At 62.7% G+C, this 84,291-nt stretch carries 87 protein-coding genes, 1 tRNA gene and 1 pseudogene; 63 read left to right on the forward strand and 26 right to left on the reverse strand.

Annotation, left to right across the window (positions count from 1 at the left end; translation table 11 throughout):
* Positions 1-65 precede the first annotated feature (65 nt).
* Positions 66-2,333, forward strand: a complete 2,268-nt coding sequence (rpoD, locus tag ABE485_RS13460; RefSeq protein WP_346515789.1) for an RNA polymerase sigma factor RpoD — start codon at positions 66-68, stop codon at positions 2,331-2,333.
* A gap of 8 nt (positions 2,334-2,341) precedes the next feature.
* Positions 2,342-2,420 (forward strand) — tRNA-Ile (locus ABE485_RS13465).
* 16 nt (positions 2,421-2,436) lie between these two features.
* On the opposite strand, the gene ABE485_RS13470 is transcribed toward ABE485_RS13465, so the two are convergent.
* The 9 genes from ABE485_RS13470 to ABE485_RS13510 form a co-directional block, all read right to left on the reverse strand.
* Complete coding sequence (locus tag ABE485_RS13470) at positions 2,437-3,522, reverse strand: tyrosine-type recombinase/integrase (RefSeq protein ID WP_346515790.1); 1,086 nt, start codon at positions 3,520-3,522, stop codon at positions 2,437-2,439.
* A 202-nt stretch (positions 3,523-3,724) separates the two neighbouring features.
* The gene (locus ABE485_RS13475; protein ID WP_346515791.1) at positions 3,725-4,105 is read right to left on the reverse strand and encodes a hypothetical protein; all 381 of its coding nucleotides are present in this window, start codon (positions 4,103-4,105) and stop codon (positions 3,725-3,727) included.
* Positions 4,102-4,380, reverse strand: coding sequence for a hypothetical protein (locus ABE485_RS13480; RefSeq protein WP_346515792.1), 279 nt, complete (start codon positions 4,378-4,380; stop codon positions 4,102-4,104). The genes ABE485_RS13475 and ABE485_RS13480 overlap by 4 nt, the downstream gene beginning before the upstream one ends.
* The gene (locus ABE485_RS13485; protein ID WP_346515793.1) at positions 4,377-4,622 is read right to left on the reverse strand and encodes a hypothetical protein; all 246 of its coding nucleotides are present in this window, start codon (positions 4,620-4,622) and stop codon (positions 4,377-4,379) included. The genes ABE485_RS13480 and ABE485_RS13485 overlap by 4 nt, the downstream gene beginning before the upstream one ends.
* Positions 4,619-4,870, reverse strand: coding sequence for a hypothetical protein (locus tag ABE485_RS13490; RefSeq protein ID WP_346515794.1), 252 nt, complete (start codon positions 4,868-4,870; stop codon positions 4,619-4,621). The genes ABE485_RS13485 and ABE485_RS13490 overlap by 4 nt, the downstream gene beginning before the upstream one ends.
* Positions 4,867-5,205, reverse strand: coding sequence for a hypothetical protein (locus tag ABE485_RS13495; RefSeq protein WP_346515795.1), 339 nt, complete (start codon positions 5,203-5,205; stop codon positions 4,867-4,869). The genes ABE485_RS13490 and ABE485_RS13495 overlap by 4 nt, the downstream gene beginning before the upstream one ends.
* Complete coding sequence (locus ABE485_RS13500; protein ID WP_346515796.1) at positions 5,202-5,516, reverse strand: hypothetical protein; 315 nt, start codon at positions 5,514-5,516, stop codon at positions 5,202-5,204. Before ABE485_RS13500 ends, ABE485_RS13495 begins: the two co-directional genes overlap by 4 nt.
* The gene (locus ABE485_RS13505) at positions 5,513-6,343 is read right to left on the reverse strand and encodes an antA/AntB antirepressor family protein (RefSeq protein ID WP_346515797.1); all 831 of its coding nucleotides are present in this window, start codon (positions 6,341-6,343) and stop codon (positions 5,513-5,515) included. Before ABE485_RS13505 ends, ABE485_RS13500 begins: the two co-directional genes overlap by 4 nt.
* Before the next feature lie 240 nt (positions 6,344-6,583).
* A complete protein-coding gene (locus ABE485_RS13510) occupies positions 6,584-6,778 on the reverse strand; it encodes a hypothetical protein (protein ID WP_346515798.1) in 195 nt (64 codons plus the stop codon).
* A gap of 107 nt (positions 6,779-6,885) precedes the next feature.
* Here ABE485_RS13510 and ABE485_RS13515 point away from each other — a divergent pair, with 107 nt between their 5' ends.
* On the forward strand, positions 6,886-7,404 hold the full coding sequence (locus tag ABE485_RS13515; protein WP_346515799.1) for an Arc family DNA-binding protein: 519 nt from the start codon (positions 6,886-6,888) through the stop codon (positions 7,402-7,404).
* 195 nt (positions 7,405-7,599) lie between these two features.
* Here the strand turns inward: ABE485_RS13515 and ABE485_RS13520 are convergent, their stop codons facing one another.
* Positions 7,600-8,376: an XRE family transcriptional regulator gene (locus tag ABE485_RS13520; RefSeq protein WP_346515800.1), complete on the reverse strand. Its 777-nt coding sequence runs from the start codon at positions 8,374-8,376 to the stop codon at positions 7,600-7,602.
* Between the two features lie 539 nt (positions 8,377-8,915).
* On the opposite strand from ABE485_RS13520, the gene ABE485_RS13525 reads away from it, so the two are divergent.
* From ABE485_RS13525 to ABE485_RS13555, 7 genes are all read left to right on the forward strand, one after another.
* The gene (locus ABE485_RS13525) at positions 8,916-9,116 is read left to right on the forward strand and encodes a hypothetical protein (RefSeq protein WP_346515801.1); all 201 of its coding nucleotides are present in this window, start codon (positions 8,916-8,918) and stop codon (positions 9,114-9,116) included.
* Between the two features lie 103 nt (positions 9,117-9,219).
* Positions 9,220-9,465 (forward strand): hypothetical protein, encoded by a 246-nt coding sequence (locus ABE485_RS13530; RefSeq protein ID WP_346515802.1) that lies wholly within the window; start codon positions 9,220-9,222, stop codon positions 9,463-9,465.
* Positions 9,466-10,138: 673 nt separating this feature from the next.
* Entirely contained in the window at positions 10,139-10,546 is a 408-nt protein-coding gene (locus ABE485_RS13535) for a hypothetical protein (RefSeq protein ID WP_346515803.1), read from the forward strand.
* A complete protein-coding gene (locus ABE485_RS13540) occupies positions 10,543-12,270 on the forward strand; it encodes a toprim domain-containing protein (protein ID WP_346515804.1) in 1,728 nt (575 codons plus the stop codon). Before ABE485_RS13535 ends, ABE485_RS13540 begins: the two co-directional genes overlap by 4 nt.
* 177 nt (positions 12,271-12,447) lie before the next feature.
* Positions 12,448-12,819 carry a hypothetical protein gene (locus tag ABE485_RS13545; RefSeq protein ID WP_346515805.1) on the forward strand — a complete coding sequence of 124 codons (372 nt, stop codon included), beginning with the start codon at positions 12,448-12,450 and terminating at the stop codon, positions 12,817-12,819.
* Positions 12,816-13,406, forward strand: a complete 591-nt coding sequence (locus tag ABE485_RS13550; RefSeq protein ID WP_346515806.1) for a hypothetical protein — start codon at positions 12,816-12,818, stop codon at positions 13,404-13,406. Before ABE485_RS13545 ends, ABE485_RS13550 begins: the two co-directional genes overlap by 4 nt.
* Positions 13,407-13,595: 189 nt before the next feature.
* Positions 13,596-13,793 (forward strand): hypothetical protein, encoded by a 198-nt coding sequence (locus ABE485_RS13555; RefSeq protein ID WP_346515807.1) that lies wholly within the window; start codon positions 13,596-13,598, stop codon positions 13,791-13,793.
* Between the two features lie 221 nt (positions 13,794-14,014).
* On the opposite strand, the gene ABE485_RS13560 is transcribed toward ABE485_RS13555, so the two are convergent.
* Positions 14,015-14,782: a hypothetical protein gene (locus ABE485_RS13560; RefSeq protein ID WP_346515808.1), complete on the reverse strand. Its 768-nt coding sequence runs from the start codon at positions 14,780-14,782 to the stop codon at positions 14,015-14,017.
* A gap of 129 nt (positions 14,783-14,911) precedes the next feature.
* Between ABE485_RS13560 and ABE485_RS13565 the strand changes: the two genes are divergently transcribed.
* From ABE485_RS13565 to ABE485_RS13700, 28 genes are all read left to right on the forward strand, one after another.
* Positions 14,912-15,244, forward strand: coding sequence for an HNH endonuclease signature motif containing protein (locus ABE485_RS13565; protein WP_346515809.1), 333 nt, complete (start codon positions 14,912-14,914; stop codon positions 15,242-15,244).
* Positions 15,245-15,466: 222 nt separating this feature from the next.
* Positions 15,467-15,928, forward strand: coding sequence for a terminase small subunit (locus tag ABE485_RS13570; RefSeq protein WP_346515810.1), 462 nt, complete (start codon positions 15,467-15,469; stop codon positions 15,926-15,928).
* A gap of 3 nt (positions 15,929-15,931) precedes the next feature.
* Entirely contained in the window at positions 15,932-17,638 is a 1,707-nt protein-coding gene (locus ABE485_RS13575; RefSeq protein ID WP_346515811.1) for a terminase large subunit, read from the forward strand.
* Between the two features lie 8 nt (positions 17,639-17,646).
* Positions 17,647-18,933 (forward strand): phage portal protein, encoded by a 1,287-nt coding sequence (locus tag ABE485_RS13580; RefSeq protein ID WP_346515812.1) that lies wholly within the window; start codon positions 17,647-17,649, stop codon positions 18,931-18,933.
* Entirely contained in the window at positions 18,911-19,750 is an 840-nt protein-coding gene (locus tag ABE485_RS13585; protein WP_346515813.1) for a head maturation protease, ClpP-related, read from the forward strand. The genes ABE485_RS13580 and ABE485_RS13585 overlap by 23 nt, the downstream gene beginning before the upstream one ends.
* 2 nt (positions 19,751-19,752) lie before the next feature.
* Positions 19,753-20,997, forward strand: coding sequence for a phage major capsid protein (locus ABE485_RS13590; RefSeq protein ID WP_346515814.1), 1,245 nt, complete (start codon positions 19,753-19,755; stop codon positions 20,995-20,997).
* Positions 20,998-21,048: 51 nt separating this feature from the next.
* Complete coding sequence (locus ABE485_RS13595; RefSeq protein WP_346515815.1) at positions 21,049-21,303, forward strand: hypothetical protein; 255 nt, start codon at positions 21,049-21,051, stop codon at positions 21,301-21,303.
* 2 nt (positions 21,304-21,305) lie between these two features.
* The gene (locus ABE485_RS13600) at positions 21,306-21,782 is read left to right on the forward strand and encodes a hypothetical protein (RefSeq protein WP_346515816.1); all 477 of its coding nucleotides are present in this window, start codon (positions 21,306-21,308) and stop codon (positions 21,780-21,782) included.
* Entirely contained in the window at positions 21,779-22,132 is a 354-nt protein-coding gene (locus tag ABE485_RS13605) for a head-tail adaptor protein (RefSeq protein WP_346515817.1), read from the forward strand. The genes ABE485_RS13600 and ABE485_RS13605 overlap by 4 nt, the downstream gene beginning before the upstream one ends.
* Positions 22,125-22,622, forward strand: a complete 498-nt coding sequence (locus ABE485_RS13610; RefSeq protein WP_346515818.1) for an HK97 gp10 family phage protein — start codon at positions 22,125-22,127, stop codon at positions 22,620-22,622. Before ABE485_RS13605 ends, ABE485_RS13610 begins: the two co-directional genes overlap by 8 nt.
* Positions 22,612-22,971: a DUF3168 domain-containing protein gene (locus tag ABE485_RS13615; protein WP_346515819.1), complete on the forward strand. Its 360-nt coding sequence runs from the start codon at positions 22,612-22,614 to the stop codon at positions 22,969-22,971. The genes ABE485_RS13610 and ABE485_RS13615 overlap by 11 nt, the downstream gene beginning before the upstream one ends.
* Positions 22,972-23,033: 62 nt before the next feature.
* Positions 23,034-23,687 carry a phage tail protein gene (locus ABE485_RS13620; protein ID WP_346515820.1) on the forward strand — a complete coding sequence of 218 codons (654 nt, stop codon included), beginning with the start codon at positions 23,034-23,036 and terminating at the stop codon, positions 23,685-23,687.
* On the forward strand, positions 23,687-23,998 hold the full coding sequence (locus ABE485_RS13625) for a phage tail assembly chaperone (RefSeq protein WP_346515821.1): 312 nt from the start codon (positions 23,687-23,689) through the stop codon (positions 23,996-23,998). Before ABE485_RS13620 ends, ABE485_RS13625 begins: the two co-directional genes overlap by 1 nt.
* 8 nt (positions 23,999-24,006) lie before the next feature.
* Complete coding sequence (locus tag ABE485_RS13630) at positions 24,007-24,306, forward strand: DUF1799 domain-containing protein (protein WP_346515822.1); 300 nt, start codon at positions 24,007-24,009, stop codon at positions 24,304-24,306.
* 2 nt (positions 24,307-24,308) lie between these two features.
* Positions 24,309-27,110: a phage tail tape measure protein gene (locus ABE485_RS13635; RefSeq protein ID WP_346515823.1), complete on the forward strand. Its 2,802-nt coding sequence runs from the start codon at positions 24,309-24,311 to the stop codon at positions 27,108-27,110.
* Positions 27,110-27,445: a phage tail protein gene (locus ABE485_RS13640; protein ID WP_346515824.1), complete on the forward strand. Its 336-nt coding sequence runs from the start codon at positions 27,110-27,112 to the stop codon at positions 27,443-27,445. Before ABE485_RS13635 ends, ABE485_RS13640 begins: the two co-directional genes overlap by 1 nt.
* Positions 27,446-27,451: 6 nt before the next feature.
* Complete coding sequence (locus ABE485_RS13645) at positions 27,452-28,846, forward strand: phage tail protein (protein ID WP_346515825.1); 1,395 nt, start codon at positions 27,452-27,454, stop codon at positions 28,844-28,846.
* A complete protein-coding gene (locus tag ABE485_RS13650) occupies positions 28,846-29,274 on the forward strand; it encodes a hypothetical protein (protein ID WP_346515826.1) in 429 nt (142 codons plus the stop codon). Before ABE485_RS13645 ends, ABE485_RS13650 begins: the two co-directional genes overlap by 1 nt.
* Before the next feature lie 10 nt (positions 29,275-29,284).
* On the forward strand, positions 29,285-30,013 hold the full coding sequence (locus ABE485_RS13655; RefSeq protein WP_346515827.1) for a phage minor tail protein L: 729 nt from the start codon (positions 29,285-29,287) through the stop codon (positions 30,011-30,013).
* A gap of 2 nt (positions 30,014-30,015) precedes the next feature.
* Positions 30,016-30,795, forward strand: coding sequence for a C40 family peptidase (locus ABE485_RS13660; RefSeq protein WP_346515828.1), 780 nt, complete (start codon positions 30,016-30,018; stop codon positions 30,793-30,795).
* Positions 30,792-31,406, forward strand: a complete 615-nt coding sequence (locus tag ABE485_RS13665; RefSeq protein ID WP_346515829.1) for a tail assembly protein — start codon at positions 30,792-30,794, stop codon at positions 31,404-31,406. The genes ABE485_RS13660 and ABE485_RS13665 overlap by 4 nt, the downstream gene beginning before the upstream one ends.
* Positions 31,403-34,579, forward strand: a complete 3,177-nt coding sequence (locus ABE485_RS13670; RefSeq protein WP_346515830.1) for a host specificity protein J — start codon at positions 31,403-31,405, stop codon at positions 34,577-34,579. The genes ABE485_RS13665 and ABE485_RS13670 overlap by 4 nt, the downstream gene beginning before the upstream one ends.
* A 9-nt stretch (positions 34,580-34,588) precedes the next feature.
* Positions 34,589-34,876, forward strand: coding sequence for a hypothetical protein (locus ABE485_RS13675; protein WP_346515831.1), 288 nt, complete (start codon positions 34,589-34,591; stop codon positions 34,874-34,876).
* The gene (locus tag ABE485_RS13680) at positions 34,876-35,607 is read left to right on the forward strand and encodes a hypothetical protein (RefSeq protein ID WP_346515832.1); all 732 of its coding nucleotides are present in this window, start codon (positions 34,876-34,878) and stop codon (positions 35,605-35,607) included. The genes ABE485_RS13675 and ABE485_RS13680 overlap by 1 nt, the downstream gene beginning before the upstream one ends.
* 110 nt (positions 35,608-35,717) lie before the next feature.
* Positions 35,718-36,161, forward strand: coding sequence for a hypothetical protein (locus ABE485_RS13685; RefSeq protein WP_346515833.1), 444 nt, complete (start codon positions 35,718-35,720; stop codon positions 36,159-36,161).
* A 2-nt stretch (positions 36,162-36,163) separates the two neighbouring features.
* Positions 36,164-36,694, forward strand: coding sequence for a hypothetical protein (locus tag ABE485_RS13690; protein ID WP_346515834.1), 531 nt, complete (start codon positions 36,164-36,166; stop codon positions 36,692-36,694).
* Positions 36,691-37,209 (forward strand): lysis system i-spanin subunit Rz, encoded by a 519-nt coding sequence (locus ABE485_RS13695; RefSeq protein ID WP_346515835.1) that lies wholly within the window; start codon positions 36,691-36,693, stop codon positions 37,207-37,209. Before ABE485_RS13690 ends, ABE485_RS13695 begins: the two co-directional genes overlap by 4 nt.
* Before the next feature lie 57 nt (positions 37,210-37,266).
* Positions 37,267-37,536, forward strand: coding sequence for a DNA-3-methyladenine glycosylase (locus ABE485_RS13700; RefSeq protein ID WP_346515836.1), 270 nt, complete (start codon positions 37,267-37,269; stop codon positions 37,534-37,536).
* 480 nt (positions 37,537-38,016) lie between these two features.
* Here the strand turns inward: ABE485_RS13700 and ABE485_RS13705 are convergent, their stop codons facing one another.
* Positions 38,017-38,253, reverse strand: coding sequence for a CrpP-related protein (locus ABE485_RS13705; RefSeq protein WP_346515837.1), 237 nt, complete (start codon positions 38,251-38,253; stop codon positions 38,017-38,019).
* Positions 38,254-38,593: 340 nt separating this feature from the next.
* Here ABE485_RS13705 and ABE485_RS13710 point away from each other — a divergent pair, with 340 nt between their 5' ends.
* Together ABE485_RS13710 and ABE485_RS13715 are read left to right on the forward strand one after the other, a co-directional pair.
* Positions 38,594-39,205: a hypothetical protein gene (locus ABE485_RS13710; protein ID WP_346515838.1), complete on the forward strand. Its 612-nt coding sequence runs from the start codon at positions 38,594-38,596 to the stop codon at positions 39,203-39,205.
* Positions 39,206-39,658: 453 nt separating this feature from the next.
* Positions 39,659-40,165, forward strand: coding sequence for a helix-turn-helix transcriptional regulator (locus ABE485_RS13715; RefSeq protein ID WP_346515839.1), 507 nt, complete (start codon positions 39,659-39,661; stop codon positions 40,163-40,165).
* A gap of 323 nt (positions 40,166-40,488) precedes the next feature.
* Here ABE485_RS13715 and ABE485_RS13720 read toward each other — a convergent pair whose 3' ends face one another.
* The 3 genes from ABE485_RS13720 to ABE485_RS13730 form a co-directional block, all read right to left on the reverse strand.
* Positions 40,489-41,007 (reverse strand): DUF4411 family protein, encoded by a 519-nt coding sequence (locus ABE485_RS13720; RefSeq protein WP_346515840.1) that lies wholly within the window; start codon positions 41,005-41,007, stop codon positions 40,489-40,491.
* Complete coding sequence (locus tag ABE485_RS13725) at positions 40,991-42,121, reverse strand: ImmA/IrrE family metallo-endopeptidase (protein WP_346515841.1); 1,131 nt, start codon at positions 42,119-42,121, stop codon at positions 40,991-40,993. Before ABE485_RS13725 ends, ABE485_RS13720 begins: the two co-directional genes overlap by 17 nt.
* 301 nt (positions 42,122-42,422) lie before the next feature.
* The gene (locus ABE485_RS13730; RefSeq protein ID WP_346515842.1) at positions 42,423-43,022 is read right to left on the reverse strand and encodes a hypothetical protein; all 600 of its coding nucleotides are present in this window, start codon (positions 43,020-43,022) and stop codon (positions 42,423-42,425) included.
* A gap of 476 nt (positions 43,023-43,498) precedes the next feature.
* On the opposite strand from ABE485_RS13730, the gene ABE485_RS13735 reads away from it, so the two are divergent.
* The 4 genes from ABE485_RS13735 (at position 43,499) to ABE485_RS13750 (ending at position 47,652) form a co-directional block, all read left to right on the forward strand.
* Entirely contained in the window at positions 43,499-44,548 is a 1,050-nt protein-coding gene (locus ABE485_RS13735; protein ID WP_346515843.1) for a hypothetical protein, read from the forward strand.
* Positions 44,549-45,179: 631 nt separating this feature from the next.
* Positions 45,180-46,376: an acyltransferase family protein gene (locus tag ABE485_RS13740; protein WP_346515844.1), complete on the forward strand. Its 1,197-nt coding sequence runs from the start codon at positions 45,180-45,182 to the stop codon at positions 46,374-46,376.
* Between the two features lie 521 nt (positions 46,377-46,897).
* Positions 46,898-47,137: a hypothetical protein gene (locus tag ABE485_RS13745; protein WP_346515845.1), complete on the forward strand. Its 240-nt coding sequence runs from the start codon at positions 46,898-46,900 to the stop codon at positions 47,135-47,137.
* Positions 47,134-47,652: a helix-turn-helix domain-containing protein gene (locus tag ABE485_RS13750; protein WP_346515846.1), complete on the forward strand. Its 519-nt coding sequence runs from the start codon at positions 47,134-47,136 to the stop codon at positions 47,650-47,652. Before ABE485_RS13745 ends, ABE485_RS13750 begins: the two co-directional genes overlap by 4 nt.
* Positions 47,653-47,752: 100 nt before the next feature.
* Here the strand turns inward: ABE485_RS13750 and ABE485_RS13755 are convergent, their stop codons facing one another.
* Positions 47,753-47,929: a DUF3606 domain-containing protein gene (locus tag ABE485_RS13755; protein WP_346515847.1), complete on the reverse strand. Its 177-nt coding sequence runs from the start codon at positions 47,927-47,929 to the stop codon at positions 47,753-47,755.
* A 315-nt stretch (positions 47,930-48,244) separates the two neighbouring features.
* Between ABE485_RS13755 and ABE485_RS13760 the strand changes: the two genes are divergently transcribed.
* Together ABE485_RS13760 and panB are read left to right on the forward strand one after the other, a co-directional pair.
* Positions 48,245-49,450, forward strand: coding sequence for a GGDEF domain-containing protein (locus tag ABE485_RS13760; protein ID WP_346515848.1), 1,206 nt, complete (start codon positions 48,245-48,247; stop codon positions 49,448-49,450).
* A 205-nt stretch (positions 49,451-49,655) separates the two neighbouring features.
* On the forward strand, positions 49,656-50,546 hold the full coding sequence (panB, locus tag ABE485_RS13765; RefSeq protein ID WP_346515849.1) for a 3-methyl-2-oxobutanoate hydroxymethyltransferase: 891 nt from the start codon (positions 49,656-49,658) through the stop codon (positions 50,544-50,546).
* Between the two features lie 53 nt (positions 50,547-50,599).
* Here panB and ABE485_RS13770 read toward each other — a convergent pair whose 3' ends face one another.
* Positions 50,600-52,930, reverse strand: coding sequence for a bifunctional salicylyl-CoA 5-hydroxylase/oxidoreductase (locus ABE485_RS13770; protein ID WP_346515850.1), 2,331 nt, complete (start codon positions 52,928-52,930; stop codon positions 50,600-50,602).
* A 1,104-nt stretch (positions 52,931-54,034) separates the two neighbouring features.
* Between ABE485_RS13770 and ABE485_RS13775 the strand changes: the two genes are divergently transcribed.
* The 10 genes and pseudogenes from ABE485_RS13775 to ABE485_RS31235 all read left to right on the forward strand — a co-directional run.
* Positions 54,035-54,301, forward strand: coding sequence for a hypothetical protein (locus ABE485_RS13775; protein ID WP_430795423.1), 267 nt, complete (start codon positions 54,035-54,037; stop codon positions 54,299-54,301).
* A 56-nt stretch (positions 54,302-54,357) separates the two neighbouring features.
* Complete coding sequence (locus ABE485_RS13780) at positions 54,358-55,716, forward strand: hypothetical protein (RefSeq protein WP_346515851.1); 1,359 nt, start codon at positions 54,358-54,360, stop codon at positions 55,714-55,716.
* Positions 55,713-56,330, forward strand: a complete 618-nt coding sequence (locus tag ABE485_RS13785) for a TadE/TadG family type IV pilus assembly protein (RefSeq protein ID WP_346515852.1) — start codon at positions 55,713-55,715, stop codon at positions 56,328-56,330. The genes ABE485_RS13780 and ABE485_RS13785 overlap by 4 nt, the downstream gene beginning before the upstream one ends.
* A 56-nt stretch (positions 56,331-56,386) precedes the next feature.
* Positions 56,387-57,064: a hypothetical protein gene (locus ABE485_RS13790; RefSeq protein ID WP_346515853.1), complete on the forward strand. Its 678-nt coding sequence runs from the start codon at positions 56,387-56,389 to the stop codon at positions 57,062-57,064.
* Complete coding sequence (cpaB, locus tag ABE485_RS13795) at positions 57,061-57,867, forward strand: Flp pilus assembly protein CpaB (protein WP_346515854.1); 807 nt, start codon at positions 57,061-57,063, stop codon at positions 57,865-57,867. Before ABE485_RS13790 ends, cpaB begins: the two co-directional genes overlap by 4 nt.
* Positions 57,864-59,225 (forward strand): type II and III secretion system protein family protein, encoded by a 1,362-nt coding sequence (locus ABE485_RS13800; RefSeq protein WP_346515855.1) that lies wholly within the window; start codon positions 57,864-57,866, stop codon positions 59,223-59,225. The genes cpaB and ABE485_RS13800 overlap by 4 nt, the downstream gene beginning before the upstream one ends.
* A gap of 4 nt (positions 59,226-59,229) precedes the next feature.
* Positions 59,230-60,921: an ATPase, T2SS/T4P/T4SS family gene (locus ABE485_RS13805; protein WP_346515856.1), complete on the forward strand. Its 1,692-nt coding sequence runs from the start codon at positions 59,230-59,232 to the stop codon at positions 60,919-60,921.
* Positions 60,918-61,763: a type II secretion system F family protein gene (locus ABE485_RS13810; protein WP_346515857.1), complete on the forward strand. Its 846-nt coding sequence runs from the start codon at positions 60,918-60,920 to the stop codon at positions 61,761-61,763. Before ABE485_RS13805 ends, ABE485_RS13810 begins: the two co-directional genes overlap by 4 nt.
* Positions 61,764-61,775: 12 nt before the next feature.
* Positions 61,776-62,648, forward strand: a complete 873-nt coding sequence (locus ABE485_RS13815; protein ID WP_346515858.1) for a type II secretion system F family protein — start codon at positions 61,776-61,778, stop codon at positions 62,646-62,648.
* Positions 62,649-62,761: 113 nt separating this feature from the next.
* Positions 62,762-62,878 (forward strand): annotated as a pseudogene (locus ABE485_RS31235) (DUF192 domain-containing protein); the annotation flags it as partial.
* Between the two features lie 6 nt (positions 62,879-62,884).
* On the opposite strand, the gene ABE485_RS13820 reads toward ABE485_RS31235, so the two are convergent.
* The gene (locus ABE485_RS13820; protein WP_346515859.1) at positions 62,885-63,688 is read right to left on the reverse strand and encodes a BPSS1780 family membrane protein; all 804 of its coding nucleotides are present in this window, start codon (positions 63,686-63,688) and stop codon (positions 62,885-62,887) included.
* Positions 63,689-63,753: 65 nt separating this feature from the next.
* Complete coding sequence (locus tag ABE485_RS13825) at positions 63,754-64,722, reverse strand: homoserine kinase (RefSeq protein WP_346515860.1); 969 nt, start codon at positions 64,720-64,722, stop codon at positions 63,754-63,756.
* A 184-nt stretch (positions 64,723-64,906) separates the two neighbouring features.
* Between ABE485_RS13825 and dusA the strand changes: the two genes are divergently transcribed.
* On the forward strand, positions 64,907-65,917 hold the full coding sequence (gene dusA / locus ABE485_RS13830; protein WP_346515861.1) for a tRNA dihydrouridine(20/20a) synthase DusA: 1,011 nt from the start codon (positions 64,907-64,909) through the stop codon (positions 65,915-65,917).
* 49 nt (positions 65,918-65,966) lie between these two features.
* Here the strand turns inward: dusA and ABE485_RS13835 are convergent, their stop codons facing one another.
* A complete protein-coding gene (locus ABE485_RS13835) occupies positions 65,967-66,425 on the reverse strand; it encodes a CBS domain-containing protein (protein ID WP_043518816.1) in 459 nt (152 codons plus the stop codon).
* Between the two features lie 38 nt (positions 66,426-66,463).
* Positions 66,464-67,777, reverse strand: a complete 1,314-nt coding sequence (locus ABE485_RS13840; protein WP_346515862.1) for a YihY family inner membrane protein — start codon at positions 67,775-67,777, stop codon at positions 66,464-66,466.
* Positions 67,778-67,794: 17 nt separating this feature from the next.
* Here ABE485_RS13840 and ABE485_RS13845 point away from each other — a divergent pair, with 17 nt between their 5' ends.
* The 3 genes from ABE485_RS13845 to ABE485_RS13855 all read left to right on the forward strand — a co-directional run bounded on the left by ABE485_RS13845 (position 67,795) and on the right by ABE485_RS13855 (position 70,580).
* Positions 67,795-68,166 (forward strand): DUF2069 domain-containing protein, encoded by a 372-nt coding sequence (locus tag ABE485_RS13845; RefSeq protein WP_008164905.1) that lies wholly within the window; start codon positions 67,795-67,797, stop codon positions 68,164-68,166.
* Positions 68,163-69,650 carry a protein adenylyltransferase SelO gene (locus ABE485_RS13850; RefSeq protein WP_346515863.1) on the forward strand — a complete coding sequence of 496 codons (1,488 nt, stop codon included), beginning with the start codon at positions 68,163-68,165 and terminating at the stop codon, positions 69,648-69,650. Before ABE485_RS13845 ends, ABE485_RS13850 begins: the two co-directional genes overlap by 4 nt.
* A 210-nt stretch (positions 69,651-69,860) precedes the next feature.
* Positions 69,861-70,580, forward strand: coding sequence for a response regulator transcription factor (locus tag ABE485_RS13855; protein ID WP_043518814.1), 720 nt, complete (start codon positions 69,861-69,863; stop codon positions 70,578-70,580).
* Between the two features lie 30 nt (positions 70,581-70,610).
* Here ABE485_RS13855 and ABE485_RS13860 read toward each other — a convergent pair whose 3' ends face one another.
* A complete protein-coding gene (locus tag ABE485_RS13860) occupies positions 70,611-72,125 on the reverse strand; it encodes a sensor histidine kinase (RefSeq protein WP_346515864.1) in 1,515 nt (504 codons plus the stop codon).
* A gap of 8 nt (positions 72,126-72,133) precedes the next feature.
* Positions 72,134-74,104: an EAL domain-containing protein gene (locus tag ABE485_RS13865; protein ID WP_346515865.1), complete on the reverse strand. Its 1,971-nt coding sequence runs from the start codon at positions 74,102-74,104 to the stop codon at positions 72,134-72,136.
* A gap of 533 nt (positions 74,105-74,637) precedes the next feature.
* Here ABE485_RS13865 and ABE485_RS13870 point away from each other — a divergent pair.
* The 3 genes from ABE485_RS13870 to ABE485_RS13880 are packed head-to-tail and all read left to right on the forward strand — an operon-like array spanning position 74,638 to position 78,000.
* On the forward strand, positions 74,638-76,020 hold the full coding sequence (locus ABE485_RS13870) for a putative bifunctional diguanylate cyclase/phosphodiesterase (protein WP_346515866.1): 1,383 nt from the start codon (positions 74,638-74,640) through the stop codon (positions 76,018-76,020).
* A gap of 36 nt (positions 76,021-76,056) precedes the next feature.
* Positions 76,057-77,124 carry a chorismate synthase gene (gene aroC, locus ABE485_RS13875; RefSeq protein WP_346515867.1) on the forward strand — a complete coding sequence of 356 codons (1,068 nt, stop codon included), beginning with the start codon at positions 76,057-76,059 and terminating at the stop codon, positions 77,122-77,124.
* Positions 77,125-77,160: 36 nt separating this feature from the next.
* Positions 77,161-78,000 carry a M48 family metallopeptidase gene (locus ABE485_RS13880; protein WP_346515868.1) on the forward strand — a complete coding sequence of 280 codons (840 nt, stop codon included), beginning with the start codon at positions 77,161-77,163 and terminating at the stop codon, positions 77,998-78,000.
* A 42-nt stretch (positions 78,001-78,042) separates the two neighbouring features.
* On the opposite strand, the gene ABE485_RS13885 is transcribed toward ABE485_RS13880, so the two are convergent.
* The 3 genes from ABE485_RS13885 to ABE485_RS13895 all read right to left on the reverse strand — a co-directional run.
* Complete coding sequence (locus ABE485_RS13885; RefSeq protein ID WP_346515869.1) at positions 78,043-80,004, reverse strand: bifunctional diguanylate cyclase/phosphodiesterase; 1,962 nt, start codon at positions 80,002-80,004, stop codon at positions 78,043-78,045.
* A gap of 17 nt (positions 80,005-80,021) precedes the next feature.
* A complete protein-coding gene (locus ABE485_RS13890; RefSeq protein WP_346515870.1) occupies positions 80,022-80,705 on the reverse strand; it encodes a transglutaminase-like cysteine peptidase in 684 nt (227 codons plus the stop codon).
* A 105-nt stretch (positions 80,706-80,810) separates the two neighbouring features.
* Positions 80,811-84,291 (reverse strand): VCBS domain-containing protein (locus ABE485_RS13895; protein WP_346515871.1); only part of this gene is annotated, 3,481 nt, incomplete at its 5' end.

An 84,291-nucleotide genomic window follows, 5' to 3' on the forward strand; every position in this document is an offset into this window, starting at 1 on the left:
TTGCCCAGCGGGGCGTTATGCGGTGCAACATGCCCAAACGGGTTGCGACGACCACGGAAGCGACTATGACCAAATCCACCGGCAAATCCTCCTCTGCAATTGATGCGGCCGAAACCAAGGCTGTGGCGGCCAAGCGCGCCGTCAGCATGGCCGCGGAAAAAGCGCCCGCCAAGACGGCGGTGAAGGTCGCCAAGCCCGCTGCCAAGACGGCTGTCAAAAAGGCGGCCAAGACGGCTGTCGCGGGCGACAAGCCCGAAAAGGTGACGAAGGCCCGCGCCAAGAAGGCCGAAGACAAGCTGGCCGACCTGGTGGGCAGCGCTCGACCTGTGCCTAGCGGCCGCCGTCCGGGCCGCCCCGCCAAGAATGCCAACAATGATTCCGACGGTTTCGACGACACGATGGACGGCGAAGGCGAAGTCCTGCCCGACCTGAAGCCGCCCAAGCGCGGCGGCAAGCGAGGCAAGGCGGATCCCAAGGATCTGATTGCCCGCGGTCCCGTCACGCCGGAAGAATATGAAGCCCGCCGCAACCGCCTGAAGCAGCTGATCAAGCTGGGCAAGGACCGCGGCTACCTGACATACGGCGAGATCAACGATCATCTGCCCGACGATCTGGTCGATGCCGAAGCCATCGACGGCATCATCAGCACGTTCAGCGACATGGGGATTGCGGTCTACGACCAGGCCCCCGACGCCGAAACCCTGCTGATGAGCGAAAACGCGCCGGTGGCGTCCAACGACGACGACGTCGAAGACGAAGCCGAAGCCGCGCTGACCACCGTGGATTCCGACTTCGGCCGCACCACCGACCCCGTGCGTATGTACATGCGCGAAATGGGTTCGGTCGAGCTGCTGACGCGCGAAGGCGAAATCGAAATCGCCAAGCGTATCGAAGACGGCCTGAAGCACATGGTCATGGCCATCTCGGCCTGCCCGACCACGATCAACGAAATCCTGGCGCACATCCTGCGCGTCCGGGAAGGCCAGGCGCAGATCGACGAAGTCGTCGACGGCCTGGTTGATCCGGAAGACGGCGAAGAATACGCCGGTGCCGGCGTCACGGCCGACGAAGACGAGAGCGATGACGGCCCCGCCGGCGGCATGTCCAGCAAGCAGCTGGAAGACCTGCGCGTCAAGGCCCTGGCCAAGTTCGACGAGGTCGGCAAGCAGTTCGACAAGATGCGCCTGTCGTACGAGAAGGACGGCTACAAGTCGGACGTCTACGTGCGTGCCCAGGAATCCATCCAGAACGAACTGATGGGCATCCGCTTCACCGCCAAGATGGTGGAAAAGCTGGCCGACACGCTGCGCAACCAGGTTGAAGAAGTGCGCCAACTGGAACGCGCCGTGCTGCACACGTGTGTGGACCGCGCAGGCATGCCGCGCCTGCACTTCATCAAGGTGTTCCCGGGCAACGAAACGAATCTGCAGTGGGTCGTCGACGAAGTGGCCGCTGGCCATCCGTACGCCGAGACGCTGGAGCGCCAGATCCCCGCCGTGCAGGAATTGCAGCAGAAGCTGATCGACCTGCAAACGCGTGTCGTGCTGCCGCTCAAGGACCTGAAGGACGTCAACAAGCGCATGGCCACCGGCGAAGCCAAGGCTCGCAAGGCCAAGCGCGAAATGACCGAGGCCAACCTGCGTCTGGTGATCTCGATCGCCAAGAAGTACACGAACCGCGGCCTGCAGTTCCTGGATCTGATCCAGGAAGGCAACATCGGCCTGATGAAGGCCGTGGACAAGTTCGAGTACCGTCGCGGCTACAAGTTCTCGACCTATGCCACGTGGTGGATCCGTCAGGCCATCACGCGCTCGATCGCCGACCAGGCGCGCACCATCCGGATTCCGGTTCATATGATCGAAACGATCAACAAGATGAACCGCATCAGCCGCCAGATCCTGCAGGAAACCGGCGCCGAGCCGGATCCCGCGACCCTGGCGCAAAAGATGGACATGCCGGAAGACAAGATCCGCAAGATCCTGAAGATCGCCAAGGAACCGATCTCCATGGAAACGCCCATCGGCGACGACGACGATTCGCACCTGGGCGATTTCATCGAGGACACGTCCACGCTGGCGCCTTCGGATGCGGCATTGCACGGTTCCATGCGCGATGTGGTCAAGGAAGTGCTAGACTCTTTGACCCCGCGTGAAGCCAAGGTCCTGCGCATGCGTTTCGGCATCGAAATGAGCACCGACCAGACCCTGGAAGAAGTGGGCAAGCAATTCGACGTCACGCGCGAGCGCATCCGCCAAATAGAGGCTAAAGCGCTGCGCAAGCTGCGTCACCCCAGCCGGGCCGACAAGCTGAAGAGCTTCCTGGAAGGGCAGTAAGTTTTCCTGGGCCTCTAGCTCATGCCTGGTTAGAGCAGCGGACTCATAATCCGTTGGTGCCGAGTTCGACTCTCGGGGGGCCTACCAAAGAAATCCTGAGAAATCAGGTACCTACAGCCGCCAGCAATGGCGGCTGTTTCGTTTCCAGCTCCGACATTGACGTAATCTTGACGTTCTCGGCGTGGTGGGCGAGGTGCGTCGGGGCGAGGTGGGCGTACTTCTGCACCATCTCAATCCGTTCCCAACCCCCCAGTTCTTTCAACACCATCAGCGGTGTGCCGGCCTGCACATGCCATGACGCCCAAGTGTGCCGGAAGTCATGGAACCGAAAGCCGGTGATTCCGACTTGTTTGCATGCGCTGGCGAGGATCGAAGAGTCTATCTGGCTGATCTGTGCTGCCTCGCGACCGGGGCGGGGGCGCCGACTAAACACCAAGCTCGGATGGGTTCCATGTCTGCGTTGCAGTACGGCCATGGCGTCGGAGTTGAGCGGAACAGCGCGGGCCCGCTTGTTCTTTGCTCGACCGTGGGTAATCCAAGCGTGACGCTTTCCCATATCGACCTGCGACCAGGTAAGGGACAGGATTTCTGTTGCCCGCATTCCGGTAGCTACTGCGAACAAGCTGACCTCGCGCATCCACTCTGTCGACATGGCCTGAATCAGTTGAACGACTACGGCCGGCGGCTCCCAGCGCACACGCACGTCAGGCTCGACAAATTTGCGAAGCTTTGGTGCGCGGTTCAACCACCCCCACTCCACGCACAAAGACAACACTCGCTGAATCGTCGCCAAGTAGCGGTTCTTCGCCGCGGCCGTTAGGGGTTTCGGCTTGCGGTGTGCGTGCGTTGTATGCGTCGGCAGGCCCTGAAGTATCGAGCCGCTTGTTAAAGAACTGACTGCTGTACCGCCGCCCAGCACGCCACGCCAATACTTGATGTGGCGCAACTTGGTGTCGTAGTCCCGCTGACCTTCGGAAAGCCGCAGCATTTGCAGTGCGGCTTCGTCGAATGTATGGGTTGGTTCCTCCCCAAACTTCACTTTCCGCCACGCTTCAGCTTTCAGTCGGTCGTGGTACTCCTGTGCGGCCTTTTTTTCTGTGGTTCCAGAAGAGCATCTAATTCTCGGGATGCCTGGCGAGCAGATGTCGATCTGCCAAACCCCGGATGCTTTGTTTCTGCGGATGGACATGATGAATCTCCGTCGACCTGCAGCGATAGCCGGGTCACATTGTTGCTTTTCTGCCCTAACTGGGCAAGTTGAGAGGGCCAGACCCGCCAGGCGCGGCCGCCTGGCAATCTGAAGCCGATCTGCTTCCGCTTGGCGAATACGGTTTGGTAGGACAGACCCAGCCGCCTCGCCGCTTCCCGCAGGGAAATGGCGATTTCTTCGCTCATTGGCCATTTCCCTTATCGAACAGGCTTTCTAGACCGGCGCGGGCGGCGCGGGCAGCCACGGGGTCTCGGTACCCTGGGGGGCTCGTCCGCGGACCTTGCCCGCCTTTCTGTGTCGCGACCGGGATATCGCTGCCCTCAAGAGGGCTTGCCGCCGCCACCACTCTCCGAGCATCGTCCATTGCGGCATTCCATCCACGCACGTATACACGGATTTCGGCATCTACATGCTTCGGCAGCAGAAGGCTCCACACCACGTCGTCCTGCTTGGTGATCTGGTTTCGCTTCGAATGAGCACCGCAGCCTGGCCACTGGCGCTCGAGTTCCTGGATGAGGAGCGCGCGGCGCCTTTGGTTGAGGAGGTCGATGATCGTGATCATGCAGTCCTCTCCCTTTCGGTCGGACGCCCGGCCGTATTGAGCAGGCTCCGCGCCGCGGCGGCGCCAGCCTTCAGTTGCGGATCCGTCGAGGCGTCTAGAATGCGCGTCGTGATCTCGAGTGCGCTAGCCAGCGTTGCGCAGCGTTCGCGCATGGCAGCCGCGTCGCCCTTTACCTCCGACAGTTCGGCCGTGGCCTTTTCGTACAAGCGGATGTACAGGGCGCGGCCTCGCACGGCTGCCGCCAGTTGTTCGGTTGGGTTGCGGGGTCGGCTCATCTTGTCCCCTCCGCCCTGACGCGCAGCCCGAGGGCCTCTTTCAGGCTGTACCAGTGCTTATGGTCTTCGGCGATATGCTGGGCGAGGGTGAGCAGTGTTGTCACATTAGGAGTCAGTTCTTGAACTTCTGCTGATTCGTTTAGCACCGACAGCAGGGCGCGCAAGCGCTCCTTCTGCTCCTCCATGCATTCGAGGTAGAGGTTGACCTCTGTAAGGTTGACCCTGACGGATGTGTTGCTCATCGCGCCACCTCGTCAGCTTTCGGGAGAAGAGGGCGAAAAAGGTCAGCCCAATCCTGAGTTTGCTCCGCGAGCTCGCCGGAAATGTGGATGCCGATCTCGGCCATATCGAGCGTGTTCAACATATCGTCAAGGCCGGACTGGCGGGCGTGGGCGATGACGTGAAAGAGGGAGCCGGTGCGTCGCAGCGCTTCGGCGGCACGGTCCAGCGCCTCGCAGGCTTCTTTGTACGTTAGCGACTGAGTTTTCATGCCCCACCTCCGAGAGTAAGGGCCGCCTCGCATTCGATTTCCGCTTGGTCGGCCCGCAGCGGTCTGAGAGCCGCGTCCCGGCACGCAAGAAGATGGGTCACGATGACCTCGCCATCGCGGCAAGTGACGTCGGGCGCACCCTGGAAATCCACTATCCAGTCACGCCGCTGGACTTCCGCGAGTTCATTCGGGAGCGCCAGTGCCGCCGCAGCCGCGCTTGTGGTGCTGCAGACGATTACACCGATGCGGCCAACGCGCGCGGGGCTTTTGCTTCGGACAAGCATTACCAGGTCGCCAACCTGGCAGCGACGGGCGGGAGACAATGCGGTATTCATTTCTCGTCTCCGTCGTCGCATTGCGCCTGGGCCCGGCGGTCTTGTTCCTCGTGCGACATGGCACACAGGCGCACCTCCTCGCGCAGGTTCTGGCGCCCAGGGGCGGGAATGCCAATGACCTGGAAGCTCACAACCAGGGCGCCGATTGCGTCGAGAAAATCGGGGCGCGCCGAGTCGGGCAGGGCTTCGAAGGCCTGGCGCAAGCCGGATGGGAAAAGATAGCCTTCCGCCGCTTCGGCTGCTGCGCAGAAGCCTGCATGCCATTGCTCGGCAGCGCGAAAGCCGTTTGCGCTGAAAGGGAGGGTGTTCATGCTGTACCTCCCTTACCCAACAAGCGACCAGACACGATGCGATGAAGCTCGGCGAATCGATCCACGTACCAGTGCGGCTGCGTCTCCCGCGGCGATGCGGGGTTGGTCAGGTTCTTGCCGTACGCGAGACCCTTCTCGGTGATAGCCCAGAAGTGCTTCGTGCCATTCGCAGCTGACGTGCTCTTGCGGGTGCGCTCCTCCAGCATGCCGGCGTCGCGCAGCAGGACGTTGTACGCCGCCACGTTCGTCGTGATGCCGTGTTCCTTTAGCAGCGCCGTAAGCGATGCGGTGGGCATGGAGCTGCCCGGGGGGCCATCTTTGGCGGCGTCCACTATATAAGAAGGCAAGAACGACGTGTCCAGAGCATGGCGCTTGCCGATGTACTGCAGCATCGCCACTTGCGACGACGGCGCGGGACGCAAGAGACGGGTGAAACACTCCATGATGGCCAGCTCGCCGATCAGCCTGGGCGCGGCTTCGGGGGCGCGTGCATGGCCGGGTTGATCGTGCAAGCGGCGCTCGCATTCGATGAAGTACCGACGCGCCTGCTTGCCTTTGGCGTTGCGCTCGACCATGGAGAGTTCCTTGGCCATGTCGAGGGTTAGGTGGTAATCCTTGCGATTGTGTCCACCGCGACCTTCGCTCGCCAAAACTGGCGAGCAAACGAAGTCTTGGTTCTCGACGAATTCGTACTGGTCAATTCGATCCTTGATCCAGTTCGAAAAGTCTTTGCCGACTTCCAGGAAGGCGTGCAGGTCGCGCGCATTGGCAGTGGGGACCGCTTGGCCAACGATTTGGCAGGTGCCGACGGGGATGAGGCGGTTCATTGTCCGTCTCCTAGCGTCAAATGCGAACGGGCCGACCGACCCGACAAGCCATTTGGCTTGACAAGATTGGTTGGTTTTTGTACTTTGCTAAACGTGTTGATCCATGCCCGCATTTTTGCGGACGTGTTTTTTCCTGGCATTTTTTATCTCCAGAGATTTGATGCCATTGATGAATGTCGGCCGTGAACCGGCGTTTGTCTTAAAGCCCCGCCCGACCGTGAATCAGGCGGGGCTTTGTCTTTAGCTGGGCAGCCGGTAGGCTCCTGCAGCTCGTGCAGCGTCAATCATTTTGTTGATGATCCAATTGACGGAACGCTCCTCTTGCGTGGCCTGCGACTTTAGCCACTCCCGATTCTGGTTGGTCGTTCGAACCTGGATCTGGACTGATCCGCCGGATTTCTCCTGTTGACTGGCACCGTGAATGCTCAGTGACATATAGGCTCCTACTCGTGGTTGCAGGTGAGGGTGTTGATAAAGCACATTGCTATTAAAGCAAGTTGCTAGCATTGTGTAAAGCACTTTGCTAGCTTATTCTTTGGGCCATGACTACCGCTCTCGTACAAGTGAACTTCCGCATGCCAGCGGAATTAAAAGACAAGCTGGAGGCGTCCGCCAAAGAGGCGGGCCGTTCTACTACGGCTGAAATTGTGGCGCGGCTAGAGGATTCGCTTAACGCGCCTTCCCCACGGGCGGTGACGGCCTCTTTGGCGCGACTTGAATTCCAATTGCATCGTATGGAAGTAGATATCCAGCGCAAGACCCTAGAGGCTGGCCGGTTGGGAACGTATCTCTTGGCCATTGAGCCGACGTTGGATATGAATGCCATGCCTCCCGATGTGCCTTGCCCAGCAGAGGAGATAATTCGCACGGCGCGCCAGGCTGCTGACGACCTTAAGGAGTTCATGGAAGACGGCGCAGGCGATCTTCCCAATGTCACGCGTCGCGCGGCTTTATCCGCGGTTCGAACGTTCAGGCTCGCGAAACCTGGAGAGCCACTGCCGCGTGCAATTTTGGAGCTGTTGAAAATGGCAGACATTGACCCGGACACCGAACTCTCCTGACTTCTGAATTGCTGAGCGGTACACGTAGTGTTTCAGGAGCCCCGGCCTGCGCTAACAGGTACGGGGCTTTGTCTTTCCGGGGAACGGGAAGAGTGGTGATATAATCGCGGTTGCGCTTATTTCTGTCAAGCGCATACGCGATTTTTTTTGGCATTCCAGTTGATCAGACGAAGAAAAAGCCCCTAAGGGCTTTTATCAGTCGCTTGTGAACCCACTACCTGATCGGTATTTGATCTCGCCGATGATGATCAATCTGTCCAATTCCTCGGCTTCTACGACCCGGTCAGGATAGCGAGGGTTGTAAGAATGCAAGATAAGCCCACCGCCCGTCTGCTTAAAAATCTGCTTTACAAGACCCTCATGCTCGAAGGCAACCGCATAGACCACCCCGTCGCGCACCGTGGTTTTGGTCACATCTACCATGACCATATCGCGGTTAAAAAGGAATGGCTCCATGCTGTCGCCGCGCACCATGAGCAGGCGGCAATCCTTTGCTTTGGAGCCTATCGCCCTAAAAAAATCCATTGTGAAGGGCAGCGCCTGTTTTTGCCGTATTTCCCACTGAATTAGGCCATCACCTGCGCACACCTGGTAATCCCATCGGTCGACCCACACTCTGTTTTCGTCGGGTTCTAGATCCTCCTCCCTGTCCCACAATCGGATCATCCCGGCTTCCTGCCGCGCTGCAGCCTTCTGAATTAATCCCTCGTCGCTGGGGTCAAAAGATTGCTCGAAGACGGACTTGTCGCCGGCCACAATCGGGTCGAGCATTTCGCCGGTCCCCGCCATAAGCCATACAGGGTTCACCCGAAGTGCCACTGCAATGGGCAACAGCAGGGCTGACGAGTGGTTGCGCCCGTTTTCAATGCTTGCAATAGAGGATTGACCGCAGCCAACCATCTTGGCGAGTGCGGCTTGTGAGATGCCGCGATGGCTACGGGCGGCTTTTAATCTTGCGGCGATATGTTCCATATCGCGATTGTGATCCAAAGTCCACTCAAGCGCAAGATATAAGCGCTTTAGTGATTGACTATAATCGCAAATGCGCTTAGTCTTGAGGCATGGACTGGAAATTACTCATATCCGACATTCAAGCCCGCGGCATGTCGCAGGCGGCCATCGGCGCGGCTGTAAACCGCTCCCAGGCATGGGTAGCTGACATTGTTAGGGGGCGGTACCGCGACATTCCGTGGAGGGAGGGCGAGGCCCTTCGACGACTACATCGCCACGTCACAGATGGCCGGCGGCGTTGGCCGGCCGCTATGCGGCCCCTTGGCGCGGAGAAAGAAAGCGGGTTCACCCCCGGAGGTGCGGATGCCTAAAGCCGACACCACCCTAATCGACAGAGCCCAAGAGGCAGGCATGTCGTCGGAGACGTTTGCCGCCACGCGCGGGCACTTGCTGCGCGGCGTTCGCACTTCCTATTCGTCCTCTCCGCGGCACATTCCCGGCGACACCACGACGCCGCCTGCACCTGGTGCCGTTCGCTTCGGCCCCGAAGACGTTTAGCCATGAACACCGTCGTTTCGATCCTGATCCTGGTCGCTGCGTTCACGTGGCTGCTGATGTTGATCACTGGATGCTGCGTCGGCGTGTGGTGGCTGTGGCGCCGCCGCGGCATGCGCAAGTGGCTTGCCGATTTCGATCAAGGCCTGGAGCGCGAAGAGCGCGCTCGGGCCCACTTTCAACGCCGCCACCGGTTCAGGCCGTAGCGGATACCAGTGTGCACGCGCCCGGGTAGCTCCCGAAAGCCGGATTCCTCCACCCGGCCCGGCGCTGTGCCTTTAAGTGGAGAAGACAGGAAGGGACACGGAGATGATTAAGAGCTTCGACTTCATCGTGGGCGATTGCGGCCAAGTCTATCAAGAGGCCGGCGAAGAATCGCAGATATCACTGACGTTTTTGCCGTACCTCGTGGATATTGATGGTCGGGATTTCGAGGACGAACCGGCCATACGAGACGCCACCGTGATCAACATCGGGCCGATTACGCCAGAGCAAGCCTATTTGCTCGGGAAATCTTTGCTGCTTGCCGCCAAGGCAAATGGCGTGAGCGAATAGGCGAATATCAATGGCAACAGATGCACGACTCTCCGTGGGCTTGGCCACGCACCCGAAAACCAAGAAGCTGGTCCGCCGCCTGGGCGGGGATGGCGCATGGCGCCTTGTCTGTCTGTTCCTCTGGTGCGCCGCCAATAGGCCGGATGGCAACCTCAGCGGGTTGTCGGACGAAGACATCGAGCTGGCCGTTGACTGGGCTGGGGGTGAAGGCGAGTTCGTAACGACGCTGTGCGAGGTTGGCTTTCTTGATGGAGAGGAGTGCTGCAGGGCGATCCATGACTGGGAAGAGCACAACCCGTGGGTCGCAGGATCCGAGGCCCGTAGCGAGAAGGCGCGCTGGGCAGCCCTGTGCAAGAAGTACGGCCGGGCGGAAGCTGCCCGGCGCATGCCCGAGTATGTCGAGCGCATCGGGATAGCACGCGGCGAGGACGCTCCTGAGTGCCCGGCGCACACCGTTAGCACGACTTCCGCAGTGCTAGAAAGTGCTAGTAGCACACCCATAGCAGTGCTAGAAAGTGCCGGCAGCATGCAACTAGCAGAATCTGGCACTGCCCCGTCTCCGTCTCCGTCTCCGTCTCCGTCTCCAAAAGATCAAACCCCTTTGTCGGCTGGCGCCGACCCGGGGGGGGCTGCTGATGCCCCGGAATCAACGGCTTCACCGAAGCAAGACCCGGTGCAGCAGGTCTTCGCCTACTGGCAGGAAGTCATGCAATCGCCGCGCTCCGTGCTGGACGACAAGCGGCGCAAGGCGATCAGGACCGCGTTGAAGAACGGCCATAGCCCCGAGGATCTGCGGCGGGCCATCCGTGGTTGCAGCAAGACGCCGCACAACATGGGCCAGAACGACAGGCGGGAGAAGTACAACGGGATCGATCTGATCCTGCGGTCTGCAGACCAGATAGACCGGTTTATCGCGAACGACAGGGGCCAGGATTCACCGGGGGCGGGTGACCGAGCGTCCGTGATGGCAACCCTCCAGACGCGGTTCCCTGGTGCAAGCATCACGCAGGTTGACGGGGGGCGATACCGGGTGGGAAACCGCTTCTTCGATGCCAGCGGCAACCCGGAGCCCGTGCTGTGAAGACCTTCGACGACTTCGGGATCGATCTGCGCGGCCGCACCGGCGTGGAGGTCAAAACTACCTGCCCGCGATGCTCGCCATCGCGCCGGAAGAAAAACTATCCGTGCCTGTCGGTCAACACCGACAAGGGCTTGTGGAACTGCCACCACTGTGGCTGGGGCGGGTCGCTGGGCCACGGCGAAGAGCGCCGGCCCGAGGCGCCGAAGATCTACCGCAAGCCCGACTACGTGGTGAACCGCACCGATCTGCCCCAGGCCGTCGTGGACTACTTCGCCGGCCGCGGCATCGGCCAGGCCACGCTCCTGCGCAACTGCATCGGCTACGGCCAGCAGTACTTCCCCCAGGTCGAGGAGGAGCGGACCTGCGTCATGTTCCCGTACCTGGACGGCGATGAGGTGATCAACGTCAAGTACCGCACCGGCGACAAGCTGTTCCGGCTGGCGTCGGGGGCGAAAAGGGTGCTGTACGGCTTGAACGACGTGGATGCGGTCTTGATCTGGGTCGAAGGGGAGATGGACAAGCTTTCGGTGGAGGAGGGCGGCTTCAAGAATTGCGTCTCGGTGCCCGACGGTGCGCCCACGCCGGACACGAAGAACTACGACAGCAAATTCGATTTCCTGGATTGTGAGCAGTTGGCCAACGTCCGCGAGCACATCATCGCCGTCGATGATGACGCCCCGGGCCGTCGCCTGCAAGAGGAGCTGATCCGCCGCCTTGGCCGTGACAAGTGCCTGATCGTGACCTGGCCGGACGGCTGCAAAGACGCCAATGACGTACTGATCAAGCTTGGCCCAGACGCGTTGCAAAAGTGCATCGAAGACGCGCAGCCGGTGCCGATCGAGGGCACGTACTCGGTGACGGACTTCCGTTCGGAGATCCTGCGTCGCTACGAGGGTGAGATTCGACGCGGTGTCTCCACCGGCTGGCCCGGCATGGACGGGCACTACACGGTGCTGGAGGGGGAGTGGACCCTGGTGACAGGTATCCCTGGCCATGGCAAATCCGAATGGCTGGATGCCCTGGCTGTTCACCTTGCACAGCATCATGGCTGGAACTTCGGTGTGTTCTCGCCCGAGAACTTTCCTGCCGACTATCACAGCGAAAAGCTGATGGAGAAGTTCACCGGCAAGCCGTTCGCGGCGGGGCCGAATGAACGCATGAACGTGGCGGAGCTGGACACCGCAATGGATTTCCTGGCGGACCACTTCACTTTCATGATGCCCGAGTCGCCCAGCCTCGACGCGCTGCTGGAGCAAGCCAGCCGCCTGGTTACCCGCAAGGGCATCCGGGGGCTGATCATGGATCCGTGGAATGAGATCGAGCATGGCCGCGCACCAGGTCAAACCGAGACCGATTACATCTCTCTGGCCTTGTCCAAGATCCGGAAGTTCTGCTGGGCACATGGTGTTCATGCCTGGGTCGTGGCGCACCCCGCGAAGCTCTACAAGGACAAGGATTCGGGTGACTATCCGATCCCGACACCCTATGACGTATCCGGCTCGGCACATTGGCGAAACAAGGCCGATAACTGCATAACGGTGTACCGGCACGTCAAGGACGAGAACAAGCCGGTGGAGATCCACATCCAGAAGATCCGCAAGAAGTTCGTAGGCCGCGTGGGCATGGTTGAGCTCCATTACGACCGCGTGACCGGCCAATACCGCGACTACGCGCACTTCACGCGGCCACCCATTTATTCCCTGCAAAACCGGGGGGCTGCGTAACCGGCCCCTTCGCCTGCCATTTATGCAGGTTCACTCCAATGAAGTACATCGCCGCCGCTTTTGCGGATGGGCGTTGCGCTTGCCCAGATGCCAGCTCAAGCGGCTCTGCGGTTGAGCTTGTGGCGCGCCTGCTGCGCGTCCCTCCCTACAACCCTGGAATCGTTTGAGGAACTGATCATGCTCGATCACAACAACCCCGACACGTGGCTGGAAATCCCCTTTGAGGAGCGCGCGGCTACGCCCCTGGCGCAGGTTCACCGGCCCTCGGAATCGCAAGCCGATCAAGGCATGGCATACGCGCCGTGCGGCTGCTGGCGTTGCCGCGGGTGCGTGGCGCTCGCTGACCGCGCCACCCTGGACCGCCTGCTGGCCAAGCACCTGATGACGCTGAACGGGTCGGAGCGGGGGCAGTGGATGCTGTTCTGGGCAGCCCACCCGCGCCATGATGCGGAGGACCTGCAGCAGCTCGAAACGTGGCTGCGCATCGCCGGCGGCAGTAACGAACCGGCCCCGGTGTACCCGGTCTTCGTGATGCCGGAGGAAGCATGAGCGAACGCAATGCGCCTTTTGCGCGCTTGGCCGTGGCGCTGGCGTACGCATTCAACGATGAGCGGCATACGCTGAGTCGGCCGGCGATGGCCCGCGCGGCAGACATGCGGCTGGGCGAGCCTGGGCCGCTTTCTGGCGCGGATGGCTGCGCGGAGATCGGCAAGGTTCGCCACTTCCTGGAACGGGACCTGGACCCGCTGCACGTGGCTGTGCTGCACGCCCGCTATGGTCAGCGCGTGGCGAGCTGCAAGCACTGCCACAGCGAAGCGGATCACCCCGGCTGGGTCGCGGCGCTGTACAAGATCGCGGGGGCGCTGGGCGCGTACTTGTCCATGCGCACCGCCCACAGCGAGCTGTTGTATGCCCTCGTGCGGCGCTACTACGACAGCGGTACCGTTCGGACCCTGCAATCCTTGGCCGATGAGTACGCGTGCAAGGTGCGCAGCGTGGAGCGGGCCAGCGCCAGGGCCGCAGACTGGCTGCGCGGCACGCGGGAGAAAAAGGGCGCCGAGCCGATCTATGGCGTCGAGCAAGCGGCGCACGCTGCCGCCGAAAAGCTGCTGCGTGATGGCGGCTTCATCCCATAATCATTGACTGTGGCGAAAACTCCCGCCATAATCAGCGATAACGGATTTCCTCAGAAGTCCGCCCACGAAACCCGCCGCCGAAATGCTGCGGGTTTTTTTGCGTCTCGGTTCTGCAACACAGGATTGCCCTCGGGATTTTCCTGCCGAAGGAACCGGCTAAGCTAGACCCCTTCACTCGCGGAGGGTTCCATGGTTATCACCGTAGGCATGTTGATTGAGCACCTGAAGGTCTACGATCCGGAATGCGAACTCGCTTTCAGCGGCGGTCTGGAGTTCTATAGGACAAAACAGCGTGGGCCCGATCTCGTACAAATCGAGTTCAATCAGAATGTGTGGCGAGACGAGAAAGGAGTCTGGCGCGTTGATGATGTGGATGCATCGTCGTAGAGACCGCACGATTGCGACAGAATTGCACCCCGCTTAGGCGGGGTTTTTTGCGGGCATGCTCATGGTGAGCCGCCGGCCTTCCAAGCCGCGCAGCGAAGGTTCGATTCCCTCTGTCCGCTCCATTCAAGCCCTGACCGAGAAACCCGGCCGGGGTTTTTCGCCTATGCGTGCATGCTCAAGATCAGCCTGCGGCCTCCTAGGAAGGAGGCTTGATCGATCACTTATCGTCGGCTTGCAAGCACCGCTTTGCGGAGGGGGTGGAACCTCTTGCCCAGGCCTTCCTTACCAAAGAACCGCAGATGCGAGCAGACGTACACGTCGGCATATCCACCGAACTCCCAGGGTACGATTCCTAGGTTTGCATGGTCGCGCACGACGGATGTGAAGTTTCCGGTACGCCGTAGATGTGGCGCAAACTCCCCGATGAAGGCTTCGTATGAGGGTTTTCCATGGAGCAAGATAAGTGATGGTCTGAATAGCTCAAGAACTTCTCGGAAAACATGGAGTGCCTTGTGCGATTCAGGAAGTCGTCTCCACTCCTTCTCGCTGGACGTCGGATACGGAGAGGTGTTGGTATCCAGTACCGTCGTATGCCCCAGGCTGGCCAGCCAGGACGAGGCTCCGTCGAGCCCGGTTCTCGTGGGGGAAGACAGCCGAGTCTTGCCGGATCGTCGCCGGACGTCTTGATAGAGCGGCAGGAACTGGTCGAGGTTTAGGATGCTCTGCGCGTAATCTTCGATCGCGATTCCGTCGTCTTCAAATATCGGCGTGGCGGGATTGACCCCGACGATAGCGGCGCCGCCTGTGGAGAGTGGGCCACGTACGACAAAGGGGCGGAGATATGGGTCAGCCTTAGTCGGAGGCGTGCACCATCGCTTCAGTGTTTCTTTGTCGATCAAAATGCCACTCCATTCCTTGATTTCGGATTCCGGTATGTAGTCCCCGGGCAACGATGCGTTGCGTGAGGTCCACTTATGCAGCACAGGCACGGCTATGCCAGGATTTTACCCACCCTTAGCAATCAAGGGCGCGCACGTAGCATGGCGTGCGGGGATTCGGTCATCGCCGCCGGGCGGTGTGCAGTAGATAGCACCCGGCAAGATCACAAAGGAATCGGCATGAAGCTCACCACACTCAAGCCGCGCATTGCAATGGCCGGCTCCCGGCTGGCCGCTGCGCCGACGCCCAGCGCCAAGCGCATGACGGGCCGCAAGCTGCAAGACCGCCGTCTACGCGTCTGGTCTGCTGATCCGCACTGCGCACATTGCCGGACGCTGACCATCTACCCGCATGGGTTCGAACTGGACCACAAGTTGAGCCTGTTCGATGGTGGCGAGGACTCCGATGCGAACACGCAAATTCTGTGCGTTTCGCGCGACGCGCATGGGCGTAAGGCCGGATGCCATGACCTCAAAACGCGCAGTGACCTGGGCTATCGGAGCCGGTCATAGGGCGGCGGGCCACCAGAGAGCCGTAAAGCGAGCCATTGCTATGGATAGGGCCGCGCCTTCGTCGTCTCTGTCGCGCCTCGTGGCGGGCCTGTGCGCAGGCGTCAGGGGCCAAGGCAGAGGGGGGGCGGGGTCAAAGTCTGGCGGGTTCGCCTTCCGGAAACCACCTGTTCCCTCATGCGCGGAAAATTTCCCCTTAACCGGATTTGTTAACCGAGATTGTTAATGGCATTAACCGACAAAAAGCGCCGCTTTGTGCAGGCGTTGCAGTCGGGCCTGTCCGGTGCGAAAGCCGCTATCCATGCGGGTTACAGCGAAAAAGGGGCGGCCGTTGCAGCGTCCCGCCTGGTGAAAGACAAGGACATTCAGGAAGCTCTCGGCCGTGTTAACCAAGTTAACAAATTGAAGGAAGAGGCCGCGGCCACTGGGACGGAGATTTCGCTGCCGGATCTGGGCAAGCTTTACTCCGATCCCCTGGAGTTCCTGAAGGCAGTCGCGAACGATCCTGAGCAGGACATGAAACTGCGGGTCGATGCGGCAAAAGCGTGGGTTCCCTACGTCCATGGAAAGATTGGGGAACAGGGCAAGAAAGACGCCAAGAAGAAGGCGGCGGGCGATGCAGTGGCCGGAGGCAAGTTCGGAGCGCCGCCGCGCCCGCCGCTTCTGCGCGTGGTCGGGAAGGGGTAAGCCATGGCCTGGACAACTGCGTGCCCAGACTGGGCAGATCGGCTGCGGGCGCGCAAGTCGATTATTCCGCCACCAATCTTCCCTGACCAGGCCGAGTATGCGTTGGGCATCTTCAAGCAGCTGAAGGTGGTTGACCTGCCGCAGGTCTATGACGATGCCATCGGCGAATACCGGCACCAGACGTTTGGCGAATGCTCCGAAGAATGGGTGTTTGACTTCGTTCGCGCCATCTTTGGTGGCTATGAGGCGGACACGGGTAAGCAGCTGATCCGTGAGTATGGCCTGCTCATCAGCAAGAAGAACACGAAATCCACCATTGCCGCCGGCATCATGCTGACGGCGGTAATCATCTGCTGGCGCCAGGAAGAGGAACACCTGATTCTGGCGCCGACAAAGGAGGTGGCAGACAACAGCTTCAAGCCGGCCGCAGCAATGATTCGGGCCGATGAGGAGCTATCGGACATGTTCCATGTCCAGGACCACGTTCGCACCATTACGCACCGGACGACGCGCAACAGCCTGAAGGTGGTCGCCGCCGACACCGACACGGTGTCGGGCAAGAAATCGGGCCGCATTCTAGTTGACGAGCTTTGGCTGTTTGGCAAGCGGGCGAACGCCGTGGCGATGTTCCTTGAGGCGCTGGGAGGCCAGATATCCCGGGATGAAGGTTGGGTCATCTACCTGACGACGCAAAGCGATGAGCCGCCGGCGGGTGTCTTCAAAGAAAAGCTCGCCTACTGGCGCGATGTGCGAGACGGGCGGGTGGTCGATCCGAAGACGCTTGGCATCCTGTACGAGTTTCCGGAAGAAATGGTCGAGGCAAAAGCCTATCTCGACCCGGCGAACTTCTACATCACCAATCCGAACCTCGGCCGCTCGGTCAGCGCCGAATGGTTGGGGGATCAGCTCAAGCTATTGCAGGCCAGAACGGACGGAGCATTCCAACAATTCCTTGCCAAGCATCTGAATGTCGAGATCGGGCTGAACCTGCGTTCTGACCGTTGGGCGGGTGCTGATCACTGGCTAAAGCGGGGGAAGCGAGTACTGACGCTTCGCGCGCTGATGGAGCGTTCCGAAGTGGTCACGGCCGGTATCGACGGCGGCGGCCTGGATGACCTGCTGGGCCTGGCATTTCTAGGGCGCGAGCGTGGGACGGGAAACTGGCTGCATTGGGCGCGAGCCTGGGCGCACCCGTCTGTTCTGGAGCGCCGCAAAGAGATTGAGCCCAGGTTGCGCGATTTCGAACGGGCTGGCGAGTTGGTCATAGTCAAGCAGATCGGCGATGACACCGCAGAACTGGCGGCCCTCATCCGCCAGGTGTACGACGCTGGCTTGTTCCCCGAGAAATGTGGCATCGGTGCCGACCAAAACGGCGTGACCTTCAATGACGCGCTGGTAGAGGCTGAAATCCCCGAGGAATTGATCGTCGGTGTGTCGCAGGGCTGGAAGCTGGGCGGCATCATCAAGACAGTGGAGCGCAAGCTTGCCGAAGGCACCTTCGTACATGGCGATCAGGCTCTGATGGCTTGGGCTGTGGGCAATGCTCGTATCGAACTGCGCGCCAACGGCATCTTGATTACCAAGCAGGCGAGCGGCACCGCGAAGATTGATCCCTTGATGGCGACATTCGATGCAGCGCAATTGATGGTCCTTAATCCCGAGGCCTCCGGCCGGTCGGTATACGAGTCCCGCGGGATTCGATTTATCTGAGAGAACCCATGAAATTACTGGACCGCTTTCTGGGCGGCTCGGCGGACGGGTCGGCGCCTGAAGCCGGCCCGCGGCTTGAGCCCACCATTGCGCTAGAAAGCGCGCAGGCGTCGGCGCAGCCCAGGGGGCAGGCGTTCCGAGGCTTGGATGATCCAGCGCTGCTGGAATACATCCGCAGCGGCGACTACAACAGCCGGGTCGAGTCGCTACGGAACATGGCCGCACTGCGGTGCGTGTCGCTGATCGTCACTTCACTTGGCATGCTGCCGCTCAACCTGATTCGAAACGACGCATCCAAGGCGCCAGCGAAAGACCACCAGGGCTATCGGCTGATGAAGCTGAAGCCGAACGGGTGGCAAACGCCCTTCGAATTCAAAAGCATGATGCAGCTGCATGTCCTGCAGCAAGGCAATGCCTACGCCAGGGTTATCTGGTCAGCTGGCAGGCCGATCGCCCTGGTGCCAATGGCGCTCGGGTCCGTCAAGGCCGAGCTTGCGGGCTGGGAGATGCGTTACACGTACACCCGGCCGGATGGCCAGCTGGTAAAGCTATCGCAGAAGGAGGTGTTCCACCTGCGGGACATCACCATTGATGGGGTGGAAGGGCTGGCCCGTATGAAGCTCGCGCGCGATGCCATCTCACTGGCGCGCGACGCCGAGCGCGCCGCTGGCCGCGTATTTCGGACGGGCAACCTGGCGGGCGGCGCCGTGGAGGTGCCCAAGGCGCTATCGGACACGGCCTACGGGCGGATGCGAAATTCCCTGGACACGGATTTTGCGGGCGCTGAGAACGCTGAGCGCTGGATGTTGTTGGAGGAAGGCGCCAAGGCAAACAAGTTCAAGGTGACCGCGGCCGAAGCGCAGCACATCGAGAACCGCAACGCCCAGATTGAAGAGGTAGCGCGCGCCTTCGGCGTGCCGCGGCCCCTCTTGATGATGGACGACACCAGTTGGGGGTCGGGCATCGAGCAGTTGGGAATCTTCTTCGTGCAGTACGGGCTGCAGTTCTGGTTCACGGCGTGGGAACAGGCGGCGATGCGCACCTTTCTGACTGACGAGGAACTGGACCAGCTGGCCTACAAGTTCAACGAGCGGGCTCTGATGCGCGGCACGTTGAAGGACCAGGCGGACTACTTCGCCAAAGCGTCCGGCGCCGGCGGTCATGCCCCATGGATGTGGCAGAACGAGATCCGCGACCTGTCAGACCTACCCGCGAGCGATGACCCGCAGGCAAACAAGCTACGCGATCCCATTACCCAAAAAGGAAAATCCAATGAGCCTGCTGCAATTGCCTGAGATCAAGGCGGACGCCCGTCTGGGTGCCGCCGACTTCGATCTGCGCCCGGACGCGCTGGAGCGGTGGGCGCCCCAAGTCCGCGCCGCCGGCACAGACGAAGACGCCACCATTTCCATCTACGACCCCATTGGGGAAACCTGGGATGGCAGCGGCGTAACGGTCAAGCGTATTCAGGCCGCGCTGCGTTCTGTCGGGACCCGTGACGTGACGGTGAACGTGAATTCACCCGGCGGCAATTTTTTCGAAGGGGTCGCGATCTACAACGCGCTGCGCGAGCACAAGGCAAAGGTAACCATCAAGGTGTTGGGGCTGGCTGCGTCGGCCGCTTCGGTAATTGCGATGGCGGGCGATGACATCCTAATGGGGCAGGGATCGTTCCTGATGATCCACAACGCCTGGGCAGTAGCCATTGGAAACCGGCACGACCTGGTCGACGCAGCCGCGAAGCTGGAGCCGTTCGATGAAGCGATGGCCCAGGTTTACGCAGCCCGAACGGGTTTGACGTCGAAACAGGCCGCAGCCCTCATGGACAAGGAAACCTGGATCGGCGCTGATCAGGCGGTGGAGGATGGTTTCGCCACCGGGGTACTGGATGGCGCCGCAGTTATCGAGCAACCGCAATCGAGCGGGGAACGGCGGGCCTTGGCCCAGGTGGAAGCCGCAATGGCGCGCGCCGGATATAGCCGTACCTCCCGTCGCGACACCTTCAAAGCACTTTTTTCCGGCAAGCCGAGCGCTGCCACAACCACCACGCCGTGCGCTGGTGACGACGTAGCAGCCCTGCTGCAAACCACACTTTCAACCCTGCGAGGTTAAACATGAAGCAACAATCGAATGCCCGCGTCCCCCGCGGGCTGGTTTCCGTACGCGCCGATGCCGGCGGCCCGGGTGAGGTGAAGGCCCTCATCGAACAGCTGAACCAAGCGTTCGCCACGTTCAAGGACGAACACTCCAAGCAGCTGGATGAGGTCAAGAAGGGCACGCATGATGCGCTTCAGGCCTTCAAGGTCGAAAAGATCAACGCGGACATCTCCCGACTTCAATCGGCCATCGACGACGCAAACATGAAGATTGCGTCGGCGCAGATGGGCGACGGCACTGGTCAGCGCCTGAAGGACTCCGAATACAGCGACGCCTTCAACGCTCACTTCAAAAAGGGCGACGTGCAGGCGGCGCTGAACAAGGGCGCCGCAGATGAGGGCGGTTATCTGGCCCCGGTGGAGTGGGATCGCACCATCACCGACAAACTGGTGCTGGTGTCGCCGATGCGTCAGTTGGCGCACGTTCAGCCGGTGTCCGGGGCAGGTCATTCCAAGCTGTTCAACATGGGCGGTACGGCCTCGGGTTGGGTCGGCGAAACTGCGGCACGGCCGCAGACTGGGACGGGAACATTCGCATCGCTGGGCTTCGGCTGGGGAGAAATCTACGCGAACCCCGCCGCGACGCAGCAGATCTTGGACGATTCGGCGATCAATCTGGAATCGTGGTTGGCAGGCGAAGTCGAAACCGAGTTCGCCAAGCAAGAAGGGCTGGCTTTCGTCTCGGGTGATGGGGCCAACAAGCCCTTCGGCATCCTGACCTATGTCACTGGCGGGGCGAACGCCGCGAAGCATCCGTTCGGCGCGATCAAGGCGGTGAACAGCGGCGCGGCGGCGGCCATCACGTCGGACGGCATCATTGATCTCATCTATGACCTGCCTTCGGCATTTACGGGCAACGCGCGTTTCGCCATGAACCGCAAAACCCAGGGCCAGATCCGCAAGTTGAAGGATGGTCAAGGCAACTACCTTTGGCAGCCGTCCTTCGTCGCCGGTCAACCCGCCACCGTGGGTGGCTTCCCGCTGACGGAAGTACCCGACATGCCGGATGCGGTGGCGGGCGCCAAGCCGGTGCTGTTCGGCGACTTCAAGCGCACTTACACCATCTTCGACCGCGTGGGCGTGCGAGTGCTGCGCGACCCGTACACGAACAAGCCCTTCGTGCTGTTCTACACGACCAAGCGCGTCGGGGGCGGAGTGCATAACCCCGAGCCGATGCGTGCCATGACGGTCGCTGCGGACTAAACACCGCGGGAAGGCGCCGGCCGGCGTCCTTCCCCATCTCAGGAGAGTTATATGGCGAAGCTGATCAAGGCGTTTCGGGGGGTGCCGAAGGGCGCTATCTACCCGGTCGAATTTGCGGCCGGTGAGGAATGCCCTCCCGAACTTGAAGCCGGCGCGCGGGATTTGGGCGCGCTGGAAGCGAGTGCGGACGATTCAGACGAGAAGAAAGACCTTATGGCGCAGCTGGACGCGGCGCAGATCAAGTATGACAAACGCTGGGGCCTCGACAAGCTCCGTGCAGCGCTGGCCGAAGGCCCGAAGGACTGATCATGCCACTGCTGACGCCTGAAGAGTGCATTGCTCATTGCAACGCCGATCCGGCGGACGCGTCATTGCTGACCGATTTGCTCGCCGCTGCTGAAAGCGCAGTGGCAGGCCATCTCAACCGCGCATTCTTTTCGGCGCAAGCCGACCTCGTCGCCGCGCAGGACGCGCTGCCGCAGGCTGCCGGCGACGCTCAGGACGCATATGAGGCTGCCATGGCCGCCGCAGCGGATCTTGGCAACCCGGCTGCGCGCCAAATGGCAACTGCACTTGCGACGGAGCGGTTGAAGGAAGCGAAGACAGGCTTTCAGCGCGTGCTGTTCGGGATGGTGGCCACACCTCGTGTCAGGGCCGCAGTGCGGCTGACGCTCGGCAATCTGTATGCCAACCGCGAAGAGGTGGTTGTCGGCGCAAGCGCCGCTCGACTTCCCCAAGGGGTGCCGGAACTCCTGCGCGCTGATAGGCGGGAGATGATGCCATGAGGGCCGGCACGCTGCGCACCTGGATTCGAATCGAACGGCGGGAAGATGGGCAAGACGAGGGGGGGCAGCCGAATGGCCTCTGGGTGGAAGTCGCAATAGTACGCGCAGATCCCCGCGGACAGACCGGTATGGGCGCGATAACACGCAACCAGGAAAACGTGGGCGCTTCCATCAACGCTTACAGCTTTCGCATCCGTTTCCGTCGCGGAATTGATCAGGGAATGCGCGTTCTGGAACTGTTCGACGGGGAGCCCGTTGGCGATCCGTTCGACATCAAGAATGTGCGAATGGACCTTGCGCGCCGACAGTGGACGGACCTGATCTGCGAGCAGGGGGGCGGCGATGGCTAAGGGGCTGAAGGCGACGTTCGATACATCCGGCTGGTCCGCAGGCCTTGATCGGCTGTTGGGGCCCGCACGGGTCAGCCTGGCGCGCTCCATGGCCGTTGCCGGCGGAGAGGTGCTGAGAGATGAGGCCAAAGCCCGCGTGAATCCGCATAACGGTGTCTTGGCGGGCGCAATCTATCTGGCGTTCCGGGAGCGGTACTCGACTGAGCAAGAGGTCCAGTACGCAGTCACCTGGAACAAGAGCAAGGCACCGCACGGCCACCTGGTGGAGTTCGGACACTGGCAGATCTACGCGGTGATCCGCAAGCCGGACGGGAGCTATGTCACGGACAAGCGGCGCAAGCTGGCAACGCCAAAGTGGGTGCCCGCCTATCCGTTTCTGCGGCCGGCATATGAAGCCGCCTCGGAACGTGCGCAGGCGGCAATGATCCAGCGCGGACGGCAGCGCCTGCCTGAGCTTCTGGCGGGGCAGGAGGTGAACGATGACCCTTGAGTCCAAGTTGAAGGCGCTTCTGGGGCCGTTGGTCGGCGGGCGCGCCTATCCGGATGTCACACCGGACAAGCCGGAATTCCCGCTGATCGTTTACCAGGGCGCGGGCGGGCAAGAGCGTTGGTACGTGGAGGGCAAGCGCCGCGAGAAGCGGCACCAGCGCTTGCAGGTGTTTGTCTGGGCTGTGACGCGGGCGCAGGCGAGCACCATCGCCGATCAGATCGGCACCGCCCTGTGCGAAAGCGACTTTCCGGCCGTGGAGCCCTACGGCTCGCCCACCAGCCTCTACGAAGAGGCAATCAAGAAGTACGGCACCCGCCAAGACTTCGGTATCTGGTTCCTTCCCTCCTGACCTTTCCCCGCTTCTACATCAAACCCGGCCCCGCGCCGGGCTTTTTCATTTGAGGAACACAAATGTCTTCCATCTTCATCAATGGCACGCGGTATTCCATCTCGACGACCCTGGCCGCGGCCGCCGCCATCTCGGCCATCTCCAATACGAACCCGGCAGTCGCCTCCGCAGCCACTCCGCCGGAAGACGGCTCCATCCTGGTTCTGAAATCGGCGTGGACCAATCTGAACGAGACTGTCGCGCGCAGCGCCAATGCAGACGCCGACAGCTTCGAGCTGGAAGGCGTGGACACCACGAGCACCGTCCTGTTCCCGGCCGGCGGGGGCGCTGGCACCTATCAGGAGGTCAGTTCCTGGGTGGACCTGGACCAGGTGCGCGACGTGGTGATGGCCGGCGGCGATCAGCAATTCTTCAACTATCAGTACGTCGAGGATCCGACCAGCCGTCAGCGCCAGAAGCCGACGTTCAAGAACGCCATGACCATGACGGTCTCGCTGGACTACGACCCCGACAAGGCATGGTACGCGGCGCTGATCGAGGCCGACCGCCTGCGCGAGCCCGTCGTCGTGCGCGGCGTCCTGCCCAACGGTTCCACGCTCTTCTACTACGCATACCCCTCGTTCAACAAGGTCCCCGTGGGCCAGGTGAACGAGAACCTGCAGAACACGGCGGTCTTCTCCTTGATCGCCGATCCCATCCGCTACGAGGCCGCGTAATGACGTTCAAGATCAAATCCAACCCGACCATCGACGCCAGCATCACTATCGTCGGCCAGGGGCGCGAGCAGCAACTGAACGTCACGTACCGCCACATGACCGGCAAGGACTACGACGCATTGATGAAGCAGTTGGCGGCCGATGAAATTTCGACCGCCGACCTGCTGCTCCTGCTGCTCGAAAAGTGGGACGCAGATATGCCCTTGAGCAAGGAGTCGATTGACTTGCTCTGCGAGCATCAGCCCGGCGCCGATCTGGCGATCGCGAGCGCCTTCAACGACGCCATCCGGGTCGAACGCAGAAAAAACTGACCGAGGCTGTGGCGGCGTTCCTTTGGGAGCCGCCATCAGCCGCAACGTTAGCGATGGCCGGGTTAAAGCTCAGCGACTATACCCGGCCTTGCGCCGAACTTTGGCCGGACCACGTGCCGGCGTTCAACCTGTTCACGCGCAATTACACGCAGTGGCGTGTTGGAGCTGGAGGGCCGATAGGGCTGGACTACGGGGTCCTTTATCACGACCTGGACCGGCAAGAGCTTCCCAGGGTCGAGCAGCAGGAAATCATGGACGTTCTTCGGATCATCGAGCGGGCGGCCCTGGAAATCTTCCATAAGAGTTGAATATGGCACAGGAAAGCATTGGCACCGCGCGGCTAGACATCGTCGTCGACACGTCGCAATTTGACGCCGCCATCGCTTCGGCCAAGCGCGGCACCAGCGACATGTCGCAGGCCGCGCAGGCCGACTACACCAAGTTGGCCGCTGCGGAGCGCCGTCGTGTTGACGCCCTGGTGAATCAGGCCAACACCATCGGCATGACTCGAAAGGAGCAGATCCTTTACAACGCCTCCCTGCGTGGCGTGCCGACTTCGATCCTGGACGAACTCAAGACGAAGCTTGCGGCGACTGGAACGGCGGCGGCCGGCGCCACCAAGCAGATGAACCAGTACGGGGTGAGCGCTGCACAGCAGGCCGCCGCCCTTCGTGGTGTGCCGGCGCAAATCACAGACATCGTGGTTTCGTTGCAGGGCGGCCAGCAGCCCCTCACGGTGTTGCTGCAGCAGGGCGGCCAGTTGAAGGATATGTTCGGCGGCATCGTGCCGGCGGCGCGTGCCTTGGGCTCCACGATCATGGGTCTGGTGAACCCGTGGACAGTCGCCGCCGCGGCGGCTGCCGTCTTTTCAACCGCCCTCGTCTCGGGCAAGGGCGAGCAGCGAGAATTCACCGACACTCTGATTCTGAGCGGCAACGCAGCCGGGCAGACTGCCGCCGGTATGTCCAACCTGGCCACGCGCATCGCGGACGTGGCGGGGTCTCGCGGAAAGGCCGTCGATGCGCTCAACCTGATCGCAGCTTCGGGCAAGATTGCCGGGCAGAATTTCGCGGTGGTCGGAGAAGCGGCGGTTGAGATGAACCGCGTCACCGGAAAGGCCATTGCCGACACGGTGCAGGAGTTCGAAACGCTGCGCGGTAAGCCGGCGGAGGCCATCGCTGCTCTGAACGAGCAGCAGCATTTCCTGACGCTGGAGACCTATCAGCAGATCGCAAGCCTGGAGCGGCAGGGGCGCAGCCAGGACGCGGCGGCGCTGGCGCAGCGCACCTACGCGGACGCTGTGAAGCAGCAAGCGGCGGAAGTGCGGGAGAACCTGGGGACGCTGGAGACGGCGTGGGATGCGGTCAAGCAGGGTGCCAGCAACGCCTGGGAGGCGATGAAAAGCCTGGGGCGCGCTCCGAGCTTTGACGATCTCACCAACAAATTGCGCGCCGTCAACGCCGAGCTGGTCCAGATGCGGGCGAATGCGACTCCGCAGACGGACGAATCGCAAGCGTTCTTCGGGGACGGCGGGCGCGGAGGGCGCCGGCGCGCCCGTCCCCTGGAGCAAGAAAGCCGCCGCCTGACCGCTGAAGCGGCAATGCTTCAACAGCAGGCTGATGAAGCGGCGATTGTGGGCCTGCAGAAGCGCCAGGAGGCCGAAAAGATCGCCGCCGCGGCCCGCCTGTCGTCTCTCGCGAAGGAGACCGAGACCAATCGGCAAAAGCGCGAACGCGAGATTGCCCAAGTCAAGAAAGACGCCGATATCACCGGGGCGTCCCTTGAGACGCAAAAGAAGCTGATCGACCAGATCAACGACAAGTACAAGGACCCGGCGGTCAAGGCGTACACGGAAGACGCCGCTACCAAGCTTCTGCAGCAATACCGCGAGGCTGAGGCGTCCTTGCAGGCCCAGATCACCAGCGAGGGAAAGCTGGCCACCTGGGGCCAGAAGCGGGCTGAGTTCGAGCAGCAGATTGCCGACCTGAAGGATAAGAAGGTCCTGACGGCGGATCAAAAGAGCTTGCTCGCTCAGCAAGACCTGCTGCGCCGGCAGCTTGATCTGAACGTGGCGGCTGAGAAGGAGCTACGGACCAAACAGGAAACTGCCAAGGTCGAAGCGCTCCGCGCCAGCTTGGCCGCGAGTCGGGATCTGGAGCAGCAGCAGTATTCCGACCAGGTGGCCGGGGTGGGGCTGGGTGACCGCGCTCAGGAGGAACTGCGGGCGCGGCAGGGCATCTTGCGGGACTTTCAGCGCCAGCAGGCGCAGTTCGACCGCTCGATGGCGTCTGGGCAGATGTTGCCGGAGACTTACCAGAGCCAGACCGCTCTCCTGCAGGAACACCTGAATCTGCGCCTGTCGATGCAGCAGCAGTATTTCGACCAGGTCAGGGATGCGCAGACCAGCTGGAAGAACGGAGCCACGTCGGCGCTTGCCAACTACCTGGATTCAGCATCCAACGTGGCGGCGCAGTCAAAGGCGCTTTTCTCCAACGCGTTCCAGGGCATGGAGGATGCAATTGTTCGCTTTGCCACCACGGGCAAGCTCTCGTTCAAGGATTTCGCGACTTCCGTGATTTCTGATCTCGCACGGATTGCTGCGCGCCAAGCCATCGTCGGCATGGTGGGGAGCATCGTTGGCTCGCTGGCCGGAGCAGCTGCCAGCGGGATTTCGGCCGGAGCAAGCTACCAAGGCACCGGCATGACCGCCGTTGGTAGCACGGAGGGCATGACCGGCAATTGGGGCGCTATTGCTGGCGCTCGTGCATCGGGTGGCCCTACGGCCGCGAACTCGCTCTACCGCGTGAACGAACTCGGCCCAGAACTGTACTCGGAGGGTGGAAAGACCTACCTGATGAGTGGAGAGAACGGCGGCTATGTCACGCCCCTGAAAAACAGCATAGCCGGCAATGGCGGAGCAGCCGGCACGACGCCGTCCATTTCGATCCAGGTCAATGTCCAAAGCGACGGCACTGAAGAGCGAAAGGGCGGGGCCGACAACGAGATGGGCAACAGGCTCGCCGATGGTGTCGTGGCGCTTGTGCGCAGTGAAATCGCGCGTTCGCATAAGGCCGGGGGCGCAGCCTGGAATGCGCGGAACGGGAGGTCTTGATGGCAGATAAGTTTACGTGGCGCGCCACAGGGCAACCCAATGGCGCAGTGACATTCCGTCGCCTGACTGCGCAGTTCGGCGACGGCTACCGCCAGGTCGCAGGCGACGGAATCAATAGCAAGGTGCAGTCCTGGCCGCTCACGTTTGCGGGGAGCAAAAGGGAAATGGACGCGCTCGTCGCCTTCCTGGATCGGCATGCAGGAATTCGGTCGTTTCTTTGGACTCCGCCCCTCGGCGAAGAGGGGCTGTACGAGGCGCCCACCTTCAGCCTCTCGCACGTCGGCGGGGACGTTTACACCGTCTCCGCCACATTCCAGCAAGTTTTTAAGCCGTAGACCAATATGCAGACACTCGATCCTATCAACGTCGGGCAGGAGCCCAACGACGGAACAGGCGACCCTCATCGGGCGGCGTTTCAGAAGGTCAATGCCAATTTCGGCAAGGTGGTGGAAGGTATCGGCGAGGTGGGGACCGCGGCGCAGGAGGCCGCGGACGCCGCCCAGGCCGCCGGGCAGGTTGCTGCGGACGCTATCCCGTTTGATGCGGTCGGTGCGGCCGGTGGTGTGGCTCCACTGGATGCCGGGGGAAAAGTCCCCGGGGAGTATCTTCCTGAACAGGAAGAGTTCATTCCGATGGCCCAGAAAGGAGCCGCGGAAGGCGTGGCGACGCTGGGCGCGGACGGCAAGGTGACTCCCGACCAGCTGCCGAACGCGGTAGACGCTATTCCGCTGACGGAAAAAGGAGCGGCCGGAGGTGTAGCCACGCTGGACGCTGGCGGCTTGGTCCCTGAAGATCAACTTCCGCCCATTCCGAGCGGGCCGGCAGTCGGCACGCCAGATTTCTGGCCGCTGCGGTCGAGTATTCCGGCCGGTCAAATCCCCCAGGACGGGCAAACGGTATCGCGCGCGGCGTACCCAGATCTAACCGCTATGGTTCTGGCGGGCACGTTGCCGGTTGTGGCCGAGGCAACGTGGCAAAGTACCCCTACCGAACGTGGCAAGTACACGCCGGGCGACGGCTCGACCACGATCCGTATTCCTGATCTTAATGGCAAATCGGCGGGTTCGCTGGGGGCGGTGGTTTGGCGCGGCGATGGGTCCCTGTCTGCCGGTACCGGCGGTGTCATCCAACGCGACGCATTTCAAGGCCACCGACATGGGCCTATTCGTATTGTCGGGCAAGGTATCACGTCAGGCGGCGTGACCATGAACAACGTCACCGGCTCCGGGCCCTTCGTCGGCGCTGATCTTGTCGGTGAGGCGCAACCTGACGGGGTTAATGGCAACCCACGCACTGCGGTTGAAACTCGTGGGTTAAACGTGACGGGCGTGTGGACGGTCCACGCGTTCGGCGCGGTCGTGAATCCGGGAAGCGTGGACGCCGCGCAACTGGCCAGCGACTTGGCAGTGCTAAACGCAGCCGTGCAGACGCTGCAAGGGCAGATGGGCCACGCGTTCGGGGTAAGCCAGACGCTTCAAGACGTGACCGCTTCCCGTGCGCTAGATACGGTCTACACCAATAGTACGGATCGGCCAATTTCTGTTTACGTTCGGACTAGCTCATCCGCTTCGACCGCATACATCATTCTGTTCATGGATCAAAGTCCGATTTCCATAGCCACGTATACGCCAGGAACAACTACCGGACTTTCCATCACGGGGGTGATTCCCCCGGGGGCGTCCTACCGTGCGGCGGCGGTTTCAACGACGCTAGTTTCCTGGAAAGAATACCGCTAATGCAAACATTTCAAGATACCGAAACGGGCCAGTTCTGGCAGTTCGAAGATGACGTTCTGGTCACTGGAACAAACGGATCGCGCTATTTCAACGCCCCGCATGGTGCGGCGCTGGACGTCCCCTTGACGCTCGTTCCTGCCGAACTCCCGCCGCCCGTAGAACCGGAGCCCTATGTTCCGCAGTTCGTCAGCCGCTTCCAGGGCCGCGAGGCCATGTGGCGAACCCCGCACGGCAACACCACGCTATTCGAAGCCGCAGAGGCCGTGCTGGCCGACCCGGAAACGCCGGCCATGTACCGGCGCGCGTGGGATGACCTGCAGGAGTTCCGCCGTGACAGTGAAATGCTGGCCGCAATTGCGGGCATGTTGGGATTGACTGCTGCGCAGATCGACGCGCTCTTCATCCTGGCCGCGAGCATCAAGGCTTGATGGGGTTGACATGCGAATCTACGCGGACGTGCAAAAGCTTGAAGTCGGCGAGCTGGTCGACCTGTACGAACTGGACGCCAGCGGCATTGGGGGCACCCTGCAGCGGTTCCACGGGTACACGCAGGTCGGGCCCATCTGGTGGCAGGGCAATCAGTACGATCCCTGGCCGATCAAGGCGGAGGGGTTCGAACAGGTCGGCGAAGGCCAGCAGCCCACGCCGACGCTATCCGTCGGCAACATCGGTCAGGACGGCGAAGGCAATCCCATCGCAGGTGTGATTTCGGCCCTGTGTATTTACCTGGACGATCTGGTGGGGGCGCGGGTAATTGTCCGCCGCACGCTGGGGAAATACCTGGATGCGCGCAACTTCGCAGACGGTAACCCCACCGCGGCGCCCGAGGAAGAACTGCCGTCAGAGGTCTGGATCATCCAGCAGAAGACCGCTGAAACGGCTGAGATCGTTGAGTTCGAACTTTCGAGCGCGCTGGATTTCAACGGGCAGATGCTTCCCGCCCGGCAGATCATCGCCGGCGTATGCGGCTGGCTGACCAAGGGCGGCTACCGAGGCACGTACTGCGGGTACACCGGATCGCGCATGTTCGACATCGAGGGCCGCCCTGTGACGGACCCTGCTCTGGACCGTTGCTCCGGGCTGCTGACCGACTGCAAGAAGCGCTTCGGCGAATACGAAGTGATCAATTTCGGCGGGTTCCCTTCGGCGGACCGCATCAGAGGATAGCCATGCGCAAGAAGACAATCGAGGCCATTCGCGCTCACGCGGTGGCCGAATACCCGCGCGAGTGTTGCGGCCTGGTGGTGGTCCAGGGGCGGCGCGAGGCCTACTTGCCTTGCCGCAACCTGGCGGACGGAACGGACCACTTCATCCTTGATCCGCAGGACTACGCCGCGGCGGAGGAGGGCGGCCGCATTACCGCCGTCGTGCATTCCCACCCGGATATGCCCGCAACGCCCAGCGAGGCCGACCGCGTGGGGTGTGAGGGATCGGGGCTGCCCTGGTTCATCGTGGCTGCGGCCAAGGATGGCGCCGGCCAGGTGGTGCCCGGCGAGCTGTTCGGCTTCGCGCCCGAGGGATATCAGGCCCCGCTACTAGGCCGCCCGTTTGCTCACGGCGTCCTGGACTGCTACAGCCTCGTGCGCGACTGGTACGCGCGCCAGCGAGGCATCATGCTGCCCGATTTCCAGCGGCAGGACGGCTGGTGGGAGCCGGGGAAAGAGGGCGATCTGTACATGGACCACTACGCCGAGGCGGGATTTCGGCCACTGGCCGCCGGAGAGCAGATCGCGGCTGGCGACGTGGTGTTGATGCAGATCCGCTCGGACCGTGCCAACCATGCCGGGATCTTCATCGGCACGGAGCCGTTGACGGAGGCGCCGAACCTGTTCCCTGTGCCCGATGCAATGCTGCAGCATCTGTACGGTCGGGACTCGGAGCGGGTGGTATACGGCGGCTACTGGCGCGAGGCGACTCGTTTGGTGCTGCGATACGAGGGTGTGACATGAGCGAAACGCTACGGGAAGTGCGGTTGTATGGCCGCCTGGGCGCGCGATTTGGCCGGCTTCATCGGTTGGCCGTCAGTAGCACGGCGGAGGCGATCCGCGCGCTGTGCGTGCTTGTGCCAGGGTTCGAAAAGGAACTGAGGGACAGCGAGGCCCACGGCGTTCGGTACGCATGCTTCATCGGAAAGCGGAATATAGGGGAAGGCGAGATGTGCCACCCAGTTGGACCCGAGGCTATCCGTATTGCGCCCATCTTGGCGGGGGCAAAGCAAGGCGGGCTGTTCCAGGTGATCATGGGGGCCATCTTGATCGTCGCAGCAATCTACTTCCCCCCGGCGGCTGGGCTCGCCGCGTTCGGAACGTCGGGGGCTATTGTCGCGCCCATGATGATGTCGATGGGTATCGCGATGGCAATGGGCGGCGTTGTCCAAATGCTGTCGCCGCAGCAGAAGGGGCTGAGCGCCGCCGACAGTCCAGAGAATGGCGCGTCGTACAACTTCAACGGCCCGGTGAACACATCAGCGCAGGGTAATCCGGTTCCGCTTCTCTATGGACGGATGATCGTGGGAAGTGCGGTGATCTCTGCGGGGATTTTTGCTGAGGATCAGGTATGAATTTGGATTATCGTCCAGCCAACAGGGCGCCTTCGGGCGCCCTTGTTGTTTCTGGGGCCAAGCAACCGCGCCGGGTGCCGATTTCGGGGTTTGGCGGAGGGAAGGGCGGAGGGGGCGGACGTTCGCCCCGAGAGGCCCCGGACAGCCTGCATAGCACGGCGTTCGCACGCGTCATTGACCTCATCAGCGAGGGTGAAGTCTATGGCCCCACACATGGCCTGGCCGGCGCCCTGCGCGATGTGTACCTGGATGGGACACCCGCAGCAAACGAGGACGGGTCCCTGAACTTTCCGGGTGTCTCGATCGATTTCCGTACCGGCACGCAAACGCAGGATCCGCTGCCGGGGTTTCCCGCATCGGAGTCCACTGCCGGCGTGGGCGTCGAGTTGACGGGGGCCGTTCCTTGGGTGCGAACCATCACCAACGTTACCTTGTCAGCCGTTCGCATCACGCTGGCGGTGGCGGGACTGAGCAAGGCCAATACCAGCAATGGAGACATCGGCGGATATCGCGTCGAGTACCTGATCGAACTCAGCACCGATGGGGGCGCGTATCAGCAGGTGTTGTCGAGCGCGTTTGACGGAAAGACGACGCAACGTTATGCACGGTCCCACCGCGTCGACCTGCCCGCCGCGCGGACAGGATGGTCGGTACGGGTGCGCCGTCTGACCGTCAACGCCAGTAGCAGCACGATCTCCGACCGGACCTATATCGACAGCCTGACCGAAATTGTGGATGCGAAGCTGCGGTATCCAATGTCGGCAGTTGTGGGAACCAAGATCGATGCGTCCCAGTTTCAGACCATCCCGACGCGAGCCTACGACTGGAAGGGACGCATTATTCGCGTCCCGTCCAACTACAACGTGGACAGCCGCTCCTACTCCGGGACGTGGGATGGCACATTCAAGCTGGCCTGGACGGACAACCCGGCGTGGATTTTCTATGACCTGGTCAGCAATGACCGCTATGGCCTGGGCGAGCGCATTCCGGCCGGCTGGTTGGACAAGTGGGGGCTGTACCAAATCGGACGGTACTGTGACGAGCTTGTGCCGGATGGATTCGGCGGCCTGGAGCCGCGGTTCACCTGCAACTGCTATCTGCAATCCGCCGCCGATGCGTATCGCGTCCTGCAGGATCTGGCGTCGGTCTTTCGCGGCATGGCGTACTGGGCCAGTTCATCGGTCATGGCCGTCGCGGACATGCCCGGTGATCCCGTCTATACGTTCACGTCCGCCAACGTCATTGATGGGAAGTTCAGCTACGTCGGATCCGCGCTCAATACCCGGTACACGGTGGCGCTAGTCTCCTGGAATGACCTTTCGGACATGGGTCGTCAGAAGGTCGAGTATGTGGAGGATCGGGAAAGCCTTGGGCGATACGGCCTCAAACAGATCGAAGTAAGCGCCTTTGGCTGCACGTCGCGCGGGCAGGCCAACCGGGTTGGAAAGTGGCTTTTGCTGACTTCGCGCATGGAAACGCGCTCGGTGTCGTTCTCGGTCGGCCTGGACGCTTGCCGGGTTCGCCCAGGCAGCATTATCCGGGTGGCGGACCAGCATCTGGCGGGGCGCCGTATCGGCGGGCGCATCCGCGAGGCCACCAGTACGGTAGTCACGGTGGATGCGGAACTGGGTGTTCGCCCTGGGGATCGCCTGGTGGTGAACCTGCCCAGCGGGGTCGCGGAAACTCGGATCATCAGCTCGGCGGTCGGCGAAGGTCTCACGGCGGACATGACTCGGTTTACCGTCGATTCCACCGAATTGACTGCGGACCTGATCGGGCTGCCGGGCACCGTCTTGAATATCGCGGTGACCGCCCCGTTCTCGGAAGTGCCCGAGGCGGAATGCGTGTGGACGCTGGAATCCGAGGAGCTTTCCGCGCAGCGGTTCCGGGTACTCGGCATCAAGCGGGGCAATGGCCTGACGGCGGAAATCTCCGCAATCCAGCACCAGCCGGGCAAATTCGCCAATGTCGACTTCGGCACGCGGCTGGAGCCAGCACCGATCACGGTTATTCCGCCTGGTGTCCAGCCTCCGCCGACCGATGTGAAGATTACGTCCTATTCGGTGATTGACCAGGGATATGCGAGTCACACGGCAGTCTTCTCGTGGACCGCTGCGGCGAGCGCCGTCGCCTACGAGGTGCAGTGGCGCCGGGATAATTCGGACTGGATAAATCTGCCGCGTACGGGATCGACAAGCATCGAAGTGCCCAACATCTTCGCTGGGGGCTTCATGTGTCGCGTGCGGGCGCTGAACGCGCTGAACATCCCATCTATCTGGGCGTCCTCGGTGCTGACGCAACTGGACGGCATCATTGGGCCGCCGCCGGTCGTCACAAGCCTGGCCGCTACCGGGCTTCTGTTCAGCATTCAGTTGGATTGGGGGCTGCCCACGGGGCCGTCGATCATCGATCACACGGAGTTGTTCTACGGGGAGACGCCCAACCTGGAGAACGCCATTCCCTTGGGCAACTTTGCGTTTCCGCAGAACACGCACACGCTGTTCGGGCTGCGTGCCGGCAAGGAGCTTTGGTTCTGGGCGCGGCTGGTGGACAAGAACGGCGTAAAGGGCGATTTCTATCCGGTGGGGATGGGCGTGCGAGGAATGGCCAGCGACGACGCCGGGCCGATTCTCGATCAGATTGGAGGCAAGATTGAAGAGAGCATGCTCGGCCAGGACTTGATCGACAAGATCGATTCCGGCGGGGGCGCTGCGACGGAGATCAAGCAGGTGCAGGACGGTCTGAACGCCATGGTGAGCATAAAGGCCGGCGTCACGGCCAACGGGCAGTATTACAGCGCGGGCATGGGTGTGGGCGTGGAGAACACGCCTTCGGGTATGCAAACGCAGGTGCTGTTCCTTGCTGATCGCCTGGCGCTGATCAACTTGGTGAACGGGGTCATTTCGACGCCGTTTGCCATCGAGAACGGGCAGACCTTCATCCGCTCCGCCTTCATCCAGGACGGCACGATTACCAACGCCAAGATCGGCGAATACATCCAGTCGAACAACTATGTGCCCGGCGTGTCCGGCTGGCGCATCGACAAGGCTGGGAACGTCATGGAAATCAACTCGCCCCTGCCTGGGGGCGGGCGGATGCGGATCACGTCGCAACAAGTGATCGTCTACGACAGCAACAACATCGACCGGGTGACCCTCGGCTATATCCCCTAGGAAAAGCGTATGGCATTCGGGCTGATGGTGAAGGATGCCGCCGGTAACGTGCAGGTGCAGTACACCTCCACGCTGCCGCGCATCCTGGGTGAGTTTGCGACGGGCGTCGCCGACGGTGCCATTGCGGCGCCCGAGTTAGCAGGTGGCACGCCCTTTTTCTTTGTTCTGGGCGGAGACGGGGCGGCAAGCTACTTGAACATGCCGGTGGTGTCCATCAGCGGGACCACAATCTCCTGGTACTTCGTAGCGGCAGCCGCCCGCGTTTCCGTTCGAATTGCATATGGGAGGGTCGGGTAATGGCGGACTATGGATTGCGGATCCGCAACGCGGCCTTGCAGACGCAAATCGACAGCACCTACAGGAACCTGTCGTTCTGGACCAAGGGCACGGCTATCGCGAATGTCGCCACAGGGTTTGTCTCTTGGCGGTCGGTCACGTTCACGGTTCCGTACACGGCCACAAGCGCCTTTGCCTGGCGGTGTGACTTTCCAGCGTTTGTGGTCGGATCCACGTTTGCCGCTTCGTCTATGACCGTGACATTCCTGGTCTACATCGTTGGCGGATCGGCAGGCACGATCAATTGGTACGTGTTCGCTGCTCCGGACGTTACTGGATTGCCAGGAGGCCAGTATTACGGGTTGCGGGTCAAGGATGCCCTGGGGAGGACGGCATTCGATTCCCGCAACCAGTACATGAAGTACCTTGCGGCGATTGCAGGCTCCGACACCGACATTCCGGCGACTCAGGACAACCTGTACCCCGAGTTCTTGAACTTCCAGATGCCGGTCGGGTCGGTGCCGGCCGTGTTGCAGGGCAACTTGGCGACAAGCATCGCGGAGGTCCCGGTTGGGATCAGCCTTCCAGACTACATGTTGTTCTGGTCGGCAGCCTGCATGCGGCAGTCCGGATCTACCGTCAACCTCGCATATTGCGTCCGCGTGCAAGGGCCCTATCAACAACCGATCAACCCGCCGCAGATCCGGCGCCAGCCGTGGAGCTACACGGTTATCGACGTGGCGGGCCTGTAGCTATCCCACGACCGCCATAGGGCGGCATTCCTTTCATACATCCCGCTTCGGCGGGCTTTTTTTCGTCCATACGGGAGGCAGCGATGCAGACCCAACACAGGAGCATTTCAATGGAACCGAGTTCTACGGGGCTGGGAGGCCTCGCAGCTTTGAAGGTCGCAATGGCGTATGGGGTGCCGGCCGCAATCGCCGCGATCCTCGGGCTGCTGATCATGCCGCCGCGGACGGCGCGGGAGTTCACCGTCCGCACCGTTTCGACCGTCGCATGCTCGTTCATGTTCGGCCCGGCACTCGCGGGGGCGGTAATCGCGTGGAAGCCGGGGCTGATGGACGCGATGACCTGGCTGGCGCACCATGGCGCCGGCAGCGACGACGCACTGCTGGCGAAGTTCTACGTGTTGGGGCCGAGCATGCTGCTGGCTGGCCTTCCTGCATGGTGGGTGTTGGGCGCGTACATGCGGTGGATGTCGCGTATGCGTGATCAGGGCGTGCTGCCGTGGCTGGATGAGGTGCTGGCGCGATTGCCGTGGCGCCGGCCTGGCGGGGAGGGTTGATCGTGGACCTGAAGACCGTCAACGATAAGGCGATCGGCCCGGCTCTGGCGCTGCTGCCGGCCAAGATGGACAGCGCAGCGGGGCGCATCCAGCTGCTCGCGACCGGCCTGCAGGAAAGCCTTTTCCTTCACCGGCGGCAGCTGATCGGCCAGCCGCCCAGACCTGCCGGTCCGGCGAAGAGCTTCTGGCAGGGTGAGGTGGGGGGCGGCATGGTGCATGGCGTCCGGCTGCATGTCGCGACCCGCGCCGCGGCCGCGCACCTGTATCAGGCCCGGGGTGTGCCGGCGCGCGACGCAGCCATCTGGGATGCTATCGAGCACGACGATGTGCTGGCGGCCGGCCTGGCGCGTCTGCTTCTCTGGTCTGATCCGTTGCCGCTGCCCGAGGTGGGCGCCGAAGAGGATTCCTGGGCGCTGTACCTGCGCACCTGGCGGCCGGGTGCTTACGCACGGGGCACGCCGGTGCAACGCGCTGAACTCCGCGCGAAGTGGCGTCAGAACTATGCCTTGGCGGCCGATGAGGTGGCCGGATGATCGGGGTCAAGAAGATTGTTGCCGGCCTGGCCGGATGGCGTGGGTATGCAGCCGCCGCAGTGGCTGGCGCGGTGCTGATGGGCGGCGCGGTGTGGACCGCGCAGGGGTGGCGATACGGTGCGCAGATTGCCACCATCCGTGCCGACGAGGCCGGCCGGGTGGCCGAGTCTCAGCGCATGGCGCGCGAGATCCTGCAGCGGCGGTATGCCGAGGTGGGCGAGATCAACGATCGGAACGCAAAGGCTGAATGGGCGGCCTACGGAGGTCTACGCAGTGCGCAAACTCAAGATGAAGGCCTGCGGGCTGATGTTGACGCTGGCCGCCAGCGGCTGCACGTCGCTGCCACCTGCACCGCCACCGGCGGTGGAGTGTCCGAAGCCGGGGCCGGCGCCCGCGTGGATGATGGAGCCCGCGCCGAACTTGATCCAGCTGCTCGATCGGATTATTTCGCCCTCAGGGCTGGAATCCAGCAAGTGACCGCGCAACTGGCCGCCTGCCAGGCGCGGCTTCGTTGAATCGAGGATTCAGCCAGAACCCAACATTTGGGAGGGGGCTGGTTTTTGGCACGTCGCGTGCTGCAGGACCTGCACACTGAGCGGCGCGGGGCCGCGGCCGAGGCGAAAGAAATGGAACAGGAAGATTTTTTGGCTCAAATACTTACCAGATCTGCAAAGTTGAATAACTTTGGGGACTGGGCAGACATTCTGGGCGATTACGCGTCCTGCCTCTGGAATTTGCGGGATAAGTTGGAACCGGAAGAGATCGAGCGCTTGTTAGACGTTGGCGCGGCGTTCTACCGCACGTTGGCACGCGCAGAGGACTACCGTCGCAGCCCCCTCTGAAGGTGCTGCATGGTCTCGGTGCGGCGGACTGACTCCGCGTTCTCATGATACGGCGCGCTTATGCGCTACAGCGACGGCTACGGCGCCGTCTGGCATACGGTATTTCCCGCATGACAGCCAAATGACGGGTTCGCCTGTCGGCAAGGAGCAAATGTACTCGCGGACGGGGAGTCCGGTTGGACCGCGTTTGGTGACTAGCCTACGCTCCACCCGGCAGATGGAACGATCGGGCAGCTTTACAATCACATCGGACAATCGAGTGCCCTCCGCCATGTTCTCCCCTCCTCAGATGATTGCGCCCGAGGTCGGATGGTCGTCACCTGGCGGGGCATTGGTCCGTTGGCTTCTTATTTAACACCTCGAGCCTCTGAGGAACATACGGCGTCCGGCTGAACAGCTCAGCTGGGATGTGTGTTTTTCGATGTACTCCTTCTCTGGACAAGAATTTAAAACGCCCCATTCCTGGGGCGCAAAAATATTCTAGATATGCCTTCGCTCGATTGAGCGCGGAGGAGGCCTCGCACTCGCCATCGGTTTCCGCGATTCTGTTTCGGCTACCCAACCAGCTTCCCATGCGTCGACTTTTTCACGCCACTCCGCGATCGCCTCGCCCGTGTGGCCAGGCATGGCCGAGGCGCAATAGTAGGGACAGTCCAATAAGCTCAACCCTTCGCGGGCAGCTTTGGCTCCCAACTTTCGGATGTCGTCGCGTTGCATTGCTATACCCTCCAAAAGAAGATCACGGGAAGGTCAGTATTGCGCGTCGGGGTGGAGCTAGCAATAGTGTTGCGATACTACTTGTCCTAGCGCGGCGCCATCTCCTTGCGCAGCTTAGCCGGCGTTTTCCATGTGGGCGTCTACCATTTCATCCCGTCCAAATTTCTTCAACTATAGCTCGGCGTCTTCCAAGGTCTGATAGCGGCTCCGAATGGAACCCTCGAAAGAGGGCTCAGTACAGGATCAGTCCGCGGCGTGCGGCGCCCAGTTCTTTGGGAACGCCCCTTGCGGCGGATGGCGAACGCGCGGGGCGCGCATCTACGAACCTGGGAGAAATCATATGGCTACGAGCAAGAAGGGCGACACCGCGAAAATCCAGGACCTGCTCTACCAGGCGCTGGAAACCGAATTGGGCGGGATTGAGGTATACACCGCGGCGCTGACCTGCGCCACAAACGAAGATTTGGCGAAGGAATGGCAGGGATACTTGGACGAAACCAAAACCCACAAGCAAGTGTTGCTAACTGTTTTTGAAGAAATGGCGCTCGATGCAAACCTGGAAGTGCCCAGCCGTCAGGTGGTGAGACATCACGGGGAGTCCCTGGTTGCCGCAATCGAATTGGCGAAAAAGGGCGGGGATCCTACCGCGGCACAAATAGTCGCTGCGGAATGTGTGGTGCTCGCAGAAACCAAGGACCACCAGAACTGGGAATTGATCGGTCTGGTGGCAAGCAAGTTATCTGGGCCCGAGTCGAAAGTTCTGAAAAAGGCGTATGACGCGGTGGAAAAGGATGAAGATCATCACCTCTACCATACGATGGGTTGGACCCGTGAGTTGTGGATTGAGGCCCTTGGGTTCCCGGCAGTGCTGCCTCCTCCTGAAGAGGTCAAGAAGGTCGAGACTGCGATAGGCGCGTCAAGGGCGGAGCAAGATCGGGACAAAATGCTCTAGCGCGCGCTCTCAGGTCTTGGGTTATTGGCCACCCAGCCCTTTCTTTATTAAGAAGGGGCGTTTTTGTGTTCGCGGCGCCCACTCTGGGACTCTCGTGCTGTGATGGGATTGACCCGATAGATCAACGCGTCGTACAAGGACCAGATCACGGGTGGGAGGCCTAAATTGCATCGGGATGGGGGCAACCGGCATCCCGGAACGGCCGAGGAGGTGCCCCATGGTGAGGATTGACTGGAACCCTCAGGCCGCGGAAGCGGTATTGAGGTTGGCAGGTGCAGATCAGCGCCGCGTCGTTGATGCCGTAGGCGATCTTCGGGGGCGTGTGGAACATCAGAGTGGATGGTTTTGCGCGGCGGAGCAACACAATATGACTGCAGGCAGTTACGAGATCTGTTTTCGAGTGCGTGATGGCGCTGTGGAAGTGCTGGATGTGAACTTAAGAGAACGGCCGCGATGAAGGAAATCGGACCCCAAATTCTCTACGTTGATGACGTACCGGAGTTTGCAGTGCTGCGCTATGACGAGTACCAGCGCTTGCTCGAGCTAGCATGCGCTTCGCCGGCACGGCCAGCCGATATTTCTAATCCGCCGGCAGACGGCCAACACCCTGCCGCGGATGATGACTTAACGACGCCTGCGACTGACAGGTCGGCGCTTCCCTTGTGCGATGAGTCCGTTAGACCTCGAATTCCTCCAGATGGCCTGATACCGCATGAAGTAGTCGTCGCCGCAGCCCATAACCATTGGTCGCTCGCACGCGCCTGGCGGGAGTATCTCGGCTTGAATCAGCTGACCATGGCGCAGCGCCTCGGAGTGAGCGTGTCGGAATATGTGACCATGGAAATGGAGTTCTTCCGCCTGTCCCCCACCAGTAAAGAACGTCTTGCTGACGGACTCGGAATCGGACTGGATCAGATCTTCGTGCGCCGGCGACGCTTTCGCCGGAAGGACTATGAATAGGGGGGGCTTGGGAGAGGCTGCGGCGGCTCAGACGGGTGTGCCGGCCGTCTGAGGGCCCGAAGGATCTAGCCCACCGCCGCAGCGTTCCCACTCCGCAAGTTTCATGCCGTGATGGCGTACGCCCATGACAGGGCTTCGGTGTCAGGGAGGACCCACTGCATCCACTACCCCTGGTAGTAGCGCCGGCCGTCGCTCTCGTCAAAGTCGCAGTTCATCGTTCCGCGTTCGATCACAGCGTCGAGGGAACTGAGGATGGGGGTTCCGATTCGCGCTTTGGACGCAACAAAAAGCCACCCGAAGGTGGCTCCGTTCCCTTAAGCCAATTAAGGCCTGAATGTGAACGTGTTATGCGCAAATCGATCCAGCAGGGCAAAAATGTTGATGGTCTGCACTCCCAAATGCTGGGCCGCATCGGGCAGTTTGATAGATGTCGTGCTTTGGGGCGCGCTCACTTCGTTCGTGACGATCGTGTATTGACCGGGGTAGTTAGCCGCGAAGGCGATAAGCCAGATGTCAGCAGATTCAGCACGCAAAAACTTGTCCCGCGCTGGCTGCTTGAACGAAGGCTGCCGTTGATGGGCCCATTGAGTGAGCGCTTGGAACTGCCGCAAGGCTCCTGCAGAGTTTTGAAAAAAACCTTCGTGGTCCTTTTGTCTGGCCCAACTCACCAGGTGGTCAGCTAAATTTCCCCGAAGTAACTCGTCTCGGACTTTGTCAATGCTCGAGAGTGCCCCATGGGCGTGGCAGTCATTCAGCCATCCCCAAAAGCCAGCACAGTAGCTGGGCTTATAATAGAGGTCCTTGGCGGCGATGAGCGCGTCGGAATCAAGCAGGTATCTCACGTTGCCTCTTGTACACGGTCATTACCCTATTGGGTGCAACCTTTAAAAGGTGGCCAGCCTCGCGAAAAGAGATCGCGCCGACGGCGGCTAGGCTTGCGACCTTTGCGGAGAACGTCTTGCTGTTTCTGACATTCAAAGTTCTGTAGAAATCGCCGCCGCTGCTCGACCCTTTTCGCTTTGTGGCAAAGTGTTCGTACACTGGGAAATCGACCAGACCGAAGTCCAATGCCCGACGCGCAATCACAAGTTCGCTAACCCTAAACTGTAGGCGCCCCTGATCTATAGAGGCCCATTTATCCAAGCGTTCGTTCTGGCATTTGTGCCATAGAGTCAGGAACTCCTGCTCGGGTACGAGGAGTTCGGCCGCAACTTGATTGCATAATTTCTCCGTCGTATTACTTGTTCTGGGATTAGCGTCAGACACTCCGGATTGCCCGAGCCATAAATGAGCCAACTCGTGGGCAAGCGTGAACACCCATGCAGCCGGTGCATCTGCGCCGTTGATGAAAATAAGAGGAGCTAAGCTGTCGCTTAAAGCAAACCCGCGAAACTCCTTCACGGACAGGGGGCGGCGAGTATTGGTGCCAACGATACCGTTTTTGAAGACTAGAATGCCTATGCGTTCAACCCGGGTTACGAGTTCGGAGTACAACTCATCCGGAGATGCTAAAGACTTCCGGTTGAGATCATCAAGAAGTAACCACGCTCGGATATTCCCGGCGATGATTTTCGGGTCGCGATGGCCGGCACAGCCGCCAATAAACTTCAGTGCCTCTGCGCCCTGCTGCTCTAGATAGGCTCGATACCAATCCTGTTTGAACTCAATGTCCTCTAGCGTTTCAAAGAAATCTCGACTTAGAGGGTCGGCGGTTTGGACCGTACGGAAATCGGCAATGGACAGCGCTCTTGCTTGGGGAGGCTCTTCCAAGAAGAGATACCCTAGCGGGACGCCCGTCAACTTTGCAAGCTTGGTGATTTGCGATTCGGTCAACTGACCTTTCACGATATCGTCTTGCTTTTTCTTAGAAAGCTTATCCGCAACTTCGTGCAGAGTCATGCCGACCTCGCCAGCGGCCCATTTCAGTACGGATGGGGACAGCGTCAGATATTCCATAATCGGCGCGTGGGCAAGAAGTCCCATCAATGATAGCGACGGCTGGACGTCTGCAAGTAATATCCAGTCTCGAAGTGTTGCCGATTGGTTACTTTATGTCAACACCTGTGTGCTTCAGGTGGGCGGAATGCGAAGGTCTGGGGCCGCTTGAGACCAACGCCGCTTAGTCCTCGCAGTCCACGACGATGTGCTACCCGAAACGGCGCTCGGCGCTGAGTGAGGTCTCTCCCGCCAGTGGGGCATCCTGGGCGACGTTTCCATGCGCACTTGAGAATCGACTGTTGGCGGAAGACGCCACGCGTCACGTGCGAGGGCTCTTCGCTGGTTGCTGGCCTTTCCCTTGGGACCGCTGCAGATAGGTGCGCAGATATGAACCCAGAAGTCTGTGCCTTTTAAACATGAAGTCCGAGAGGTCGGATTCGGAGAACGTCACGTGGTCTATCGGGTCTTCTTCGTCACCCCATCCGGCAAACTTTACGATGACGTATGCAGAGCGTGGCTCGATTTTCTCACCGCTCGATAACTCTCGACTGTAGAAGCCGTTTTCCATAGCGATGGTGTCGATGAAGCAGTAGAAGCGGTATCTCCAATATTCTTCGTGTTCGTTCAGGACGACGTCGTGTGCTCCTGGGCGGCGCATTGCAGAACGAAGGCGCTTGTATCGCTCCAAGTGGCGCGCCGTAGTGAGCCACGTGACACGGTTCGACTTCGGCCGAGGCGCGGTGCCATTTTCGGTAAAGACTTCCCAAGCGCGAGCCAAAGATAGAATCGCTTGCTCGGCAAGCAGGTCATTTCGCTTCTGGTTGGAGTCGGCTTTGTAGACTACAAGCCCAGCCAAGAACGTCAGGGCTGTTGCCCCCGCGCCGATAGCTTGGAACAAATTGGATGTTTCCGTTTCCATGCCACCATCTCCCACTCTGCGAAAAATAGGGATTGTGCCAGACCTCTATTGCGCGTAGAGGCCTCTGTCGCGGCATGGGCGCATAGGGCCGGCCGTTAGGTGTACCGATCGAGGCGCTACGAAGCTTGCGCGCAAGTGAGGTTTCGCACGAGTGTTGCGGTACAACGGGCTGAGGTGGTAAATCTCGACGACGACTAAGCAAAATCCAGTGTTGGGTTGGGCTGGACGCGGTTGAACACACTACGGAGGACGTCGAAATGCGGGCGGTCATTAAACGGGCTGACCTATACGAGCGAGTATGGGCCATACCGATGACGAAGCTATGTCAAGAGTACGGCTTGTCCGATAATGGTCTGAGAAAGATTTGCAAGGTCCTGTCTGTTCCAACCCCTCCTGCTGGACACTGGATGAAGCTTGAGGCGGGAAAACCAGTGGCTAGGCCTCCTCTCCCGCCCGCTGGGGCGCAAGAGTCGTATGTGCTGGAAATGTCCGAAAATCCATCTCTGCCGGAGGACAAACGAAGTCCAATTACCGCGGACTTGGCCCATCGTATAGCTGCGGAGGCGGATGACGCTTCGCGCATCGTGATGCCTCCCGCTGGCCGGTGGCATCGCGCTTTGATTCCGTTTCGCGATCACGTGCTGGAGCAGGTTAAGGACTGGAGGCAAGAGGAAAAGATTTACGAAGCGAGCCAAGTAAAAAAAGCAGCACGGTCGCGGCAAGAGCCTTCGCTTGACGGCTACGTATGGAAGATGTTCGTCAGGGAGGGAGGCTTTATTTTTCCCAAGCATAAGTCCGTCGCTGCCCGAGTCACGCTCAACACATACGAGCGAGGATTAGCTCTGCTAAATGCACTTTGCTTCGCGGCGGAGACTCGGGGCTTCTCAGTCGAACTGACTACAGAGAACTCCGACAGCGTCCGGCTGGCATTCGACGACGTCCCAATTTGGCTCCGCGTGGGGGACCGTACTGGCTTCGAATGGTTTCACGAAGACGGAACCCCTTCAGAAAACGGAATGGGCACGCGGCGCCGCACAATGCCCCATGGCACACTGCGCATCTATTGCCACGTTCTGTACTCAAACAACAAGGTGCTTGACGAGTCTGAAGCGAGTCCTTGGGAGAATCGCCTAAACGAGGTATTTGTTTACCTGTACCGTGCCGTCGCACGGGCAAAAGAAAAAATCCTGAGCAGAAAACTCGAAGAAGATGAACGGAGGATCGCCCTTGCGAGGCGCGATGAAGAGCGGCGTCTACGGGAGATGCATAGCCAGCACCTTTCTTTGGCTCGGGCGGATCAAATGCGTGGAGAGCAAGCGAGGCTTGAGCGTGAGCGAGCTTTGCTCGACGAGGCTGAAAAATGGAAGCAGGCCCGCGACTTAAGGGACTACATCGGGCACATTGAACGGGAGACTCGAGCGGAAGCGGGCGCGAAGGAGTGGCTTGCTTGGGCTCGAGATGTTCTTGGGCGACTAGACCCAGCACCACGACGGATCACGTCGTTTCAGCGAGACGACGAAGGGTGAACCGATGCCAGGTCTGTGGTCACCGGACCTTGACGTAATCTTGACGTAACGGGATCTAATTCTCGGTATAAAGCTACTAAACTAGCCCCGGCTTGAGGAGTGGCTATCGCTGCAAGTTGTTGAATTTGAAGCTAGTTTCGTTTGTGTTGGTTTATAAATGCCCCGACTCATAATCCGTTGGTGCCGAGTTCGACTCTCGGGGGGCCTACCAAAGAAAGACGCGGGTCTCGGAGCAATCCGAGGCCCGTTTTCTTTTCCGTGAATCATGCGCATTGCCTCAATGGCGAAAGCCGCGAAGGCGCGGCTTTCGCCATCCTGGTGCCCACGTACGTCTCGGTCGATGTGACCGAACCATGCCAGGACTGTCCTGAGGTTTGGCTGATGCTGCCGATGGCTTTGGCTTACGGTGCCAGCCCTAGCCGGCCGGTCGCAGGGCCAGTCCGCAGATTTGAACGCGCGTCAGCATATACGGCGTGTTAAGTACACAGGCTCCATCTGCATCGTGTGCGCCGGAGATTCGCTGAGCGGTTCACGCAAAAGTCCAGCTCAATCTTTTTTTGGTCAAGTTCTTGCTGGGCGCATAGAACCTTGCCCTGCCTATATAATCCCAGCCGCATCGAAGGAGAAAAGATTGGCAAAAGACGCCAGTGCTGAAGGGCTTAGGGGGCTGGCAGCTGTTAACGTTGTGATCTCTCATATGATCCTAGCGTTCTTTCCTGCTGCGTTCACTCATTACTTTGCTTGGGTCGCAGGCCCGGAGGCGATCTACGGCCGGGTGGAAAGCTTCTTTGCGACGCCGGGTGTGTCTGTACTTTGGAACGGAAGTTTCCCCGTCTCAGTCTTCTTCGTGTTGAGCGGCTACGTCCTCACAAAGAGCTTCGTCGAACGACAGGATTTGACCATCGCTCGGTCTTTGGCTGCTCGCCGGTACTTCCGTCTGAGTGGGCCCGTTCTAGGTAGCGCACTATTCGCGTTCAGCCTCATGAGTCTGGGACTCTACAATTCCGTCGAGGTGGCCGCCATGACCTCGTCAACTTGGCTAAAAGGCATGTGGAATGTCACACCGAACTTTTTCGAGGCGGTTCGGGAAGGTCTTTTTGGTGCGATATTCCGCGGAGAGGTTTCCTATAACCCGGTCTTCTGGACCATGCGGATTGAGTTCATCGGCTCACTGCTGATCTTGGCATATCGATGTCTGACGCTTAGTCGGCGCAGTCAAGCCGTTGGGGCAGTGATCTACATCATTCTGACTGTGTCATTCGCACCTGGGGAGTGGGTCGCTTATCTTGCATTTCTTCTGGGGACTCACCTCAATGATCTGCCGAGCTCCAGGCACCGCGGTATGCTATATGGGCTTGCCCTGTTGGGGTTGTACTTGGGAGGTATCGATGGCTCCAAGCTATATGCGTGGCTTGGTCTTATTCCAGTAGGGACTGCGTCAAAAAATGGGGTGTTTGCGGTCTTTGGTGCGGTGATACTTGTATATGCTGTGAAAGGTGGAGCATTTTCGAATTTGTTGCAGAGCCGGCCCGTTCAGTTTTTAGGGCGAATCTCATATTCGCTCTACCTCGTCCACCTGCCGATCATATTAAGCGTGGCTTGCGGGTCGTATCTGTGGCTCGCAACAGAGCAGGGTTTTGGCAGGGTTGGGGCCGCTGCACTGGCATTTTCCATAGCCCTCCCCACAACTATCGCCGTGGCAATGGTTTTTACCCGCCTGGTGGATGAACCATGCATTAAGTTCGCAAAACGTCTCTTTCCTTCCGGTGAGGCCTCGTCGACGATCTCACCAGGAAAGTCGGCGAAAGATCTGATGTCGAACGCTTGACCGCGATAGTCAATAGTTAACCAGCTCCGGAGGGTTTTCTTACGTCTACTGGACACGTGACTTAAACAGCTGGGACTTTACGATTTTCTCCTTCGCGCCGGTAAACGACTAGAACCAATGGCTGCTCAGGCATTCCTGCCGAAAGTGCTATTGAAGGCTTCACACTGCGCATCGTCGGGCGGCTTAACTGGACGGCTGAAGGCAGTTTCGTTGGACTCTGCCACTTGGCGTCCAAGGCATGTACGAGGCTGCGACCTACGCTTCGATTCCTGTCGGCGGCGGGGTCCACAGTCGCTCCGTCACGTTCCTGCAGAACGCCGCAGTGTGGGCGGGACTATTGTTGAGCGCTACCGCTCGTCTGAACAAAATGCAGAGGAACAGGGCTGTGCGGCGGTTGGGGGACGATTTGGTGCTGCTGATCCTCAGGCAAGGCGGGTTGACCTATTTGCCCGCGGCGTCGTAAAACGACCCCAATCCCCAGGCTTCGGGGGAAGAGTGGATAAAGGGGAAGGAGCCGCCGCATGGATAAAATCGATTGGAATCCCTATGCAGCGAAAGCGGTGCTTGGCTTGGCAAGCGCAGATCAGCGTCGAGTCGTTGACGCCGTATGGGACTTTCGTTGGCGCATGGAGCATGAGACGGGTTGGCGATCGGCCGCCGTGCAGCACAGCATCACGGCTGGAGCCTATGTGATCACTTTTCGCGTGCTGGACCGAGCTGTCCAGGTGCAGGACGTCAAATTGGGAGGGGACCTGCGATGAAGGAAATCGGCCCCAAGGTTTTACACGTTGACGGTGTTCCCGTGTTTGTGGTGCTGCGCTATGACGAGTACCAGCGATTGCTCGAATTGGCCTCTGCCTCGCCCGCCCGGCAAAGCGACATCGCTGATTTGTCGGCGGAGGGTCCGTATTCTGCCGCTGATGATGATTTGACGACGCCTTCGACCGACAGGTCGGCGCTGCCTGCATTCGATGAGGCGTTGCGCCCGCGAATTCCCGCCAATGGGCTGATTCCGCACGAAGTGGTCGTCGCCGCGGTGCATAACCACTGGTCGCTTGCGCGTGCCTGGCGGGAGTATCTGGGCTTGAATCAGCTGACCATGGCGCAGCGACTTGGCGTGAGTGTTTCCACGTATGTGACCATGGAAATGGAGTTTTCTCGTCTATCCCCGGCCAGCAGGGAACGGCTGGCGGATGCGCTGGGCATCGAGCTGGATCAAATCTTCGTGCGCCGGAGGCGATTGCGCAGGACGGCTGTGAATACCACAATGCGCTGAGGGGCTGCGGCGGCTTGGACGGGTGTGCCGGCCGTCCGGGAGGGCGAAGGATCTGGCCCACCGCCGCAGCGGCGCTAGTGTCGCAAGTGTCGTGCCGTAGTCATTTTCCGAGGTGTTTTTTGACAGCCTCGACCGAAACACCCACGGCTTTGACGGCTGCTTTCAGTTGGTCGTCGCTTACGCCGAGTGCTTTTGTCCAGTAGCGCAGCTCATGGTCTTCGTTGACGTTGATGCGTGCGCGGTCCTGTGGTCCTCGGTTCTTCAGATCGTCTGACATGCCAATCCTCCTTTGAAAACGACTGCGATCAGCAAGTGGCGTACCGATCTTTACGCATAATCCGTTGATGCCGAGTTCGACTCTCGGGGCCCTGCCAAGAAATCCTGAACTGTCAGACGCTCACGGCCGCCGGCAATGGCGGCTGTTTCGTTTCCGGCGCCGATCTTGACGGCGGGCCGAGCCAACCCTTACCATTCGCTGGCCTCAAACGGCCGATCTGGCGCTAAAAGGGTTGTTTGCGTTTCCAAAACACGCATTCAGGCGCCATCTCCCCGCGATCGCGGTCTTGCCGTCACCTTCGACCCGCGCCAATCCATGGTTGCCACTGTCATCCTAGGCATGCTCTGCGTGCACTTGCTGTGCTTTTGCGCCATGTTCTTGCTGATCAGCACGCGGCTGAGCGGCAAAAAGATGGGCACAGACGTATTCGCCGCTGGCCACCTGCTGCTGGGCGTGGCCTATATTCTGCAGTTGCTGGTCGGCCCCTCGGAATGGGGGGCAATGAGCTTCGTCAATCACACGCTGACGCTATGCGCCCCGGTGACATATGTTCTTGGGGCAATTCGGTTTTTCAACCGGCCCATCCCCGTGCTTCGCCCCATGCTGGCTCTGGCTGTCGTCTACACCGCCGCGCAAGTGCTGGTGCAGGCAACGTGGGGCACGGCGGCGCGGCATGCGCTGCTGGCGGCCTCGTGCGCATTGCTGTTCCTGGCGATGACGCTCGGGTTGCTTTACGGGGCGCGCACCTTCGCCAAGGATCTGCGCCTGGAGATGATTGTCTTCGCCATTCTGGTGGGCGGCATCTGTGGACTCAATGCGGCAAAGTTCGTGCTGATCCTGGACGGGGGAATGCCGGCCCTGGACATGACGAGTCCGTTTCAGACGGTGTTCTACATCTACATGTCGTTCTTGGGGACCGTGCTGCCGCCAGCCGTGGTCTGGCTGATTCTGCGCCGGTTGACGGACGAACTGCGCACCATCGCAACGCAAGACCCGCTCACGGGTTTGCTCAATCGACGCGGCCTGACGGATGGGCTGGACGGGCATTTCCGGCTTCGCCGCGCCGGACATTCGCATCTGCTGATCGTGGACATCGATCGCTTCAAACAGATCAACGATACCTATGGCCACCAGATAGGAGATCTGGTCCTGTGCCGGGTCGCGGAAGTGCTTCAGGGCACTGTGCGCCAGGGCGACCTGGTGTGCAGGCTGGGCGGGGAAGAGTTTGTGGTGGTGGCTCTCAATAGCGACCACAAGGGCGCCTTGCATCTGGCAGAGCGGCTGCGGGAAGCTATTGCCTGCGCCCACGTGCCCGCCGGCCCCTCGCAGGGGCCGATTCGGTGTACGGCGACAATTGGCGTTTCGCGCGGGTTTGCCGGCACGCAAGTGTTGGACGAAATCATGCGGCAGGCGGATGCCGCGCTCTACCGTGGCAAGGTGTCCGGACGAAACCGCGTTGAATGGGCTGACGAGCACGCAGGAGTGCCTGGGGTGCAGGTCGCTGAAGGAAGCCCGGCCTGAGACGCCCGCCGGCTTGAACCTGCCGCACGCTGCCAGTGCCTGATGCCGCACGCCATTGCGCGGCGGACATGGGTTCGCCTGCTGCGGCATTGTCGATTCAGGCACAAGAAATCAGACGACCTTCTGACAACACGTTAGCGGGCAGCGCTGAAACTGCGCAACAATCCCGAGTCTCTTGATTCAATGGAAAGGCAGGCTGACCATCATGAATGCACCCAAGACCCTACCCGCGGCCGTACCTCAGGAATCCGTCGCTCTCTATGGATCAACCCCAGGCGAACCCAGGAAGAAGGTGACGATCCAGACGTTCGCTGAGATGCGCGCCAGGGACGAGAAAATCGTCATGCTCACCGCGTACGACGCCACATTTGCGGCCGTTGCGGATGAGGCGGGCGTGGACACGCTGTTGGTTGGGGATTCACTGGGAATGGTGTGCCAGGGATTGAATGGCACGGTCGGCGTTTCGCTTGACGACATGGCTTATCACACCCGCTGCGTGGCGGAAGGCGTGCGCCGTGCGAATGGCAGGTCATGGGTCGTGGCGGATCTGCCGTTTGGCAGCTATCACGCATCCAGAGAACAGGCGATTTCCTCGGCCATGGCGCTTATGAAGGCAGGCGCGCAAATGGTCAAGGTAGAGGGGGCGGGATGGGCCGTGGATACGGTTCGATTCCTGGTCGAGCGCGGTGTGCCAGTATGCGGCCATCTTGGGCTGACGCCTCAAACGGTCTCATCGCTGGGCGGATTCCGGGTTCAGGGCCGTACCGATGAGGCCGCGGCCCGCCTGCGCGAGGACAGCATAGCGCTCGAGACGGCCGGCGCAACGATGCTGGTGCTGGAGATGGTCCCCGCGGCGCTGGCGTCTTCGATAACCCAGGATCTGACTGCGTGCGCCACCATCGGAATCGGCGCGGGCCGGTCCACCGCGGGGCAGGTGCTGGTCATGCACGACATGCTGGGCGTCAATCTGGGCCGGATGGCAAAGTTCGTCCACAATTTCCTGGAAGGAAGCGAGGGCGTGAAGGATGCTTTCTCGCGCTACGTGCGTGCCGTGAAAGAGGGCGCTTTCCCCGACGACGCCCGGCATGCCTGGTAAGCGCCCGAAGGCGGTGGCGGGGACGCGCCGCATGGGCGTGTCCCCGCTCGGCGTCATCGGCCGGCCGCGATAGCGGCTTTTTCCCGCTGGATGTTGGCTTCCATCTGAGCCTTGGCCGAACGGTACTGCGGCGGCCAGTTGATCTGCGCGTAGCCGATGCGGGCGGCTTCCATCAGCGTCCAGGCCGGGTTGGCCAGGTGGGGGCGGGCGATGGCGCAAAGATCTGCCCGGCCGGCGGCAAGGATGCTGTTGACGTGGTCGGCTTCGCTGATCGCGCCAACGGCGATGGTGGAGATGCCTGCCTCCTGGCGGATGCGGTCGGCGAAGGGCGTCTGGAACATGCGGCCGTATACGGGCGCTTCTTTCTTGCTGACCTGCCCCGATGAGCAGTCGATCAGGTCTGCGCCCGCCGCTTTGAATGCCCGCGCGATTTCCACCGCATCGGCCGGGAGGGTGCCGCCCTGCACCCAGTCGTGCGCCGAAATACGCACGGAAATGGGCTTGTCGGCAGGCCATGCGGCGCGCACGGCCCGGAACACCTCCAGCGGATAGCGCATCCGACCTTCGAGGGAGCCGCCGTATTCGTCGCCGCGCTGGTTGGTCAAGGGCGAGATGAAGCTCGACAGCAGGTATCCGTGGGCGCAGTGCAGTTCAAGCCAGTCCGCGCCGGCTTCGGCGGCCGCGCGGGTCGAGGCGACGAATTGGGACGTCACGTCATCCATGTCGGCCCGGGTCATCTCGCGCGAGCGTTGGCTCAAGCCTTCCAGATACTGTTGCGGCGACGCCGAGATCAGGGGCCAGTTGCCTGACGCCAGCGGCAGGTCGATGCCCTCCCATGCCACCCGGGTGGAGCCCTTGGCGCCCGCGTGTCCGATCTGGATGCCGAACTTGGCATCGGTGCGGGTGTGGATCCAGTCGGCGATGCGCCTGAAGGCTTCGGTGTGTTCAGGCTGGTAAAGGCCGGGGCATCCCGGGGTGATGCGGCCGTCCGCGCTCACGCTGGTCATTTCCGCAAACACTAGGCCGGCGCCTCCCATGGCACGCGCGCCCAGATGCGCCAGATGGTAGTCGCCGGCAACCCCGTCCTGGGCCGAATACTGGGCCATTGGCGACACGACGATGCGGTTCTTCAGCGTCACGCCGCGCACGGTCAGCGGCGTGAACATGGGCGGGGGCGCGGCCTGATCGTTGACGGGCGCCACGCCGGCCTGATCGGCGAACCAGCGCTCATAGTCTTCGAGCCAGGTCTTGTCGCGCAGGCGCAGGTTTTCGTGGCTGATGCGCTGGCTGCGCGTCAGCATGGAATACATGAACTGTTCGGGTTCGAACTGGTCGCAGTAGCGCTCGCCGCAGACCTCGAACCATTCCATGGCGTTCCAGGCTGCGTTCTGCAGTCGCAGGGTTTCGATCCGGCGCGCTTCCTGGTAGGCGGCGAGAACCTCCGGGATCCTGTCGGGAGAGTGCCCGAGCTGCTGGAATTGCCGAGCAAGCTCGATGGCGTCTTCGACCGCCAGCTTGGTGCCCGACCCGATGGCGAAATGAGCGGTGTGCACCGCATCGCCCATGAGGACGACATGGGCGCCATGCGCATTGCGCAGCCACCATTGCTCGCAGACCACGCGTTGAAAATTCAGCCAGGCCGAGCCGCGCAGGTGCCGCGCATTGGTCATCAGGCGGGCGCCCTTCAGGTTGTCGGCGAACAGGCGTTCGCAGAAGGCGATGGATTGTTCCTGGTCGGCCTTGTCGAGCCCATGGGCGAGCCAGACATGCTCCGGACATTCGACGATGAAGGTGGTGGTCTGGTCGTCGAATTTGTAGATGTGGGCCTGGAACCAGCCGTGCTCGGTCTTGACGAAGTCGAAGGTGAAGGCGTCGTACAGCTTGTTTGTGCCAAGCCAGATATATCGGTTTGGACGCACCACGATGTCGGGCTTGAAGACATCCTCGTACTTGGACCTGATCTTGGAGAAGATGCCGTCGCTGGCGATGACCAGATCGGCGTCGGGGTAGGCTTCATCCGATTCGGCTTCGGTTTCGAACACCAGGTTCACCCCAAGGGATTCGCACCGGGCCTGAAGGATGTTGAGCAGCTTCTTGCGCCCGATGCCCACGAAGCCATGTCCGCCCGAACGAATCGTGCGTCCCTTGAATCGCAATTCGATGTCATCCCAGTGGTTGAACGCCGCCTGGATTTCGTCTGCGGTCTCGGGATCCCAGATCCGCATGTTGTCCATGGTCGCGTCGGAAAATACGACGCCCCAGCCGAAAGTGTCATAAGGCTTGTTCCGCTCGACGACGGTGATGTCGTGCGCCGGGTCCAGCTTCTTCATCAAAAGACCAAAGTACAGGCCCGCCGGGCCGCCGCCGATGCAAACGATCTTCATGGATCTCTCCGCTACAGAGTGAGTTTCAGGGGGTTCTCAACTGCTTTTCACACAGGCCAGGCGCAACGAGGGGGGAATGATTTGGTCAAAATGCTTTATGTTTAAATGATTAAAACCTAAACCAAATTGCGGAGGGGTTGAGAAAGATCAAATGCGGCTGTCGGGGCGCGTTGGGGAAAACACCGACCAGAATTTCGGGACGCATGGTGCGTTTTTTTTGCCCCTTCAAGCGCCGAACTCCCGGCGCTATGATGGATTCACATCGGCAGGAGGTCGCCATGTGGACCTGTACACAATGCGGCAACAAAGTTGACCAGCAAGCTGTTTCGATCGAAACGGATGCGCACGAGGGGTGCTATTTCGAGTGTCCCTCCTGCAAGGCGCACAATCCCTTGCTGAGCGTGGGCGGAAATGGGCCCGACGATGCGATAGAGCTGGTCCAGCCTTCAGCCCCGGACCCGGACGCGTGAGTCATTGCGCCCGGTCTGCGATTGGGCTGTTCCCTTCTGCGATCCGGCCTCGGGCATATCGACCATGTCATTCGCGGCGATGATTCCCGAATGGCCGCTCGCCATTGTCAATGGCGCAGCATGCCTCGATCGGAACCGGGCTGGAAGTGATGACGAAAGGGGCTTGGTCGACGTGTCCGCCAGCTAGGGCAATGCCGCCCTGGGTGGGGTATGTGCGTTGAGTTTTCGCTGCGTGGGGAAACCACGCTGTGGTCGGCGCGCGTATTCGGGCTCTGGTCGCTGCGATGATTGCTGGCGCAGAATGGAAGAGCGCCCCAGCTCTAGATGAGTCTGAGGCGCTCCTGCCCGGCTTCGCACGCGATGGGTGTCAGACAGCCCGGCAACTCCAATCTACTGCTCGACCAGAGGCCCGGCAATAGGGGAAACCCTGGGGAAAAATGGGGTTGGTTTGGCGTCCTGTAGCCGGTCTGGCGGGACAGTGGCGCAGCCAAGGGACCTGTTTTGCGCGGTTGCCGGAACGCTGGCATCCCGTCAACGAGGCGGCGCCGATTTGTCCGCCTCGGCATCCACGAATTGTTGCCGTATCCGGCGCTGGCGACACTGAACTCCACATTCACTGCACAGGAGAGCAGACATGTTGGGGTATCGGAAACGTCAATTGGGACAGGGCATGACCGAATACATCGTGGTCGTGGCCTTGGTGGCCGTCGCGGCGATCGCGGTGTATCAGTACTTTGGCCAGGTGGTGCGGTCGCAGACCGCGGCCATGGCGCGCGAACTGGCTGGCGAGGACGGCGGCACGCAATCGCGCGCCGCGCAGCAAGCCGCGCAGAAGGCGGCGGCACAGACCAAGGCGCGTTCGCTCAAGTCGTTTACCGGCAACGCCGAGAGCGCAAATTGAGTGCGCGTCCGCAGCCGATGTTGTCCCACCAGCAAGGCCAGGCGCTGGTCCTGGGCATGCTGGTGGCGGCGTTGGCCGCGACGTCGCTCGTCGTCCTGTACAACCTGGGCCAGACAGTCGAAGCTCGCGGCCGGCTGACGCATGCGGCCGATGCGGCAGCCTACAGCGGCGCCCTCGAGCAGGCGCGCGCGCTCAATGCCATGGCCTACATCAACCGTTCCCAGATCGCGCATCAGGTCGCCATGGCGCATCTGGTCACGCTGGGCGCTTCTGCGCAGTACATCCATGCCTTGCAGTCGCAGAGCCGCCGCGCCAATCCGCCGGCCGGCCTGATCGCCATGCTGTTTGGTCCCGACCTGGGGTTTGCCTATCAAACCGCGCAAGCGCCGGCCGATGCGCAGGCGCGGCTGGCCCGCGCGTTCGAACAGCACGACCGCACCGTGCACCAGGTGCTGGAAGTCGCGGCGCGTGAGATCGTCGCCGACCTGGCCGCATCCCGCGACCGCATCATGCGCAAAGTCCTGGCAGCCAATTACCCGGACCTCGCCGGCAAGGGCGCGGTGGGCTCGACACAGGCATTTCCGGTTTCGTTGAGGTTGCTTGCGGACGGATGGCCTGGCTATACCGAGCGCAACACCGCCACGCGCAAAGCGGGATTGCGCCCAGCAACGGAAGCGGCTGCGGGGCGCTACGGATTCCTGGATAGCCGCAGCCAAACCCGTCGCAATCCCTGGATGGTCAATCCACGCTGTCCGCTGCATCGCCATGAATTGCGGAGGCGCGGATCGACCTGGCTAGGGCCCGATGGCCGATGGGGGGCGTTGGACACCCAGTCGTATCACGCCCTGCGCTCAAACCGCTGGATCGGCTGCTACTTCCGCGAGTACGCCATGGGCTGGGGCACGGCGCAGGGCGAGAAAAGCAAGGCGCCCGATGACCTGGAATACACGGACGAACCCCCTGCAGACTTCTCGCAGGAGGACTTCTGGCGCTGGGTCGAGCTTTCCACCTCCTGGGACATTTTCAGTGGCGCCACCAATCCCATGGCCAACTCTTATGCAATGGCGTCGGCACAGCGCTGGCCTGGCCGCGGGCTACCCGCCTATCGCGAGGTAGCGATGGCGCGCGCCGCAGATCCCTTGCGCTTTGCGGTGGCCGTCAGCTTGGACTCGGCGGCCCTCAAGACCACGGATGCCGGCAGCACCGTGGCTGCGCCCACCGGCGCTTTGCGATATGCCGCGTTGGGGCGCACGAGCGTCGTCACCGTTAGCAGTGCAGCCGAAACCTATTTCTCGAGGCCGAATCCGCGCTCCGACGGCCAGGTCGAATTCGCCACGCTTTTTCGTCCCTATTGGCAAGCCCGGCTGTCTGCGGTCAGGCCCCAGGAGGCCCTGCGGGCAAGGGGGGCGCCATGACCCACGTCCACATCCGGCAGAAAGGGCAGGCTGTGGTCGAGGCGCTGCTGATGCTGCCGCTCCTGGCTTTACTGCTTTGGGCGGTGGCCGGTATCGGCAAGCTGCAGCTTGCCGCACAGCAGGCGACGCAAGCCAGCCGCAAGGCGGTCATGGCAGGCGCGCTGGGGCAGCCGTTGGCCACGTTGCGGGCGCCAGCCGGCATGGACCTGTCCAGCGATGCCAATGGCCTGTCCGGGGTGGCGACGCCGCGCGCAGCAGCCTTGCAGGATGAATGGTTTGGCGCGGGGCTGACGATGCTGTCAGTGGAAGTCCGGTCGCGCCCGCTTGTCTCGGACCCGTCTGCCTGGCCGCTCGTCGCGCGTCGCATCAGCGTAGCCACGGGGGCTGGCTACGCGTCTGGCGACGCCGACGCCCAACGGCGCGTCGGACAGTCGCGCACGGGTTGGCGGCAAGCCGCGCAGGATTCGCTGTCCGCGGCATCGAGTATGCGGCGTCCGGTGGATAGGGTGGACGGGGCTTGGGGACGGCCGGAGTTGTCGCTGGATTGGCTGTCCGCCTGGGCGGATGTGGTGCCCGCGGATCGGTTGGGCAAGGGCAAGGAGCAAAACAGATGAGATGGAACTTTCTTGTGCCGGAATCTTCGGATGGACCTCGTCGTGGAGCCGGCTGGTTGTCCGTCATCGGTATGTACATAGGGCTGATGGCCATGCCGTTGGACGCAAGCGCCTCTGGGGGCGCCATTGGCCTGGAACGCATGCGCTTTCCCGCGGGATCGACGCACGAATTGCTGGCCGAGCGCGTGTGGCTTCATGGGGTGCCCGCACAGGTCCTGGTGTTTGACGTGCCCCAAAGACCGGCCGCCGTGGCTCGCGCTCTGTCCGGCCAGCAGCCGGCCTTGGCGGATCTGCATGTGCTGCCGGGACAACTGATCCTTTCGGGGCTGGTCGGCGATGAGCATTGGATCGCCAGGATGGAAGCGGCGGGCGCCGAACGCACGGTCGGGAGCATATCGACCATGAGCGTCCGGGCTGCTCCCTCGGTCCCACGGCCGGCCTGGCTGCCGGATGGGGCGCGCCTCAGACTGGATGTTTCCGTGATGGAGCACGGCGCCAAGATGTCCGAACGCATCTGGCAGCACGCGCTGCCTCCCGACAAGATGGCGCGGCTCATCGAGGCGAACTTGCGCCAGGACGGCTGGACCCGTCTTGGTACGGGGGGCGTCGATCAGGCGCGCGGAGCGCATGCCGGTGTCGAGCAGTGGTGGGGCCGGGAGCGCGAACGCATGAAGCTGTGGCTGGTTCCCCTGGACGCTGGCACGGGACTGCGGGTAAATGGGTGGGCGCCATGAAGGACCGGATCATCCGCGGGGCGGCGCGCCTGCGCCGGGCAAGCGTCTATCTCCTGGCCGTGATCGCCGGCCTTGTCGCCGCCTGGGCGGTCCGAGAGCACGTGCAGCAACGGGTTCAGGCGCTGGAGGCCGAGGCCCGCACGCCCTTGGTGAGACGTCTCGTGGCAGCGTACGACCTGCCGGCCGGGACGCTGCTGGAAGAGGTGCATGTGGCGGTGCGTGAGATCCCTCAGCCCTGGGCGCCCGGGGCCAGTGTGGACCCTATGGAGCTGAGCAGCGTCCTCGGGGCCACGCTCCTCGCCGACGTTGCCCATGGCGAACCGCTATTGCGTGGATTTCTGACCTTCAATGCCCCGGTCCCCACCTTGTCGTCCCGACTTCGGACCGGCCAACGGGCGCTTACCGTCGCCGCAGGCGATCTGGGCGGCCTTGCGGACAAGCTGCAAGCGGGCGATTCGATCGATATCTACGCGACCTTCGCCCATCGTCAGCGAGACCTTACCGTCCCGTTGCTGCAGGGCATGCGCGTGCTGACCGTGGGTAATGGGGCTGACGGTTCTGGCAATGTCACCTTGGCGGCCACACCTGATGAAGCGTTGCGGTTCATCGCGGCGCGGCAAGCCGGCGCCCTGACCGTCATGTTGCGCAATCGCGACGACGCGGCGGCTGTCAACATGCCGGCCCAAAGCGATCTCGCGTCGCTCGTGGGCCTGGACCGGGATCCCAAACCTGCCCCCGGGGTGGCCATCCTCTACGGCGATCGCCTGGAAGGGCGGACCGGTTTCGATGCGGAGCGCCCATGATCCGCGTCCAAAGAATCCTGGTGTTGTGCCTATGTCTTGCATCGGTGCCTGCCTGGTCCGCAACCGAAGTGCTTGAGCTGCAAGTCGGCGAAACGCGCGTCTTGCCGCATCCCGGTGTCAGGCGAGTCGCTATCGGCAACAGCCAGGTGCTTAGCGCGGTGGCTGCGGAAGGGCGCGAGGTCGTGGTCTTTGCCCGGGCGGAAGGAGTGTCTTCCGTGCATGTCTGGGCAGGCCGCGACCAGATTGCCGCCTACGAACTGCGGGTTGTGCCCTCGGGAACGCCACGCTTGCGCGATGAAGTCCGGAGCTTGCTCTCGCGCATACCTGGCGCTCGCAGTACGAGTGTCGGCGGACGCATCCTGATCGAGGGCGACGACCTTTCCGACGACGACCGCGCCCGCATCGCAGCCTTGGCGGAGCGCTATCCCGACGTGCTGGATTTCACGGGGCAGGTGGGCTGGGATCGCATGGTGCTGCTGGACGTGCAAGTGGTTGAAATCCCGACCTCGCGATTGCAGGAGTTCGGCGTGCGCTGGGACGGAATGACGCAAGGCGGCGTCAACGCCGGCCTGGCCTGGGATGCCGGATCTCGCGGCCGCATGACGCGGCCGGGCGAGCAGATCATTGAAACCGCAGGCCCGGCCTCGGCCGCGGCGGGGTACTTCGGTGTCAACGCTTTGCTGTCGGCGCGCATTGCGGCGCTGGCCCAGACCGGGGAAGCCGTCATGCTGGCGCAGCCGCAGCTGCTTGCGCGCAGCGGGGCCAGCGCGACCTTCCTGGCCGGCGGAGAGGTGCCCTATGCCTCCACCGACGCCCGCGGCAACCCTACGACCCTGTTCAAGCCTTACGGGGTTTCGCTGAACATCACGCCCAGGATAGACCGCAACGGCGTCATTCGGTCCTTGATCGAAGTGGAGGCCAGCTCGGTGGATACCTCGCTGAGCCTGCCCGGCGGGCCGGCGTTGCGCACACGCCGGGCGTCCACCGAGTTCAACGTCCGGTCCGGCAACACGCTGGTCATCGGCGGGTTCCTGTCGCGGGAGCAGGGCAATGAAACCAGCGGCCTGCCCGGGCTGCAGAATATTCCCATCCTGGGCGCGCTGTTTTCGTCGCGTCGCTATCAGCGGCGCGAAACCGAACTGGCGATTTTCGTGACGCCGAAGATCGTGTCGCAGGGTGACCCGGCCATGGAAGGCCGGGTGCGGCGCGGGCGAGAGACGCTGCAGGCCGCATTCCCCGAAGCGCCTCAACTGGGCACCACGGCGCCTGTCAATGCCGGCGGTTGGGATCCTTATTCGGGTTCGGGTTCTCAATGGGCAGGCAGGCCGGATGGCGTCAGCCCATCCATATCGGAGTGACCTGATGCTGAAGATAGAACTGACCTTCGAAGATGCCGTCACGCGCAGCCTGGACATTCCCGCACCGGTGCTGATCGGACGGGGAGCGCATTGCGGCTTGCGCATCCCGACCTGGCGCGTCGGGCGTCAGCACGCCCGACTGCTGCGCGAAGAGTCCGACATCGTTCTCGAAGACCTGGGCACGCTCGCGGGAACCATGGTGAATGGCGTGCGCGTCGTGCGCCATGCGCCGGTGTTGCCTGACGACGAGATCCTGATCGGGCCTTGCCGGCTAAGGGTGTCCTTGGTGGAACCGGAAATCGCGGCGCGGGATGGCGCGGCGGCCACGGCATTGCGCGAAGCCGGGGCTCCGGATCCACTTCGCGTCGACGCCGGTTCTCCCGCGCCGCCCGTCCCGCAACCAGCGCCGTCGCGCCGCCGCCTGCATGACCGCCGCCGCTTGCACGCGGCATTGCTGAGCGCGCTGGACCTGCGTCGGCGCGACGTGGCCGGAATGAGCGACGGCATGCTGCGCGCCGAAGCCGAGCGTCTTCTGACGCATATCGTTGCTGCGGATGCCGAACTTCCCGTGGATGCGGACAGGGCATCGCTTTGCCGCGATGTGCTGGATGAAGCAGTAGGCCTGGGGCCGCTCGAACCTTTGCTTGCCGCTGCCGACATCACCGAGATCATGGTGAATCGCTACGACGAGATCTACGTCGAGCGTGCGGGGCGCCTGTGGCGCCAGCAGGCGGCGTTCACCAGCGAGCAGTCCGTACGCTGGGTGATAGAACGCATCGTGACCCCGCTTGGCCGGCGCATCGACGAAAGCTCACCCATGGTGGACGCGCGCCTGCCGGACGGATCGCGCGTGCACGCCATCATTCCTCCGGTGGCAATGAAGGGCGCCAGCCTGACCATACGGAAGTTCCCGCAGCAGCGTCCGCAGATGCCTGACCTGATCGCGTGGGGCGCCCTGAGCAGTCCCATGGCGCAGTTCCTTGCGCTTTGCGTAAGGATGCGCAAGAACCTGGTGGTTTCGGGGGGAACCGGGGCCGGCAAGACCACGCTGCTGAACATCCTGTCCAACGAAATCCCGGACGGCGAGCGGGTCATCACGATCGAGGATGCTGCGGAGCTGCGTCTGAACCACGATCACCTTGTGGGGCTGGAAGCGCGTCCGGCAAACCAGGAGGGCCGTGGCCGCATTGATATCCGCGAGCTTGTTCGCAACGCCTTGCGCATGCGGCCGGACCGCATCGTCGTGGGCGAATGCCGCGGGGCCGAGGCATTCGACATGCTGACCGCCATGAACACCGGACATGAAGGGTCGCTCACCACCTTGCACGCCAATTCGCCGCGCGATGCCTTGGCGCGCCTGGAGTCCATGATCCTGATGGCCGGTCTGGACCTGCCGCTGTCCGCCGTGCGCGAACACATCGCCGCCAGCGTGGATATCGTGGTGCAACAGGCGCGGCTGACGGACGGACGCCGCATCGTGACATCCGTCGTCGAGGTGTCCGGCATGGAGAGCGGACGCATCCAGTTGCAGGACCTGTTCCGCCATGAGCGCACTCGGGGGTTCGTCGGCTGCGGTGGTCTGCCCAGCTTCGCGCAGGAATGGGCGGAGTTGGGTGTGGCGCTTGAATCCGCGTGGTTTTCCGACGCAGCGGGCGGGGCGCCGGCGGCCGGCGCCTTTCCTCAAGGCCTGCCGTGATCTGGGTCGCTGCGGGAGCCGCCATGCTGTGCGTTGGATTGCTGGCCTGGCGTGCCCAGAACTGGTTCGCGCCGGCGCTGCGGCGCTACCGCGAAGTCTATACCCAGGAAGCGGGTGTTCGGTTGAGCGAAGTGTTCCTGTTCATCGACCCCGCGCAGCTATGGGCAGGAGCCGTCAGCTGCGCGGTGGTGGCCGCGGTGGCGGCCTTCGCCGCGACGGGCAGCGGCATGCTCGCTGCGCTGTTTGCGGCGCTGGCGGCGCGCGCGCCTCGGATGCTGGTGGACGGGTTGCGCCGCCGGCGTGCACGGCGCTTTGAAGAACAGTTGCCCATGGCCTTGCTGATGCTGGCGTCCGCGCTAAGGGCGGGCGTTGCGTTGACCACCGGGTTGCGTCATGTCGTGGATCAGAGCGGGGCGCCGCTGGCGCAGGAGTTCGGCCTGATGCTGCGGGAACAGCGCCTGGGCGTGCCATGGGATGCCGCGCTCGACAACCTTCAGGCCAGGATGCCGGCGGATTCGACGTCGTTGGTCGTCGCGGCAATGCGGATCGCGGCCAAGACCGGCGGCAACCTGGCCGAAGCACTGGAAAGCATTGCCCAGACCTTGCGTGCCAGGCTGCAGCTGCAAGCCAAACTGCGGGCGCTGACGTCGCAGGGGCGCCTGCAGGCCTGGATCGTCGGCGCGCTGCCTTTGCTGTTGCTGGCGGTGCTCGACCGCCTGGAGCCCGAAACCATGGGGCTGCTGTGGCACACCCCCATGGGGTGGGGCGTGCTGGCCATTGTGGCGGTGCTGGAAATCGCCGGTGTGCTGCTTATCCGGCGCATCATGCGAATCGACATCTGACGGGAGGCCGAAATGTGGCTTTATTTGGGCATGTTGACCACGGCTGCAGGAACCGCATGGCTTGCCTGGGCCCTGCTGCGGCCGCTGCTGCATGAAGACCAGGAAGCCTCCGCGGCCATGCCCTGGTGGTGGAAGGCGGCCTGGCCGTGGATTTCGGCGGTGGCGCCGCTGGCTGGCCCCTTGTGTTCATGGCGCTGGCGGCTCAGGCTGACGCGCGCCATCGAGCAAGCGGCGTTGCCAGCGGGAGTGAACTATGCGCATCTCGCGGCGCTCTGCGCAAGTGCCGCGGTTGCCGGGGGCGGGCTGGCGGCAATGGCCGCGTTGGCGCTGGCCGCGGCGGACTCGCTTGCGTGGATGCCCTGGGCCGGGGCTGCCGCGCTGGCCGCGGGGATGGCGCCAGCCCTGTGGCTGAGACGCCTGGGCGTCCGCAGGCGACGCGACATCGAACGGGACCTGCCCTTCGTGTTCGACATGATGACGCTGTGCGTCGAAGCGGGCCTGAGCGTTCAGGGGGCCCTGCAATTGGCGGCACAGAGCGGGCCGCCCGGCGTCTTGCGCGACGCGCTGACGGATGCCTTGGCCGAGATGCGGGCGGGCGTATCAAGACTCGCTGCGATCAGGGGGCTGGCCGAGCGCAGCAACAGTCCGATAGCACGCAACTGGGTGGCTGCCCTGGCACAGGCCGAAGCCCTGGGGGCAAGCCTGGCGCCGGTGTTGCGCGCGCAAGCCGCGCAATGCCGCAGCGATCGTCACATGCGGGCGGAACAATTGGCGATGCAGGCGCCGGTGAAGATGCTGTTGCCCCTGATCGGCTGCATCTTTCCGTGCACGTTCATCGTGCTGGCTTTTCCGATCGCAGTGCAGCTGCTGCGGAGCGTGCAATGAACGGGGCCGGGCCGTGGCGGACAGACCGCCTTCGCTTGCTGGTGATCAGGGGCTGGCGCGGCAGGATGCGCGGCTTGCTGGGCCGCAAAGAGCCCGGTCCGCGCAGCGGCGTCATGCTGATGCCGTGCGCCGCGGTGCACACCTTTGGCATGCGGTACGCCATCGATGTGGCGTTCATTTCGCGGGAAGGGCGGGTGGTGGCGCGGCGCAGCGCCCTGGCGCCTGGCCGCGTGGCGCTATGCCTGCGCGCCGTTGCCGTTGTCGAGATGCGTGCTGGCGTTATTGATGCCGAACACGGAGGTGTAGGCCGGATAGAAGCTGCAGTAAAGTACGCCGCCCGCGGCAATATTGAATGGGATCTGCAGCGTGCCTGCCATCTGGGGAGACAGGCCGACGGCCACCAGCAGCCCGGCGCAAAGGTCGATGAACAGGAACACCAGGATCCAGCAGCCGCCATAGACCAGGAAAGGCAGCTTGTTCCGCCAGCAGGCGATACCTGAGAAGAACAGCGCCTGCGTCAGGCGCAGACCGTGCCAGGCCACCAGCACGGGGGCATGCCAGAACAGCGCGGCAATCACCACGTAGCAGATCGCGAACAGCGTAAGCGGCAAAGCCATGGCCGAGAGTATGGGCTCCATGCTCTTTTCGACGGAGGCGATGCGCATGCCTTCCATCATCGCGTCGGTGAAGGGCAGGAAAATGATCAGCCCGGTCACCATGCAGAGCGCTGCATAGAGCACGCCCATCAGGAACAGCTTCCTGAATACGCCCGGCTGCTTGAGCGGCTTGCCCCACATGGAGGGCAGCATGACGCGGTCGGCTTCCACGTGCTTGCACGCGGACAGGGTCATCAGGGTGATGATCGGCATCAGGGCCACGACCAGCATCGGGCCGACCGGCGGCGTTGCGGTGGCGAAGACGACAAGGAGGCTGATGGCCATGGCCCAGGTGAACATGGCCAGGGGTTGCTTTCGGAACAGACGGAATCCGTCTCGAACCCAAAGCCAGCCGGACGTCGCGGGTAGAAATGCTGCTTGCATGGCTCTCTGAAAGGGAATTTTCTCTCAAAAGGGAGGTGCTGCTCCCATTATGGGGGGCGTACTGGTTACGGCAATATTGGCAGATCCGGGCGGTGGCGCGCTTGCAACACTCTTTCGAAGTGGCGGGGGTCGTGCGGCTTGAGGGTCTGGGCCGGTCGGGGCAGGAAAAAGTCGTACAGCCGGGATAGCCAGAACCTCAGGGCCGCCGCCCGCAGCATGAGCGGCCAGGCTTCGCGTTCGCCGTCGGTGAAGGGCCGCACGGCGGCGTAGGCATTGAGCCAGGAGTCGACCAGTTCAGGGATGAATTCGCCCGTGTCGCGCTCGATGCACCAGTCATTGACGCTGACCGCCACGTCGAACAGCCAGGTGTCGCAGCCCGCGAAGTAGAAGTCGATGATGCCGCCCATGAGCGGATCCTCGAAAGTGCCGGCAAAGAGAACGTTGTCGCGGAACAGGTCGCAATGGGCCGGCCCCGTCGGCAACGCCTGCCACGCCGGGGTGGCGGCGGCCGCCTGCTGCGCGGCCAGCTCCGAACTCAGCAGCTGGGCCTGGGGCGCGTCCAGGAATGGCATGACCTTGGGCGCCGTTTCCTGCCACCACGAGAGTCCGCGCAAATTGGGCTGGCGGATGGGGAAGTCCTGGGCCGCCAGGTGGGCGCGTGCCAGCGTGGCGCCCGCCAGTGCGCAGTGGGCCGCGCCCGGCGCGGGTTCGTAGCCGCCGGGCAGGCGCGAAACAATCGCGCAGGGCTTGCCGTGCAGCGTCGTCAGGCGGGTGCCGTCGCGCAGGGTCTGAGGCTGGGGGACCGGAATGCCGCGCTCGGCCAGGTGATACATCAACTCGATGTAAAAGGGCAGTTGGGCGTGAGTCAGTACTTCGAACAGCGTCAGGACGTACTCGCCCCGGGTCGTGTACAGGAAATAGTTGGTGTTCTCGATGCCCGCCGTGATTCCTCGAAGCGAGACGAACTCGCCCAGATCGAAATGCGCCAGGAGGGCGCGCGCGTCGTCGTCGGAAACGGGGGTGAATACGGCCATGGATGTTCGGGTGTGAGGGGTTAACGGACGCTCGGACATGCCTGTACGGCGGCGGCGGCGCAATTTTAGACCACATGGCCGGCCGGCCCCGGCGGCCGTTCGGGGGGCGGACGATTCCGAGCTCCGGACATAATGCCGCCAAGCACCGTAAAATACCGCATCCCCTTGTTTTGTTGAGTGATTCTTGGACTCCCCCGATTGGCGGCTATGCGTCGCCCCGATGATTGACGTTACCGACCGCCATTGCCGTTACTTTCACCGGCTGCTGGCCCCTCGCGCACGCCTGTACACGGAAATGATCACCACGGGTGCGCTGCTGTACGGCAATGTCGCGCGCCACCTGGACTTTGACGAAGCCGAGCACCCCGTGGCGCTGCAGCTTGGCGGCAGCGAGCCCGAGGCCCTGGCCCAGTCGGCGCGGTTGGGCCGGCAATGGGGCTATGACGAAATCAACCTCAATTGCGGCTGTCCGTCGGAACGCGTGCAAAAAGGGGCATTCGGCGCCTGCCTGATGGCGGAGCCGGCCCTGGTGGCCGACTGCATGAAAGCCATGCAGGACGCGGTGGATATCCCTGTCACGGTGAAGCACCGGCTGGGCCTGGATTATGACGAGTCCTATGACTTCGTCCGCGATTTCGTCGGCAAGATCTATGACACGGGATGCCGGGTTTTCATCGCCCACGCCCGCAATGCCGTCCTCAAGGGGCTGTCCCCCAAGGACAACCGAGAGATCCCTCCCTTGCGCTATGACGTGGTGGGGCAGCTCAAGCGCGATTTTCCGGATTGCACCTTTGTGCTTAATGGCGGGCTGGGCGACGCCGGGCAGTCGGTGCGGGCGGCTGAGACCTTTGACGGTGTCATGCTGGGCCGCGCTGCCTGGCATACGCCGCGTGTCCTTTCCGAAGTCTCTTTGCAGCTGTGGCCGTCCGTCCGGTTGCCCAGCGACGCGCAGGTCGTGGACGCCATGACGGAATACGCCGCCAGGCAGGTTGCCAAGGGCGTGCCGTTGCGGGTGATGACGCGTCCGATGCTGGGGCTGGTGAACGGACAATCGGGTGCGCGCCGCTGGCGCCGCATGTTGTCGGACCCGGCCTTGCTGGCCGCCAACAATCCGGAACTGATCTACGACGCGTGGCGCAGCCAGCGGCACGCGCCGGGTGCGCGCGACGCCGCGTTCGAATCGGCGCCGGCCTGACCCCCGCCGAGAGCCTGGCCGGGTCGGGCCCAGGTAGGCCTGGCTGAACTCAGGACTGAGCGGGTTCGGCGCTTTCCGTGGGCCAGTCGCGGATATAGGCCTTCAGCATGTTGTTTTCGAACTGCTGGGCCGCGACGATGGCCTGGGCCATGTCATAGAAGGAAATCACGCCCATGAGCGTCGGGCCGTCCATGACGGGGATGTAGCGCGCGTGCTTTTCCAGCATCAGGCGCTGGACTTCGTCGGCGCTGGTGTTGGGGGACACGCTGACAGGCGCGTCGTCCATGATCGAGCGGATGGTCGTTTCGCCGGCTCCGCCATGCGCGTGCATGTGGCGGATGATTTCGCGGAACGTGAGCATGCCAGTCAGGGTGCCGAATTCCATGATCACGAGCGAGCCTATGTCCTGTTCGCTCATGGTTTGCACGGCCTGTGACACAGGCATGTCCGGCGACGCCGTATAGAGCGTGTCGCCCTTGACGCGCAAAATCTCGCTGACCTTCAACATCGGTATCTCCTGTGGGCGGACTACGCCCGAATGCTTTGCTATTTCTTGTTCGCTTCCAATTGCAGTACGGGAGCGACTCCATTTCCCGTATTTTGCGCTTCTCCGCAGAGTTCTTCCAGCGTCGGGCTATTTTGCTGGGAATCCACGGACGCGGCGACCCGCAATATGTCGGGATCGTTGCGTACGCGCGGCTGGCGGCGATCAAGCAGGAAATGGTCCACCACCGGCGCCATCGAGGTTTCCCGGGCATCGCACGTGAGCATCCAGTTGTCGTCGGGGCTGCGCGTGACCAGGCCCATGGTGCCGAGCGATTCCAGCACTTCGTCCAGTTCGTCCTGGTGCAGCCGCAACTGCGACGCCAGCGCGTTCGCTGGCAGGCCTCCCGGTTTGGACAGCTGGGCCTTGCGCAAGGCGCGCAGGGCATCCAGCGCATCCACGAAGGGCGCGCCGGGATAGCGGTTGATTTTCCAACGTCCCAACCTGATCAGCGGCGCGCTTGAAGCCAGCGTCGCGCCCAGCAGCACTGCCAGCCAGGACAGGTAGATCCACAGCAGGAAGATCGGCAGGGTCGCGAAGGCGCCATAGATGATCGTGTAGGTGGGAAACCGGGTCAGGTAGTAGGCGAACGCCGACTTCATGATTTCCAGCACGATGGCGGTGACACAGCCGCCCACCAGCGCGTCCCGCCACAGGACGTCGCGGTTCGGGACGACGACGAACAGCGCCGCGAAGCCCAGGCCCGTCAAGACCAGCGGAATGAAGGAAATGGCGACGCTGACGGCCTCGGGCACGTCCTGGACCAGCCCCAGCGATTCGCGGGCCACGAAAGACGTCGCCCACAGGCTTGCGCCTGCAAGCACCGGGCCCAGCGTGATGATGGCCCAGTACACCAGCGCCCGCTGCGGCAACGGACGCTGGCGCGAGACGCGCCAGATGTCGTTGAAGGCCTGGTCGATGGTCATGATCAGCAGCAGCGAGGTGACCAGCAGGAAGGCGCCGCCGATTGCCGTCAGGCGCGATGCCTGGCGCGCAAACTGGTTCAGGTAGTCCATGATGTTGTCCGAAACGGACGGGGGCATCAGGCTGTTGGTCAGGAAGTCCTCGAGGGCGACCCGGAATTCCTGGAAGACGGGAAAGGCGGTGAACAGCGACAGCACCACCGCCAGCATGGGGACGATCGCCAGGACCGTCGTGAAGGTAAGGCTGGATGCGACCTGGAGCAGTTTTTCTTCGTTGGCGCGTTGTGCGACGAAACGAAATATGCGTCCAGCCCTGGCGACCCATGAAGTGCGCGAGGTCGGTGGTTCAGAAGCCGCCGGCGTAGCGGCGGAGGGCTCGGCGGGGCGATTCATCAGGCGATAATAGCAGCATGAACCCTGAACTCAACCCCCGTTTGCGCCTGCTGGCATCGGTTTCATTGTTTGCCCTGATCGTACTTTGCGTCGCCTGGGAAACCGTGGTGGCGCCCGTGCGGCCCGGGGGATCCTGGATGTTCCTGAAGGCCTTGCCGCTGGCATTTCCGCTGCGCGGCATCGTGCGCGGCAATCTCTATACTTACCAGTGGGCGGCCATGCTGTCGCTGCTGTACCTGATGGAAGGGGTGGTGCGCGCCATGTCCGATCCGGCGCCGCTGTCCGTCCTGATGGCCTGGGGCGAGATCCTGTTGTCGGCCACGTTCTTCCTGAGCGCCATTTTCTATGTGCGTCCCGCCAAGCGGGCCGCCCGGAGCCAACGCGCATGAGTGCCCTTTCTCTGACCGAACTGCGGGCCGTCAATTCCTTTGCGGCCCTGCCTGCGGCTTTCTATACCCGCCTGGCGCCTCAGGGGTTGAACAACCCGCGACTTCTGCACGCCAACGCGGATGCGGCGGCCCTGATCGGCCTGGATCCCGCGGCCTTGGCGACGCCGGAGTTCCTGGACGTCTTTTCCGGCGCCCGCCCGCTGCCGGGCGGCGATACCCTTGCCGCCGTCTACAGCGGTCATCAGTTTGGTGTCTGGGCGGGGCAGCTCGGCGATGGCCGCGCCCACCTGCTGGGCGAGGTGCAGGGGCCGCAAGGGGGCTGGGAGCTGCAGCTCAAGGGATCGGGCATGACGCCGTATTCCCGCATGGGCGACGGCCGGGCCGTGCTGCGCTCGTCCGTCCGCGAGTATCTGGCCAGCGAGGCCATGCACGGACTTGGCGTGCCGACGACGCGGGCGCTGGCGCTGGTGGTTTCCGATGATCCCGTCATGCGGGAAACGGTCGAGACCGCGGCCATCGTGACCCGGATGTCGCCGAGTTTCGTGCGGTTCGGGTCGTTCGAGCACTGGTCTTCGCGTCGCCAGCCGGACATGCTCCGGACGCTCGCCGATTATGTGATCGACCGATATTATCCGGAATGCCGCGAAGCGCCTGCCGGTGAATCGCCGGCTGACACCGCGCCATATATTCACCTTCTCAGGGCGGTGACTCGGCGCACGGCGCTGCTGATGGCGGATTGGCAGGCGGTGGGGTTTTGCCACGGCGTCATGAATACGGACAATATGTCCATTCTTGGACTGACGCTGGATTATGGGCCTTACGGGTTCATGGACGGATTCCGCCTGGGACACGTCTGCAACCATTCCGACTCTGAAGGGCGCTATTCCTGGAACCGCCAGCCGTCGGTGGCGCTATGGAATCTGTACCGCCTGGGCGGCAGTTTGCATATGCTGGTGCAGGATGCGGACGCCTTGCGCGCCGTGCTGGACGAATTCGAAGCGGTATTCACGCGCGCCTTCCATGACCGCATGGGGGCCAAGATGGGATTGGCCGCCTGGCTGCCCGCGGATGAAGCGCTGCTGGACGACCTGCTGAAGCTGATGGACGCCAACCAGGCCGATTTCACCCTGACCTGGCGGCGTCTGGCAGACGCCTTGCAGGGGCGGCGCAGCGCGTTCGAAGACCTGTTCATCGACCGACCCGCCGCCGCGGCATGGCTGGACCGCCTGATAGCCCGCCACGCCCAGGATGGCCGGTCCGTAGAGGAAACGGTTGCCGGGATGAACGGCGTCAATCCGCTATATGTCCTGCGCAATCACCTGGCGGAAGAGGCGATCCGGGCGGCGAAAACCGGCGACGCCAGTGAAATCGATACGCTGATGAAACTGCTGCGCAATCCATTTGTGGAGCAGGAAGGTTATGAGCGCTATGCGGGCTTGCCGCCCGACTGGGCCGGCGGGATTGAGGTCAGCTGCTCATCCTGATTGCATAATCCGGCAGTAACCGGCTGCGGGCTTGGCGCCAGAGCGCGGTTTATGAAAAAAAACCGGCAAAAAAGTGAAATATCCCCGTTTTTTTCACTGCAATCATTCGTTTCCATTGTAAAAGTCGTAAGATTGCCGGTTCCGGGGCCTATTTTGCGATGGGGTCTCCAGGGGTATCCGTCGAAAATTTCAAAATAAAGCACTCTGAATATGCCTGGCGCAGATGGTTTGCTATGTATCGGCCTGCTTGAGGACGACGCCGACTTCCGGGAGGAGTTGGCGTTGGGTCTGGGCGGTTACGGTTTCCGAGTGGCGTTCGCTTGCGACAACGCGGTCGCGTTTTATCGCCGGCTGCAGGAACAGCCTTGCGATATCGTCATACTGGATGCCCATCTTCCCGGCGAAGACGGCTTTTCGGTCGCGACCCGGCTGCGCGCCTTGAGCCCCGTGGGCATCGTCATGCTGACGGGCCGCAGCGCCCTGGAAGACCGCGTGCGGGGGCTGGAAGGGGGCGCCGATGTCTACATGACCAAGCCCGTCGACCTGCTCGAACTCAGTTCGGTCATTCGCAGCCTGGCGCGCCGCATGCGTCTTGCGAAGGCGCCGCGTCCCGCCGATGCCGAAACGCGCGCGTCCGCCGACACCAATTGGTCCTTGCAGGATGGCGGCTGGATTCTGGTGGCGCCCGATGGCGCCTCGTTGCACCTGAGCGCCCAGGAACGCACGTTCCTGGTGGCCCTGATGGATGCGGCCGGCAGCGCGGTCAGCCGCCAGGCCCTGGCTGAACTGTTCCTGCCCGACAGCCCCGGCGGTTTCGAGCTGCGGCGCATCGATGTGCTGGTGAGCCGCTTGCGCGCCAAGGCGCAAAGCGCGGGCCTGAAACTGCCGGTTCTGTCCGTGCGCGGCCAAGGCTACGTGTTCGCCGCCTGACGGTCTTCCAGGCCGCGGCGCCCGCCGCGGTTACGCCGCAGTTCCGTTGGCGGGCAGGGTGATGACGAAGCGCGTCCCCACGCCGACCTTGCTCTGCATGGTCAGCGACCCGCCCTGGCTTTGGCAGATGCGCCGGGCCAGGAACAATCCGATCCCCATGCCTGGCGTTTCCCGATGCGCGGAGCGCCGAAAGCGCGGCTCGAAGATCCGCGCCTGTTCCTCTTCGCCGATGCCTGGGCCGCGGTCGATGACCGCCGTCCAGGTCATAAGCTGCTCGCCAACGCGCGTGTGGCCCGTTTCTATCCGCACAGGCTCATTGGCCGGCGAATACTTGATCGCGTTGTGGATCAGGTTGCGGACTACCACGCTCGTCAGGGGACGGTCGCAATAGACGGGCAGGGAGGGCTGGGACTGCAGAAGCAGCGCGTGCGCCGTATCGGGCTGCATGGCGGTCACGACATCGCGCAGAAGCTCCGCCATGTCGGTCTGTTCGCCGCGCGGCGTCCATGCCTGTTCATCCAGCCGGTCCTGGTTCAGCAACTGGTCCATCAACTCGGTCATCCGCGTGACCGACCGATGGATGCGGGCCAGGCGGCTGTCGACGGTTTCGCCACTGTCGGAAAGAATCATGTCCAGCGACTGGGCCGCCGCGCTGATGGTCGCGAGCGGCGCGCGCAGTTCGTGCGAGATCAGGGCGTTCATCTGGCGCTGCGTATCCAGCGCGCCAGCGAGTTCCGCAAGCCGCAGTTCGCCTTGGGCGAGGTGTTCCGCGTCAGTGTGGTCGCTTGCCTTGCGGTCTGAGGCGCCGCGCGCGGGCGAGTCCAGCGCCAGCCACAGGAGCGCGCCCGACACCAGCATCAGCCTGAGCAATTCGATGGTCGTGCCCGCGGTATCGGCGCCACCGGCTTCCCAGGCGTCGTGCGCCAGCATCCAGGCGGAGGCGCCGTACGCAAGCGCCAGCGCGACGGATGAAGCGCGTCCCGCCGCCTGCCGGACGGCCTTTGCCAGAAACCATCCCGCCAGGGGCACGCTGAGCACGGCGCAGATTCCCGCGATGGATGCCGGCAGCACGCCGGATTCGGTTTCGTAGACGAAAATCAGCGCCAACGCGGCGACGCCGGCCAGCACGATGCTGCTCCAGCGGCATGCCGCGGCCAGGATCCCGGCGGCGCGCGCCCCTTGCACGAGCGGGGCAGTCGCTGCCAGCAAGGCCGCAAAAGAGCCTGCCTGCAGCGCGCCCGGCGGCATCAGCGATGGCAGCGAGCGAAACAGGCCTTCCAGGAGCGCGAAAGCCAGGCCGGCCGCATACATTGCGTTGCGGGTATGGGCCCAGGCCAGGCCACAGGCCATCGCGCATGCGATCGCCACGCCTGCGGTCAAGCCCGGCAGGGTGTCATGGCCACCGATCTGGGCATAGGCCATGGCGTATCCCGGCCAGAGCAGCGCGCACAGCAGCGGCCCCAATCGCGACCAGGGAAATCGCCGGTTGCCGCCGATCTGATCGGCGCGGCGGTGGCTGAAACGCCAGCGGGTGCGAAGAAACAATCCTTCCGTCAACTAGGAACCCATTGGTGGTCATGCGCGAGATCGTGCGCGTGCGCGGAGTTTACGACAGCCCCGCGTATCGCGCGCACGCCTATTTCTTCCAGTACGAATTGCGTGGCGGTGTCGGGAACGTCCGCGGCGTAGACAGCCATGTCCAGCGTCTTGGCGGTGGCCACGACGGTGGCGGCCAGATGCTGGCTGCCGGGGCTGTGCAGCAGTCCGGTGATGAAACTGCCGCACAGCGTGACGTAGGACACGGGAAATTCGTGCAGGCGTTCCATGGCGCCGAACTGCTGTGAAAGCCGCGACACGCCGACGCGGCCGCCGGCGCTGGTGACGACGTCGCAGAGCTGGCGAAGGTCGGCGCCCTGTTCGACCAGTCCCGCGGCGTCGACTTCGATGATCAGCCGCATCGTCAGTGCGGGCCGGTCGGCAAGCATGCGCTCCAGCCTGGAAAAAAACGAGCCCTGCGCCAGCGTGGCCAGCGAGACCGGGATCGTCAGCGCGTCGTCGTGGGTGAACAGCCAGTCCAGTCCCAGGCGGATCGCCTGGATATCGCATTCGGCGGACAAGCCGAGGCGCACGGCCGGTGGCATGAAGATCGATGCCGGCACGGGGTCGGTGCCCGAGATGTCGTGCAGCGTCAGGCTGGCTTCGTAATGCAGCACCGTGCCGGACAGGTCATGAAGCGGCTGGGCAGACAGGGAAAACCGGTGCTGCTCCAAGGCCGTGACCAAGGCGTCGTGCCAGCTGTATTCGCCGATGCGCGTGCTGTCGGCCGCCTGGCTTGCCGGCGCGATCTGATCGTCGTCTGCGCTTTCCGCGCACATCAGGGCATGATCCAGGCGCGCCAGAATGTCGCTCATGTTGTCGCCCGGCGCATAGGCCGCCATGGCCAGCGCCCAGCGGCACCATCCGTATTTGTCCATCGGCACGCGCAGCGACCGCAGTTCGCGCCGCACGCGCTCGGCCAGCACGCTCGCTTGCGGCGCCGACGTGCGCGGAAGCAGCAGGGCGAAGTCCGACCCGCTGATCCGGGCGATCAGCGTCGCCGGCCCGCCGAACTCTTCCACCAGCCTGCGCAGGCGGTCGGACGAGGAACGCAGCCACTGATCCGTGAACGCGCGCGACAGATGCCGGTTGATTTGCGCAAGGTCGCGTTGCCGGAACATCAGCAGATGGCCGCCCGTATCGGTGGTCTTGTCCGCCAGGGCCACCCTGAACTGATCGACGAAATGCTTGCGGTTGGACAGCCGGGTGATGGGGTCCCGGTAGATCTCGCTTTGCAGGGATTCGATCCGGGCGTTCTGTTCCTCGACTGTGGCGGCTACCCGGCGCTGCGCGTCGACCAGGGCCTGGTCGACTCCCGCGACCTCGCACGACCCGCTCAAGGCCGCATCGTTGCCCGGCGCCAGCGCGCGCACGCGTTCGCAGATGTCCCGCGAGGTCCGCGCCTCGATCCAGCGCACCAGGCTCAGGGCGAAAATGGCCCAGAAGACGCCCGCGGCCAGCACCAGGCCCAGTACGCGTATGCCGCCTTGCCACAGTGTGTCGCGTGCGCGCCTGGCATCGGCCTGCACGGTGATGGTGCCCTTGCTCCGGCCGTCCGCCGCGGTGAATTCGCGCGAGATCGCTGGCGCGTCCATGTTGAGCCACGCGCCGCGCCAATCGCGGTCGCGTCCGGCATCGGCGGGGCGCGCGCGGCGTTCAATGACGGCCGGATTTCCTTCGTTCGTGATACGCACCAGCGCGTACAGGCCCTGGCTGAACAATTCGTCCGCAAGTTCGGCCTGCTCGCCTGGGCTGCCCGCGCCGTGGGACAGCGCCCAAGCCAGCGTCCTGACGCCTGCCTCGCCTTGTTGCGCCAGTTGCGCGTTCAGATAGCGATGCGCCGCCAGCATCCCCAGGGCCTGTGCGCCGAGCAGGATGAAGCCGATCAGAAGGGCGGAACATAAAAGTAGCCGGCGTAGTGTGGGCATGTACTTGCAAATCCCTCCTGGGCTGGCACGGCTGCCTGCGCCGCGAGGCCTCCGGTTAAAGGCGGGCGTCGGGCGGCGAAAACGCCTGACAGGGATAAAAACCTGGATAAGAAACGTGACACACGTTACCAAGACCTTGCTGGCGACCCTTACACTGCCTGTCGCCATGTCACAGAACGCACAGAATATTACGAAATCCGCCTTTATTTCGGACAAGCTATGTAATTATTTCGTTCGTGATATTTGGTTCGTTGAGAACTATTGAGACACAGCGTATTAATTTTTGGGGTTCCGCTGTCGTAGAAAGGGCAAGGCATGGCGAACAGGACCGGCCAGCGACCGCTAATCCAGGACCCGTCATGACCCGCCGCGAGCAACTACCGATTCGAAGGAACTCAGGAAGAAGGGGCGCGTTGCCTCTGAAATGTGCCGTTTTTTTGCGAAAACAATGCATAATTTAAAAAATGTTACAGCCCTTGGGCCCGTGGTCGGGCCGCAACGCCAGGGGCTGATGGATAGGGATAGGGGGCTCCGTGCGTGAGAGTTACCTGCTCGCACTGTGCCTGACGCTCGCGGGCGCACTTGCAGCGATCAGTCTGCTGTTCGTCCGCAGAGAGCGCGCCCTGCGCCGCCGCCTGACGCGTGACGAACTGACCGGCCTCCTCAGCCAGCAGGAGCTGCATCGTCGCGCGCGCGCGTGGCTGGGAAAGCCCCAAGGGGCCGAGCGCCAAGGCGCATTTTTCCTGGTCAGCTTCGAACACTATGCGCAGATCAGCGCCATGCTGCGGGCAGGCGAGGACCAGGCGCTGCTTGTGATGGTGGCGGACCGGCTCAGCCTGGTCACCCGCACCCTGGGCGGCATGGCGGCGCGCGCCGGCGCCGATTCGTTCACGGTCTGTGTGCCCGGCGTGGACGAGGAGGGCGCGGCCCAGGTGTCGGCCAAGCTGCTGGAAGACCTCAGTCAGCCCTATGAATTGGGGGGGCGTCCCCTTATTGCTGTTTTCCGGATCGGAACGGCGCTCTACCCCGCGCACGGCCGCAGCGTCGAGGAACTGCAGCGATGCGTGCAGGTCGCTCTGGTGCCGCTCAAGGAGCGCGGCGGCCCGGGGTGGAATCTCTTCGACTTCCGGCTGCTTGCCCGGCAGCGGGACCAGCAGGGGCTGGAAAACGACTTGAGGCTGGCGCTGACGACGCCGGCAATGGAACAGTTCGAACTCTATTACCAGCCGGTCTGCGACAGCGGCACCGGCGTGGTGCAGGGATGCGAAGCCCTGCTGCGCTGGCATCATCCCGTCCTGGGCAGCGTTTCCCCCGCCGTGACCATCGAATTGGCCGAACGCAGCGGCCTGATCGTGCCTCTTGGCGCCTGGATCCTGGAGCGTGCATGCACGCAGGCGGCGCTGTGGCCGGCGGCCTGGCGCGTCCATGTGAACCTGTCGGTCAAGCAGATGAACGAGGACAGCCTGGTCCAGCTGGTTTCCGACGTGCTGGCCGCGACCCGCCTGTCGCCGCGCAAGCTGGTCCTGGAGATCACCGAATCGATCTTCATCCTGCATTACGAACGGCACGTGAAAATCCTGAACACGCTGCGCGCCAAGGGCATCGGCGTGGCGCTGGACGACTTCGGCTGCGGCTATTCCAGCCTGAATCACCTGCGCCATCTTCCCATCGACTGGGTCAAGATCGACCGCAGCTTCATTTCAGCGCTGGAATCGGATGCGGGCAGCCGCGAGGTCGTGTCCGCATTGTTCGGCCTCTGCCAGGCGATGCGCCTGCCGGTGGTGGCCGAAGGCGTCGAGACGGAAGGCCAGCGCGAGATCCTGAAATCCCTGGGATGTCGGGTGATGCAGGGCTTCCTGCTCGGAAGGCCCGCGCCGGCCTCCGAAATCCAGGCTTTGGCCTCGGCGGTGTCATAATCGGGGTTGCTTGCAAACCCGACCTGTTGACTCCCTATGCCCGGCAATACCCTAGGTACTCTCTTTACCGTCACGAATTTCGGCGAATCTCACGGGCCGGCCATCGGTTGCGTGGTCGATGGCTGTCCTCCGGGACTGGCGCTGGACGCCTCCGATATCCAGCTTGAACTGGACCGCCGCCGTCCCGGCACCTCGCGCCACGTGACGCAGCGCCAGGAAGCCGATCAGGTCGAGATCCTGTCGGGCGTCTACGAAGGCGTGACCACGGGCACGCCCATCGGTCTGCTGATCCGCAATACCGATGCGCGCAGCAAGGACTATTCCAATATTGCCGACACCTTCCGGCCCGGCCATGCCGACTACGCCTACTGGCGCAAGTTCGGCGTGCGCGACCCGCGCGGCGGCGGACGGTCGTCGGCACGGCTGACGGCGCCCACCGTGGCGGCCGGCGCCATCGCCAAGAAATGGCTGTCGGAGCAATACGGCGTGAAGGTGCGCGGCTACATGAGCCAGCTCGGCCCGGTCGCGATTCCTTTCGTGTCCTGGGACGAAGTGCCCAACAATCCGTTCTATGCGCCCAACGCCGACGTCGTTCCGGAACTGGAAGCCTACATGGACCAGTTGCGCCGCGACGGGGACTCCGTGGGCGCGCGCATCGAAGTCGTGGCCGAGAACCTGCCCGCCGGCTGGGGCGAACCCATCTATGACCGCCTGGACGCCGACATCGCGCATGTGATGATGGGGCTGAACGCCGTCAAGGGCGTGTCCATTGGCGCCGGTTTCGACTGCATCGCGCAGCGCGGCTCGGAACACGGCGACGAGATCACGCCGGACGGTTTCCTGACCAATCACGCGGGCGGCGTGCTGGGCGGCATTTCCACCGGCCAGCCCATCACGGTGTCCCTGGCGATCAAGCCCACCTCCAGCATCCGCGTCGAGCGCCGCTCGGTCAATCGCGCCAATGAGCCGGTGATGGTGCAGACGCTGGGCCGACACGATCCTTGCGTCGGCATCCGGGCAACGCCCATCGCCGAAGCGATGCTGGCGCTGGTGCTGATCGATCATGCCCTGCGCCATCGCGGGCAGTGCGGCGCGCCTGTCTGATACGCTTGCGGTTGTTGAAACGGCTTGGAGGCCGACATGAACCAGAAGCGTCATTTTCTGCGCAATGCCGGAGCCGTGCTGTCGCTGGCCGTACTGGCGGGCTGCACGGGCATGAACACTACGCAATCGGGCGCCGTGGGCGTCAACCGCACCCAATACATGTCCAGCATGGTGCCGTCGCAGGCGCTCGAACAGGAGGCGACCCAGCAGTACGCCGACATCCTGAAAGAGGCGCAGGCCAAGGGCCTGTTGGACCGGGATGCCCAGCAGCTGGCGCGCGCGCGCGCCATTTCCCAACGCCTGATCGCGCAGGCGGGCGTGTTTCGCCCGGACGCCGCGAACTGGAAATGGGAAGTGCACGTGCTGTCCAGCGACGAGATCAACGCCTGGTGCATGCCAGGCGGCAAGATCGCCGTCTACACCGGGCTGATCTCCAAGATCAAGCCCAGCGACGACGAACTGGCAGCCGTGCTGGGCCATGAAATTGCCCACGCGCTGCGTGAGCACGCGCGCGAGCGCGTTTCCCAGCAGATGGCCACGAACCTGGGCTTGTCGGTGCTGTCCATCGCCACCGGTTCATCCGCGGCGTCCGATCTGGGCGGGCAATTGACCAGCGTGATGTTCACCTTGCCCAACAGCCGCACGCACGAAACCGAAGCGGACCGGATGGGGGTGGAGCTGGCGGCAAGGGCCGGGTATGACCCGCGCGCCGCGGTGACCCTGTGGCAGAAGATGGGGGCGGCCAGCGAGGGCAATGCGCCGCCCGAGATCCTGTCGACGCACCCATCGGCCGCTTCGCGCATCAGTGATCTGCAAGCGGCCGCGCAAAAGGTGATGCCGCTGTACGAGCAATCCAAGGGCCAGGCCGCGCGCTGAGGGCACGCGGCCGCGAGGGCGGGGCGCCTCAGGCCCGGTTCGCTAGGCTCCGTTCGCGGTCCTGACGCCCTGGCCGCGCATGATGCCGATGCCCAGGCCGACCAGGATGCGCTGGGTTTCGGCGTCGGGGACGTCTTCCGCGTAGACGGCAATGTTCAGGTTGCGGGCCGTTTCCAGCACCGATGCCGTCAGTTGCTGGCTGCCGGGGCTTTGCGACATTCCTCCGACGAAGCCGCCGCCCAATTTCACGTACGACAGGGGCAGCGTGTGCAGCTGCGCGACGGCGCCGAACTGCTGCGCCAGCCTGCGCACGCCGAGGTGGGCGCCGAACTCGGACACGACATGCGCCAGGGCCGTGATCTGCTCGTGGCATTCCACCAGGCCGTGCGCGTCGATTTCCAGGAACAGGCGGCTGGCCAGGGGCCTGCGCTCGGTCAGCAGCAGGGCAAGCTGGCGCAGGAATTTCTGGCCCCGCAGCGAGGGCAGGGCGACGCGGATGGCGAGCTCGCCTTCGTGGCCGGCCAGCCAGTCCAGGCCCAGGCGGACGGACTCCAGATCGCAATCGGCCACGAGATCCAGGCGCACGGCGGGCGGGATGAACAGCGTGGCCGGGATCGGTTCCTGGTCGGGCGCTGTACGCAGCATCAGCATGGCCTCGGTCCGCACGACGCGTCCATCCAGCGCCAGCAGCGGTTCGGTCGACAGTTCGAAATGCCGGCCTTCCAGCGCGGTCTGGATGGCGTCCTTCCAGGCGCGTTCGCCGGATTCGGAAGGCGATTGCATGTCGGTCGCGCCGGCTATCACGACCTGGTCGTTGCCGGCGCTTTCCGCGCGCATCAGGCCGAAATCCAGGCGCGCCAGCACCGGACCGGCCTGGCTGCCTTGTCCATAGTCGGTCATTGCCTGCGCCCAGCGGCACAGGTGGCCTTCACCGACCGGAATACGCGAGGCATGCAGGTCGGCCCGCAACTGTTCTGCAACCATCATGGCCTGCGGCGCCGCGCAGCCGGGCAGCAGCAGTGCGAAGTCCGATCCGTTCAGCCGGGCCAGCATGGGCGACGCCACATGCATGCGCTTCAACGTGGCCAGGATGCGCTCGCATGCCGCGCGCAGCCATTGGTCGATGAACTCGCGAGGCATGTGGCGGTTCAGGTCGGCCAGGTCGCGCTGGCGGAACACCAGCACATGGCCGCCGTCGATCCGGCGTTTTCCGCCGGCGGAGGCGGATTCCAGCGCACGCCGGAATTCGTTGACGAAGTACTTGCGGTTGGGCAGGCCGGTCACCGGGTCCTGGTTCAGTTCCAGTTCCAGCGATTCGATTTTGGCGTTCTGCTCTTCCACGCTGGCATGCACGCGTTCGCGCGTCTGGTTCAGCGCCTGCACCACGCCGGAAAGCTCCGGGACGCGGGCTTCCACCTGCTCGGGCGGGGAGTCGCGGCCGATGTCGCGGACGTGGTCGGAGATCTCGCGCAGCAGGCGGTTCTTGATCCATCCCACCAGCACAAACGCGAAAACCGCCCACAGAATGCCCGCGCCCACGACCAGCGCGATCATCTTCAGGCTGCTGCGCCACAGGGCTTCCCAGGCATACGCATCATTGGCGACCAGGGTGACTTCGCCGATCTGGCGCCAGCCGTCGCTGACCGCATGCGTCGCGGCTTGCGCATCGAGCGGCGCCAGCGCCTGGAACCACGCGGGTACCGATGCCGCGGTTGCTCCGGACTGGCGTTCGATCAGGACCTTGCCGTCGGGGTCGGTCAGGCGCACCAGCGAAAAGTGCCCGCCGTCGTACAGCGCGGACACCAGCAGTTCCTGCACCACAGGATCATTGTTCGCGGGCTGCGACAGGGACAGGGCAAGAGACACGGCCGCGTCGGTGCTCTGCACCTGGAGCTGCCCGGACAGGTACTCGCGCGCGGAGTTGATGCTGAGCGCCAGAGTCCCCAGCAGGATGACGCTGATGGCGAGGGTCACGCTGAGCAGTAGCTGTCGAAGAATGGACATAGTCTTGTTTCCGGACATCAGGGGCGGATGCCTTCCCGTTCCATGCGTTGAAGTAGGTCGCGCCAGCGGCTCAGGCGGTCAACGGGCGCGGCGGCCTTGCCGTCCACGTAGACGCCGTCGGCGTTGAAACTGAAAACCGGCGTCAGGTCGCGCCGCTGCGTCGCCGGGAGGATGGTTGAGATCAGGCTGTCCAGCACCAGCGGGACGGCGTTCGGGGTTTCGTAATAGCCCAGCACCATGTGGGCCACCTGGCTGCTGCTGGCCGCTCCGCCGATGCGGGCGCGGACGTAGATGAAGCGCAGCTTGTTGGCCGGGACGCCCATGGCCAGCAAGGTGAAATACTTGCCGATGACATAGTCTTCGCAATCGCCCGCGCCCTTGCCCAGCGATTCCAGCGGCGTGGCCCAGTAGTCGGCCTGCTTCCAGATGAGGGAGTCCTCGCCGGAGAGCAGGGCGCGGTTCCAGAAATCGTTCGCGAGGGTCAGCCTGTCCTTGTCCGCCGCGGGAGCGGGGCTGCGCAGCAGTTGCAGCCAGTTCGAGACGGATTTGGAGCCCTTGGCCCCGTAGCGGCTGGCCGACAGGCTTTGCAGCCGGTCGGTGTTGACTTCCAGGGCGGAACTGCCCGTCCAGCCGCAAGCCAGGCATAGCAACGCCAATCGGCACAGAGTCAGCGCGCTACGGTAACGGCGGGTCGATGGCATGAAACGGATTTTCACATTTTTTTGGGCATCTTAGATGTGCCCTTCAAAAAAATGCGTCATGCGCAACGGGAAGGCCGTGGCCGGCTCTTCCCGTGAGGTCGATGCTTAGTTGTGGTCGACGTTGAGCTTACCCTTTTGCAGCAGGTCGTTGATGATTGCCTGGTCCGTGGTCAGCTTGCCGCCGTTGGTCAGATCGACGTTCTCCAGGATGATCTTCTGGTCCGCGCCTTGGCCGATCTTGCCGCTGGTGCTGATTTCGATCAGCGTATTGGCGCTGTTGGCGGGATCCTTGGAGAAGTGCAGGTACTGGGACAGCGTGCCGTCCTTCTCGCCCTGCAGCATGTCCTGCAGATCCAGCACGTCTCCGCCATTGGCCACCGAGGCGATCGAGAAGTCCTTGATCACGTCCACGGCCGGCAGCGCCGTCGTGCCCTGATCGCCCAATTCCCACTTGAACGTGTCGCTGCCCTCGCCGCCGTACAGGATGTCGTCTCCCTTGCCGCCGATCAGGACGTCATTGCCGGCGCCGCCGTACAGCGTGTCCTTGCCGGTGCCGCCGTACAGGATGTCGTTGCCGTCATCGCCGTACAGGATGTCGTCGCCGCCCTGGCCGTAGAGGATGTCGTTGCCTGAACCGCCATGCAGTTCGTCATTGCCGCCACGGGTGTCGCCCTGCACGTCGAACAGGCCGTGATTGTCGGAGATGAACTTGTGCAGATCGGCGTCCGTCGGTTGCGTGCCGTTCTTCAGCAGCAGGAACTGCTTGAGTCCATCCAGGCCGGAGCCGTCGGCGAAGTCGGTGGGCTTGGCGGGATTGCCGTTAACGCCCCACGGCAACTGATCCGTGTTGATTGCGTCGCCAAACAGAATGTCGGACCCATCGCCGCCGTAGATCTTGTCGTTGCCGACCGGAGCCAGTTCGGTGGAGGTGCTTCCGCCAACCAATGCCGACTCCAGATCCGACGGCGACAGGACGACCTGCGAGTTGTCGGTACGGCCGGTCGTGTACGTGCGGATATTGTCGATATCCACGCGGAACGAACCGCTACCGCTGCTGTTGTCGTTGAGGATGAACTGATAAAGGTATTCGCCGGGGCCGTAGATGCCGGTCGTGCGGGTGTTCGCTTCGCTGCCGGACTCGACTTCCTTCCATTGCGAACCATCCCACTTCAGCAGCACCCACTTGAACGTGTCGCCCGTGCCCTTGTTGCCCGTGGTTGCATCGAAGCCGAACGAGGCACCGGCGGCGTTCGTCACCACGATCTTGTTGGCCTCGGCCATGGTGACGGTGTATGCCTTGCCATCGACTGCTGTATCGGTAAGGCGCATGGCGTTGCCGTTCTTGGCTGCCGTTCCCGTGCCTTCCTTATCCCAGTTGCCAGGGTTATTTGCGCCCGTGTTCCCGGAGAAGTTTACGTACACCGAGCCGCCGGAGGTGAACCGACCGCCAGTGTTGTCATAGCTGTTGAGCGTGGAGGTCGAAACGCCCGAGCCGATGCCGATGCCGTGCACGTCGCTGACGCCCGCGAGCTTGCCGAACTCGGTGTCGCGGTTGTACCACCATTCGGAAGTGGGTTCCCCGTCGGTCAGGAAGAACGTCAGGTTCTTGTAGGCGTTGCCGGAGCTGTCGACCGTGGGCTGACCATCGAACCAGGACTTGGCTTCGTTGAATGCGGAGCCGTACGGCGTGCCGCCTCCGCTCTTCAGCCCCATGAGGATGTCGACCATCTCGGAGACGTTGCTGGTCGTCAAGCCGGAAATCGTCTTCTGGACCTTGCTGCCGTCGCCCTCGAACGTGATCAGCGACACGTTGATGGTGCCGTCGTGGGTCGCCAGCTGGCCTTCCAGCATGGCCTTGAGAGCCTTCTTGGCTGTGTCGAGGCGGGACTCGCGGCTCGAGCCGCTACCCCACTTGTCGTCCATGGAGCCGGACAGGTCCAGCACCAGGGCGATGTTGTAGCTGGTGCCCGGGGTGACGTTCTTCAGCATGCCGCCCTGGTCGCCCAGCAGCACGTCGTTGCCCGATCCACCCTTGATCGTGTCGTTGGTGTTGTTTCCGCCGACGAACTGGTCGACCTTCAGATTGAACGTGTGCGGGTCGGAGGTGTCCTTGCCGCCATTCGCCGTGCCGCCCGAATCCTTGACGCGGAAATCGAAGGAGGAGCCTGCGTTCTCGCCGACGTTGGAAGCCGCGGCCTGGAACACCAGCTTGCCGCCCTGGATGTCCGCGGCGCTGATCTCCTGGCCTTGGGTGACGGCCTTGCCGTTGAGCATCAGCGTGCCGCCCGTGGGCAGGGAGTCGATGATGACCGACGTAAACGTGTGGCCTTCCACCGGGTCAGAGAACGGGAAGTCGTCCGCATCGAAGGTGTAGGTCTTGCCTTCCGTGACGTTGCCCGAGCCGTCTTGCGAGACAGGGGCGTCGTTGACGGGCAGCACGTCGATATCCAGCGTGGACGTCGTCGAGGCGGCGCCGTCGGACACGGTGTACTTCACCTGTGGGACATCGCCGTTCCAGTTGGCGTCCGGCTTGAACGTATAGCTGCCGTTCGCACCGATCACGATGGTGCCGACGCCAGCGATGGTCGCGGTCTTGCCTGCGTCATAGCGGACGCCGTTGACCGTGAATTCCGTGACGGTCAGCGTATTGCTGTCGACGTCGGTCGCGCCCACGAGCACGTTGCCGGTGGCGGTCTGGTCTTCCAGGACCTCCTTGGTGTGGGCCTGGAGGACCGGGGCGTCATTGGTGCCGTGGATCGTGATCGTCAGCACCGCATCGCTCTTGTCGCCGTCCGCATCGGTGATGGTGTAGCGGATGGTCTCGGTGAGCTTCTGGCCGTTGTTCAGCGCCTGAACTGCCTGCAGGCTGTTGTCCAGCTGATAGGACCAGGTGCCGTTGCCATTGTCGACCAGCTTGCCGTACTTGGCATCGCTGGTGGTGATGGCCACGGTGCTGGCGTCAGCACCCAGCGTGTCGTTGGTCAGCACGTTGCCGGTGATCGGCGTGGCGGTGTCCTCGGTCACCGAGGCCGAGTCGTTCTTGGCCACGGGCGCGGTGTCGATGATCTGGATGACCAGGTCGTTGCTGGTGCTCTTGCCCGCGACGTCGGTGACGGTGACCTGGAAGCTGTCGCGCACCGAGTCGTTGCCGGCCGAGTGGTCGTCGGCGCCGCCGGTCTCCTTGTAGGAGTAGGAGATGACGCCGGTGGCGGCGTTGTAGCCGGTGATGGTCAGCACGCCCTTGTCGGTGGTGATGACGACCGGGCTGGTGGCGCTGGCGCCGGTCACATCGTGGCCGCGGACGGTGACGGCGGCGATGCCGGCCTCGGCGGACACGCCCACCGAACCGAGGACGGTCGCGCCGGAGCCTTCGACCACGCTGTTGTGGGCGCTGGTGACGTCGCGGTCGGTGTCGACGGGGGTGACCACGGGGGGAGCGTCGGTCTGGCCGTTGATGGTGATGGTCAGGACCGCCTCGCTCTTGTCGCCGTCCGCATCGGTGATGGTGTAGCGGATGGTCTCGGTGAGCTTCTGGCCGTTGTTCAGCGCCTGAACTGCCTGCAGGCTGTTGTCCAGCTGATAGGAC

Origin of the sequence: Achromobacter spanius (assembly GCF_039673305.1) — a bacterium.
GTDB classification, from domain to species: Bacteria; Pseudomonadota; Gammaproteobacteria; order Burkholderiales; family Burkholderiaceae_B; genus Achromobacter; species Achromobacter spanius_F.

Excerpts from the sequence above, each read along its gene's own strand:
- rpoD (WP_346515789.1), top strand. The coding sequence starts at position 66 with ATGACCAAATCCACCGGCAAATCCTCCTCTGCAATTGATGCGGCCGAA.
- ABE485_RS13470 (WP_346515790.1), bottom strand. The coding sequence starts at position 3,522 with ATGTCCATCCGCAGAAACAAAGCATCCGGGGTTTGGCAGATCGACATC.
- ABE485_RS13475 (WP_346515791.1), bottom strand. The coding sequence starts at position 4,105 with ATGATCACGATCATCGACCTCCTCAACCAAAGGCGCCGCGCGCTCCTC.
- ABE485_RS13480 (WP_346515792.1), bottom strand. The coding sequence starts at position 4,380 with ATGAGCCGACCCCGCAACCCAACCGAACAACTGGCGGCAGCCGTGCGA.
- ABE485_RS13485 (WP_346515793.1), bottom strand. The coding sequence starts at position 4,622 with ATGAGCAACACATCCGTCAGGGTCAACCTTACAGAGGTCAACCTCTAC.
- ABE485_RS13490 (WP_346515794.1), bottom strand. The coding sequence starts at position 4,870 with ATGAAAACTCAGTCGCTAACGTACAAAGAAGCCTGCGAGGCGCTGGAC.
- ABE485_RS13495 (WP_346515795.1), bottom strand. The coding sequence starts at position 5,205 with ATGAATACCGCATTGTCTCCCGCCCGTCGCTGCCAGGTTGGCGACCTG.
- ABE485_RS13500 (WP_346515796.1), bottom strand. The coding sequence starts at position 5,516 with ATGAACACCCTCCCTTTCAGCGCAAACGGCTTTCGCGCTGCCGAGCAA.
- ABE485_RS13505 (WP_346515797.1), bottom strand. The coding sequence starts at position 6,343 with ATGAACCGCCTCATCCCCGTCGGCACCTGCCAAATCGTTGGCCAAGCG.
- ABE485_RS13510 (WP_346515798.1), bottom strand. The coding sequence starts at position 6,778 with ATGTCACTGAGCATTCACGGTGCCAGTCAACAGGAGAAATCCGGCGGA.
- ABE485_RS13515 (WP_346515799.1), top strand. The coding sequence starts at position 6,886 with ATGACTACCGCTCTCGTACAAGTGAACTTCCGCATGCCAGCGGAATTA.
- ABE485_RS13520 (WP_346515800.1), bottom strand. The coding sequence starts at position 8,376 with ATGGAACATATCGCCGCAAGATTAAAAGCCGCCCGTAGCCATCGCGGC.
- ABE485_RS13525 (WP_346515801.1), top strand. The coding sequence starts at position 8,916 with ATGAACACCGTCGTTTCGATCCTGATCCTGGTCGCTGCGTTCACGTGG.
- ABE485_RS13530 (WP_346515802.1), top strand. The coding sequence starts at position 9,220 with ATGATTAAGAGCTTCGACTTCATCGTGGGCGATTGCGGCCAAGTCTAT.
- ABE485_RS13545 (WP_346515805.1), top strand. The coding sequence starts at position 12,448 with ATGCTCGATCACAACAACCCCGACACGTGGCTGGAAATCCCCTTTGAG.
- ABE485_RS13550 (WP_346515806.1), top strand. The coding sequence starts at position 12,816 with ATGAGCGAACGCAATGCGCCTTTTGCGCGCTTGGCCGTGGCGCTGGCG.
- ABE485_RS13555 (WP_346515807.1), top strand. The coding sequence starts at position 13,596 with ATGGTTATCACCGTAGGCATGTTGATTGAGCACCTGAAGGTCTACGAT.
- ABE485_RS13565 (WP_346515809.1), top strand. The coding sequence starts at position 14,912 with ATGAAGCTCACCACACTCAAGCCGCGCATTGCAATGGCCGGCTCCCGG.
- ABE485_RS13570 (WP_346515810.1), top strand. The coding sequence starts at position 15,467 with ATGGCATTAACCGACAAAAAGCGCCGCTTTGTGCAGGCGTTGCAGTCG.
- ABE485_RS13575 (WP_346515811.1), top strand. The coding sequence starts at position 15,932 with ATGGCCTGGACAACTGCGTGCCCAGACTGGGCAGATCGGCTGCGGGCG.
- ABE485_RS13580 (WP_346515812.1), top strand. The coding sequence starts at position 17,647 with ATGAAATTACTGGACCGCTTTCTGGGCGGCTCGGCGGACGGGTCGGCG.
- ABE485_RS13585 (WP_346515813.1), top strand. The coding sequence starts at position 18,911 with ATGAGCCTGCTGCAATTGCCTGAGATCAAGGCGGACGCCCGTCTGGGT.
- ABE485_RS13590 (WP_346515814.1), top strand. The coding sequence starts at position 19,753 with ATGAAGCAACAATCGAATGCCCGCGTCCCCCGCGGGCTGGTTTCCGTA.
- ABE485_RS13595 (WP_346515815.1), top strand. The coding sequence starts at position 21,049 with ATGGCGAAGCTGATCAAGGCGTTTCGGGGGGTGCCGAAGGGCGCTATC.
- ABE485_RS13600 (WP_346515816.1), top strand. The coding sequence starts at position 21,306 with ATGCCACTGCTGACGCCTGAAGAGTGCATTGCTCATTGCAACGCCGAT.
- ABE485_RS13605 (WP_346515817.1), top strand. The coding sequence starts at position 21,779 with ATGAGGGCCGGCACGCTGCGCACCTGGATTCGAATCGAACGGCGGGAA.
- ABE485_RS13610 (WP_346515818.1), top strand. The coding sequence starts at position 22,125 with ATGGCTAAGGGGCTGAAGGCGACGTTCGATACATCCGGCTGGTCCGCA.
- ABE485_RS13615 (WP_346515819.1), top strand. The coding sequence starts at position 22,612 with ATGACCCTTGAGTCCAAGTTGAAGGCGCTTCTGGGGCCGTTGGTCGGC.
- ABE485_RS13620 (WP_346515820.1), top strand. The coding sequence starts at position 23,034 with ATGTCTTCCATCTTCATCAATGGCACGCGGTATTCCATCTCGACGACC.
- ABE485_RS13625 (WP_346515821.1), top strand. The coding sequence starts at position 23,687 with ATGACGTTCAAGATCAAATCCAACCCGACCATCGACGCCAGCATCACT.
- ABE485_RS13635 (WP_346515823.1), top strand. The coding sequence starts at position 24,309 with ATGGCACAGGAAAGCATTGGCACCGCGCGGCTAGACATCGTCGTCGAC.
- ABE485_RS13640 (WP_346515824.1), top strand. The coding sequence starts at position 27,110 with ATGGCAGATAAGTTTACGTGGCGCGCCACAGGGCAACCCAATGGCGCA.
- ABE485_RS13645 (WP_346515825.1), top strand. The coding sequence starts at position 27,452 with ATGCAGACACTCGATCCTATCAACGTCGGGCAGGAGCCCAACGACGGA.
- ABE485_RS13650 (WP_346515826.1), top strand. The coding sequence starts at position 28,846 with ATGCAAACATTTCAAGATACCGAAACGGGCCAGTTCTGGCAGTTCGAA.
- ABE485_RS13655 (WP_346515827.1), top strand. The coding sequence starts at position 29,285 with ATGCGAATCTACGCGGACGTGCAAAAGCTTGAAGTCGGCGAGCTGGTC.
- ABE485_RS13660 (WP_346515828.1), top strand. The coding sequence starts at position 30,016 with ATGCGCAAGAAGACAATCGAGGCCATTCGCGCTCACGCGGTGGCCGAA.
- ABE485_RS13665 (WP_346515829.1), top strand. The coding sequence starts at position 30,792 with ATGAGCGAAACGCTACGGGAAGTGCGGTTGTATGGCCGCCTGGGCGCG.
- ABE485_RS13670 (WP_346515830.1), top strand. The coding sequence starts at position 31,403 with ATGAATTTGGATTATCGTCCAGCCAACAGGGCGCCTTCGGGCGCCCTT.
- ABE485_RS13675 (WP_346515831.1), top strand. The coding sequence starts at position 34,589 with ATGGCATTCGGGCTGATGGTGAAGGATGCCGCCGGTAACGTGCAGGTG.
- ABE485_RS13680 (WP_346515832.1), top strand. The coding sequence starts at position 34,876 with ATGGCGGACTATGGATTGCGGATCCGCAACGCGGCCTTGCAGACGCAA.
- ABE485_RS13685 (WP_346515833.1), top strand. The coding sequence starts at position 35,718 with ATGGAACCGAGTTCTACGGGGCTGGGAGGCCTCGCAGCTTTGAAGGTC.
- ABE485_RS13695 (WP_346515835.1), top strand. The coding sequence starts at position 36,691 with ATGATCGGGGTCAAGAAGATTGTTGCCGGCCTGGCCGGATGGCGTGGG.
- ABE485_RS13705 (WP_346515837.1), bottom strand. The coding sequence starts at position 38,253 with ATGCAACGCGACGACATCCGAAAGTTGGGAGCCAAAGCTGCCCGCGAA.
- ABE485_RS13710 (WP_346515838.1), top strand. The coding sequence starts at position 38,594 with ATGGCTACGAGCAAGAAGGGCGACACCGCGAAAATCCAGGACCTGCTC.
- ABE485_RS13715 (WP_346515839.1), top strand. The coding sequence starts at position 39,659 with ATGAAGGAAATCGGACCCCAAATTCTCTACGTTGATGACGTACCGGAG.
- ABE485_RS13725 (WP_346515841.1), bottom strand. The coding sequence starts at position 42,121 with ATGGAATATCTGACGCTGTCCCCATCCGTACTGAAATGGGCCGCTGGC.
- ABE485_RS13730 (WP_346515842.1), bottom strand. The coding sequence starts at position 43,022 with ATGGAAACGGAAACATCCAATTTGTTCCAAGCTATCGGCGCGGGGGCA.
- ABE485_RS13745 (WP_346515845.1), top strand. The coding sequence starts at position 46,898 with ATGGATAAAATCGATTGGAATCCCTATGCAGCGAAAGCGGTGCTTGGC.
- ABE485_RS13750 (WP_346515846.1), top strand. The coding sequence starts at position 47,134 with ATGAAGGAAATCGGCCCCAAGGTTTTACACGTTGACGGTGTTCCCGTG.
- ABE485_RS13755 (WP_346515847.1), bottom strand. The coding sequence starts at position 47,929 with ATGTCAGACGATCTGAAGAACCGAGGACCACAGGACCGCGCACGCATC.
- ABE485_RS13760 (WP_346515848.1), top strand. The coding sequence starts at position 48,245 with ATGGTTGCCACTGTCATCCTAGGCATGCTCTGCGTGCACTTGCTGTGC.
- panB (WP_346515849.1), top strand. The coding sequence starts at position 49,656 with ATGAATGCACCCAAGACCCTACCCGCGGCCGTACCTCAGGAATCCGTC.
- ABE485_RS13770 (WP_346515850.1), bottom strand. The coding sequence starts at position 52,930 with ATGAAGATCGTTTGCATCGGCGGCGGCCCGGCGGGCCTGTACTTTGGT.
- ABE485_RS13775 (WP_430795423.1), top strand. The coding sequence starts at position 54,035 with ATGTTGGGGTATCGGAAACGTCAATTGGGACAGGGCATGACCGAATAC.
- ABE485_RS13780 (WP_346515851.1), top strand. The coding sequence starts at position 54,358 with ATGCTGGTGGCGGCGTTGGCCGCGACGTCGCTCGTCGTCCTGTACAAC.
- ABE485_RS13785 (WP_346515852.1), top strand. The coding sequence starts at position 55,713 with ATGACCCACGTCCACATCCGGCAGAAAGGGCAGGCTGTGGTCGAGGCG.
- cpaB (WP_346515854.1), top strand. The coding sequence starts at position 57,061 with ATGAAGGACCGGATCATCCGCGGGGCGGCGCGCCTGCGCCGGGCAAGC.
- ABE485_RS13800 (WP_346515855.1), top strand. The coding sequence starts at position 57,864 with ATGATCCGCGTCCAAAGAATCCTGGTGTTGTGCCTATGTCTTGCATCG.
- ABE485_RS13805 (WP_346515856.1), top strand. The coding sequence starts at position 59,230 with ATGCTGAAGATAGAACTGACCTTCGAAGATGCCGTCACGCGCAGCCTG.
- ABE485_RS13815 (WP_346515858.1), top strand. The coding sequence starts at position 61,776 with ATGTGGCTTTATTTGGGCATGTTGACCACGGCTGCAGGAACCGCATGG.
- ABE485_RS13820 (WP_346515859.1), bottom strand. The coding sequence starts at position 63,688 with ATGCAAGCAGCATTTCTACCCGCGACGTCCGGCTGGCTTTGGGTTCGA.
- ABE485_RS13825 (WP_346515860.1), bottom strand. The coding sequence starts at position 64,722 with ATGGCCGTATTCACCCCCGTTTCCGACGACGACGCGCGCGCCCTCCTG.
- ABE485_RS13835 (WP_043518816.1), bottom strand. The coding sequence starts at position 66,425 with ATGTTGAAGGTCAGCGAGATTTTGCGCGTCAAGGGCGACACGCTCTAT.
- ABE485_RS13840 (WP_346515862.1), bottom strand. The coding sequence starts at position 67,777 with ATGAATCGCCCCGCCGAGCCCTCCGCCGCTACGCCGGCGGCTTCTGAA.
- ABE485_RS13845 (WP_008164905.1), top strand. The coding sequence starts at position 67,795 with ATGAACCCTGAACTCAACCCCCGTTTGCGCCTGCTGGCATCGGTTTCA.
- ABE485_RS13850 (WP_346515863.1), top strand. The coding sequence starts at position 68,163 with ATGAGTGCCCTTTCTCTGACCGAACTGCGGGCCGTCAATTCCTTTGCG.
- ABE485_RS13855 (WP_043518814.1), top strand. The coding sequence starts at position 69,861 with ATGCCTGGCGCAGATGGTTTGCTATGTATCGGCCTGCTTGAGGACGAC.
- ABE485_RS13865 (WP_346515865.1), bottom strand. The coding sequence starts at position 74,104 with ATGCCCACACTACGCCGGCTACTTTTATGTTCCGCCCTTCTGATCGGC.
- aroC (WP_346515867.1), top strand. The coding sequence starts at position 76,057 with ATGCCCGGCAATACCCTAGGTACTCTCTTTACCGTCACGAATTTCGGC.
- ABE485_RS13880 (WP_346515868.1), top strand. The coding sequence starts at position 77,161 with ATGAACCAGAAGCGTCATTTTCTGCGCAATGCCGGAGCCGTGCTGTCG.
- ABE485_RS13885 (WP_346515869.1), bottom strand. The coding sequence starts at position 80,004 with ATGTCCATTCTTCGACAGCTACTGCTCAGCGTGACCCTCGCCATCAGC.
- ABE485_RS13890 (WP_346515870.1), bottom strand. The coding sequence starts at position 80,705 with ATGCCATCGACCCGCCGTTACCGTAGCGCGCTGACTCTGTGCCGATTG.